67 protein-coding genes (2 of these 67 running past the window's edge) are annotated in these 115,343 nt (G+C 34.6%); 53 read left to right on the top strand and 14 right to left on the bottom strand.

Features of this window, described 5'->3' with window-relative positions; genetic code table 11:
- The 4 genes from BUA46_RS01100 to BUA46_RS01085 form a co-directional block, all read left to right on the top strand.
- Positions 1 to 13 carry the end of a sulfatase family protein gene (locus BUA46_RS01100; protein WP_019388512.1) on the top strand. The gene continues 1,748 nt to the left of window position 1, outside the view, so only the last 13 of its 1,761 coding nucleotides appear in the window; its start codon lies off the left edge, out of view; it ends in the stop codon at positions 11 to 13.
- A 190-nt stretch (positions 14 to 203) separates the two neighbouring features.
- On the top strand, positions 204 to 3,662 hold the full coding sequence (locus BUA46_RS01095; protein WP_019388513.1) for a glycosyl hydrolase: 3,459 nt from the start codon (positions 204 to 206) through the stop codon (positions 3,660 to 3,662).
- 180 nt (positions 3,663 to 3,842) lie between these two features.
- On the top strand, positions 3,843 to 5,819 hold the full coding sequence (locus tag BUA46_RS01090; protein ID WP_019388514.1) for a T9SS type A sorting domain-containing protein: 1,977 nt from the start codon (positions 3,843 to 3,845) through the stop codon (positions 5,817 to 5,819).
- Between the two features lie 142 nt (positions 5,820 to 5,961).
- Positions 5,962 to 7,878: an ulvan lysase-like protein gene (locus BUA46_RS01085; protein ID WP_019388515.1), complete on the top strand. Its 1,917-nt coding sequence runs from the start codon at positions 5,962 to 5,964 to the stop codon at positions 7,876 to 7,878.
- Here BUA46_RS01085 and BUA46_RS01080 read toward each other — a convergent pair.
- A complete protein-coding gene (locus BUA46_RS01080; RefSeq protein WP_019388516.1) occupies positions 7,875 to 8,759 on the bottom strand; it encodes an AraC family transcriptional regulator in 885 nt (294 codons plus the stop codon). The two genes, BUA46_RS01085 and BUA46_RS01080, sit on opposite strands and share 4 nt — an antisense overlap.
- A gap of 213 nt (positions 8,760 to 8,972) precedes the next feature.
- Between BUA46_RS01080 and BUA46_RS01075 the strand changes: the two genes are divergently transcribed.
- The 14 genes from BUA46_RS01075 to BUA46_RS01010 all read left to right on the top strand — a co-directional run bounded on the left by BUA46_RS01075 (position 8,973) and on the right by BUA46_RS01010 (position 41,228).
- On the top strand, positions 8,973 to 12,242 hold the full coding sequence (locus tag BUA46_RS01075) for a family 78 glycoside hydrolase catalytic domain (protein ID WP_143148043.1): 3,270 nt from the start codon (positions 8,973 to 8,975) through the stop codon (positions 12,240 to 12,242).
- The gene (locus BUA46_RS01070) at positions 12,232 to 15,480 is read left to right on the top strand and encodes a glycosyl hydrolase (RefSeq protein WP_019388518.1); all 3,249 of its coding nucleotides are present in this window, start codon (positions 12,232 to 12,234) and stop codon (positions 15,478 to 15,480) included. The genes BUA46_RS01075 and BUA46_RS01070 overlap by 11 nt, the downstream gene beginning before the upstream one ends.
- Before the next feature lie 32 nt (positions 15,481 to 15,512).
- The gene (locus tag BUA46_RS01065) at positions 15,513 to 17,891 is read left to right on the top strand and encodes an alpha-L-rhamnosidase-related protein (RefSeq protein WP_072794726.1); all 2,379 of its coding nucleotides are present in this window, start codon (positions 15,513 to 15,515) and stop codon (positions 17,889 to 17,891) included.
- Between the two features lie 50 nt (positions 17,892 to 17,941).
- Positions 17,942 to 20,806, top strand: coding sequence for a glycosyl hydrolase (locus tag BUA46_RS01060; protein ID WP_019388520.1), 2,865 nt, complete (start codon positions 17,942 to 17,944; stop codon positions 20,804 to 20,806).
- Positions 20,807 to 20,841: 35 nt separating this feature from the next.
- Entirely contained in the window at positions 20,842 to 22,254 is a 1,413-nt protein-coding gene (locus BUA46_RS01055; RefSeq protein WP_072794725.1) for an L-fucose/L-arabinose isomerase family protein, read from the top strand.
- A 51-nt stretch (positions 22,255 to 22,305) separates the two neighbouring features.
- Positions 22,306 to 25,200: a glycosyl hydrolase gene (locus tag BUA46_RS01050; RefSeq protein ID WP_143148042.1), complete on the top strand. Its 2,895-nt coding sequence runs from the start codon at positions 22,306 to 22,308 to the stop codon at positions 25,198 to 25,200.
- 64 nt (positions 25,201 to 25,264) lie between these two features.
- Positions 25,265 to 28,786 (top strand): glycosyl hydrolase, encoded by a 3,522-nt coding sequence (locus tag BUA46_RS01045; RefSeq protein WP_019386948.1) that lies wholly within the window; start codon positions 25,265 to 25,267, stop codon positions 28,784 to 28,786.
- 6 nt (positions 28,787 to 28,792) lie between these two features.
- Positions 28,793 to 29,845: an L-rhamnose/proton symporter RhaT gene (gene rhaT / locus BUA46_RS01040; RefSeq protein WP_019386949.1), complete on the top strand. Its 1,053-nt coding sequence runs from the start codon at positions 28,793 to 28,795 to the stop codon at positions 29,843 to 29,845.
- Between the two features lie 262 nt (positions 29,846 to 30,107).
- Positions 30,108 to 31,838: a T9SS type A sorting domain-containing protein gene (locus tag BUA46_RS01035; protein WP_162129528.1), complete on the top strand. Its 1,731-nt coding sequence runs from the start codon at positions 30,108 to 30,110 to the stop codon at positions 31,836 to 31,838.
- Between the two features lie 211 nt (positions 31,839 to 32,049).
- Positions 32,050 to 34,905 (top strand): alpha-L-rhamnosidase, encoded by a 2,856-nt coding sequence (locus BUA46_RS01030; protein WP_019386951.1) that lies wholly within the window; start codon positions 32,050 to 32,052, stop codon positions 34,903 to 34,905.
- 36 nt (positions 34,906 to 34,941) lie between these two features.
- Positions 34,942 to 36,726 carry a glycoside hydrolase family 43 protein gene (locus tag BUA46_RS01025; protein ID WP_019386952.1) on the top strand — a complete coding sequence of 595 codons (1,785 nt, stop codon included), beginning with the start codon at positions 34,942 to 34,944 and terminating at the stop codon, positions 36,724 to 36,726.
- Between the two features lie 230 nt (positions 36,727 to 36,956).
- A complete protein-coding gene (locus BUA46_RS01020; protein ID WP_019386953.1) occupies positions 36,957 to 38,549 on the top strand; it encodes a sulfatase in 1,593 nt (530 codons plus the stop codon).
- Between the two features lie 54 nt (positions 38,550 to 38,603).
- Positions 38,604 to 39,323 carry a 3-keto-disaccharide hydrolase gene (locus BUA46_RS01015; RefSeq protein WP_019386954.1) on the top strand — a complete coding sequence of 240 codons (720 nt, stop codon included), beginning with the start codon at positions 38,604 to 38,606 and terminating at the stop codon, positions 39,321 to 39,323.
- 231 nt (positions 39,324 to 39,554) lie between these two features.
- Positions 39,555 to 41,228, top strand: a complete 1,674-nt coding sequence (locus tag BUA46_RS01010; protein WP_019386956.1) for a GH39 family glycosyl hydrolase — start codon at positions 39,555 to 39,557, stop codon at positions 41,226 to 41,228.
- Positions 41,229 to 41,289: 61 nt separating this feature from the next.
- Here the strand turns inward: BUA46_RS01010 and BUA46_RS01005 are convergent, their stop codons facing one another.
- From BUA46_RS01005 to BUA46_RS15060, 3 genes are read right to left on the bottom strand one after another with little or no spacing between them, the layout of a single operon-like run.
- A complete protein-coding gene (locus BUA46_RS01005) occupies positions 41,290 to 42,870 on the bottom strand; it encodes a ThuA domain-containing protein (protein ID WP_019386957.1) in 1,581 nt (526 codons plus the stop codon).
- Positions 42,871 to 42,896: 26 nt separating this feature from the next.
- Complete coding sequence (locus BUA46_RS01000) at positions 42,897 to 43,748, bottom strand: hypothetical protein (RefSeq protein ID WP_019386958.1); 852 nt, start codon at positions 43,746 to 43,748, stop codon at positions 42,897 to 42,899.
- Positions 43,749 to 43,804: 56 nt separating this feature from the next.
- Entirely contained in the window at positions 43,805 to 44,965 is a 1,161-nt protein-coding gene (locus BUA46_RS15060) for a hypothetical protein (RefSeq protein WP_178313102.1), read from the bottom strand.
- 325 nt (positions 44,966 to 45,290) lie between these two features.
- On the opposite strand from BUA46_RS15060, the gene BUA46_RS00990 reads away from it, so the two are divergent.
- The 11 genes from BUA46_RS00990 (at position 45,291) to BUA46_RS00940 (ending at position 64,133) form a co-directional block, all read left to right on the top strand.
- The gene (locus BUA46_RS00990; protein WP_202801138.1) at positions 45,291 to 48,332 is read left to right on the top strand and encodes a SusC/RagA family TonB-linked outer membrane protein; all 3,042 of its coding nucleotides are present in this window, start codon (positions 45,291 to 45,293) and stop codon (positions 48,330 to 48,332) included.
- A gap of 10 nt (positions 48,333 to 48,342) precedes the next feature.
- Complete coding sequence (locus tag BUA46_RS00985; RefSeq protein WP_019386961.1) at positions 48,343 to 49,923, top strand: RagB/SusD family nutrient uptake outer membrane protein; 1,581 nt, start codon at positions 48,343 to 48,345, stop codon at positions 49,921 to 49,923.
- Positions 49,924 to 50,133: 210 nt separating this feature from the next.
- The gene (locus tag BUA46_RS00980; RefSeq protein WP_019386962.1) at positions 50,134 to 51,531 is read left to right on the top strand and encodes a cellulase family glycosylhydrolase; all 1,398 of its coding nucleotides are present in this window, start codon (positions 50,134 to 50,136) and stop codon (positions 51,529 to 51,531) included.
- 22 nt (positions 51,532 to 51,553) lie between these two features.
- Complete coding sequence (locus BUA46_RS00975; RefSeq protein WP_019386963.1) at positions 51,554 to 53,725, top strand: beta-xylosidase; 2,172 nt, start codon at positions 51,554 to 51,556, stop codon at positions 53,723 to 53,725.
- A 163-nt stretch (positions 53,726 to 53,888) separates the two neighbouring features.
- The gene (locus BUA46_RS00970; protein WP_019386964.1) at positions 53,889 to 54,737 is read left to right on the top strand and encodes a T9SS type A sorting domain-containing protein; all 849 of its coding nucleotides are present in this window, start codon (positions 53,889 to 53,891) and stop codon (positions 54,735 to 54,737) included.
- A 167-nt stretch (positions 54,738 to 54,904) separates the two neighbouring features.
- Positions 54,905 to 57,106, top strand: a complete 2,202-nt coding sequence (locus BUA46_RS00965; RefSeq protein ID WP_019386965.1) for a glycoside hydrolase family 3 N-terminal domain-containing protein — start codon at positions 54,905 to 54,907, stop codon at positions 57,104 to 57,106.
- 11 nt (positions 57,107 to 57,117) lie between these two features.
- A complete protein-coding gene (gene rhaM / locus BUA46_RS00960) occupies positions 57,118 to 57,432 on the top strand; it encodes an L-rhamnose mutarotase (protein ID WP_019386966.1) in 315 nt (104 codons plus the stop codon).
- Positions 57,433 to 57,518: 86 nt separating this feature from the next.
- A complete protein-coding gene (locus BUA46_RS00955) occupies positions 57,519 to 58,487 on the top strand; it encodes an alpha/beta hydrolase (protein ID WP_019386967.1) in 969 nt (322 codons plus the stop codon).
- A 114-nt stretch (positions 58,488 to 58,601) separates the two neighbouring features.
- The gene (locus BUA46_RS00950) at positions 58,602 to 60,791 is read left to right on the top strand and encodes a T9SS type A sorting domain-containing protein (RefSeq protein ID WP_162129529.1); all 2,190 of its coding nucleotides are present in this window, start codon (positions 58,602 to 58,604) and stop codon (positions 60,789 to 60,791) included.
- Position 60,792: 1 nt separating this feature from the next.
- The gene (locus BUA46_RS00945; protein WP_019386969.1) at positions 60,793 to 61,500 is read left to right on the top strand and encodes a fibronectin type III domain-containing protein; all 708 of its coding nucleotides are present in this window, start codon (positions 60,793 to 60,795) and stop codon (positions 61,498 to 61,500) included.
- A 158-nt stretch (positions 61,501 to 61,658) separates the two neighbouring features.
- On the top strand, positions 61,659 to 64,133 hold the full coding sequence (locus BUA46_RS00940; protein WP_083588500.1) for a T9SS type A sorting domain-containing protein: 2,475 nt from the start codon (positions 61,659 to 61,661) through the stop codon (positions 64,131 to 64,133).
- 97 nt (positions 64,134 to 64,230) lie between these two features.
- Here BUA46_RS00940 and BUA46_RS00935 read toward each other — a convergent pair whose 3' ends face one another.
- From BUA46_RS00935 to BUA46_RS00915, 5 genes are read right to left on the bottom strand one after another with little or no spacing between them, the layout of a single operon-like run.
- The gene (locus BUA46_RS00935; protein ID WP_019386971.1) at positions 64,231 to 65,256 is read right to left on the bottom strand and encodes a Gfo/Idh/MocA family protein; all 1,026 of its coding nucleotides are present in this window, start codon (positions 65,254 to 65,256) and stop codon (positions 64,231 to 64,233) included.
- Positions 65,246 to 66,517, bottom strand: a complete 1,272-nt coding sequence (locus BUA46_RS00930; protein WP_019386972.1) for an MFS transporter — start codon at positions 66,515 to 66,517, stop codon at positions 65,246 to 65,248. Before BUA46_RS00930 ends, BUA46_RS00935 begins: the two co-directional genes overlap by 11 nt.
- Before the next feature lies 1 nt (position 66,518).
- Positions 66,519 to 67,919, bottom strand: coding sequence for a four-carbon acid sugar kinase family protein (locus tag BUA46_RS00925; protein ID WP_019386973.1), 1,401 nt, complete (start codon positions 67,917 to 67,919; stop codon positions 66,519 to 66,521).
- The gene (locus tag BUA46_RS00920) at positions 67,919 to 68,554 is read right to left on the bottom strand and encodes a cyclase family protein (RefSeq protein WP_019386974.1); all 636 of its coding nucleotides are present in this window, start codon (positions 68,552 to 68,554) and stop codon (positions 67,919 to 67,921) included. The genes BUA46_RS00925 and BUA46_RS00920 overlap by 1 nt, the downstream gene beginning before the upstream one ends.
- Before the next feature lie 6 nt (positions 68,555 to 68,560).
- Positions 68,561 to 69,610 carry a tartrate dehydrogenase gene (locus tag BUA46_RS00915; protein ID WP_019386975.1) on the bottom strand — a complete coding sequence of 350 codons (1,050 nt, stop codon included), beginning with the start codon at positions 69,608 to 69,610 and terminating at the stop codon, positions 68,561 to 68,563.
- Between the two features lie 193 nt (positions 69,611 to 69,803).
- Here BUA46_RS00915 and BUA46_RS00910 point away from each other — a divergent pair, with 193 nt between their 5' ends.
- From BUA46_RS00910 to BUA46_RS00830, 17 genes are all read left to right on the top strand, one after another.
- Positions 69,804 to 70,847: a LacI family DNA-binding transcriptional regulator gene (locus tag BUA46_RS00910; RefSeq protein WP_019386976.1), complete on the top strand. Its 1,044-nt coding sequence runs from the start codon at positions 69,804 to 69,806 to the stop codon at positions 70,845 to 70,847.
- A 93-nt stretch (positions 70,848 to 70,940) separates the two neighbouring features.
- A complete protein-coding gene (locus BUA46_RS00905; RefSeq protein WP_019386977.1) occupies positions 70,941 to 71,684 on the top strand; it encodes a polysaccharide lyase family 7 protein in 744 nt (247 codons plus the stop codon).
- 50 nt (positions 71,685 to 71,734) lie between these two features.
- Positions 71,735 to 74,521: a family 78 glycoside hydrolase catalytic domain gene (locus BUA46_RS00900; protein ID WP_019386978.1), complete on the top strand. Its 2,787-nt coding sequence runs from the start codon at positions 71,735 to 71,737 to the stop codon at positions 74,519 to 74,521.
- Between the two features lie 2 nt (positions 74,522 to 74,523).
- Positions 74,524 to 77,301, top strand: coding sequence for an alpha-L-rhamnosidase (locus tag BUA46_RS00895; protein WP_072794723.1), 2,778 nt, complete (start codon positions 74,524 to 74,526; stop codon positions 77,299 to 77,301).
- A gap of 165 nt (positions 77,302 to 77,466) precedes the next feature.
- Positions 77,467 to 78,933, top strand: a complete 1,467-nt coding sequence (locus tag BUA46_RS00890; RefSeq protein ID WP_019386980.1) for a sulfatase — start codon at positions 77,467 to 77,469, stop codon at positions 78,931 to 78,933.
- A 54-nt stretch (positions 78,934 to 78,987) separates the two neighbouring features.
- On the top strand, positions 78,988 to 82,020 hold the full coding sequence (locus BUA46_RS00885; protein WP_019386981.1) for a glycoside hydrolase family 2 TIM barrel-domain containing protein: 3,033 nt from the start codon (positions 78,988 to 78,990) through the stop codon (positions 82,018 to 82,020).
- 587 nt (positions 82,021 to 82,607) lie between these two features.
- On the top strand, positions 82,608 to 84,914 hold the full coding sequence (locus BUA46_RS00880; protein ID WP_019386982.1) for a glycoside hydrolase family 78 protein: 2,307 nt from the start codon (positions 82,608 to 82,610) through the stop codon (positions 84,912 to 84,914).
- A 470-nt stretch (positions 84,915 to 85,384) separates the two neighbouring features.
- Positions 85,385 to 86,806, top strand: coding sequence for a BNR-4 repeat-containing protein (locus tag BUA46_RS00875; protein WP_050981764.1), 1,422 nt, complete (start codon positions 85,385 to 85,387; stop codon positions 86,804 to 86,806).
- A gap of 39 nt (positions 86,807 to 86,845) precedes the next feature.
- Complete coding sequence (locus tag BUA46_RS00870; protein WP_019386984.1) at positions 86,846 to 88,183, top strand: sulfatase-like hydrolase/transferase; 1,338 nt, start codon at positions 86,846 to 86,848, stop codon at positions 88,181 to 88,183.
- 12 nt (positions 88,184 to 88,195) lie between these two features.
- Positions 88,196 to 89,689 carry a sulfatase gene (locus BUA46_RS00865; RefSeq protein WP_019386985.1) on the top strand — a complete coding sequence of 498 codons (1,494 nt, stop codon included), beginning with the start codon at positions 88,196 to 88,198 and terminating at the stop codon, positions 89,687 to 89,689.
- Between the two features lie 56 nt (positions 89,690 to 89,745).
- Positions 89,746 to 91,167, top strand: a complete 1,422-nt coding sequence (locus BUA46_RS00860) for a sulfatase (RefSeq protein WP_019386986.1) — start codon at positions 89,746 to 89,748, stop codon at positions 91,165 to 91,167.
- Positions 91,168 to 91,173: 6 nt separating this feature from the next.
- Positions 91,174 to 92,655, top strand: a complete 1,482-nt coding sequence (locus BUA46_RS00855; RefSeq protein WP_019386987.1) for a sulfatase family protein — start codon at positions 91,174 to 91,176, stop codon at positions 92,653 to 92,655.
- Between the two features lie 12 nt (positions 92,656 to 92,667).
- A complete protein-coding gene (locus tag BUA46_RS00850; RefSeq protein ID WP_143148040.1) occupies positions 92,668 to 94,095 on the top strand; it encodes a sulfatase in 1,428 nt (475 codons plus the stop codon).
- An 11-nt stretch (positions 94,096 to 94,106) separates the two neighbouring features.
- Complete coding sequence (locus tag BUA46_RS00845) at positions 94,107 to 95,552, top strand: sulfatase family protein (RefSeq protein ID WP_019386989.1); 1,446 nt, start codon at positions 94,107 to 94,109, stop codon at positions 95,550 to 95,552.
- Between the two features lie 73 nt (positions 95,553 to 95,625).
- Positions 95,626 to 98,055, top strand: coding sequence for an endo-acting ulvan lysase-like protein (locus BUA46_RS00840; RefSeq protein ID WP_162129530.1), 2,430 nt, complete (start codon positions 95,626 to 95,628; stop codon positions 98,053 to 98,055).
- A gap of 89 nt (positions 98,056 to 98,144) precedes the next feature.
- Positions 98,145 to 99,065: a Kelch repeat-containing protein gene (locus BUA46_RS00835; protein ID WP_202801140.1), complete on the top strand. Its 921-nt coding sequence runs from the start codon at positions 98,145 to 98,147 to the stop codon at positions 99,063 to 99,065.
- A gap of 42 nt (positions 99,066 to 99,107) precedes the next feature.
- Positions 99,108 to 100,253, top strand: a complete 1,146-nt coding sequence (locus BUA46_RS00830; protein WP_019386992.1) for a lactonase family protein — start codon at positions 99,108 to 99,110, stop codon at positions 100,251 to 100,253.
- A gap of 10 nt (positions 100,254 to 100,263) precedes the next feature.
- Here BUA46_RS00830 and BUA46_RS00825 read toward each other — a convergent pair whose 3' ends face one another.
- Together BUA46_RS00825 and BUA46_RS00820 are read right to left on the bottom strand one after the other, a co-directional pair.
- Positions 100,264 to 101,310, bottom strand: a complete 1,047-nt coding sequence (locus BUA46_RS00825) for a GntR family transcriptional regulator (RefSeq protein WP_019386993.1) — start codon at positions 101,308 to 101,310, stop codon at positions 100,264 to 100,266.
- A gap of 186 nt (positions 101,311 to 101,496) precedes the next feature.
- Positions 101,497 to 102,543, bottom strand: coding sequence for a GntR family transcriptional regulator (locus tag BUA46_RS00820; RefSeq protein WP_019386994.1), 1,047 nt, complete (start codon positions 102,541 to 102,543; stop codon positions 101,497 to 101,499).
- A 273-nt stretch (positions 102,544 to 102,816) separates the two neighbouring features.
- Here BUA46_RS00820 and BUA46_RS00815 point away from each other — a divergent pair, with 273 nt between their 5' ends.
- From BUA46_RS00815 to aldA, 5 genes are all read left to right on the top strand, one after another.
- A complete protein-coding gene (locus BUA46_RS00815; RefSeq protein ID WP_019386995.1) occupies positions 102,817 to 104,922 on the top strand; it encodes a bifunctional rhamnulose-1-phosphate aldolase/short-chain dehydrogenase in 2,106 nt (701 codons plus the stop codon).
- Between the two features lie 102 nt (positions 104,923 to 105,024).
- The gene (locus BUA46_RS00810) at positions 105,025 to 106,305 is read left to right on the top strand and encodes a sugar isomerase (protein WP_019386996.1); all 1,281 of its coding nucleotides are present in this window, start codon (positions 105,025 to 105,027) and stop codon (positions 106,303 to 106,305) included.
- A 9-nt stretch (positions 106,306 to 106,314) separates the two neighbouring features.
- The gene (locus BUA46_RS00805; protein ID WP_019386997.1) at positions 106,315 to 107,691 is read left to right on the top strand and encodes an FGGY-family carbohydrate kinase; all 1,377 of its coding nucleotides are present in this window, start codon (positions 106,315 to 106,317) and stop codon (positions 107,689 to 107,691) included.
- Between the two features lie 73 nt (positions 107,692 to 107,764).
- Positions 107,765 to 109,054, top strand: a complete 1,290-nt coding sequence (locus tag BUA46_RS00800) for a class II aldolase/adducin family protein (protein WP_019386998.1) — start codon at positions 107,765 to 107,767, stop codon at positions 109,052 to 109,054.
- A gap of 28 nt (positions 109,055 to 109,082) precedes the next feature.
- Positions 109,083 to 110,522 (top strand): aldehyde dehydrogenase, encoded by a 1,440-nt coding sequence (aldA, locus tag BUA46_RS00795; RefSeq protein WP_019386999.1) that lies wholly within the window; start codon positions 109,083 to 109,085, stop codon positions 110,520 to 110,522.
- 70 nt (positions 110,523 to 110,592) lie between these two features.
- Here the strand turns inward: aldA and BUA46_RS00790 are convergent, their stop codons facing one another.
- From BUA46_RS00790 to BUA46_RS00780, 3 genes are read right to left on the bottom strand one after another with little or no spacing between them, the layout of a single operon-like run.
- Positions 110,593 to 111,171 (bottom strand): LutC/YkgG family protein, encoded by a 579-nt coding sequence (locus tag BUA46_RS00790; protein WP_019387000.1) that lies wholly within the window; start codon positions 111,169 to 111,171, stop codon positions 110,593 to 110,595.
- Positions 111,164 to 112,531, bottom strand: a complete 1,368-nt coding sequence (locus tag BUA46_RS00785) for a LutB/LldF family L-lactate oxidation iron-sulfur protein (RefSeq protein ID WP_019387001.1) — start codon at positions 112,529 to 112,531, stop codon at positions 111,164 to 111,166. Before BUA46_RS00785 ends, BUA46_RS00790 begins: the two co-directional genes overlap by 8 nt.
- A 3-nt stretch (positions 112,532 to 112,534) precedes the next feature.
- On the bottom strand, positions 112,535 to 113,287 hold the full coding sequence (locus tag BUA46_RS00780) for a (Fe-S)-binding protein (RefSeq protein ID WP_019387002.1): 753 nt from the start codon (positions 113,285 to 113,287) through the stop codon (positions 112,535 to 112,537).
- 280 nt (positions 113,288 to 113,567) lie between these two features.
- On the opposite strand from BUA46_RS00780, the gene BUA46_RS00775 reads away from it, so the two are divergent.
- A complete protein-coding gene (locus BUA46_RS00775; RefSeq protein WP_019387003.1) occupies positions 113,568 to 114,971 on the top strand; it encodes a purine-cytosine permease family protein in 1,404 nt (467 codons plus the stop codon).
- A gap of 111 nt (positions 114,972 to 115,082) precedes the next feature.
- A protein-coding gene (locus BUA46_RS15165; protein ID WP_202801141.1) for a DUF2264 domain-containing protein crosses the window boundary here: on the top strand, positions 115,083 to 115,343 show its 5' portion. It continues 123 nt past the right edge of the window; 261 of the gene's 384 nt are visible here — the first part of the coding sequence; it begins with the start codon at positions 115,083 to 115,085; its stop codon lies off the right edge, out of view.

Genomic DNA, 115,343 nt, shown 5'->3' with positions numbered 1-115,343 from the left:
AGATTTAGAATAGAATTTTTATTAAAATAAGGTTCATATTCAAAATAAAAAACATTATATGAATGATAAAATAAGTTGGTTTTCAATGAAACATATCTTGATGTTTATGGTTTGCCAATTTATTACAACAAAAGTTCAAGCGCAGCTTATTTTGTATACCGACTGTACAGATTCAGCTATTGCTAATTAAAAACATCTGAGTTATGAATTGCAGAATTCTATTTTTATTAACAATTATTTCAATTTTTGGTTGTCAACAGAAAAGTGAAAAAACGTTAGACGTTTTCACAGAAAAAAGTTTTGAGGAATTAAGTGAAAACTTTAAATCGCCTTCTGAAAAGTATTATCCAGAAACATGGTTTCACCTTAACGGAAATAATATTTCCAAGGAGGGTTTAACTTTAGATCTAGAAGCTATAAAAGAAGCAGGTCTGCAAGGTATCCACTTATTTAATAAAGACGGAAGACCATTCCCTAATGTAAAACCAATAAAAATTTTATCTCCTGAATGGGAAGACATGATTCGTCATGCAGCAGATGAATGCAAACGTTTAGGCTTAAAATTCACAATGCAAAATTGTCCTGGTTGGTCAATGACTGGAGGGCCTTGGGTACCGGTTGAAGAAGCACAACGCGAAGTTGTAGAAACTGTTTATCGAGTACAGGGTGGAAATACCTTTGAAGACATTCTACATATAGATTCTTTATACCATACACCCGATTATAATTATAAAGATATTCAGCTTTTGGCTTTTCCAACACCTGAAGGAGATGATTTACAACCTTTGAATCCATCTAAAATTGAAACAAATAATCCTTTAGTTCCATGGAAAGATATCTTCAATCCGAATTCTAAAATTATAGTAACTCGTAAAACCACGCAATTAGATAAACCTTTAAAAGGCTATAGAGCGCAGGGGATTTCAAAAATAAAGAATGAGGAGACTTGGGTTAAAACTAGGTTTAATAAACCTGTAACTCTTCGCTCTATTGTTTTTCCACAAATGCGACATATCATCATGGGTACGCAATATCCTAAAGTCGATGTTGCTATTAAAGTTGAAGCGTTAATTGATAATAAATTAACGGAAATAGCAACCGTAAACTTACCAGACGCTAATTGGAATGATAGACGAAAGCACCTCACTTTAGCCATTCCAGAAACAACATCAAATTCGTTTGTATTTACTTTTGCTGGTGAACATACAATTGCTCCAGAATTTATTCGCTTAAGTTCCAATCCTAAATTTCATAATCATGAAGCTAAAGCGGCAAAAGTATTGAGACGTCTTGAAAAAGAGGTGGAATACAACTATTCTGAAAATACGATTATCAAGTCAGAATCGATTATTAATCTCACTGATAAAATGACCAGTGATGGTAGATTGACCTGGGAAATTCCAGAAGGAAAATGGACAATAGTGCGTTTTGGCCATATTAATATGCGCTTAACAAATAAACCTGCAGTTCCAGAAGCTACAGGTTGGGAATCAAGTAAGTTAGATAAAGTTACTATTGAGAACCATTTGCGTAATGGGATGATTGGCAATTTAATAAAAGACGGAGGTCCGATAGGCGATGGTAAACTACATGGATTATTAATAGATAGCTGGGAGAGTCATGTGCCTACATGGACTATCAATTCTGAAGATATGTTCGAGGAATTTGAGCAACGGCGAGGGTATAGCATGAAAACTTATTTGCCAGCTACCATGGGCTACATTGTCGAAAGTCCTGAAATAACTACAAAATTCTTGAGGGATTTGCGCCATACCATGGATGATGTACTTATCGATAATTTCTTCAAACATTTTGCAACTGTGGCGCATGATATGGGGGCAGAAGTATACACTGAAGGTGCCGGAGGAGAAGTGTTGCCTATAGACCCTATGCGTTATTATAGCGTTAGCGATATTCCAATGACTGAGTTTTGGTATCCCAAAGCACCATCTGCTCAAAACGAATATGCTAAACCTGTTTTCAATGCGGCATCTGCAGTGCATTTATATAATAAACCAGTTTTGGCAGCTGAAGCTTGTACTCAAGTAGGTGTGAAATGGAACGAACATCCATTTTCTGTAAAATATTTAATCGATTATAATTTTACCAAAGGCATAAATCATTTAGTATTCCATACCTTTTCGCATACACCGCAAACCAATGTGTCTCCTGGGTCTAGTTTTGGAGGAAATATTGGGTTTCCGCTAGTTAGACAACAAACATGGTGGCCTTACATGAAAGATTGGACGAATTATTTAGCACGAAACCAATATGTTTTACAACAAGGAGAATACGTAGCTGATGTGTTACGATATTATGGCGATCACTTTGACCGCCCACCATTCGATTTAGACTATTTCCCAAAAGGCTACCGTTTTGATTATTTAAATGCTGAAATACTACATGATAGATTAAGTGTTGAAAACGGTAAAATTAATGTTGAAAATGCAGGAGATTATCGCATCATTACACTAAGAGATTCTAAAGAAATGTTGCTGTCTACAGCTAAAAAGCTTAAGGAATTAGTATTGGCAGGTGCTGTAATTCTAGGAGATAAACCTCAAGATTCACCCAGTTTAATGGAGAATGAAAATGATTTAAAAGAATTATTACAAATTGCAGATGAGTTATGGGGAAACACAAATGAAGGTGTAAAGCAAGTGGGTAAAGGCAAGGTGTATTGGGGTAAAACATTAGACGAAGTTTTACAGGAAGAGAAAATTGAACAAGATGTGATAGTTCCAGATGATTTAAATATAAAATGGATTCACCGCGAAACAGCGGATGCACATATTTATTTTGTGGCTTCAAATATGGATAACCCAGTGGATGCTACTTTAAGTTTTAGATTGAAAGATGTGTGTCCTCAAATATGGAATGCTTTTAATGGCGAACAACAAGAAGCAAGAGTTTGGAACGCATCAAATAATAGAACAAATGTTGCACTTTCTTTCGCGCCAAGTGGAAGCCAAATTGTAGTATTTTCAAAAGGAAACAAAACGCCATTAGCTTCAAAAATCACCTATAATGCTGAGGTGATTTTAAGTGCAGAAACAGGATGGTTTAGAATTCATGAAACAGATAATTTGCCAGAATTATCATGGAAAGGTGACGATTTTATTGCTTCAAAGTCTGGAGAATATATTTTTCATCAAAATAAAAATGAAATTAAAAAAGCAATAGCCATCGAAGAAAAGTCACTACAAAGTGATTGGAAGTTGCAGTTTGATGAAGGCTGGGATACAACTAAATCTATAGAAATATCAGACTTGAAATCACTTACCGAATTAGAGAATAACGCCATTAAGCATTATTCAGGAACAATTACCTATTACAAAACACTCCATATTGAAGAAACAGGTAAGCATAGTATTTTAGATTTAGGACAAGTGGCTAATATAGCAGAGCTTTGGTGCAACGGAAAAAAAATAGGGGTAAAATGGGCGCCTCCTTTTGAATTTGATATTTCTGACACGATTAAAAAAGGAGAGAATATCATTGAAGTTAAGGTTACCAATACATGGCGAAATCAATTAATTTTCGATAATACCAGATCTAAAGATGAAAAGAAAACTTGGACTACCAATCCGCCAAAAAAGCATGAAACTGACTTGGAAGATTCTGGCTTAATAGGACCTGTGGTTCTAAAATTGGTACAGTGATTTTCTGTTTTAATTAAAGATTTCTTTCTCAGGTGCTTATGTTTTCTTAGAAACTTTGTGTTTAATCGAATAACTATACGTTTGGTCTTGGGTACAGGATAGTTCAGGATACTTTGTTAAATTATGTTCAATAATTTTATAATCTATTGATATCAATAGATTTATATCTATAAAAAAGCTATGAAAAAAAATACAATTAATTCCATCTTATTTTTCGTTTTAATGTTATGCTCACTTAGTATAACAGCTCAAGGCGTGCTTCCTTCTAATGATATTTTCAGATTGAAAAATGTAGCAACAGGGCAATTTTTAACAGATGCAGGTGCAAGCGCAACACCCGTAACTATGACAAATCTAGGTGAAGAAGAGCAAAGCACTCATTTTAAGTTCGTAGAGAGCGGCGCATATTATAATATTGATAGCGAAATCTTAGGAATATTACGTGCTCCAGGTGCTGGTGGTCCAGGAGGCCCTTATGTAGTTGTTAGTACAACTAAGGCTGCACCAGCTGCTGATACAGATAAAACGTGGACTATAGATTATAATAGTACAAATGATACTTACAGGTTTGGGTCCAGAACAACAGGTAGATTTATGTATCATGAAGTAGATGGAACCGTAACTCATGCGGTGGCTCCAGATACAGACGACAGAAGTAATTGGGAACTCGTTCCTTATGTACAAACTCCTGTAGTAGTAGCGCCAGATGAAGATACAAGTACGGATTTAAGTTGTCCAGCTTCTGGTGAATTCGAAAACAACAGTACCAGAAATGTAGATTTGCCAAACCCTGTTAATGTAGGGACTGTTGATGATAGAACCTGCTACTCCGATTACTCAGAATTTGATGTTTATGGAAAAACTTGGGGCGTTTATAACATTACCGATGGGTCTAACCACTGGGATGCTCCAAATACCTTACAACCAAGAATAGAACGATCTTTAGACAGATCTGGAGAAACAGGTGTTGGAAGTTATGCAAGATTAACGGGAACATTCAGGATATTAGAGGTAGGTGATGCTGGTAGTTTTAGTCAAGATGGAACTTACATCGCACAAGCCAAAGGCAAACATTCTGGAGGCGGCGGTTCCCCTGATCCAGCTATTTGTTTGTATTTAGCTAGACCTGTTATGGGAACAGGAATAAACGCTGGTAAGCAAGTTGCATTTGATATTTATGCTGAGCGTATCTTGGTACGAGGTGGAGAAGGCAGCGGAAGGGAAGAAGTCTTTTTAAAGCAGGTAAATAAAAATGAAGAAATTAACTTTGAGCTAGAAGTAGGTTTTAGAGAGGATCCAAGCGACCCCACAAAAAAAATACATTATTGTGATGCAGTAATTGGAGGTGACGCTTTTAATTGGAATATCCCAGAGCCAGAAAGAGGGCTAGAATCTGGAATTAGATATGGTGCATACCGTGTTAAGGGTGGTAGAGCGCAAATTAGATGGGCAAATACAACGTACCAGAAGGTAGAAGTTGCGGAATCAGGAGATGCGCCTGAAGGTAATTATAAACTTAAAAATGTAGCTACAGGCAAATATTTAATGGATCCAAATGATGGTTCAATTATAGCAAGTGATTCTGGAGTAGGTTCAGATAAAGAATGGCAATTTGTAAGTGTACCTGCAACTAGTTATTATAATATTGATAGCCAGGGCCCCAGAAAAATTATTAGATTTACAGGTGTTTCAGATTTGATTTGTACAAATTTTTCAGCACCAAATAGTGATACAGATAAGTTGTGGAATGTAATTGATAACGGAGATGGTAGCTATAGTTTTGAGACGCGTAATCTAGGTAAGTATTTATACCACGCAGTAGATAATACCATAATACATTCAGCCAATATAGATGACAGAAGCAAATGGATTTTAGAATCTGCAACTTTAAGTATTTCTGAAGCAGAACTAAATACTTCTTCAATAAAAGTATATCCTAATCCAGCAGATAATAAATTTACAATTGCATTTCAAAATATTACTGGAGTAAAAGATATCGAAATTTATAACATACTAGGTAAACTGGTTTATAAAAACTCAACTAACAGCGATGTGATTAATGTTGCACAAAATACTAACTTGCCTTCAGGAATTTATTTAGTTAGAGCAAAGGCAAATGATAACAGTGTATATAACTCTAAATTGGTTATAAAATAAGGTTCCAAGAGTTACAATTATTAAAAAGCCAGAAAACTAGTTTTCTGGCTTTTTAATATATTATACAGGATAAAACAGGACAGTTTTCGCATTAAATCTTAATACTTTTCACATGACACATATATTAATACATTCACAATAGATGAAAAGACGTAACTTCATTCAACTTTCAACACTAGCAGGACTAGGAATATCACTTCCAATAGCTGGTATTTTAAATTCATGTGAAAACCACCCAGAACATTCTTTGGAATTTAAGAATTTAATTTCAGGATTATTGAAGGATTGGTGTGATGGCATGATAAACGTTCAGATTAATAATCCAAATAATTTAGAAGAGCATGGAGCATTGGGTTGTCCATCCTGTTCCCATATCCATGGGCGTTGTATGGATGCCGTTTATCCATTTTTATATATGGCAGATACTACAGGTGAAAAAAAATATGTAGAAGCGGCAAAGTTGGTGATGACCTGGGCTGAGAACAATGTGTCTCAAGAAGACGGATCTTGGACAGTCATTAGAAATCCGAAATCTTGGAAAGGCATTACTGTTTTTGGGGCTATTGCACTCGCTGAAGCATTGCATTATCATGGTCATGTTTTAGAGGATGCAACTCAAAAAGAATGGACAAAGCGTTTAGATAAAGCAGGTCAATATATTTACGATACATTTACAATTGACTTCACCAATATTAATTATCCAGGAACAGCTGTGTATGGTTTAAATTTAATAGGTAATATTTTAAATAGAGATGATTTTAAAGCCAAGAGTAAAAAATTAGCTTCTGAAGTAAAAGCCTACTTTACAGCAAATGAAGGCTTGTTGTTTGGGGAATGTAAGAAGAGCTCCAGTAAACTAAGTGAAAAGGGATTACATGGTGTAGATTTAGGATATAATGTAGAAGAAACCTTAAATAGTTTAGTAATGTATGCGCTAAAAGAAAAAGATGAAGAGCTATTACAAATCTTAACAAAATCATTGAATAGTCATTTAGAATTTATGTTGCCTGATGGGGCTTGGGATAATAGTTGGGGAAATAGAATGTATAAGTGGAGTTATTGGGGAAGTAGAACATGCGATGGTAGCCAACCTGCATTTGGAATGATGGCGCATATCAATCCTGCATTTGGTACAGCAGCTGTTAAGAATACAGAATTATTGCAACGCTGTACTGCAGATGGACTTATTCATGGAGGGCCTGGTTTTGTGGAAGCAGGTATTCCTCCTTGTGTACACCATACGTTTACTCATGCTAAACCTTTAGCAGCCTTGTTAGACCACTGGGATCACTTACCAGAAATTAATTCAAACGCTAGTTTACCAAGAGCTACCGCAGATGGTACAAAACACTTTAAAGATTTGGATGTTTATCTTTTTGCAAGAGGAGATTGGCGAGGAACAGTAAGCGCTTATGATGCAGAATATCATTATCAGTATGATTTTCGGCAAGCTTCAGGAGGTGCTTTAGGAGTTTTATTTCATAATAGAGTAGGGTTATTATGTGCTGCAAGTATGGCAGAGTACCATATGGTTGAAAAAAATAATCAACAGCCACAACCTGGAAAAGATATTTGTTTAACGCCGCGAATTGAAACATTTAAAGATAAGGTTTGGTACACAAACCTTTATGATTTGCCAGCCACTGTAACGAGTAAAGATGAAAATGGTAATATTGAATTACTAGCAAATGTAAAATTGAAAGATGTTGATAGAAATGTAATTGAAAATACAGCTTCAGAGTTTTTTATATCATATATCTGTTCAGCAGATATTATGAAAATTAAAGTAAATTCAAAACAAGTGGTTTCAGAGCCAACCGCATTTGTGTTACCTATTGTTTCTCCAAATAAAGAAGTTTTTAATCAAGTAAGCGATACAGAAATAAGTATTCAAAAACCGGAAGGATTGGTTACTGTAAAAGCGAATGCGCCTATCAGAATAAAAGAAATGGAAGGCTCAAGAACTTTTAATATGGTACCAGGAGTCGAAGCATTGCCCTTAGAAGTATTTTTTGAAGAAGGTATAAAGGAACTGCTTATTTCAATAGTTGTAACTTAAAATTCACCTTTGCTAAGATTTCTAAATTTACCTGGCGCATACCCTGTTTTGCGTTTAAACAGTCTGTTAAAATAATAATCAGACTCAAAACCAAGTTCAAAGGCTATTTCTTTTTGAGATTTATTGGTGTTTAATAATAATTCCTTCGATTTTTCAATCTTCAATAATAGATGGTATTGAAGCGGAGAAGCCCCTGTTTGTTTTTTAAAATCTATTCTAAATTTTGAATAACTCACGCCTAATTCCGAAGCCATTTTTTGTAAGTCCAAAGATGTATGGATTTGCTTGTACATCATGCCTTTGGCTCGTGATACCATGGAGTTTAGGTTGTCAATGTTGTTACCGCCATTTTTAACGTTATGAAGTTCTGCCATAAGTTGAATGCATATTCCCGAAGCTGTTTTTTGGAACCCAAACGGTTCTTCATCAAACAATTTGAAAAGTGAATTAAAATGATTTAATATCTTAGGTTGGTTGCATTTCGAAATTATAGGAGCATTTGGCGAGAAAAAACCATTGGATAAAAATTGATTCGCAATGTCACCAGAGAATCCTACCCAACGCTCTGTCCAACCTGTTTTTTTAGATGGTTTATAGCGGTGCCAAACCCCCGGAAAAAGTAAAAATACATCGCCGTCTGAAATTTTTATTTTACCAGTTGCTTTGCTTTCAAAAACACCTTCACCTTTGGTAATAAGTACCAAGTGAAATTCGTCTAAAACACGTCCCTTGTCCCATGAAAAAACATAATTTTCTGGGTGGTCCTTCGAGGGGTAATTTGTGTGTTTTTCTACAACAGTTCGTCCTAGATTATTTATGTAAAAGCCCCATGATTTGTCTTTTTCAAAGACTATTAGATATTTCCGAAACTTATTTTTCATGTCATTTTGTGCAACTAATATATCAAATTGTTAATTGGGATTCACATTTTAATTGACGATTTTTATAAAAATAATAACGGCTATTGCTATCTGTTATAAAAAAATAGAATGGCTTTGCGAAACTTAAGGGAAATTGAAATTTTTAAATCATTCTATATGTTCTAAAAATTAAATTCCAAATTATTAATCTATTCAAATACTTTGTCTAAAATTTTGAAACATCAATCTGCTTATTCAATGTGTATTAATCTACTCATTGTACTATTTGCTTCATCAGTTATTGGTTGTAACCATTTGTCATCAGTGGTTTTAAAAGAACTTAAATGTGAATACAAAACCAATCCATTAGGAATTGATAATACATCTCCTCGTTTTAGTTGGAAAATGGTTGATAAAACTAATACAAGAGGACAAAAACAAACAGCCTTCCAAATACTTGTTTCAAGTAGCATGGAACTTTTGAATAAAAATAAAGGCGATGTTTGGGATTCGGGAAAGGTAAGTACAGATTCATCTGTGAACAACGCGTTTCATGGCAGTCTGTTAAAATCTTCAACCCCATATTATTGGAAAGTATGTGTTTGGGATGTTTCGGGAAAGCAATCTAAATGGAGTGAACCTGCTAAATTTTCAATGGGACTTTTAAAAACTTCCGATTGGAAAGGCGATTGGATTCATAAACTCGACCAAAAGAAAACTGACCATAATTGGTATAGAAAAACTTTTGAGCTAAATGAGAATGCTACTTCAGCATATGTTTATGTGGGTTCTTTTGGTTATCACGAATTGTATGTAAATGGCAATAAGGTAACCGATAACGTGATGAATCCAGTTTCTTCTTACATGAAAAAACGAATTCCTTATTTAACCTATGATGTTTCTGAATTTTTAAATAAAGGCGATAACGTTATAGCTATTTGGCACGCCGCAGGTTGGGCCCGATGGGACCGCATTACAGAGTATCGTAATCCACCGTTTGTCTTTAAAGCGCAAGCTAATATAACAACAATTAAGGAGCAAATAGTTTTAGGGACTGATGAGACTTGGAAATGTAAAAAAAGCCATAGTTCTTATTATGGCGATTGGGATATATTAGATTTTGGTGGTGAAACTATAGATGACAGGTTAAAGGAAGACAATTGGAACACCGTTGCATATAATGATGCCATTTGGGCTAATGCCGGTATTTACAATGCTGAAAAATTAAATGCACAGCTTGAGGAATTCAATGAAAATGTAGAAGTTAAAGAAGATAAGCTAATAGGCAAGGGTAAATTCAGAAATAGAAAATTCAGTAAAATAACAGCTTCTTTAAGTTCACAAATGGTAGAGCCTCAAGTTAAATTTAGGGAGATTAAACCCATGGCCATCACTAAAAATGAAGACGGCACGTATAGAGTAGATATGGGTGAAAACTATACTGGTTTCTTTGAAATGAACTTATTCAATGGTAAAGAAGGCGATTCTATTTTATTTGAAATTAGCGATGTAGAAGATGTGCGTTCTAATTGGAAGCAAAAAAGCAAATACATTTTTGGGAAATCGGGTAAAGGCACCTTTACAAACCGATTTAATGTGGCTGGTGGCCGTTGGATTACTGTTTATGGTTTAAATTACCAACCCAATTTGGCCGATATTAAAGGTTATGTGGTAACCAATAACCGCAAAATTATTAGCAAGTTTGAATCTTCTAGCCAACAACTAAATCAAATCTATAAAATTAATTTAGATACCTACATCGCAAATACCATGGATGGTATTTTGGTGGATTGTCCTCATCGTGAAAGGAGAGGTTGGGGAGAAGTCACCGTTGCAGCCATGTATGGAGATGCCTTGCCAAATTTTGAAAGTGGGGCTTATATGGACCAATATTTACAATATACTCGCGACGCTCAACATACAGACGGACAGATACGCGCAATTGTTAACGAAAACGACAGACCATTTTTAATGTGGAAAGCAAACAGTCCATTAACAGTTTGGGAAACCTACAGAATGTTGGGCGACAAAAAAGTATTGGAAGACAATTACGAGTCCATGCAAAACTGGATGACTTGGATGTATCAAAATTCTAATTATGAAACAGGAGGTGCATTAATCACAGGAGAGCAAGGAGCTAGAGAGTTTCCAGGTTTAGGCGATTGGTGCACACCTCGAGGTAATTTTTGGACGAGTAGTAACTCACCCGAAGCCATTCATTTTAATAATTGTATTTACGCAGTAATGCTCGATAATGCGGAGAAAATAGCCTTACAGTTGGGTAAATATGATGACGCTAAAACTTATACAAATCGTTTAAAAGTTCAAAGGGAAGCGACACATAAAATGACCTATAATTCTGAAACAGGGCAGTATGGTAATGGACAGCAAGTTAATCAAGCTTTTGCCTTATTAGCAGGCATAACACCAGAATCTGAAAAACAAAAAGTGTATGATAATTTGGTCGATAATGTGCTGTACAAATTCCCTTATTATGATACAGGTAGTTCAGGTCAAGCATTATACACACGATACTTTATTGAATCAGGTGAACGAATGGATTTAATTTATGAGCTGTTGCAAGATAAGCACCACCCAAGTTATGGGTATTTTATTGAGCAAGGAAAAACGGTGTGGCCAGAGCGTTGGTCGGCTGTTGGGGTGAGTCAAATTCATACCTGTTATACAGGAATTGGAGGCTATTTTATCAAAGGTTTTGGAGGAATCCGCCCAAATCCTGAAAGTTTAGGAATGCAAAATATGATAATTAAACCAATGCCTGTTGGCGATTTAACCTATGCAAATACTGAATACGAATCCATGTACGGCAATGTGGTGGTAAATTGGAAGAAGGAAGATAACTCTGCGATTTTTCATATTGAAGTTCCTGTAAATACAACTGCTAAAGTGTATCTACCAGCAATTTCAAAAGATGTGGTTTTCGAAGATAATATTTTGGTTGAAAAAATTAAAACCATCAACTATGTAGGTACTGAAAAAAGTGATGCTGTTGGAAATTATGTAATTTATAATGTAGGATCTGGTGTTTATGATTTTAAAATAAATGAACTTCCAAAAGTAGCATATCCAGAACCATTAGGAACTTCAAAAAATCTAGCAACATTGGGTAGAATGAATGCTTCTTCTATGTTTATTGAAACTGAAAAATTACCCGGATTTGAAGCCTTTAAGGCTAACGATGAAAATAACGAAACGCGTTGGTTGGCAGACAAATCTAATAACCAATATTTAGAAGTGGAATGGGTCAAACCACAAACGTTTAATCAAATCATTGTAGATGAATATGAGAACAGTATTACTTCTTATAAAATACAATATTGGGAGAATGGGGTATGGAAAGATATTATAAATGAGACAAATTGTGGATCAAATAAAACCCATCAATTTGATGCTATACAATCTACAAAATGTAGATTGTTTATTGTGGATGCAAAAAATGCACCGTCAATTAGAGAACTGAAAGTCATTAACAATGAAAATTAAACCTAATACGTTTAACGCAATCATAGGATTAATAATATTCTTTTTTTTAGGATGCAATAATTCAAAAGACATTGAACGTATTCAATCTGGTTTTGTAGACCTTAAAGAAGATAATAATCTATGGTGTTACTGGTATTGGATTAATGATGATATTTCCAAAGAAGGCATTACCAAAGATTTAATAGCCATGAAAAAAGCGGGTATTGGTGGGGCATTAATAGGCAATATAAATCCAGCACATCAAGACGGTAAAGTACCGATGCTAAGCGAAGATTGGTGGTCGCACATGGTGCATGCCGTAGAAGAAGGCAAACGAATTGGTGTTGAGATTGGGGTTTTTAACTGCCCAGGATGGAGCCAAAGTGGTGGGCCTTGGGTAGATTATACAAAAGCAATGCGTTATTTAACCTTTAGCGAAACTAAAGTTTCAGGAGGAAAACAACTTAATTTTAAATTACCACAACCTAAACAAGAATTTCAAGACACGCATACCTTTGCTTTTAAATCGTTGGATGTTGAAGAAAAAAGTACTCGGTTTATACCTACCAAAGTAAATGCCAATTGGAGCGATGTAAATGTAACTATTTTAACGGATGGAAATAAGGAAGACGACACCAGTTTTGAACCAAAAAAAGGAGAAGTGTTAGAAATAAGTTTTCAACTTTCTGAACCAATTACAGCGCGTTCTATCACTATAATCCCTAGTAGAGCCTTTAAATGTAACATGACATTATCGGCTATTGTAGATGGTCAAGAAAAAATAATTAAAGAGTTTCATTTCGATCGTTTTCGCATTACTCCAAATGTAGCTTCAATAGAAACAGGAGATTTTGCTACCATTTTAACCGATACCAAAGCACAACGATTCAAATTGAGCTGTACCAATTTTAGCACAAAGAATGAGGGATATGGCTTTGCTGAAATTACAATTTCTGAAGCACCTGTTTTAGATAAATATATTGAAAAGCAACTCGGAAAGATGCACTCTACACCCAAACCTATTTGGGATACTTACATTTTTCAAAGACAAGAAGCACTTGAAAATAAAAGTTTATCTATAAATCCAGACAATGTTATTGATTTGAGTGATAAACTTAATAAAAATGGAATGCTAAATTGGAATGCACCAGTAGGAAGCTGGACGATTATGCGCATGGGAATGACACCAACAGGAACAAAAAATGCGCCAGCAGCTCCGCAGGGAGTAGGGTATGAAATTGATAAAATGAATAGCGAATTAGCACAGTATCATTTTGATAATTTTGTTGGTGAGTTGCTAAAACGAATTCCAGAAGAGAGTAAATCTGCATTTAAATATGTTGTTGCCGATAGTTACGAACAAGGTTCTCAAAATTGGACAGATGGTTATGAAGTAAAGTTTAAAGAAAAATACGGATACAATCCTGTACCATTTTTACCAGTACTTTCAGGTAGAATAGTGGGTAGTGTTGAGCAATCCGAACGATTTTTATGGGATTTGCGTCGTTCTATTGCAGATGATGTGGCTTATGAGTACGTAGGTGGATTAAGAGAAGCGAGTAACAAATATAATTTAAAAACATGGTTAGAAAACTATGGGCATTGGGGTTTTCCAGGTGAATTTATGATGTATGGTGGGCAATCGGATTTGATATCTGGAGAATTTTGGAACGAAGGTACATTGGGCAATATAGAATGTAAAGCCTCTTCGTCGACAGCACATACTTATGGAAAAGCGATAACTTCGGCAGAAGCGTTTACATCTTCTAGAAGAGCGTATTTAAGGCATCCAGCGATGCTTAAAAAGCGAGGCGATTGGTCTTTAACCGAAGGCATCAATCATTTTGTACTGCATTTGTACATTCAACAGCCAGATGATAATAGAAAACCAGGAATGAATGCTTGGTTTGGTACGGAATTCAATCGTCATAACACATGGTTTGAACAAGCCGATACTTATTTTGATTATTTACGTCGTTGTCAACATATGTTACAGCAAGGTAAATATGTGGCCGATGTGTGTTATTTTATTGGAGAAGATGCTCCAATAATGACTGGGGTACGTCAACCAGAACTTCCTAGAGGATACTCTTACGATTATATTAATGCAGAAGTGATTATGAATCGCGTATCTGTTGAAGATGGTAGATTTGTATTACCTGACGGGATGTCTTATAAAGTAATGGTTTTACCACCATTCACAACAATGCGTCCTGAATTGTTAGAGAAGATTGAAGACTTAGTGCAACAAGGTGGAATAATTTTAGGGCCAAAACCTTATAAATCTCCAAGTTTACAGAACTACCCTGCCTGCGATGTAAAAGTTGAAGCATTAGCTGCTAAACTTTGGAATGGCGCCTATAATCAAGGTAAAATGTCAGTTCAATATGGTAAAGGAAAAGTATTGGATGGTTATGAATTATCAGAAGTTTTTGCAGATTTAAATTTAGCAAAAGACATTGAAGTGTCTGAGGATGCACCAGTACTTTGGATACATAGAAATATGCCAGATATGGATATTTATTTTATAACCAATCAGAGTGATGAAACTATTGATTTGTCCCCAGTTTTTCGTGTTGATAAAGATTTAAAACCGCAATTGTGGGATGCTGTAAGTGGTGAAATGAGGGCTTTACCCGATTACGAAATTACCAAAACAGGACTAAAAGTTCCTTTAAAATTAAATGCTGCTCAGAGTTGGTTTGTTGTATTTTCAAATACAGATGCTAATGGAGACGTTAAAACTGCTTACACTTCAAATTTCCCTGAGTATAAAAAGCTCAATGCCATTGAAGGCCCATTTGAAGTCGATTTTAAAAATAAAGACATTGCACCAAAAGAACCTGTAATATTTAATGAATTAATAGATTGGCAATATTCTGATGATGAGCAAATACAATATTATTCAGGAACTGCCATTTATAAAACTGATTTCAACTTAGAAGAGCTTCCTAAAAATCAGGATATCTATCTTAATCTTGGAAAAGTTTCGGTAATGGCTAAAGTAAAATTAAATCGTAAAGATATTGGTGGTGTTTGGATGGCGCCTTATAGACTTAATATAACAGACGCCCTGAAAGAAGGAAAAAATCAAATAGAAATTGAAGTGGTTAACCTATGGCGTAACCAATTAATAAAAGACAAACAACGTCCAGAAGATGAAAAATATACATGGATTGTAATTGATAAAATTACTTCAGAAAGTAAAATTCAACCTTCTGGTTTATTAGGCCCCATTGTTATAGAAACTATTAAATAAATGGAATTAAAGCAATTAGATAAATTCGAATAATGAACATAAAAATTATCAGTAAAAAGGATTTAAGATTTTTTCTTTCAATAGTTTTCATAACATCAATGTGTTTTGCACAAAATTCAAATTGGAATAATGTCCAGTGGATATGGCAACAAGAAGATGGTCCGTCTAATACATGGATGAGTTTTAGGAAAACAGTCACTTTAGAAGACATACCCGATCAGGTAGAAGCATTAATTGCAGTAGATAGTAAATTTTGGTTATGGATTAATGGTGAAATGGTGCTGTTTGAAGGTGGTTTATCACGAGGGCCAAGTCAAGCAGGAGACTGGAATAGAAAACAAAACATAACACCGACAAATTCTTGGTACGATAGTATAAATATTCAACCCTACTTAAAAAAAGGCGAAAATACTATGGCAATTTTAGTTTGGTATTGGGGGCGTGAAACTCATAAAGGAACTCATATTGATAGTGGTAAGGGCGGGTTGTTGTTTTCTGCCAATATAGGAAACCAACAGGTCGTTTCAGATGCGTCCTGGAAAGCGCTACAGCACCCTGGATACGATAATATGATAGAACCAGCTAGTAAAGCCATAGTGCAATATAGTGTGCAGTTTAATGCGCAAAATGCTTTTGGAGATTGGACTGAAAAAGCTTGGTACCAGAATAATTTTAATGATACTAGTTGGCCATCAGCAGTTGAAAAAGGAAAATTAGGCGATGCCCCTTGGTACAATGTAGAACCAAATATAGTTCCGAACTTAGTGAACCATGGTTTACAGAATTATGAACATCATGATGCTTTAAAATTTCCATTTGTTAGTAAAGGAGAAACTATAAAAGCAAAATTGCCTTTCAACAAACAAATCACACCATATTTAGAAATTGAAGCTAAGGCGGGCGATACTATTTTCATCACAACGGATAATAGACTCAATAAAATAAATGCCACTTACATCGCTAAAGAGGGCAAACAATCTTTCGAGAGTTTTTCTTGGATGAACGGACATGAAATAAGTTATACTATTCCAAAAGGCGTTAAAGTAAATGCCTTAAAATACAGATGGATGAGTGTTGGTGAAATGGTTGGGGAATTTGAAGTTGATGACCCTTTTTACCAACGATTATGGTGGATGGGAAACAACACCTTGTTTGTTTGCGCTAGAGATAATTTTATGGACTGCCCAGACCGAGAACGAGCTTTATGGATAGGTGACGTAGCAGATCAAGTAGGCTATTTGTTCTATTCGATGGATTATGCTGGTCGTCAGTTATTAAAAAAAGCCATTTTGCAAACTACGGCATTTAGCGAAAATGGAGTAATGGGAGCTTTAGGTCCTTTAAGAGTTCGAGAACTAGTTTCACAAAGCCTACAATTTATTGCTCAAGGAATTTGGCCTTATTATTTAAACACTGGTGATAAAGAAACGTTAGAAAAAGCCTATCCTTTTGTATACGATTATCTAGCCTTATTTCCAATGCAAGAAAATGGATTGCCAGAATATCGTAAAGGAAAAAGTCCAGATTCTTGGGATTGGGTAGATTGGGGTGTTAAAAATACCGCTGATAAGCAGCCAATTCAAATGGCATTCTACTATTTCGCTTTAAAAGAAGCTAAAAAAATGGCAGAAGTTTTAGGAATCAAAGAACACATAAAATGGTATAAGGATAGAATGAAAATAATAAAACCTGCTTTTAACAAATTGTATTGGAAAGACGGTTTTTACAGTTCTAATGCAGAAAAATTTAAAGATGATAGAGCAAACGCTATTGCTATTGTTTCTGGTATTGCAAATCCTGAATATTACAATCAAATTGTAGATAATGTGTTAATTCCAAACCGTTTTTCGAGTCCGCATTTTGAATGGATTGCAGAAGAAGCCATGTGTATTGCTGGTAGACATGAAGCGTCTTTAGAAAGAATGAAGCTGCAGTATCAAAGCCAAGTAGATGAAAAATCGATGTCTACATTATATGAAATGTTTCCTAAGGGCGGGAGTTATAATCACGCTTGGAACGCACCTAATACCATTTTATCTAAATACATTGCTGGAGTAAGACCGACTAAAAAAGGGTGGAGTGAATTTGAAATTATGCCAGAATTGGTGCATTTCAAAAATATCAAGAAAACTATTCCTACTGTAAAAGGCATTATAGAAATAGCTATAAATGTTAAAGATTTAGAGTATCAACTTAATTTAAATGCACCAAATGGAACAGAGGCCATAGTTGGAATTCCTAAAAAAGATAAAGCTATTGAAAAAGTTTTTGTAAACGGATATTGTATCTGGAAAAAAGGAAAAATAAACAAGAAAGCAAAAGGTATTCAAGTAGAAGGAGAAGATAGTAAATATATTAAGTTTAGAATTCCTTCTGGAGATTGGAAGTTAAAGGCCGTTTATGAAAAATAGTATGGCAGTTTAATTTTCAATATTAACAATTAGAACCAAACATTAACAGAATGCTTTTATTAAAAAAAAGAAGAATAATTAATTTCTTATTTCTATCACTTAGTGCATTAATATTCTATGCCTGTAGCACTCAAAAGAAAGAATATGTAAAGCATGATTTATTCATGGGCTTCCAAAACCCACCAGCCGAAGCACGTCCTTTTGTGCGATGGTGGTGGAACGGAAATAAAGTTAAGGCAAGTGAACTAGATAGAGAATTAGAGTCTTTACATAGTGTTGGTTTTGGTGGTGTTGAAATAAATCCTATCGCAATGCCTGTAGGTTATGATAATGGAAATGAATCCTTAGTTTGGATGAGTGATGAATGGATTGATATGGTGGTTCATGCCTGTAAAAAAACCAAAGATTTAGGAATGATTGCCGATATGATTGCAGGCACAGGTTGGCCGTTTGGAGGTGAATTTCTGAAAGATGATGAAACCTCTCAAAGGATGGTGTCAGATCATATTCTTTATAAACATGGTACAACTATTAAAGTTGATGAAGCTGAGTTGATACAACTATATAAGGAAAAGTACAAAAATAAAAGAGCACAAAAACACATCAGTAAAAGAACAACATACAGGCTATCATATATTAAACTAGTACCTGAAAATTGTAATGTTACCGACCAAATAGTAGATTTAAAAAATCACATAGATGCCAACGGAAAAATATCTTATCAGATAAAACAAAAAGGTAATTACGTATTGTCATATGGTTTAATTCAGCAAAACTTTAGAGATGTTACTTTGGGGGCTCCAGGTGGGGCTGGTCCTGTAATGGACCATTATAAAAAGGAAATGACCTTGGCGTACTTAAATCGAATGAAGAAAATATCTGAACGTTCAGGTATTCCGCTTAGTGATTTAATTCGAGCTATATTTTGTGATAGTATAGAAGTATCTGGAGCCAATTGGACCGATGGTTTTGAAAATCTGTTTTTTGAGGCCTATGGCTATAAACTAGATAATTGGCTGCCCTTTGTTTTTTATCAAGCTAATGGCAACTACTCACAAGGGACGTATTCTGAAAATTTCACTCCTGAGTTTAAAGACCAGTTAAAGCGTGTACGTTACGATTATAACAAGTTATTAGTTGAAGTGTTTTTGAAAAACTTCACACAGACCTATAAAGATTTTTGCGAAGACAATAATATTCTATGCCGCTATCAAGCTTATGGCACACCTTTTTTAATGGGCATGTTAGATGGTTATATGATACCAGATATACCCGAGAGCAACAATTGGATTTACACCGTTGAGATGAAAGATTCTGTTTGGGATTGGAAGCAATCACACGGCTATATGATCTGGAATATGTATGCTTCAGCAGGAGCGCATTTAACAGATAAAAAGATTACAAGTTGTGAAACTATGACCAATCTGGGAGGCGTATTTAAAGCGACACTTGAAGAAATAAAACAGCATGATGATATGAATTTCATAACCGGAATAAATCATTCTGTGCTACATGGCTATAATTATTCGCCACCAGAAGTGGAATTCCCTGGTTGGATACGTTTTGGGGCTTATTTTAGTGAGCAAAACACCTGGTGGAAACACTTGCCTAATTGGATAGATTATAATTCTAGATTATCCTATGTTTTTCAAAACTCTCAAGCCGATAAATCTATTGCCATCTTAGGGCCAACCGCAGACCTTTGGGGTGATAAAGGTTTAGCAAGAACGCCTTTCCATATGGAACCAGAGTACTTATATAGATTATGGGAACCAATAAGTCAATTAGGATATTCTGCTGAGTATATTAATCAAGGTGTTCTTGAAAGAGCTATTATAAATGAAGAGGGAATTTCCTATGGTAACATGACCTACAAATTATTAGTGCTTGCCAGTTTAAAATCATTAAGTCCAAAGGCAGCAGAGAACATCAAGCTGTTTGTAGAATCAGGAGGTGAAATTATTGTCATAGATCAATTACCATTAAAGTCGTTACATTTTTCAGAATATGAAAAGAACGATGATTTAGTTAATACTACCATGATGAGTCTATTGGCGAATTATCCTGAATCAGTAATCCAAGTGAATCAACCGGAGTCCATAGACGCCTTATTCAACTGGACAAATGATATTCTGAAAATAACCCAATTGGAAGCTGATGTCGTGATAAGTAACCCCAATGAAAACGTGTATCAAATACATCAATATACCAATGATAAAGCTATTTATTTCTTCACCAATGTAAGCCGTTATAGTACAACATCATTTGACGCTAAATTTCCTGTTGATGGCAAATATCCATATATCTGGAATCCTGAAACGGGAGAGAAAACCCCCTATTATTTTGAATTAAATTCAAATGAGTTAAGCGTCACTTTGAATCCTTTGGAATCCCTTCTGTTAGTTTTTGAAGATGAGAAACCTCTAGAAAAAGCCATAGAAGTTGTGACTAAAATAAAAGAATCAAAAGTACTTGATGTTCATTGGAAAGTCATTGGTAAACGAAGAGATGAAAAAGTATTTACTTGGGATATGCCGACGCTTATTGATTTCAGTAAATCAACAGATAGTACTCAAAATACTTTTGGCGGCGAAATTGTTTACAAAACAACTATTAATAACGCAGAAAGTTTCACGCATTTAGATTTAGGAAATGTAAATGAAGGTATTACAGAATTGTATGTAAACGGACAGAAGGTTGGAAAACATTGGTATGGAAAAGCCGTCTATTCAATTTCAGATTATCTCAAGAAGGGAGAGAATGCCATTGAAATTCATTATACAACCGTTTTAGCTAATTATGCCAAATCGCTTAAAAACAATAAGATGGCGTATGAATGGACAAAGCGATATAAAGATTTGGTGCCAACAGGCATAGAAGGACCAGTAAATCTTCTTAACTACGAACTCAGATAAATATTAGGAAAAGTTAGAAATTAAAAATAATTGAAATGATAAAAGTAGGATTGTTTGGTATCGGTTTAGATACTTATTGGCCTCAATTTGATAGTCTATTAGAACGATTAGAGGGATACCAACAACAGGTAGCGGATAAAATGACTGGTTTTGGTGCAGAGGTCATTAACGTCGGTTTAATAGATTCTCCTGTAAAGGCTAGAGAGCAAGCACAAGTATTAAAAAAAGCTGATGTAGATATTTTGTTTTTATATGTCTCTACATACGCTTTGTCATCTACGGTTTTGCCCGTGGTTCAAAAACTAAAATGTCCTGTGGTTATTCTAAATATTCAACCAGTAGCTGCAATCGATTACGAAAGTTTTAACGCTTTAGGAGATCGTGGTAAAATGACAGGCGAGTGGTTGGCGCATTGTCAAGCCTGTTCTGTGCCAGAGTTGGCTAATATCTTTAATCGTTCGGGTATTGATTACGAATTTGTTACAGGTTATTTAGATGAGCAAGCCGTTTGGGATGAGATTCAAGATTGGATTGATGCGGCAAATGTTGCTAAGGTAATGGCAAATAATAGGCTAGGGGTTTTAGGACATTATTACTGCGGTATGTTAGATGTATATTCAGACCTAACAAAACAATCAGCAGCTTTTGGTACACACATCGAAATTTTAGAAATGTGTGAGGTGAAAAAATATCGTGATGCGGTTACCGATGCTGAAGTGAAAGAGAAAATAAAGGAATTCCAAAGCACCTTTGAGGTTATAGATACCTGCGAGCAGTTTGAACTAATTCGCGCAGCAAAAACATCTATTGCCCTAGATAAATTGGTTAAAAATCACAATCTAGGTTCTATGGCCTATTATTACGAAGGGGAAACCGCTAACGAATACGAAAATATAGTCACTTCTGTTATTGCAGGAAATACATTATTAACTGGTAAAAACATACCTGTGGCGGGAGAATATGAAATAAAGAATGCTCAAGCCATGAAAATTATGGATGCTTTTGGTGTTGGTGGATCATTTTCAGAATTCTATGCGATGGATTTTAATGATGATATTATGATGCTTGGTCATGACGGTCCTGCACATTTTGCTATAGCTGAAGGTAATGTACAGTTAGTGCCATTACCCGTCTATCATGGTAAACCGGGAAAAGGATTATCTATTCAAATGACAGTGAAACACGGTCCTGTAACTTTGTTGTCTGTAGTAGAAGGTAAAGATGATGTATTTTTATTAGTTGCAGAAGGAGAATCGGTTGAAGGACCTGTTCTGCAAATAGGAAACACGAATAGTCGTTATCGCTTCTCCATAGGAGCAAGAGCTTTTATGAACGAATGGTCTAAACAAGGTCCGTCTCATCATTGCGCTATTGGTTTAGGACACATTGCGAATAAAATTGAGAAACTTGGAAATCTTTTAAATTTACGAGTAGTCCGTATTTGTTAAATAAAAATTGAATAAAATTTATAAATAGAGATTTAACTTTACACATCCATTTTGAGTAATTCAAAGAATATGAGACGAAGTCATTTAATCTTAGTTGTTTCAAGTTTTTATTTTGCAATGCTGCTATTTACATCATGCTTGACGGTTTCAAATACAGGTGATTCTGCGAATGTTACGCTTCAACAAAATTTTAAAAACCCACCACATGAGGTAAGACCACAAGCATGGTGGTGGTGGCTTCAAACGCCTACCAATAATGAAGCTATCACAAAGGATTTGGAAGAGATGAAAGCCAAAGGTCTATCGGGATGCATGGTGTTAGATGGTGGCGTAGGGCCTTTTGGTCCTCGAAAATGGAAAAAGAAAACCATAATTGATTCCACTGAAATTAGGTATGAAGTCACCGATGAGTACAAAGACGGAAGCTTGAGACAACCTACTGAAAAAATAGAAGTTTGGTCAAAACCTTGGAGAGACAAAATTCGATTTGCATCACTGGAAGCTGGACGTTTAGGACTTGATTTTGGCGTTTTTATAGGTCCAGCTGGATGCGCTGCGCCCTGGGTAACCCCAAGTCATGGTCAACAAGAGCTGGTTTGGGGAGAACTATTGGTTGAAGGAGGGAATATAATAAACCAAGAATTTCAAGAACCTAATTTTCCAGTTCAAACTAAAAGGCAACGAGAAGATCAAACGGTAAAAGACGCACAAAATGCCTTCTACAATGATATTGCTATTTTGGCTTTTCCTGATGGCAAAACACCCTCAATAAACGAAATTATTAATATTACCGACAAGCTCGATGAAAAGGGTCGTTTAAAATGGAATGCTCCTAAAGGCCATTGGCGTATAATTAGGTTCGGATACCGCCCAACTGGACGTAATTTAGGTGGTGTTTTTTACATCGACCATTTAAGTAAAGAGGCATTCGATTTGCATTGGCAAAAAACCGTGGGAACCTTGCTAAAAGAAATGAGCCCTGACGAAAGACAAGCTTTTAAATACGTAGAATGCGATAGTTGGGAAGCTGGTGATCCCAACTGGACGAATTATTTCCCAGAAGAATTTAAACAACGTCGTGGATATGATATTGTAAAACACTTACCTTCATTGATAGGGGTAACCATTGAATCTGACGAAAAAACTGAACATTTTTTAAATGATTTTAAACTAACCATTAGCGATTTGATATCTGAAAATCATTATGGAAGACAGCAGGAAGTCGCCCATGAACACGGCTTAGATTCTTATGCAGAGGCGGCTGGTCCTCACCAATATCAGACCGATTTAAAGAAGTGTGTGAGCAAATGTGATGTTGCTATGGGAGAATTTTGGATGCCATCGCCACACAGAGAAAAACCAAGTGGGCGTTTCTTGGTGCGTGAAGCAGCAACAGCAGCACATACCTATGGCATTAAAAAAGTTTTTGCTGAATCGTTTACTTCAGTAGGTCCTAATTGGGAGGTTTCTCCTTTTCAAATGAAAGCCGCCGCAGATCAGGCGTTTTGTGATGGTCTCAATTGGATTTGTTTTCACACATTTTCGCATCGTCCTTCGGTTACAAATATGCCTGGTTTAACGCATAGTGCAGGTACTCATTTTGACAGAACCAATACGTGGTGGAATCAGTCATTGCCTTTTGTTGATTATCTTTCACGTTGCTCTTACATGCTACAACAAGGATTGTTTGTTGCTGATGTGCTGTTTTATAACGGACACGGTTTACGATTAGGCGCTGATGCATTTGAGTGGGAGGACGGTATGAAAAACCCACCAGTTAGTTTAGGGAAAGGTTACGATTACGATAAATGCAACGAAGAAGTTTTGTTAACCAGACTAGAATTCAAGAATAACAAGTTGGTATTACCTGACGGCATGAACTATAAAGTTTTGGTTGTTGATGAAAAAACACCAGTTTCGCTAAAAGCATTAAAAAAAATAATAAAACTTGCAGAACAAGGTGCAACAGTTGTGGGTCAAATAGAAACCTCCATGTTAGGTAAAACAGATGATGTGGCTGAGTACCAAAATTTAACAAAACGCATTTGGGGTAATCTTGAAAAAGGGGAATATAAAATTGGTAAAGGCAAATTTGTTTGGAATAAATCGATCCGAGAAGTTTTGCAAAATCAAAATATCCTTCCAGATTTTGAATGTACTGGTTTAAGTGATGTTGGGGTTGTCGATTTCATCCACCGTAAAACGGAAGATACAGACATCTATTATGTTGCGAGTAAATGGCAACCTATTGAAAAAGTAGAATGTACTTTTAGAGTGAGTGATAAGCAGCCAGAATTATGGAATCCTGTTACTGGCGAAACACGTCTTTTAACCAATTTTAAAGAAGAAAACGGACAAACCATCATTCCTATGGAATTTGGACCCTCTAGTTCTTATTTTGTTGTTTTTAAAGAACCAATATCAATACAAAATTCAGTTTCAAATTGGCCAACATTTAAAACTGTTCAACAAATAGAAGGGGTGTGGAACTTGAGTTTTGATAAAAATTGGGGAGGACCAGAAACAATCGTTTTTCCTGATTTAATAGATTGGTCGAAACACGACATCTCAGGTATTAAATATTACTCGGGTACTGCGACTTATCGCAAAACTTTTGATGTTAAAATCTTAAATGAAAATGAAGAGCTTTACCTAGATTTAGGAAAAGTGCATGAACTGGCACGGGTTAAATTAAATGGTGTAGATTTAGGAATTACTTGGTCGAAACCATACCGAGTAAACATGACATCACATGTAAGAGCAAAAGACAACACTTTAGAAATTGATGTTGTAAACCTCTGGCCAAATCGACTTATTGGAGATGCCTTTTTACCAGAAGAAGAACAATTTACTAAAACCAATATCAGGAAATTCACTAAAGCAACACAGCTTCTTCCTTCTGGATTAATTGGGCCTGTAAAAATCTTGACTACAAAAAATGATTAATTTTTCTTGATTATGAAAAAATCTTGCTGTCAACTAAAAATAATGAATAAAATAATTACACAATATGATTCGTAATCGAGTGCTCAATATAAAAATTAGAAATATAGTAAGTAAAGCCATTTTTGTAGCCTTATTGCTTAGTTTGTCTGTGCCAACTTTTCAAGCTCAAAATGCGTCATTGGAAGAGAGTTTCAAGAACCCTCCGCCAAATGCAAAGCCACAAACCATTTGGTTTTGGATTAATGGAAATGTCACAAAAACGGGGATAACTGCCGATTTAGAAGCCATGAAAAATGTGGGCATTCAAGGCGCAATTCTTTTTAATGTGAGTTTGGGAAATCCTGAAGGTGTGGCGCCTTATTTAAGTCCAGAGTGGCTGGAACTCTTTAACTATGCAGGATTGGAAGCTCAACGTTTAGGGCTTGATCTGGGTTTTCATAATGGGGCAGGTTGGTCATCATCTGGCGGGCCTTCTATTACGCCAGAATATGCTATGCAAGAACTGGTTTACACTGAAACGTTACATCAGGGAGCCACAGTATTTAAAGGTAAGTTAGAACAACCTGAAACCAAATTGGGATTCTACAAGGATATTGCTATACTGGCATTCCCAAAACCCAAGAGTAATGTGCGTATTGATGAATTAGAAATAAAAATCCTTTCTCATAAAGTTCGTAGTCATTTAAACCCTGATGATAAACCTATTACTGATTTAGCAGTTGTAAAAAAACAAGATATTATTGATTTAACATCGAAGCTTAACAGTGATGGTTTTTTAGAATGGAATGTGCCTGAAGGAGATTGGATTATTTTGAGAATTGGACATACGCCAACAGGTGAAATGAATCGTTTTCCCAGTGATGGTGGTCGTGGTTTAGAGTGTGATAAAATGAATAAACAAGCGGTTGATGTGTTTTGGGATGGTAGCATTAAGCCCATACTAAAAAAGTTAGACACGCTAGTTGGTACCACAGTTAAAAGGTGTCATATTGATAGTTATGAAGTTGGAACTACAAACTGGACTTCGAATTTCGCTGAAGCATTCAAAAAATTACGTTTTTATGATTGTCGCTCATATTTGCCCGCTTTGGCTGGGTATTACGTTGAGAGTGGAGAAGAAACAGAGCGATTTCTTTGGGATTTCCGTCGAACCATAGGTGATTTAATTGCTGAAAATTATTATGGGCGTTTTGCAGAACTCAGTCATAAAAATAACATGTTTCTTTCTATTGAGCCTTATTGGGGACCTTTTGATAATATGCAAATTGGAGAAAAGGCAGATATGGTTATGTCTGAGTTCTGGAGCGGAAGCCTAGCCTTTTTTGACTCCCCTAAATTTGTGGCCTCTATTGCCAAATTAAATGGAAACCCGATTGCCGAGGCAGAGTCTTTTACAGGCATGGGAGGTTGGGATCAGCACCCAAGTACGCTCAAAGCCATGGGCGATTTAGCATGGGCGCAAGGGATTAATCGTTTTGTTTTTCATAGTTATGTACATCAACCTTGGGATGTAGGGCCTGGATTGACTTTACAAGTTTTTGGAACTGACTTTAACCGTTTAAATACTTGGTGGGACCAAAGTAAACCTTTTGTGGATTATATCAGTAGAGGTCAGTTTTTATTACAACAAGGCACCTCTGTGGCTGATGTTTTGGTGTTCACTGGAGAAGCATCTCCCAATGATGCCTTATTAATGCCGGAAATAAAGGCATTAGGATATGATTATGATGTGATTGGATCTAACAAGATAAAGGCATTAACGGTTAAAGATGGTTTAGTTTGTACATCAGTTGGTGAAAAATATCGAGCTTTGGTATTGCCTTCAACCGATTGGGTAACTCCAGAAATACTTAATAAAATTGAAGAACTGACTGAAAATGGAGCCTTAGTTGTTGGTTCTAAGCCTAATAAGTCTCCAAGTCTTAAAAAATATCCTGAGTGTGATGAAGATATTGAACACAAGGCTAATAAATTATGGGATAAAGGACTCGTAAAAGCGCATTCCATTGCAGATGTCTTGAAGAATGGAGCACTACCTCCTGACTTTTCAATTGAAAAAGGACATCGTGAATCTATAGATTTTATTCACAGAAAAACAGAAGATGCCGACATATATTTTGTAGTAAATTCTAAAAAAGAAAGTCGAGAGTTAGCTTGTCGTTTTCGAGTAATAGGAAAACAACCAGAGCTATGGAATGCCGAAACTGGAAAAATAACTAAGGCCACAATATGGCATAAAAATGATGATGGTACTACAACAGTGTCGATTTCGTTTGAGCCAGAAGGTTCTGTATTTGTCGTTTTTAGAAATCCGATACGTTCAAGTCAACATATTGTAAATGCTGAAATCAAGTTAAAAAACCCAGTGATAACGCCTCTTTCTAACTTGAAAATTATTAAAGCAGAATACGGAACATTTCTACCTGATGGTTTGGTTGATGCAACAGAAGTTATAGCAAACAGGATTCAAAATAATAGATTAAATATTCACGCGACAAGAGAACTTTCTAAAGGTGATCCAGCCCCAGGTTACAAAAAGGAATTACGCATTCAATATAAAATTGGAGAAGCGGTATTCGAAAAAAATGCCATGGAAAAAGAATGGCTAGAAATTGATGCTCCTATCAACGGTAAATTAGAAATCTTGAATGCTGTCTTTGGAAAGTTTGCAAGAGGTGTTGATGGCATCCCACCAAACAAACCAGTTTTTGATGTCACTAAAAAAGTAAAATCAATGGTTACTTCAGGAGTATATGAAATTCCAGTAAATGACAGTTTCCTTGAAGAAAAAGAGATCAAGACAAAGAAAGCCTTACGCGTTATTTATACAACTAATGATGAGGAGAAAATTGTTACTGTTTCTAATGGAGGTATATTAAAATTGACTCAAACTACATCAGAACCAAAATTAGTATTTGAAGGTGATAAAGTGAATTTAGTTACGCCCTTTGCTGGTGAAATGACCTATGAATCTTCAAACGGAAAAACCAAAACGTTAAAAGTAAATTCAGTGCCAGAACCTATAGAATTGACCGGAAATTGGAACGTGAGTTTTCCTTTAAAAGATAAAGCTGTTTTAGATAAAACTTTTAAGAATTTAACGTCATGGTCGGATGCTTCAGAGGAAGATATACGTTATTTTTCGGGGACTGCCAGCTATAGAAAGGAGTTTCAAATCCCTGCAAAACTCATTAAATCATGTTATTCTTTAGAATTAGATTTAAGTAATGTTAAGGTAATTGCTGAAGTCATTCTTAATGGAAAAAATTTAGGAATTTTATGGAAGTCTCCTTTTAGAATTAATATTGACGAAGCTGTTGTAAAAGGCACCAATACACTTGAGGTAAAAATAACCAATCTTTGGCCAAATAGACTAATTGGCGATGAACAATTACCACTGGATTATAAACGGAAAGGTCCGCAAATAACACAATGGCCGGAGTGGCTGTTGAACAATGAAGAGCGTCCAACCGAGCGTGAAACACTTCCTGCATTCAAACATTGGCATAAAGATTCCAAATTACTACCATCGGGTTTGTTGGGGCCAGTTAAAATTGTGATTTATAAATCAAAAGAAATAAATTAAAAAATTATGCAAGCAATATTAGGAGTCATTTTTCACTCATTAGGGGGTGTAGCGGCAGGTAGTTTTTATATGCCATACAATAAAGTAAAAGGTTGGTCTTGGGAAAGTTATTGGATGGTTGGTGGTGTTATGTCTTGGCTTATTGTACCTCCTGTAGCTGCTTATTTAACCGTTCCTGGATTTATGGAAATTATTGCATCAAGTTCGAATGCAATTTTAAGTTTTACCTTTTTAATGGGCTTGCTTTGGGGAGTAGGTGGGTTGTCTTACGGACTTGGAGTACGCTATCTGGGGATGTCGTTAGGGAATTCAGTTGTATTAGGGTTCTGTGCTGCATTTGGCGCAATTGTACCTTCAATATATTATAATTTTAATCCAGAAGAAGGGAAGGTTTCATTTACCGATATGTTAAGTTCATCAGGAGGTCAAGTTGTATTGCTTGGTGTTTTGGTTTGTCTGCTTGGTATTGCACTTTCGGGAAAGGCAGGAATGATGAAGGAAAAGGAATTATCTGATGAAGAAAAGAAAAAAAGTGTTTCAGAATTTAATTTAATTAAAGGGTTAATTGTTGCCATTCTTTCTGGTATTTTAAGTTCGTTTTTTAGTTTTGGTATTGAAGCAGGTAAGCCATTGGCCGATGCTGCTGTAGCTGCAGGATACGACCATTTATTCGCTAACAATGTAACATTCGTGGTAATTCTCTGGGGTGGCTTAGCAACAAATTTGGTATGGACAACTATATTGAGCCTTAAAAACAATTCATATAAAGATTTTACAAATACAGCAACACCAATTGGTAACAATTTATTGTTTTCAGCGCTCGCTGGAACGATATGGTTTTTGCAGTTCTTTTTTTACGGTATGGGTGAAAGCAAATTAGGCAATGGAGCAAGTTCATGGATTTTACACATGTCAACCATTATTTTAACGGCTAATCTTTGGGGTATATATAGAAAAGAATGGAAAGGTGTTGCCAAAAAAACAAAATGGACAATAACAGTTGGAATAGTTGTTATTCTTTTATCTGTTGTTTTAGTCGGAATTGGGAATTCTATATAGATTTAGTTTTCTATTCTAATCTCGGCACAACTCAACATTCTTAAATTCTATATGCGCTGTGATATCGTCTGTATCGCTGGTGCCATAAGCGCTAAATCACGTGTAAACCAGCTCAATTGTATGATTATGTTCCATATGTTTTTGGTGTTACCAATTTTATTTTAATCATGATAGAACAGGATGGTACTAGCTAAGAATAGCTTTATTTTTAGAAAAAATTAAAAATAAGATGTTACAAAAGGTATTGGTTTTTTGCTTCACAATGCTAATCTCAGTAATGGTATTTGCACAAGATTACCCTTTTAGCTTACCTTCAGATATGGAGGCAACTATTAATATAACTTCGACATCAAAAGAAGAATTTAATAATTTATTACTCGGAACAAATACGCATCATTTTACAACTACAGTCGAGAAAGATTTAATAAATAAATTAAAACCTATTACTATAAGATTTCCACATGGTTTATGGTCAAATTGGTATGATTGGCGACGTGATGTTACCAGGCTTTTTGGGACAGAAAGCTTTGAGTATGAACAAGGGGTAAATAAGACTATTAAAACAAAAACAGTAGACTTATTAGAGAGTATAAAAACATTTGATAGACTTAACATAAAAGTAGGAATTGATGGGCTTACAAGTTTAAATACCACCAGAAAATCAACAACAGGAAGGGGTTTTGATATGATGTGGACTTTTAACATGAGCGCTGATGGTACCGATTTTAATAATGGATGTCCAGAAACCATAGCGCGATATGATGATTTAATTGCTAGAGGCTTTGAGGTAAAAGTTGTTGAAATGGGTAATGAGTGTTTTTACCCAGGTCAACGAAGTTCTATTATTCCAAATGTTGAAGATTATATTGCAAGAGCAAAATCCATGTCTGCATCTTTAAAAGCTAAAGATCCAAATATAAAAGTGTCTGTGCCACTTTTGAGAAGAGATAGTTGGGCTAACCCTAATTGGAATAGCGATTTAACAGAAGATCTTACATATTTTGATGCGGTGACTGTGCATACTTATGTGGGTTCAGACCCCGATGATTCAAGTAATAGTAACGAAGCTTATAGCACTGCACTTACAGCACGTAAACACTTAGGGAATTCTATTTATGATTATGCACATCAAGTAGCACCCAATAAACCCATTTGGTTAACAGAGTGGGGTGTAAAATCTGGTGGGCCAAATGCGGTATCTGCCTTAGGTATGGCAGATTGCTATATTTTTATGAGTCAAAATCAAAATGTTTTTGAGCGTGCAAACTGGTTTAGCGTAAATGGGAAATTAAACTCGCATTACGTTTGGGAAACTTATATTTCGCCAAGTGGTGTAGAACGTCCAAGAATTAAGTATCCTTTAGAAAAAACGTTGTTTGGTTCTGCCTACGAAATTATACGTTGGGCACTTGAAAATACTACATTAATTGAAAGTGATGTACAAGTTCCTAATCTTGTAGACGGGGTAAAATCTGTTAACGCTAGAGTCGTAACAAAAGACGGTAAAACCTCAGTTTTTGTTGTAAATCTTAGTAATCAAGATGTACCGTTTCATGTGAATATAGATGGTGTGCCATATACAGAATCAACAGTGCACAAAGCCATCTCGTTTTCAACTATGGATGAAGAAAGAGCTATGGGTATTGATGTTAATCCGTTAACTTTAATTAGTGAAGGGAGTCAAAGTATTACTTTGCCTAAATTTTCAATAAATATAATTGAATTAACTAATGCATCTTTGTCTTCCTCAAAAATTGTAAAACAAAATGAGGTGCGTATATATCCAAATCCGAATAAAGGCGTTTTTAACATAAAGCTTAAGCATGGAGATGATACCCAATATCGAATCTATTCAATAAACGGTGTAGAAATTCAAAAAGGCAATTTTGTTTCTTCAAAAGAGATTCGATTTGAGACTAATCAAACAGGTATCTATATATTAAAATTAGAGGGAGCCCAAGGCGTCTCAACTCATAAAATTGTGGTCAATTAGAACTTTAATGCAAGATTTTTTAAATTTATTTCAAATCTAAAAAAAGACAGATAACAATACGCTACCAAAATATTTTTGAGGTAGCGTTTTTGTTTTTTTAAATAACAAATTATACGATTTATACATGATAGTACAGGATAAGGTATTTAAAGTATTCAAGTACCTTCAATAATTAATTTTGTAGAATAATATTCAAATTCAGACTATAAAAATGAAAAAAAACCAACTTCTATTTTCAGTATTACTTTTTGCTGTTTTTTGTTTCTCTTGTAATGAGAAAACAACGTTGAATACAACAATATCTTTTGATAAACTATTAGTTAATTCAAAAGTAAATCCATCAACTATAGAAAGTGAACAACCACTTTTTTCATGGATTATAAATGCTGAAGGTATTAATAAGTCTCAATCGGCTTATCATATTTTAGTGGCTTCCTCTGTGGAAAATCTGGAAGAAACTAATGCTGATTTATGGGATTCTAATAAAGTAGAAAGTAGCAAATCGGCTTTTGTTAAATATAAAGGTGAGCTTTTAGAACCTTTAAACACCTATTACTGGCAGGTAAAAATTTGGGATGAAAGTGGGAATGCATCCAATTGGTCTGAGATTCAAAAGTTTGAAATGGGGCTCATGAATGACGCTAATTGGGGAGATTCAAAATGGATTACTTTAAATAAAGATACTCGAACATCACCACACCGCTTTCGAGATTATCAAACAGGAAAAATGAAAAAGCCTGTACTTGTTGATGGTTTTGCAGCAGGCTATTTTAGAAATACCATTGACGTTAGTAAAAATATCGAAAATGCCCAAGCTTACATCTGTGGATTAGGCTACTACGAGCTGTATTTAAACGGCGAAAAAGTTGGGGACCATGTGTTAGATCCCGCGCCTTCAAATTATGATAAGCAAGCTTATTATGTGAATTATGATATAACAGACCAATTAAAATCTGGAAAAAATGCCTTCGGAATTATTTTAGGAAACGGGTTTTACGGACAGAATATTTCTTGGAAAAACGACCCTGAATCTGAAAAAGATTTGGCTTACGGACCTCCAACAGTGCGATGTTTGATAAAGTTAAAATATTCAGACGGGTCAACTTCAGATTTCTACACCGATGAAAATTGGAATGAGGCTACGGGACCAATCGTATTCAATAATATTTATGGAGGTGACACCTATGATGCGCGTTATGAACTAGGAAATTGGAATACTGTTGGTTACGATGATGCCAAATGGGGTAATGCAAAAGTAGCATCTCCGCAGGTTAAAGAAATAATTGCAAATCAAATTCCACCAATTAAAAAGTTAATGGAGTTTGAACCTCGAAACGTATTTAAAGCACCTGATGGCAACTGGATTGTAGATTTTGGACAAAATATTGCAGGTTGGGTTAAACTTAATGTTCAAGAAAAAGAAGGACAATTAATAGAAATTACCACAACTGAGGCACTATTAACAAATGGAAAAGATATTTTTCAAGGCTCCACAGGAGGCGGTGCAAATGGTATGGCTCAAATTTATAAATATATCTGTAAAGGCGATGGTATAGAATCTTGGGAGCCAAAATTTAGTTATCACGGGTTTCGATATGCAAAAATAAATGGCATTTCTAGCAAACCAGATGCTGAAATGATTAAAGCCGTTTTAGTAGCAACCGATATTCAAGAAACAGGAAGTTTTACTTGTTCGGACGAACTTTTAAATAAAATGCATAGTATCAGTAAATGGACGATTGTTGATAACGTTCACGGTATTCCTGAAGATTGTCCACACAGAGAAAAATGTGGTTGGTTAGGAGATGCACACGCCTTTTGTGAGTATGCCTTGTACAATTACGATATGTACGATTTCTATAAAAAATATATGGAAGACATCCGTACCCAAATGCGACCAACTAAAGGGCATAACAATCCAGATATCAAATTTCAAGTACCCACAATGATTGCTCCAGGAAAGCGCACATCAACTTATGCAAAAATAGACTGGGGTGTGGCAACCATGTATTTACCTTGGTATAATTACTTGTATTACGGAGATGATACGATTGTTAAAGATTATTATGAAGATATGAGAGGTTTAACTAACTTCTATCTTTCTTATAAAGGAGAGAATGGAATCATGCAAGATGGCATGGGCGATTGGTGTCCACCACGTTGGGATAGACGATTAAACCCTGAGGCTATGGAATGTGATCCGATTATTTCGGCTAATGCCTATTTTTATGATGTTTTAGGCATTATGGAAACTTTTGCAGAAATGAATAATGATACCGCTTATACCGTAAAGATGAAAAAGGAACAACGCGAATTAAAAGATGCATTTAACAAAGAATTTTTAGTTCAAATACCTAATACAAAACACAAATGGTACCAAAGTCAAACGGCAACTGTTCAAGCCTTACAATTTGGAATGGTGCCTGAGGAAGACATTGAAAGCGTAGTTAATGGTTTAGCTTATGATATTGTTGAAGTAAAAGGAGGGCATCATTCTACAGGAATTCACGGAAACCGTTATATCTATACGGTTCTTTCAAAATATGGAAAAGCAGATTTAGCACATCAAATATTAACAACTCCAGAATTTCCGAGTCAAACTTATGTGATGAATTCCGGATTTACCACATGGCCAGAACGTCAATTTGAATGGGAGAAAATGGAAGGTCCAACAAATTCTTTAAATCACCCGATGCACTCTGGATTTGCGGCTTATTTTTATGAATCACTAGGCGGTATTAAATCTTCAGAAGATCTAACAGGTTTTAAAGCATTTACTGTAAATCCTGAGTTTCCTACTTCGGTTACAAAAACGGAAGTAAAAGTGCCAACACCTTATGGAGATATTATTAATAATTGGTCGATAAAAGATGACGTGTTAAGCCTAAATCTTGAAGTACCATTTAATACACAAGCTAGGATTATTGTAACGCCATCAGAATTTGAAAGTTTAAAAATAAACGGGGAGCCTATTTCAAAATTTAAACAAAATAATACTGTTGAAATAGCAGACAGATTTGTAATTTTAGGTTCAGGGGATTACACAATAGCATATTCTAAAAACTAAGTTTACCAGACATTAAAAATATATAAAATACAAAGCATGAATTTAGCATACAAAACTGTTTTAAAACCGCTAATTATTATACTATTAGTGTCATTTGCCAGTTGTAGTTCAAAACCAGAAAACAAAACAATAGCATCAAAAGATTTGGCTCAAGGGCAAACAGGAAGCTTTGGAGACCAAGGAGACGGCACATACATCAACCCTATTTTAAATGCCGATTATCCAGATTCCGATATCGAGCAAGTAGGTGATACGTATTATATGATTACATCCAAACAACACATGTCGCCAGGGATGCCTATTTTGGAATCTAAGGATATGGTAAATTGGACCAATGTTGGGCATGTATTTGATAGCTTGTCATGGGCACCAGAATACAATTGGGATAGAATGAATGGTTATTCTTTTGGTACTTGGGCAGGCGATTTAGCCTATCACGATGGCACTTGGTATTGCTATCAAATTGACTACCAACATGGTTTAATGGTGGCAACAGCAAAAGATATCAAAGGCCCATGGAGCAAGCCTATTATGATGCTTCCAAAGGCAAAAGTATTAGATGATCCAGCAGTATTTTGGGATGAAGAAGCGCATAAAGCTTACGTGATTATTAACACTGCAGGCAAGCAAAAAGCAGCAAGTAATAAAATTGAAGGCAATGAAAATAGAATTTACGAAATGAGTTGGGATGGCACCAGAATTCTTGATGAAGGTAAATTGGTTTATACAGGTATGGGTGCCGAAGCTGCTAAAATCTTTAAAATAGCTGGCACTTGGTATATCTTTTTAGCGCAATGGACCATGGGTGATACATCCACCAAACCAGGTGTTAAAAACCCAAAAAACGACCGTAAGCAAATTGTGCTGCGTTCAAAAGAAAGTATTTATGGTCCATACGAAGTAAAAACTGTTTTAGAAAAAGGTACAGCCTTTAACAATCGTAGTGCAAGCCAAGGTGCATTAATGCAAGCACCAGATAAATCGTGGTGGTACATGCATCAATTGATTCAAAACGATACTATACCGTTTCAAGGGCGTCCACAATGTTTAGAACCTGTAAATTGGGTTGATGGTTGGCCAATTATAGGCATAGACGAAGATAACGATGGTATTGGCGAACCTGTAAAACAATATAAAAAACCAATAGATGGTTACCCAATTGCTGCACCGAGTTCAGACGACGATTTTTCATCGCCAAAATTAGGTTTCCAATGGGAATGGAACCACAATCCAAGAAATACACATTGGTCTTTAACCGAGCGTCCGGGTTGGTTACGCCTTAAAGCAAGCAAAATATTACCAAACGAAAAAGGCTACGGACCAAACATAAACGAGTGGACCAACAACGACGGGTCCGACTCCGATTTCTGGAGAGCTTCAAATACGCTAAGTCAGCGTATTATGGGTATAACCACAGGAACTGCCGAGGCAAAATTTGATATTTCAGGAATGAAACCACATCAATTAGCAGGCTTTGTACGCTATGGTGGCGTTTTCAATTTGCTAGGTATAGAAATGGACGAAAACGGAAAAAAACATCTGTTTTACATGGACCCAATGGCGCAAAAAACTAAAGGCCCAGAAATAACTGGAAACGATTTATACGTTAAAACATCAAATAACAGCAACCAAGCTACCTACGAGTATAGTCTCGATGGCGAGAACTATAAACCTTTCGGTCCTACCTTTACCATTGCGTTTGGAAAATGGACGGGCGATCGTTTAGGCTTCTTTTCATGGAATGAAAAAGAAGATGCAGGTTACATCGATATCGATTGGTTCACCTATGATTATGATGGGCCCAAAGCGGCAAAACTTTAATTAAATATTTGGGCGTTACCCGCAAGGGGTCGGGCTTTCCGCTATATCTTTTTAATATGTCATTGCGAGGAGCGAGCGACGTGGCAATCTGTTACTGTATAGTTTAAAAACTATCTTTAGTCAAGTCGAGTATTAAAAAGGATGCCGCTGCAATCCCTAACGCGCTAATAGTTATGTTTATGCTTAACCACAAAAAAGTAAAATCACAGTAGATTAAAAAAATAGTTAATATGCATCTGTCTAAAATATTCAGTTTCTGTTTAGTCTTACTAGTTTTTTTAAGTTGTAATAGCAAAGGGCAATTACAAAAAGAACAAACAAAACCCAATGTTTTATTTATTTTAGTAGACGATTTAGGCTATCACGATTTAGGAGTTACGGGTAGCACGTTTTACGAAACCCCAAACGTAGATAAATTAGCAAACCAAGGTATGATATTTACAAATGGTTATGCAGCAAGTCGCGTATGCAGTCCGTCGCGCGCCAGTATCATGACAGGGAAGTTCACCGCACGTCATGGCATTACCGATTGGATAGGAGCAAAAACAGGAGAGGCGTGGCGCTCAAGAGATCGCCATGATAAATTATTACCGGCAGATTACGTTCAAGCCTTACCAATAGAAGAAATTACCATCGCCGAAGCATTCAAAAGCAATGGCTATAAAACCTATTTTGCTGGAAAATGGCATTTAGGAGACGAAGGCTCTTATCCTGAAAATCATGGTTTCGACATAAATATAGGTGGTATAGAAGCAGGTTCACCAAAAGGTGGATACTTCGCGCCTTGGCAAAATCCTAAATTAAAAAATAATCAAGATGGCGAAAATTTAACCATCCGTTTAGCCAATGAAACGGCCAGTTTTATTTCAAAACATAAAGACACAACATTTTTTGCATTTTTATCTTTTTATGCGGTTCATGCACCCATTCAAACTACAGAAGTAAAATGGCGAAAATACCGCGATAAAGCCGATAGCCTAGGCATTGCAGATTCAGGTTATAAGATGGAGCGTGTACTACCTATCCGTCAGGTACAGGATAATCCCATTTACGCAGGATTAGTTGAAACTATGGATGACGCTGTGGGTATTGTATTAAAAGCGCTAAAAGATAATGGTGTTGCTAATAATACGATTGTCGTATTTACTTCCGATAATGGCGGTGTAGCATCAGGAGATCATTATGCAACTAGTAATTTACCACTCAGAGGCGGAAAAGGCTACCAATGGGAAGGTGGTATACGCGAACCCTATTTTATAAAAGTACCATGGTTAAAAAATGCAGGTGTAAAAACAGAGTTTTCTGTAATTAATACCGATTTTTATCCAACGCTTTTAGATTTGGCTAATGTGCCATTGAATCCAGAGCAGCATAAAGATGGTATCAGTCTTAAGCCATTATTAGAGGGACAGACATTGGAGGTAAATAGACCATTATATTGGCATTATCCCCATTATGGAAATCAAGGAGGAGAGCCAGCTTCCATAATTCAAGAAAATGGATGGAAGCTAATTCACTATTGGGAAGATGGTCGTGAAGAATTGTATAAACTACCATCACAAGAAAATGATGATTTAAATGTGATTGCTAGGTATCCTGAAGTTGCAAAATCACTTAGTGATAATTTATTGTTGTGGTTAAACAATGTAAACGCTAAATATCCAGTTGACGATACGAAATACAATAAAAATAAAGCTGAAACACGTTATTTAAATACCATAAATAACAAGTGGCCATCTTTAGAAAAGCAACGTTTAGAAGTCCTATCAAAAGATTTTCAACCCAATGAAAACTGGTGGAAAAGTAAAGTAACAATCGATTAATTTATTATGAAATTAAAAACAATAATCTTTCTGAGTTTGATATTTATCATGCTCATGTCGTGTTTAAACAAAGAAAATAAGAAAGAGTATCGAAATGAATCAGATTTCATATCTATATTCAACGAAAAAGATTTGTCAGGTTGGGTGGGCGATTCAACATATTGGAGCGTTAAAGATGGTGCATTAGTTGGAGAAGTAACTCCAGAAACTATTTTAGAACGCAATTCTTTTATTATTTATGAGAAAGCACAGCCCAGTAATTTTGAATTAAAACTAGAATATAAAATTTCTAATTCTGGAAATAGTGGAATTAATTATAGAAGTGAACGCATAGAAAAGTTTCCTTACGCCTTAAAAGGCTATCAATGCGATATTGATGGAAAAAATAGATACACAGGGCAAAATTACGAGGAAAAAAAACGAACCACTTTAGCTTACATGGGTGAAAAAGTAACTATCCCCTCAATGCCAGATAGTATTAGTAAAACAAATCTAAGAAAGAATGTAAAGAAAAATTGCTGGCAAACACGTATCGTATCCGATACTCTAGGAGACTTAAAGCAATTAAAATCTCATATTAAAGAAAATGATTGGAATAGCGTACATCTTATTGTTAAAGACAATCGTATGCAGCACTATATAAATGGTGTTTTAATGAGTGATGTTTTAGATTTAGATACTGAAAACAGAGAAAATAAGGGGTTTCTCGGAGTTCAAGTTCACGTTGGGCCACCAATGAAAGTACAGTATAAAAATATTAAAATAAAGTATTAGGTTTAATTCTAAATGCAATAGCCATATTCTTGAGTTTTTCCATCATTTTCAAGAAAAATAATAGATCCGATTCTGTCATTTTTTGGAAAAAGCACATTGAGCCATCCTCAACTATTAAGATAAATTGTTGAATATTGTGCCAATTTTTTAGTTTACTGTCAAGACAGTACAGGATGCCATCTATTGGTTAAAATTTTAAATTTGTTAGTAAGACTCGAATCAAAAAATTGTATGATGTACAAAACTCAAAGAAAAATAGTTATTTCACTAGCGTTTATATTTGCTAGTCTTATATTCTTTACATGTTCAAAATCTGATGATATTGGAGACGTAATTATAGAAAACCCAGAACCTGAAGAACCTGAAGAGCCTGAAGCGCCAGTAATAGTTGTAGACCCAAATAATTTAGTGACTATTAACACAAGTTCAGTAGTTGGGCAATTATATAACTTCTGGTCTACTAGACCAATGGTTAATCAAACTAGATTTGCAAGTTCTAGTTTTCGGTCTTCGCTTGATCTTATAAAGACTTATGTAAAAAGTTACAATATGGTGAGAGTTCTTGGAGGAAGAACTGATAATTTAAACGATTTTTATAAAGGTGTAGATGGCTCAGGAAACATTATAACAGATTTTAGCGGTTTATTAAGCAGTATGCGTGGTTTCATGCAAACAGGTTTCAAACCAAGAATTGTTTTAGATAATGTGCCCTGGGAAATGAATGCTGTAAAAGAGGTGAATACCTACGGAAATACAAATCCACCAGATGATTATAACATTTGGAGACAATACATAAATGCATTCTTGCAAACACTTATTACTGAATTTGGTATGAATGAAGTTAAAACTTGGCGTTTTAGAGTAGCTACAGAGCCAAATTACTCACCTCAACACTGGAATGGTACAAAAGAGGAATTTTTTAAGCATTATGATATTACCGTAGATGAAGTTTTAAAAGTAATTCCTGATGCCATTATTGGTCCGGGAAATAATTTAACAGAGGGCGTAGCGACATATACCACAGAAATTATTGATCATTGTGCAAACGGTACAAATTATGCAACTGGCGAAACAGGCACAAAAATGGATTTTTTCTGTTTTTCATATTATGAGAAAATGGATGAAAATAAAGTAAGACTCCCAGAAACGGTTCAAGCATTTAGAGCAAAACTTAATAGTTACCCTCAGTTTAGCAATATACCTTTTGATATTCAAGAATTTGGAATATTGCGTGACGAAAATAGAGTTCGAGGAGTGAGTCTAACAGATGCCACAGAATTTGGAGCAAGCTGGTATGCAAGAATAGCCGATTTGGCTTACGAGAACAGAATCACTGAAATTTATGACTGGGGGCAAGAAATAGAATCTAGCGATCTGCCCCAAGGTAGAAGAAATGTGACTGAAATGTTTTTGAAGATGGAAGGAGGTAATAGACTAGAAGCTATAGAAAGTTTAAGTGGTCATGCGGGAGTAATTCCTGTGGTTAAAGGCGATATAATCTACCTATTGGTTTATAACCACAACACAACTAGAACGAGCACGTCAAAAAGAACCTTGTATCCGCAATTAGAAGGCGGCATAATTGCTGGTGGAACAACTTGGAGAATGAATGAATGGACGGTTGATAAAACACATGGTGTCATGATGCACGAGCTTTATAAAGATGTTAGAGCTGCTGGTGTAGGTGAAAAAACAAATGGACGTATTTATGGGAACAGACCTTCAGATCGTTTTGAAGATGGATGGAAAAACGTGCTTAATGCCAACTTATCAAAATATACCCAGTTGGCTGAATTACCTCAAACCATTTCAGGTTCTTTAATTAAAAAAGTAGAAGGTAAACTTACGTTAGAAGTTGATTTAGAACCGCATAGTGTTAAACTTATCGAGCTTATTCCTCAATAACAAAAGAATGATTAGTTGAAATTGATAAACGATTTGTTTTATTAATAGATCAGGATAAATATTAGCCTTTCATATAGCCTTTTACATATTTTTTATATTTACTAGGGATTTTATCAATCGGTTTAATCTTAATTGCTTTATAAAATGCCTCTGCGGCTTCTGATTGAATTTGAATACGTCCTTTTTGCAACGGTACAATATTATCATCTAAATCTTTATGACGTGAATTAAATAAGGCATTTACAACTTTTCCGTTCACAATGTGTAAACTTGTGCCTTCAAAACAAATTAATTCTAAGGTATTCCATTCGCCATGCGGATTTTCATTGTTTAAACCTTTGTTGCAATGCGCCGGAAATTTTTTTTCTGCACTTGAAAATGTATGGAGTTGACCTTCAACTGCATAATCAAATTCTTTTTGGCCTTCTTTTTTTACCGATGGAATATCAATGATGGTTCCAGCTAAGGCATAATAATCTCCCATATCACCTTCCTGAACTTGAAATTCTTGAGATTGCATCCAAACATTCCAAAAGGCCCCATTTGGTCCCGTACAATGATATAAAATACCACTATCTCTTTTACGGAGCAACCTAGGTTCCCAAATGTTTTTACCCCATTTAAATTGTAGTTTTAAATGATAGTTTTGATATTCATTTTTGGAAGTTAAAGCGCCATAAATTTCACCAGATATATGAAGTACTTGCTCACCTTCAATTGTTTTAAAGTCAAATACTTTTTTAGGGTCGTTATTTAATCCTAAAGGTTTAGCATTTTTACCATCGCTTTTTGGGTCTACACCTTCTAAATCCTTCACTGTAGCATGCGGAGCACCTATAAATACATCCCAATTTTTGTGAGGATTGCCATCAATTAAATTGGTCCATTTTTTTGAGATCGATGGTTCTTTTTTCATGCCCGAAGCCCATAAAATACCACCTTCAATATGACTGTAATATCTTGAATCGTTATAAATTTCATCCGTATGTCCTAAGCCGGTATAAAAAACACGACCACCATCATATATATGATACCAACTTATAGGGTGATTATCGGTATCCATTTTTTTGCCTTCATAAGAGGATTCGTCTAAGGAGGCTAAAACAGATACATGTTTCCCTACGGGTTTTAAAAAATTATACCATTCGTCCTTAAATACTTCTTTGCTTTTTAGTCCGTTAATGGCTGGATGATTACATTCTGTATTTATATTAAGAGTTGCTTCTTGTACTTTAGGATGATTTTTAAAAGTAGCTCCAATCATTTCAGTAAACCAGTCCCAGTCTTTTTCAGTGTCAGAAGCCGCATGTATCCCAACAAAGCCTTTACCTCGTTCAAAATAATTTTGTAGCGCAGCCTTTTGTGCTTCAGAAAAAATATCGCCCGAAGTATTTAGGAAAACTAAAACTTGATATTGTGAAAGATTGCTAATGCTAAAATCATTTGAATCCTCAGAAAACTGTATGTTCCAATTATTTTTTTTTGCCATATCTGCCAAAAACTCTAGGCCTGTGGGGATAGATTTATGCCTAAAAGCTTGTGTTTTGGAGAATACTAAAACTTCTAAGTTTTTTTCTTGAGTAAAAGACATACTTGTATTAAAAAAAGCTATTAATAAAACAAAAGAAAGTTTATAGTTCATGTTGAAGATTATTTTTTGCGTTTAATTTATGGATTTTCATCAATATACTTTGAAAGCATGTTTTTTACGACATCTACACTCCCAGCTTTAAGTCCATTATTAACATTAGCCCCAGTAATCCAATATAAAATCATACCAGCATCAGAGCAATCCCATTTGCCTTTTTGGAAATTTACTATGTTATCAATTTCTGCAAGGTTTCCTATGGTCCAAATTAGTCTTATCCGTGGGTCTTGATGGTTTTTAGCCCAATCCCATTGTTCGATATCTGCTTTTAAATTAATATTTTGATCTGGGATTCGTACTTCCTCGACACCAAAATCTAATATTTGTTGCCAAGTATAATAATCGCCTGCGTTATCATTAGCAGGGTGATGCGTCACAACTTTCACATATTGGTGTTTTTCTTTAGGTGTTATTTTTAAGGCCATACCAATAATATCAGGCTCTCCTGCTTCAATAATCCATAGAGGATCGTCGGCAGTTGATGCATTTATAGCCCAAGCTAAATCGTTTATGGTTTCTTCTTTTTGCCATAGGGCATCGTAAAACGTAAGCTGTTCAAATCCGCCCCAACGACGTGCCGTCATGTCGCAAGCTACTTGCATTAAATGGTGTCTTTCTTTTTCAGCTTTTTCAGAAATTCTGTCGTCTCTTACTAAATCGCAACTATGTGAATAATGTACAAGTCTATCCTCAAGACCTGCAGATCTAAGTAATGCAATAGAAATGGCTGTACCACCAAGATCATCAGGGTCGGGTGAGTTTCCATCGGCAACTATAGCAATACGACCCTTGGGTGGTTTAACTATTTGAGCAGCTACAGTTATGGAAATCAATGAAAAAATGAATAGGAAGAGTGAAGTTTTTTGATGCATTTTAAAATTATGTTTTTGGCTTTTATTTAAAAATTGTAAAGTGAGTATAAATGTTTTTAGTTTTGATAATATGTAGATGAAGCATTTTGTATAGATTCTCCTTTTCCAACAGGTGTAAAAACAATTCCTGCCCATCGACCTCGAGTCCATTCTACACCATCGCTACCTATTTTACTTATTACTGTAATAGTATCTCCTTTTTGTATTGATACATTTTTCCATAAGGCATTAAATTTTTTGCCTTCTTCAAATAGTCGTTGAGTTAATTCAGGTGAATAACTTCCAATTTTTTCATTATTTATTGAAATAGTGAAGGTAGATTTACCATCATTTTCTCCAACACCAACAAAAACAACATCATAAGTTCCAGATTCAAAATTAAAGACGGTGCTTGTTTTGGCGTCTTCATATTTTTTTGGGTTAATCGCTAGCCAATTTTTTCCATTTTTGTAAAAGTTTGTTCCGTCAATGTGAAAATCTTGAGCAGCAATACATCTGGTTTCTACTGAAGTTCCACATATTGTTTTGAAATACGACGGAACTTTAACTTCAGGAAACGGTTCTGGCAGAACTCCATGAGTGACAATGACTTTCGGGCCTTTTTCAATAGGAACGTAGTCGATATCTTTAGTTAAAATAAATTTATCAAACTCAAAACCATCTTCACGCATACTAAATTGAATATCATGAATTCCCGCGTTAGGTATATCTAAATAAATTTCATGAGGAACACCACAATGTATTTCTTTGGTTCTTTGTTTACTTTCCCAAGTCCATTGGTTTTTTCCTTGACACCATTGCATACGTTGGCCATGTTCCGGCCATGTGCCATTTAAGCCAACATGTATGCCATTGTCCTCTCCGCCAGTGCTAAATGCACGTACCCAGACATAATAACGACCTGGTGTGTTAAACTTTACCTTGTAACTTAAAACACCTATTTTACCGGGTTCATTAGTGAAATTTTCTCCATGTATTAATTGGTCATCGTGCGTCACACGCTCATCGGGTAATATTTCAAGGTATGCATTATTACTAGCATCATAACAATGTTGTGCATCATCATCACGCCCTATTTTTGGTGCTCCATTTTTGGATGTTATGTACCATTGTCTTAATTCTGCTAAGGTTTGCTTGAAGAAAAATTCGGCTTCTACTGCAACAATGCCATCTTGTTCTTCAAAAATTATGGAATCATTAATTATTGAACGACTCAATATGTCGTTTTGAGCAATACTTTTGAAACAAAATATTCCAATAATTAGTGTACTTATAAATTTTAGTTTGATGTTATTCATCTAGCTTATTGTTACTGTAATTCTTTTGTTATGTTTTTCTAATTGCATTCTAATCGTTTAAATATAGACACTAACATTCAGTTGTGTAACCTGTTCTATCCTGTAATACATATTTATTGAATATAATTGAGAAAATGATAGTTTGAAATTAGAATTCAGCACAGTTCAGAACGGTTAGTACAGGATGGTTGACAAAATATTCCGTAATAGATTTAGCCTTCAATAAACAATTAACTAAATATTTATGAATTCAAAAACTACACAAAAATCCCATTCCGGTTTGAAGAAAATCTGGATGTGTGCAGCGTTGCTATTATTTTCAATGGCAATGACAAATGCACAAACGGTTTCGGGTACCGTAACGGCAGATGGCCAGCCACTGCCAGGAGCTACAGTTCTATTAAAAGGTACAACAAAAGGAGCAAGTACCGATTTTGATGGAAATTTTACAATTGAGGCAACACCAGAGGGTGTTTTGGTTATTTCTTACATCGGTTATGCAACCAAAGAAGTAACTGTAGGGAATCAAACTCAAATTAATATTAGCCTAGATGAGTCTAATGAGCTAGATGAAGTTGTTGTAATTGGTTATGGTACGCAACGAAAGTCTGATTTAACTGGTTCGGTATCTTCAGTAAGTTCTGAGGATTTAACTGCGATTCCAGTATCAAGGGTAGATCAAGCACTACAAGGTAGGGCTTCTGGTGTACAAGTAACTCAGGTAAATGGTGCACCTGGAGCAGGAACAGTTATTAGAGTAAGGGGAGGTAACTCCATTACAGGTAGTAACGAACCGCTTTGGGTTGTTGATGGTATTGTGGTTGGAACAAATTTCAACTTGAATAATATTAATAGTAATGATATAAAATCTATTGAGATTTTAAAGGATGCATCCTCAATTGCTATTTATGGTTCAAGAGGTGCAAATGGTGTTGTTTTAGTAACAACTAAAAATGGAGCCGGAATAGGTGCTGGAAAACCAGAAATAAGTGTAAATCTTTATACAAGTTCGCAAATATTACCGGAATTACCAGATAGACTTTCTCAAAGAGAGCAAATAGAATTTACAAACGAAAGTGCCCGTTTTAGATCAGCTGCAGAGCCATTTCCTAACGACCCATCTACGTATCCTGACAATGATTGGGTAGATTTAGTTTTAGGGCCTGCTCCAATTTATAATGCGGATGTTTCTGTTTCTGGAGCATCAGATAATGTTAACTACTACACCTCATTAAATTATTTTAATCAAGAAGGTATAGTTAAGAGCTCTGGTCTTGAAAAATATATTTTCAGAACAAATTTAGACCTTAAAATAAGTGATAAACTAAAAACAGGATTTAGATTAAACTACTCGAGATTAGAGCAAGATAATGCGTTAGCTAGTTTTAGTCAAGCTGCTTTTGGAATACTTCGAACACAACCTGTTTATAATGACGATGGATCATTTAACGGATTTAATGATGTTGTGGGTTCACCTTTTTCAAACCCACTTGCAAATATTGCTTTAAACACAAACGAAACGTTTACAAATAACTTATTGGCAACTGTGTATTTAGAGTGGAGTCCAGCACCAAAGTGGACTATTCGATCTACATTCAGTCCAGAGTTTAATAATATTAAACAAAACAGGTTTAATTCTAGTCAGGCGCCAGATTTACTTTCAGTAGGAGAGACTGGACAAGGAAGTGCTAGTGTGCGTACAGTTTCTGGTAATGGTTGGAATAATGAAAATACTATTCAGTTTACGTCTGATATTGGCGATGACCATAGTATTACTGCTCTTGCAGGTGCGTCTTTTCAAAAAGTGTCAACAGAGTCAGCAATGGCTGAGGCATTTGGTATTACAAGTGACGCAACAGGATTTAATAATTTAAATAATTCAGACCCTACAAGATCAGTTGTAACTAGTGACTTTTCTGGGTTTCAAATTGCATCTTTTTTCGGACGTTTAAATTATTCGTATAAAGATAAATATCTTTTAACTTTAGTAGGAAGAACGGATGGTAGTTCTGTTTTTGCTGAAGGTAATAAATATGCATTTTTCCCTTCAGTAGCAGGGGCTTGGAAAATATCTGAAGAAGATTTTATGCAAGATCAAAATATTTTTCAAGATTTAAAATTAAGAGCAAGTTGGGGTAAATCAGGTAATCAAGCCATTGACCCATACAGTACTTTTGGTTTGTTAACAGAAGCGAATACAACACTTAATGGTGTAGAAGTTCCTGGTTTAACTCTAGGAAGGCCATCAAATCCAAACTTACAATGGGAAACTACAAGTTCATTTGATATTGCTGTGGAAGCATCTTTATTCGGTGGCAAAGTTTTTACAGAGTTTAACTATTACTATAAGAAGACCGAAGATTTATTACTGGACGTTACTATTCCTAGACAAACTGGTTTCAATAGTCAGTTACAAAATATTGGGTCTTTAGAAAATAAAGGATGGGAATTACTTGTAAACTCTACAAATGTTAGAACGTCTAACTTTAATTGGAATTCTACAGTAACATTATCATCAAATAAAAATGAAATTTTAGACCTAGGAGGTGTAGATTTTATTGATATTGTGGTAGATCCTATAATTGGTTCAGGTAATACACGTTTAATAGTAGGAGAATCGGTTCCTGTCTACACTGGAGTTAGATATTTAGGGACATGGAAAAGTCAAGCCGAGATTGATGCTTCAGGTAGAACAGACCCTCAGGTCGTAGGAGGTTCTCATTTTGAAGACATAAATGGAGATGGTATTGCTTCAACCGAAGATGCTGTAGTTTTAGGAAGTCCGTTTCCAGATTTAATCTTTGGAATCGAAAACTCATTTTCATACAAAAATTGGGACTTTTCATTTTATTTCCAAGGTACATCGGGTAATGAGGTGTATAATTTATCTATGCGTAATCATTATTTTAACCGTGGGGAAACTGTAAAATTTGGAGATTTGCGTGACCGTTGGACAGTAGATAACACAACATCTGATATTCCAAGAGCTGGCGCAGATTCTGTAACAAATACACTAAGTAACTCAGAATACGTTGAGGATGGATCGCATATACGTCTTAAAACTTTAAGATTGGCCTATAATTTTCCTGTTGATCAAATGGGATTAGATGGAATTAAAAATGCTACGGTTTATTTTTCAGGATCGAATTTATTATTATTTTCTAAAACAAGATTAATAGATCCAGAAGCCAGTAATTTTGGTCGTAGTAATATAGCACAAGGTTACCTTAGTGCTCAGTATCCTAACCCAAGAGTTTTAACACTTGGTTTAAACGTAACTTTTTAAAAAATTCGACATGAAAACAAAAAATATAATTTTATACGTCTTTATAGTTTTCACAAGCTTTAGTTGTGAAAGTTTTTTAGAAGAAGACCCAAAAGCAATTATTTCTCCTGAAACCTTTTTTGCTTCGGAAAATGATGCAAGACAGGCAGTTCAAGGAATGTATGCCATTTTAAAGAACAATTCCATTTATGGGCAAGTAGGTCTTGATCATTTTTATGATAATGGTTGCGATATTATTGAGCCTAACCGTGCCGCAAATTTTGTAGAACCGATAGGTAATTACTCGATGAATGAAGCATTAGCTGATGTGTCTGTTCAAAAAATGAGTGTTTCTGATACATGGAAAGACTTTTACAGAATCATATTAAACGCTAATGTAATTATTGATAGAGTAACGGGAAACGAAGCTGTAGGGACTCAAGAAACGCGAACTGATATTATAGCTGATACTAGATTTATTAGAGGTTTATGTTACTGGCATATTACTAATCTTTGGGGAGATGCGCCATATTATACCGAAGTGTTAACCTTAGAAGAAATTGGTTCTTTAGGAAGAACGCCTGAAGCTACTATTATAGCTGGAGTTTTAGAAGATTTACAGTTTGCGCAAGATAATTTAAAAGATGCTTATACTGGCGATCAAAGTGGTAGAGCATCTAAATGGGCTGCTGCAATTGTAATGGCTAAAATTTATATGAAGCAACAGCAATGGCAATTAGGTTTAGATAAATGTTTAGAAATTATAAATCAATCGCCACATAGTTTATTGCCGACTTATAATGAAGTGTTCGATCAGTTTAATGAATATAATGCTGAGATTATTTGGTCGTTAGATTTTGCGAAAGATATTACTGGCCAATTTGATCCAGCGTTTCCTGGCGCCGCTTTTGCCGGTAATAGTAACTGGAGACCGAGTATGTTTAATCCACGTTTAAGAGATGAGCCTCTTAATACAGATGAAAGAGGTGCTTTAGGAGATGCACTTAGAGCTAGAGGAGAAGCTTTTAATGGTACAGGATTACAAATAGCATCAAAGGATTTTGCAGAGAAATTCCCGATGAATGATTTAAGAAGAGAGTTAAATATTGTAGACAACTATTTAGGTTTCGATCTAGTATTTCCATATATGGCAAAATTCTGGAATTTAGAATTAGACAGATCTCCACGTTTTAACCACTCTGATAACAGAATGATATTTCGTTTAGCAGATGTACATTTAATGGCTGCCGAATGTGAAAATGAGCGCCCAGGAGGAAACCCAAATACGGCTTTTGAGTATATCAGACCAATTAGAGAGCGTGCTTATGCAACTCAAGTTGAAGCAGAAGCCATTTTAGGACTTAGTCAGCAAGAATTTAGAGAAGCTATTTACGATGAGCGTAAGTGGGAGTTGGCTGGAGAATGTACAAGACGATACGACTTAATCAGATGGGGAATATTACTTGATGTTGTTCAAAATTTAGAATTTAGATTTTGGAACCCTGCAGCTAATATAAAACCTTATCATGTTAAACTTCCAATTCCTTTGCAGGAGTTAGAGAATAATCCAGCGTTATTGGAGTCAGACCCAACAAATAATGGATATAGATAAAATTTAGTTTAGTTTTAGTGTTAAAAGACCGAAAGATTTATGCTTTCGGTCTTTTATTTTTTGTAAAATGATGCACTCGTTTTTTAAGTCTATAAACTTATTATTTAAATTTCCTTTTTTGCAGAACGGTACAGGATACAAATCTGAAATCAACATGCTATTTTTGATTTAAGAAATAGCTCATTTTAATTAAATACAAAATCTTTAATCATGTTAGTAAAAGTTCGATTAATTCTACTTGTTTTTGTTTTTAGTACCGTGCATTCGTTTTCACAAATTAAACATGGTCTCAGAGATGAGTTAGGAAGACACATCATACCCAGAGGGTTTGTAATAAATACGAATGATCATAAAGGTGAAGTTTTTTTTAATAGTGATGACTATGTACGTCAGGTAAGAATGGGTGCTAACACCCAAGTGGTTCGTTTAGAACTGGGTAAACTTAGTAATTTTCCTGGTGGTAAACTTGAACCTAACTATCTTAAAAAATTAGACTCTCTTGTGGCATTAGGTAGACATTCAGATATCAAAACGGTTTTCAAAATGACGGTTTACGGTGTAGACAAGTTTGTTTGGGAAGAGTTTTGGCAAAACAAAAAGAATGAATACCAAACTTACATGGATGCTTGGAAAGTCATCTGGAACAGATATGCCAATGAACCATACGTTTTAGGTTATGACGTAGTTAACGAACCCAGAAAGTTATCTATGGATATTTCTTATGAAGATCTTACTAATAAATACCTCATTCCTCTATATCAAAAAATCATTGATGAAAGCCAAAAAATAAATCCTGACAAAATGATATTGTTTCAGTCCATCTTTATGAACAAAGGTGAGAAAATAGATAATAATCAATATTCAGAAATAACGGCTCCTATCAACCGAAAGAATATCATTTTTGCGCCACATATATACCAAAATGATATTAGTTTTATAAAACGTAATATGGATAGATTCGATAAAGAATCTGATATGCTAAAGGCCCCAATTCTTATTGGTGAATGGGGGTTCCCAACGTTTGCAACTACAGATACCATTATAGAAGGTAATCTGGGGCAATTAAAATATAGAGAACTCTATATACGAACCGCCGAAGTTTTTGATCGTATGGGCGTTGGCTCCATAAAAGCTTGGTTTTTGGGCAATAGAACCATGCAAAATTTCCTTCCTGGTGGGCCTTCAACATGGTCAATCTTTAGTGATAAAACAGATGCCGGAACTGTAGAACGTAAATATATTACAGATGTAATCTCACGTCCTTTTCCGCAAACTATTGCAGGAGATATTCAATCGTTTTTATTCAATCATGCCACAAGAACTTTAAATTTAAATATAAAAACAGATAATAGTAAAGGTGCTTCCAAAATTTTTATTGGTGCCAACAGGCATTATCCTGACGGTTTTTCAATTATTATAAATGATGATTTTGTAATGTATTACAACCCTTTAAAAAAAGTAGGATTAGAAATATATAAAGCACCAGAAGGATCAAATCCTTCAGATTTTATTTGGGATGAGAACAGTCAAAAACTAATTATATTAAAATGGCCTTTTAACCAAGAAGAAGTTAATTTAAAAATTCTTCCAGGAATCCGAAACTATTAAGAAACTAACTATAAAATAACCCATGAAAAAAGTATTATTTATTACCCTTATTGCAATAACTTGTTTGAGTTGTAATTCAAAACAAGATAGTAAAGAAGTCAATCCAAAGGATTCCGAAATAGCTCAAAAAGTAAAGCAACTTATCAGTGAAATGACGCTAGACGAAAAAATAGCAGAAATGACACAAGATGCTCCTGCTAATGACAGACTAGGTATTCCTTATATGAAATATGGAGAGGCATTACATGGATTATGGCTTGTGCTTGACTATTATGGTAATACCACTGTTTATCCACAAGCGGTGGCTTGTGCTTCAACTTGGGAGCCAGGACTCATTAAAAAAATGGCATCTCAAACAGCACTAGAAGCACGTACTTTGGGTGTTACACATTGTTACTCACCTAATTTGGATGTTTACGCAGGAGATGCGCGCTACGGTCGTGTTGAAGAATCGTATGGTGAAGACCCTTATTTAGTTTCTCGAATGGGTGTTGCATTTATTCAAGGTTTACAGGGTACAGGTGATGAGCAATTTGATGAAAATCATGTGATTGCAACGGCAAAACATTTTGTTGGATACCCAGAAAACCGACGTGGTATAAATGGAGGATTTAGCGACATGTCTGAACGTCGTTTACGTGAGGTTTACCTGCCTCCGTTTGAGGCGGCAGTAAAGGAAGCACAAGTAGGTTCTGTTATGCCAGGGCATCAAGATTTTAACGGCGTGCCATGTCATATGAATACATGGTTGTTAAAGGATATCTTAAGAGATGAGCTAGGATTTGATGGTTTTATTGTTTCAGATAATAATGATGTAGGAAGATTAGAGACCATGCATTTCATTCCTGAAACCAGAACTAAAGCTGCTATTTTAGGATTAAAAGCGGGAGTTGATATGGACTTGGTAATTGGGAAGAATGTTGAATTAGCAACGTATCACAGCAATATTTTGAAGGATACAGTAACTCAGGATCCTTCATTGATGCCTTATATAGACAAAGCGACATCCCGTATTTTAACCGCAAAATATAAATTAGGTTTATTTGATGAAGAGCCAAAAGAAATTGACGAGGAAACAGTAAATGCTGGTCGTGATGAACATCGTGAGTTTGCATTAGAGTTAGCCGAAAAATCTATTATCATGCTAAAAAATGATAATAATCTCTTACCCATAGATTTATCAAAAATAAAATCCTTAGCGGTAATTGGGCCTAATGCTCACGAAGAAAGACCAAAAAAGGGAACATATAAATTATTGGGTGGATATTCAGGGTTACCACCATATTATGTTTCAGTTCTTGATGGATTAAAGAAAAAAGTAGGTGATAAAGTAAAAATAAACTATGCCAAAGGTTGTGATATTGATAGTTTTTCAAAAGAAGGGTTTCCTGAGGCTGTTTCTGCTGCAAAAAAATCTGATGCTGTTGTTTTAGTGGTGGGTAGCTCTCATAGAACCTGTGGTGAAGGCGGAGACCGTTCTGATCTTGATTTATATGGCGTTCAAAATGAATTAGTAGAGGCCATTCATAAAACTGGAAAGCCAGTAATTGTGGTTCTAATTAATGGACGTCCATTAAGTATAAACTACATTGCCGAAAATATACCATCTGTACTTGAAACGTGGTATGGAGGCATGAGGGCAGGTGATGCGGTTGCCAATGTTATTTTTGGAGACGTAAATCCAGGAGGTAAGTTAACCATGTCTTTTCCGCGATCCGTTGGGCAAGTGCCTGTAACTTATCTTGAGCGTCCTGACTTTATTGGATCTGGAAAAGGAAAGTATAGATTTAGTGATAAGTCACCCTTATTTCCGTTTGGCTATGGTTTAAGTTATACTACATTTAAATATGGTACACCAAAATTGGAAAACGAAGTCATTAATACAGATGGAACAACCTCAGTTTCAGTTGAAGTTACAAATACTGGAAATAAAGTTGGAGATGAAGTTGTGCAAATGTATGTGCGAGACGATTTTGCATCCGTAGGAAGATACCTGAAATTGCTCAAAGGCTTTGAACGAATCACTTTAAATCCAGGCGAAACGAAAACAGTAACATTCAAATTAGGTTTTGATGAGCTTAATGTTTTAAATCAAGACTTGAAAAAAGTTGTAGAACCTGGAACATTTACAGTTTCAGTTGGAAGTTCATCTTTAGAAAAAGATTTACAAAAAATAACGCTAACCGTTAACTAACATATAACTTGTAACAGCTTAAAAAGGGAGCATTTTGTTCCCTTTTATTTTTTTGTCCGAAATTTTTACAGGATACTACAGGATAGTAAATAAACCAATAAAATATAAATTGTAGCATTATTAATCCAGTTATACATTAACTAAAACTAAAATTTAATTAATTATGAAAAAAATTACTTTAAAAATTACAACATTTTTGATGCTAACTATGTTTGCGCTTCAAGTACACGCTCAACCATGTCCTGAATTATGGCTTGATCCTGGTGTTTATAAGCTTGCAACATGTGGTTTGACTCCAGAACTTTATATGACCATTTCTACCACTACTGGTGATTTAGAATGGGCAGCAGAATTACCAGGTGATGATCCAACACAACTTTGGACTGTAACGGACCATAGAACCCCAGCATCTAGTGGGTATGTCGAAATTTGGGCAACCATTCCTGGTGTTGGAGACTTTGCCATGGCTGTAGATCAATCAACTTATACTGGGGGGACCCCAGCAGATGATGAAATTAGGCTTACTGTAGTGCCAGGTCAGCCGATAGGTGATGCAGCGGATCCAAACTACGGTTTTGACCAGTTTCAAAGGAGAAAAGCGACTGGTTGGTCCGGTACTGGAAACAATGCATTGTTCGCTAAACCTCCAGGACAAGGAAACTTAAGATATAGTGTGCCTCCAGCGGCAGCAGGTGATCAAGTACTGTTTCAAAATCCGGGTACAATTAGCCCAATTCGTTTCATTCTTAATTCTTTATTAAGTGCTGCGGACTTTGATACAAGCTCAATTTTTGTATCAAACCCAGTAAATGATGAGTTAACTATCAAAGGTTTAACTCAGAATGTTAAAGATGTGAACATTTATAGCTTACTTGGTAAACAAGTTATGTCAATTAAAGTAGATGGAGCGTCAACTTTAAATATGGACGTTAGTACGCTTGCAAGTGGCTTATACATTGTAAAAATGGTAGGTGATAACGGAAGCTATAGCAAAAAAATTATTAAAGAATAAGTTTAAATCCTTTGTTAAATAACTTTAAATCATCCTGTCTTTCAGTTTAAAGACAGGATGATTTTTTTTATATTTAATTAAAATGTTAGTCTGTAAATGTTTAAAGCAATAGGCTTAAATAACAGACCAACCGCTTTAATATATCAATGTAATTAATCGGTGATTTTATGAAACCATTCAAAAAAAACTATTTTCTATTATTAACGCTAACAATTGCTTTTTCATTTAGTTTGAGAGCGCAATCAAACTGTGAACTAAAACCATGGACGGATAGTAATTTAAGTTTTGACGAGCGTGTTGAAATCTTAATGAATTGCCTAACTCTAGAAGAAAAAATATCACAGTTACTCAATGCAAGTTCTGCTGTTAATCGATTAGATATAAAATCGTATGACTGGTGGAATGAAGCATTACATGGTGTTGCAAGAGGTCCGAAAGCAACTATTTTTCCTCAAGCTATAGGGTTGGCTTCTACATTCGACAAAGATTTAATACAAGATGTAGGTAATGCTATTTCCGATGAAGCCAGAGCGGTAAACAATTATTTGGTAAAAAATAACGGCAATTTTATTCGTTATATGGGTTTGTCTTTTTGGAGTCCAAATGTTAATATCTTTAGAGACCCTCGATGGGGAAGAGGTCAGGAAACTTATGGTGAAGATCCATTTCTTTCAGGTCAAATAGGAGCATCTTTTATAAAAGGCATGCAAGGTAATCATCCTAAATATTTAAAAACTGCAGCATGTGCCAAACATTATGCGGTTCATAGCGGTCCTGAAGCGCAACGACATAGTTTCAACGCCATTGTAAATCCTCAAGATTTAAATGAAACGTATTTACCTGCGTTTAAAGCATGCGTAGATGCTGGTGTTGAAGCAGTAATGTGCGCTTACAATAGAACAAATAACGAAGCTTGTTGCGGTAGTCCAACTTTACTGCAAACCATTTTAAGAGATAATTGGGGTTTTAAAGGTCACGTTGTAAGTGATTGCGGAGCCATTAGAAATTTTCATAAGTTTCATAAATTAACAACAACTCCAGAAGAATCTGCGGCGTTAGCGTTAAAGAGTGGTACAAATTTAAATTGCGGGAACACATATAGTACCTTGTATAGTGCCTTTCAACAAGGTTTGGTTACAGAAGATGATATTAATAATGGTTTGCGTCCGTTATTAAAAACACGTTTTAAATTGGGAATGTTTGACAGCCCTGAAGTAAATCCATATGCTCATATTAGTTTAGATGTTATTCACTCTGCAAAAAACATTAATCTTACCAGAGAAGTGGCACAAAAATCGGTGGTGCTTTTAAAAAATGATAATGTACTTCCTATTAAAAAAGATTTAGAACAACTTTATATAAGTGGCCCGCTGGCAGGAGATGTTCGTACACTTATTGGCAATTATCATGGTTTGGGAGATAATTTAGTGACACTTGTTGAAGGTGTTGTAGGCAAAGTATCGCCAATTACAAGAGTTCAATATAGAGCTGGAACTTTAATCAATCATTCAAACAGTAATGATGGCGATAATTACAGCCATTTAGCTGGAAAAGCAGATGCTACAATTATTGCTTTAGGTCTTACCATTGTTATGGAAGGGGAAGAAAATGAAGCCATTGGGTCTTCAAATAAAGGAGATAATATCACTATGCAATTGCCTGAAAATCAAATGGCGTATTTAAGAAAAATGAGAGGCAACCATGATAAACCTTTGATTGTTGTTGTTTTTGCTGGTTGTCCATTAGATTTAACTGAAGTGAGTGAATTAGCAGATGCTGTAATTTATGCGTGGTACCCAGGAGAACAAGGCGGTAATGCTATTGCAGATGTTATATTTGGCGATGTATCACCTTCTGGGAAATTGCCAATTACATTTCCAAAAAATATTGAGCAACTTCCGCTTTACGAAGATTATAACATGACAGGGCGAACATATAAATACATGATTGAAGAACCCATGTATCCTTTTGGTTATGGACTCACGTATTCTAAATTAGATATATCAGATATAAGTATTTCTTCAAAAAAAATAAAGAAGAAAGAAACACAAAAAGTGAAAATTAAAATCACAAATACAGGAGATTTTGACGTAGAAGATATTTTACAACTTTATATCTCACTTAAAGAGAATGATAACAATGTACCTTTATCTTCACTAAAAGATTTCAAGCGTATACAACTGAAATCTAAAGAATCAAAAATCTTTGAATTTAAACTCAAATCGAATGCCTTTAATTATATCGACCAAGAAGGAAGAGAAAAACGGCATAAAGGAACTGCGATAGTTTCCATAGGTAATGCTTCTCCTAGTAAAAGAAGTTTAGATTTAGGTGGTATATATAAAGAATTAATAGTTCGAGTTGATTAAATAAATAATAAATGGAAAGATTAGCATTTAAAATGAAATTAAATAAAGGTCAAAAAGAAGCGTACAAAAAACGACATGATGAGCTTTGGCCCGAGTTGAAAAAATTATTAAAAGATAATGGGGTAAGTGAATACTCCATATTTTTAGATGAAGAAACCAGTACTCTTTTTGCGTTTCAAAAAGTATCAGGTGCAGGTGGCTCTCAAGATTTATCAAACAATGATATTGTGAAAAAATGGTGGGATTTTATGGCAGACATCATGGAGGTTAATCCTGATAATTCACCTGTTTCTATTCCTTTAGAAGAAGTGTTTTATATGCCGTAATTATTAAATATAATTTATAAAAAACCTTATCATTCAAAAATCTCAGAACTTTAATAATAACGCAGTTGCTAATAAAATGCGAACTCATGAAAGAAAATATAATTAAAATGAGTGAAAAAATATTAAAACTAATAGTATTTAGCATTTTAATAAATGTGTCAAGTCTGTTTAGTCAAGATTATAACTTACAAACCATTAAGCTTTGGCAAAATGAATCAATTCCTTTTAATAAAAAAGAGATTTTACTAAATGAAAAGCTTGATGGGGCAGGTATACGATATACGCAAATATCAGAGCCCATGCTTTATGTCTATAAAAACAAAAACTTGAAAAATAACGGAGCTGCGATGTTGTTTTGTCCAGGCGGAGGATATGCCAATGTAACCATCGGGAAAAATAATGGCGCCAATAAAGCTAAATATTTTTTGGATATGGGATTTAACGTAGTGGCAGTTTTAAAATATAGACTTCCCGACACATTAATTGTTAATTCTCAAGAACAAGTACCTCTTTGTGATGCGCAAAAAGCGTTATCATTGGTTCATCAGAATGCTTCAAATTGGTCGGTTAATAGAGAAAAAATTGTTGTAATCGGGTCTTCGGCAGGAGGTCACCTAGCAGCTTCTTTAAGTAATTTAAAAGATTCTATTATTGCTCCTAATGTGAAACAAGATGATTTAAAAATAACAGCTACTATTTTGATGTATCCTGTTATGTCATTCAATTTGCCATATCGACATAAGGGTTCCTATAAAAGATTGTTGGCGAATAAATTTAATGACCAAACTTTACTCGATTATTATTCAATGGAAAATCAAGTAAATGTTTCAACACCTCCAACTTATATAATACATGCTTTGGATGATAAATCTGTTGTATATCAAAACAGTGTAGTTTATTGTGATAGTTTAGAAAAATATAACATCAAATACAAGTATACTGCCTTAGAAAAAGGAGGACATGGTTTTGGGTTTAATTTCAATAGAACGGGGATTGATTGGACCAAAGAACTAAAAATTTGGCTCACAACAGAGTTAGGATTATTGGAAAATTAAGTGCTAAAATATTTTTAACTGAAGAAGGTTAGAATTCAGGATAGGACAGGATGCCACCAAATGATTTATTTGCTAATTTTATTTAAAGTTTCAAATTTTAATAAAAAAAACAGCATGAATATAACGAGAGGGATCTCACGGATTTTAATAAAAAACATCTGTGTATTAATCGCAATATGCTTTGTACAGACTAGTTTTGCTCAAGTCGTATTAGAAAACGAAATTAAAATTACCGACTTAGGTTTGCATTTTGATGGCAAAAAAGTTGGTGAAGATGCAGCAAATTCTTCAACAGGGTATGATTATGCTTTTGGTCCTCAAATTTCAGCACATGGGGATTGTATTACTACCTATAAAAACTACGTTTTTGTAACGTGGTATAAAGGAGGGAAAAATAATCGTAACATGATGTTAACGCGCTATAATACAATAACGGGTACCAAAAAGACAATTGAATTTCCACACAGACATACAGGGTTTAGAAATATATGGTGGATTGGAGAATCACATAACACTTTAGCTGTAGGTGTTAGTCCTTTAGATGGTACAATTCATTTACTTTTTGATATGCATGCCTATTCAAGAACTAGACCTGCTGATGGAAGTTTGAGTGAAGATTATTTTAGATATGCTTATTCTGTAAAAAATGCTGCTGAGGTTTCGGATGATGAATTTGTATTAAGTTTATTCGTGGAAGAAAATGATGTGGATGGAGATTATACACATTTAAGCTTAAATGGAGTAGATAATCATGCGGTCTTTTCAGGATTTACATACCCACAGTTTTTTTTGAATGATTTAGGAGATTTATTTTTCTCAATGCGAAAGGGGTCAAGCCCAAATGGAGGCTATCATTTTGCAAAATATGATGCGTCAAGTTCAACATGGTCAGATTTTATTCAGTTCGCACAACCTAATGCCTCAAACTTTGGTCAAGAATACAACTGGGGGATGTATGGTAGTTTAAAATACTTGAATGGTAAAATTGGCATAGGTTTTCAAAGAAGATTAAATAATCAAGAAGATAAATATCTATATCAAAACGGATTTTATTACGGTTATTCTGATGATCAATCGGGAGCATCCCAATGGAAAAATCATAAAGGAGAAGATATCACCATACCGTTGAGGGATGCTGATGATCTTTTGGTATATGAACCTGGAGATTTGGTAGAAACCACACAAAAAAATATGGTATATATGGTTGGTGGTTTCGATTGGACTGTTACGCAAAAAGGAGATGTTCATATTATAGGACAGGTAAGAGATGACGAAAATAATGTTACCAAGCATGTACACACATACAAACCAAATGGGGCATCAGATTTCATAACAAGCACAGATTTTTCTGGAGCTTCTACATTATACACATCAGGAAACGATATTTTTATAATTGGATTAAATTCGTCTGGACAAATTTTTGTGGAGAAATCTGAGGGGGGTACAAATAACTTCGTTAAAGTTTATGAAGCAACTTCAGGAAAACGTTTTCGACATGGTGTTGTTACAATTAGCGATGGAAAATTGTATTATTATTTGATGGAAAGACAATCTGGAGATCAACAACCATTGTATCTACAAATTATTGATTTAGATATCGTGCCTATAAATCCATTGGGTCCTAATAATTTTACTATTCAGACCAAAGGTGAGACCTGTTCAGGTACGGACAATGGCAAGTTAATAATTAGCGGTAATGCAGTGCATGATTACGTGGCCATTATAGATGGTGTTAACTACGATTTTACAAAAGATAAAACTATTGAAGGTTTAAGTCCCGGAACTTATGATTTGTGTATAGATGTTGTTGGGAAAGATTTTAGTCATTGCTATGAGGTAACCATAGCAGCAGCAGAAGGCTTAACAGGTAAAATTAGTATTAGTAAAAAATCAGCAACAGTTTCTGTGCAAACAGGGAAAGCACCTTTTACTGTTATAAAAAATGGGCAAAAATTATTTGAAACGTATCAATTAAACTTTTCTGTAGATGTAAATCATGGTGATAATATTCAAATAAAAAGTAAGGAAGCCTGTCAAGGTGAGATGGTAAAAACAGTTGACTTACTTCAAGAACTCAAGGCGTATCCAAACCCTACAAACGGATTATTTGAGATGTATATTCCAAATGACATAAAAACAATAGATTTAGAAGTATACAACATGCAATCTCAATTAATTGTTTCTAAAACCTATACAGTAAACGCTGGTAAAGTGCAATTGAATTTAGAGGATAAGCCAAATGGTATTTATTTTGTAAAAGTTAATGCTGAGCAACCAGTATTTGTTAAAGTGATAAAGAAATAAAATGAAAAAGACATACTTATATTTAATTGTAGCTGTAGGATTGATTATGATGTCTTGCAGCGGCGGTGGAGATGATTCAGACGAGACGCAAATGCCAGAAGAAAATACTGCACCGACAGTACCAATCCAAGTTTATCCATTAAACAATGCGATTTGTATTAATAACAATATTGTTTTTGTGTGGGATGCGTCTACAGACGCCGAGGAAAATAGAATAACATATACTGTAGAAATTTCAGAGAATAATAGTTTTTCTCCAATATCAAAGATAGAAACTAGTGCTTCGTTATCCAAATTGATTAGTTTGGAAAAAGGAAAAGCCTTCTACTGGCGTATAAAGGCAACCGATAATAAGTCCGCAGCAAGCGCATACTCTCCAGCGATGCAATTTTTAACAGAAGGAGATGGAGTTAGTAATCATGTGCCATTTGCACCAAGTCTAGTTGCGCCTGCATTAAACTCAGAAGTAGACGGAACGAGTACGACTTTAATTTGGTCAGCATCAGATGCTGATGGAGATCCTTTAACCTATGATGTTTATTTGGATACTAACTCAGATGCCTCAACAAAAGTTTCTGAAAACCAATCTGAGACCAATTATAATGCTACAGGTTTAAGTGCGGCATCTACGTATTACTTTAAAGTGGTCGTGAGAGATGATAAAGGAGGTGTAAGTATTGGGCAAGTTTGGAGTTTCACTACAAAGTAGAGTGTTAGTTTTTACTTAATATTTTTTCACAAAGAGTCTTAATTGCTTTAATCATGTTTTTATTTGAATATTTTCTGCAGTATAGCGCAGGATAGTTTATAAATAAAATGAACGTATTTTTATGCACTAATATATAAATAGATTAGTAAAAAAACGCTATGAAAAAAAGTTGCTCTCACAAAATGAGATATCATAATTGTGTTCTATTATGTGTTTTATTTATGTTTTCCTTTATTTTAAATTCTCAAGTCGTATTAGAGAACGAAATTAAAATTACCGATTTTGGTTTACATTTCGATGGTAGTAAGGTGACCAGTGGAGCGTCAAATACAGGAGATAATGCGCCTTATGATTATTTTTTTGGGCGTAGTATTTCGGCTCATGGCGATTGTATAAAAACCTATGGAGACTATGTTTTCATGACATGGTATCGTGGCCCAAAAGCAGATCGCCATGTGATGTTAACACGTTACAATACACTAACAGGTACCATGGCAACTATTGAGTTTCCTCATAGGCATACTGGCTATCAAAATAAATGGTGGATTGGAGAATCGCATAACACCATTGCTGTTGCGGTAAGTCCAATTGATGGTAGTATTCATCTACTTTATGATATGCACGCGTATAGTAACTCAAGGCCTTCTGATGGTAGTTTGAGTGATGATTATTTTAGGTATTCATACTCGATAGCAGGTGTAGCATCGGTTTCTGATGCTGAATTTACTTTAGATAAGTTTGTAGAAAAACCATCTAACCCCGGCGTTTATAAACATTTATCCTTAAATAGTGGAAGACCTGGTTACCCTAATGAAGAATACAGTAATTTTTCTGCGCTTACTTATCCGCAGTTTTTCTTAAATGATGCAGGTGATGTATTTATGTACATGCGTGAAGGTGGAAACAATAATGGGGCATACAAATTTTCGAAATACGACGCCAATACTTCTACTTGGTCGAATTTTACACATTTCAATGTTCTAAATGCCAAAAACCAACCAGGAGTAGATTATAACTGGGGGCTTTATGGAAATATGAAATATGTAGACGGAAAAATCAGAATTGGTTTTCAGCGAAGAGAAAATAAGGTAGATAAGTACCAATATCAAAATGGAGTATATTATGCCTATTCTGATGATCAAAGCGGCGCATCTGGATGGAAAAACCACCAAGGTCAAAGCTTTAATTTACCCTTATATGATGCCGATTTTATAAAAGTGATGGAACCTGGTGATTATGTACAAACAACTCAAATAGACCAAGTTCATATTGTTGCAGATTTTGATTGGACGGTTACTGATAACGGTGATGTGCATATCATCAGCAAGGTAAAGGATAATCAATACAACGTTACCAAATATCTACATACCTACAAACCAGCGGGTGCAACAGATTTTATAACTACAGAAGATTTTGCAGGAGGAACTTCTATTTATACATCGGGAGACAGTGTTTTTATTATAGGTTTAAAAAATAATAGGGTGTTTATTCAAAAGACAGAAGGTGGTACAAATAATTTCACCACTGTTTATCAAGCTACTTCTGGAAAAACTTTTGATCATGGTAGAGTGCATATTAATAACGGAAAACTCTATTACTATTTGATGGAGAATAAATCAGGAAATGCACAACCTCTTTATTTACAAATTATTGATTTAGATATTATACAAGAACCTTTTAGAGTTTCACTAACATCTCCATTTAATGACGAAACATATAATTTAGGAGAAACGATACAAATTTCAGCAAATGCCGTTGATGAAAATGGAAGTATTTCAAAAGTTGAATTTTGGGTTAATGGAGCATTTTTTGCTGATGATGCAACCGAACCTTATTCGGTAAGTTGGACACCGAGCGTAGCCGGAACTTATTCATTACAAGCAATAGCATATAATGCAAGTAACGAAACCGTGTCTTCTTCCGTAATTACTGCGAACATTCAAGTGTTTGACCCTACCGATTTGACGGGTGATGTCTATGCAATAAAGAATTTTGTAACGGGTAAATATCTTCATTCTGTAGGTGCTGATGTTGTTGAAAGCGATAATGATAATAATGTGGTTTCTGGTGATAAAGAATGGGAGTTTGTTAAAGCTGGGAATTATTATAATATAGAAAGTAAAAGATCGGACAGAGGTATCCTAAGAGCTGCTGGCAACCCGCCAAATGACATTATTAATACTGGATTTGGAGCACCTAGAGAAGATACAGATAAACAGTTTACAGTCATTTATAATAGCGGTGATGGTACCTATCAATTCCAGACGCGAAACGGTTCAAATTATATCTATCATAATGTGAACGGGATTATTGAGCACATTGGAAACACAGACGATAGATCAAAATGGATTGTTGAATCTACTACTTTAAGTGTTAATGAGGTAGATACTAATCCATTTTCTGCAAAGATTTTTCCTAATCCAGCAACCAATAGTTTTACCGTATTACTTAATGGTGGGAATAGAGGAACTATTATAATAAATGATATGCTTGGTAAAATAATATATCAAAATACAATGAGCACCAATAGAATCGATATTGAAAATAACGGACGATTTAAACCTGGGCTTTATTTAATAAAAGTGCAAGATGATAATCAAAGATTCTATCATGGAAAATTGATAATAAAATAGGTGTAGATTTCATTAAAAAAAGCCAGCAAAATTTATATTTTGCTGGCTTTTTTAATTTATATTAACTCATTATCGCTGTTTATACAACATGCGTTTTTTATAAATAAATAGGTGTGTTTTTTTCAGCCGATTTATATACTGCTTCTTGGGCTTTCAAGGTTTTCAGATAATTTTCGCCACTTGTTTCAAAAGTATTTTTTGATAATAATGTGTCAATAAAATCCCTTTGGAAAATATAACAACAATCTCCAGCGAAACCAACATCGTTATGTGTGTAGTTGTGACTTTCTTCCTTGCCACCCAATTTTTGAACGGTTATATTCCCATCAGAATATAGTCGTATAGAGCCTTTTGAGCCGTCAATTAAATATTCTCCAAAGGTATAGCGCTGTTTTTTGAAATTGTTTTCGTTGTAACGATTGGCATCCCAAATGGCGTGCGAATCGTTTTCAAAATTAAGAATCATCAACCCTGAATCTTCACCTTTAATAACAGGATTTAGTCTTTTAAGAATGGCATAAACACTTTTTATTTCACCGGCATGATATCTGAAGGTATCAATAAAATGAACGCCTGTTTCGTAAATAAGTAGTTTTTTATAATCTCGAAAATAAGGTTGTCTTGATAAATAAGCGTCTTCACCCCATCCATCACCCATGCGGCTTCTGAAATTTAAACTGAACAAATCACCTATAGTACCTTCGTTGATGATTTTTTTTATTTCACGATGCCAAGGCTGAAACCTGAAATTTTCATGAACTACAAAGCGCACATTTTTTTTAGAAACGTATTCAACTATTTTTTTAGATTCTTCAAAAGTAGGAGCCAAAGGTTTTTGGCAAATAATATGTACACCTTTGTCTGCGGCGAATTTACACATTTCAAAGTGCGTTTCTGGGGGTGTAATTATATCAACAAAATCTGGTTTTTCTTTAATAATCATTTCCTTGTAATCGGTGTAATGATTTTTTACGCCGTAAGGTTCCATGATACTTTTAGCACGTTCTATATTCGAATTACATAGTGCCGTTATTTCAACTTCTGGTATACGTGTCCAAGCTTCATATTGAAACTTACTAAAATACCCTGCGCCAATAGCAACACCTTTTAATTTAGTTTTCATCAAGTATTGGTTTAGTAGAATCCATAAATATCCAACAAATTATTGCAACTACTCCTAATATAGCAGCTACGAAAAAGAACGGATCGTTTGAGCCTGTCCATGATTGTAAATATGGAAATGCCAGAGCTGTGGTGAAAGCTCCCAGATTTCCTGCCATATTCATCATACCAGATACTTTTCCAGAATGCTCTTTACCTATATCCATACAAAATGACCAGGACGGGCTTAAGGTCATATCTGCTCCAAATATAGCAACAGATAAACATAAAACGGCCCCTAATGGCGTATCCATATACAAGCTAGAAAGAATACCTGTAACTACCAAACAAAAGCCTATTATTGCTGGAATCTGCCTAGATGCTTTCCATTTTCCAGTTTTGTATATGGCATCAACGGTGAATCCTGATACCCAATTGCCTACAGCGCCAGCTAATAGAGGCATCATCGCATAGAAACCAGTAGTGACTAAATTTAAATCGTATTTAGCTTTTATATATGGGAACAACCAAGTAAGCGTAAAAAAGAAAATAAAGTTACTCCCGATATATTGAATCATAGCTAAAATTACATTTTTAGAGCCAAAAATTCGACCGAGAGGCAAGCTTTCATTCAGCGTTTCTTTTTCTTGTTGGCGGTTTTTAACTATAAATTCTTTTTCGACTTCAGAAATGCTTGGATGTTCTTCTGGTTTATTCCTAAAAAGAAAATAGAACAATACCGCACATAAAATACCTAATGCACCGAAAAAATAGAAAATACTGCGCCAGCCCCAAGCATCGATTAAATACGCTACAAGAGGAAGTGCAAAAGCAGCGCCTAATCTTGATCCAGAAAAGTTGATGCCTTGAAAAATACCGCGTTCTTTTAACGGCACCCACGAGTAAGCTGCTCTTGAAATGTTCGGAAAAGCTCCAGCTTCTCCTGCTCCAAAAATGAAGCGAGCTAAAAGCATTGATATATAATTCCATGCTAATCCTGTAATTGCAGTAAAAATTGACCATATTACCATGATAGATGTCAATACTTTTCTAACACCATATTTATCTCCAAGTGCACCACCAGGTACTTGAAATAAGGCATAACCCAAGGCAAATGCACTGAGTACCCAACCCATTTCTATGTCGTTTAAGTTTAAATCGCCGCTAATAGAATCTTTCGCAGAAGAAATACAAACTCTGTCTATGTATAACAATAAAGTTATCAAAAAAGATCCTAAAAAGAATCCGTATCTTTTGGTTGGTATACGTGTCTTTATGCTCATATCAAGATAGTGTTTGTATTATTTTAGAAAGTGATTTTTCGTCGCCAACGTTTCCTGGAAAAACAATATATAATAGTTTTGGAAACTTTGTTTCTTCTGCCATTTCCCAGATAGGAATACCTGGAAGTATTTGCCCTAAAACTTTAGAGCGTTTCATATTTAACCCTTTTGTAGCTAAATCATGAGAGGTTATGCCTCCTTTGGCTAATAGGTATTTTGGGCGAACAGTAATGCCATTTACAATAAGCACTAAAGCTTGAGATACTTTTGATGCGATATTTATAGTGGTATTTGTGTCTTTGCCAGTAATTATTTTTCTACTTGTATAAACAACAACATCTTTACCAGTTTTAATGGTTTTGTCAATTTTAGAAATAAGAGATTCTAAATACGTGTTTGAGGTGTTACTTAATATTGTTTCAACGTTTACTTCAATAACTTCTATTTGATTAGCATTGTCTAATACATATTTTAATTGTGCAGAAGATTTTTGCACATAAGACCCGATAATTATTAAACCACCAGTATTGATATTGTTATCAATTATAGCTTCAGCAGATAATAGTGGTTTTGGTGTTAAGCCAATGTATGAAGGAACGAATGAACTCGACGTGCGATATATAATCTGTTTTCTTGAGTTTTCAGCAAGTAATAATGCTTGGGCTACTTTGTCTAAATCATTATAATTTAGGGCGTTTACAATACAATATTTTCCAGATTCAATAGCGCTTATTTTTGAACTTAAAGTATTAACATCCAACAAACGAATAGATTCAATATCTAATGAAACAACATCATTATTTTTGATGCGCCCGTTAGTTTTTTCTTCGATGTAAGAATTTAAATTAGCATGATTATACGCAAAAGTATGGTCTTGAGAAAACGGTGTTTTATTTACAGGAATTAATTGCTCGCTTTCTGAAATGTAATGTATATCATTTATAGTAACCCTTCCGCCTTCAAACATAACTGGAATAAAAAAAGTAATAGCATTTTTGAAATATTCAGACTGTTTGATGATCTCTATTTCAGAAAAATGACCTCTTAGTGTAGAATCACTGCGACTTATAATTGTAAATTTTCGATGTGTTACCTCGGATGCTTTTAAAAGATTTCTTATGATTTCCTCATAAATGTCGGAAGACTTTTCTTGTGATAAACTCCTAGAATTTGTTAGTAAAAAGAATGTGGGGGTTTCTTTCTTAAATTCGTTTATGAGCGTTTCTAGATTCCATTTTGTTAAAAGCGGAATATCATAAACCGTTTGATTCCCTGTTGGATCGTCATCTATTACTACACATGTTCTTTTTGATGTATCAAACAATTGTTTATTCAAGCTTCTATAATTAGAAGTGTCTTCTTTTGGTAATTGTTTTGATATATCTTTTAAAGAAATATTCATTAATATTTTTCAATGGCTATAACGCGTGCAGGAGAACCATCTCCTTTTTCAATTTTTAACGGTAGTGCAATGAGTTCAACGCAATTAGATTGTAAATTTTCTAAGTTTGTAAGTCCTTCAATAATAACAACCCCTTTTAATAATATTTGATGAATTTTAGTGACTTCAGCCAAATTATTAACATCAGCAACTGAAGGTGGTTCAACTCCAAGCATTTTCACCTTATTATCTAAACACCATTGCGCTAACGATTCGCTTATTCTTGGTAATTCATCTCTGTATTTTGGAGTATTTACAAATTTTGACCAATCCGTCCAAAAAACCAGACTGTCACCAGCGATAAATTGTTCTTGAATATCTTGTGGGATATGTTCTGGATTTATTAAAGCTTTTGCACCAATTTGACGAATATCTATAATCCATGCGCGTCCAATAAAATCTGATACTGGCATGGTATCTATAGTTTGCTTACTTACATTAAAATGGATGGGTGCATCCATATGGGTGCCACAATGCGAGTAAAAAGTTAAAGTACTCGCATTCCACCCGTCGCTATCAATCGTTTTACTGGTTGATTTTGAATATCCAGTAAAATTATCGTTATATGTTAATGTAAGATCTACAATTCGATGCATCTTATTTTATAGATTTTTTATTACGGCATCAGCCACTTCTTTTGTGCCTGCATTACCGCCTAAATCTTTAGTAAGCACCCCTTGTTGTGTGCTTTTATCAATGGCGTCCATAATATTATTTGCTGCTTCAATTTCACCTAAATGCTCTAACATAATTGCGGCAGACCAAATTTGGCCATAAGGATTTGCAATATTATTACCAGCAATGTCTGGCGCAGAACCATGAATAGGTTCAAACATAGATGGAAATTCCTTTTCTGGATTAATATTTCCACTTCCTCCTAGGCCTAAGCTGCCCATAATAGCGCCACCCAAATCGCTTAAAATATCTCCAAATAGATTGGTTGTTAAAACCACATCAAAAATTTCTGGTTTTAAAACAAAATTGGCAGTGCAGTTATCAATATACATTTGGTCATGTGCTACATCTGGATATTGCTCTGCGACTTCTGTTATGACACGATCCCAATAGCTTAAGCTATTTATTAAGGTGTTAGATTTAGTAATATGTGTTACTTTGTTTCGTCTTTTTCTAGCTAGTTTAAATGCATAATGTGCAACACGTTCAATGCCTTTTCTTGTAAAAACGCTAGTGTCAATACCCATACCGTCTGCAGAATCAGGTAAAAACTGACCTCCCATTTGTACAAACTCACCTTCTACATTTTCTCTAACAATAACAAAATCAATGTGTTTTTCACTTCTAAGTGGTCGTGTTACACCAGGATATGTTCTAACAGGTCTGTGGTTTACATATTGACTGAAGTTAGCACGTACTTTGAATGTATAATCTTTAGCCGGTAATGTATCGTCAACAGCAGGCAGTCCAACAGAGCCAAAATAAATGGCATCAAATTTTTTAAGGGTTTCCAATCCATCTTTTGGTAGAAATTCACCATTTTTTAAATAATATCCTGCGCCCCAATCAAAATTTTTAGAACTTAAACTAAAGTTATGTTTTTTAGCAACAGCTTCTAATACTCTATAGCCTTCCGGTACAATTTCATTTCCAATACCATCTCCAGGTACAACTGCAATGTTGTAATTTTTACTCATTTTAATAATATTTCTAAGTTTAATCTTATTGTGCAATAAATTGCATATTGTAATTATATGATAATAATTGTAGCAAATATAAGATAATTTGTTAAATTTTATAATGATAAAATTTTAAATTAGTGAAATTATTGTGCAATATTTTGCACTATAGATATTATTCAATATCTTTAGCAACACTTAAAATTGCAATTTGGAAAAGAAAATAACATTAAAAGATATTGCTGATATTTTAGAAATTTCTACTTCTACGGTATCACGAGCACTTCAAAATAACCCAAGAATTAGCGAGCAGGTTCGAAATCAGGTTTTAAAAACTGCCTACGACTTAAATTATTTCACTAACAAGTTTCCGGATTCGGTCTTGCCTAAAAAAATCAATGCCATAGGAGTTATTGTTCCAGAAATAAAATACCATTTATACGCGATGGCAATTAGCGGAATTGAAAAAATTGCTGAAGCGCATAATATGCACATAATTATTTGTCAATCGAATGAATCCTACGAAAGAGAAAAAAAATTAACAGAGGAGCTCGTAAATATGGGGGTTTCAGGTTTAATAGTTTCTCTAGCCGGTGAAACTAAGCAGTTTGATCATTTTTTAGGACTCCAAGAAAAAAATATACCATTGGTTTTATTTAATAGGCAATGTGATGAAGTCGCAGCTGATAAAGTAGTAATTGATAATTTTAAGGCGGCACACGATGCAACCGAACATTTATTATCAATAGGTTGTAAACGCATTGCGTACATAGGTGGTCCTGAAATATTACAAATAAGTAATACGCGTCTTTTGGGATACAAGCAGGCATTAAAAGATGCTAATATTGCGATAGATGAAAAGCAAATAGAATTCTGCAATTTTACGAAAGAAAGTAATTTAAGTGCCTCGAGAAAATTACTCTATTCGCCTAATCCTCCTGATGGAATTATAGCATTTAGCGATCAAATAGCAATAGCAGCAATGGTTGCGGCTAAAGAACGGGGGCTTAAAATCCCAGTAGACTTAGCCATCATTGGTTTTAATAATGAGCCAGTTAATGAACTACTTGAACCATCATTAACGAGTATAGATCAACCAGCATTTCAAATGGGACAGGAATCTGCTCGATTAATTTTTGAAAGAATAAATAATCTATCTATTGATTTCTCTCATAAAATATTAAAGTCTCAACTGGTCATTAGAAATTCAACGAACAGAAATAAATTTAATTTCAATTTATCGAAGGATAAATAAATAAATTAAAAAAACAGCCTCTTTGCAAGACAGAGCAGGATGGTTTTTTGAAAAATAGAAACAATCTTGCTCTTTAATATTTTTAAATATTTCATGAAAAAAATAGCTGTTAAATTTCTTGCTCTTATTGCGTTTGTAACATTACTAAATTGTAGTGGTAGCGATAGTCCTGAATACAACATAGAAGAAGAACAGGAAGAACAGGAAGAACAAGATAGTGGTATTCCATTAACTCCGCATGAAGGTATTCCTAGTCCGTTTAATTTATTCACAGTTATTGATGATGATGTAGAACGTAAAGATTTTAACACCGTTTCTAAATGGTATGAAGAATCTGCCAACAAACAAATCTTTAAATTATTTATTGGTGATGAATTTGTAGGGGAGAGAAAACATGCTAGAACAGAAGCCGGACAAGGTTTAAAGTGGAAAGAAGGAGTAGAGTGGCATACATTTGAAGCAACAATGATGCCTAGTGATAAACTACATGAAACATATACTATAGCACAGCTTTTCGCAGGTTGTTGTGGTCCTCAACTTAGAGTTGAAGTCAGATCTAATGGAAGAATACATGTAGGATCAAGGTCTAACGGAAATATACGTATTTCTTCAGATGAAGATTGGGCAAATGGAGCAAAAAGTTTCAAAATTAAAATAAGAAGTAATGGTAAAGACATGGAAGTCTATTTTAATGATGAATTAAAGTTTACAGGAATTTCTGAAGAAAGTACTTTGGGGAATATCGATGCTTTGTACCATTTTAGATGGGGTGTGTATTCAAATAATAAAATGATAAAAAACTTAAGTAATACAGTTACAAATATTACAAGGGTGTAGCAATTAAATATATAATCTAAATCAGTAAAGATTTAAGTTTTCGAAAATTAATGACCATTCGATATTTATTTATAGTAACTAGTACTTTATTACTAACATTTTTAAGTTCATGTGATAAGACTAGCGTATTAAAACCTGAGAGTCTTATAATATCAGAAGGATTTAAAAATCCAGTAGGGTTCTATAATAGTAAGCCAACATTTTCTTGGATATTGCCAGTTTCAGAACAAATTAAATCGCAATCTGCTTATCAAATTGTTGTAGCTACATCAAAATCAAATTTACCTGATAATCCAGATTTATGGGATTCCGATAAACAAGAAAGTTCTAAATCTACTTTTGTAAAATATCAAGGTAAAGAATTAAAGTCACGTCAAAAAGTGTTCTGGCAAGTGCGCTTTTGGAATCAAGATGAAAACGCTTCAGAGTGGAGTGAAATCAATTCTTTTGAGCTAGGACTCTTAAACAATAACGATTGGCAAGCCAAATGGGCAGGATTAGATACTGCCAAAGATAGCATTAAGGGCGTTAGAAAGTTTTTAATGCACAGAGCACAATATTTAAGAAAAGGTTTTGAATTATCTTCAGATGTTGTTTCAGCAAGACTATACATTACAGCAAAAGGTGTTTTTGATGTGCATTTAAATGGAAAAGATGTAAGTGATGATGTTATGCCTCCAGGTTGGACGCCTTACAATCATCGAATAGAAACACTTACTTACGATGTTTCTGATTTTTTAGAAACGGGTAATAATGCCATTGCAGTAGAATTAGCCTCAGGTTGGCATTCAGGAAGAATTAGTAGAAGAACTGCCCTTTATGATAATTTTTTATCACCTAAAATTCTATGTCAGTTAGAAGTGGTCATGAAAGATGGTTCAAAACAAACCATTATTTCTGATGAATCTTGGAAAGGAACTACAAATGGCCCCATACGTTTAGCAGGTATTTACGATGGCGAAGTCTATGATGCAAATTTTGAAATGCCAAATTGGAACACTACTACTTTTGATGATTCTAATTGGGAATTGGTTGAAGTTGAGGCTATTTCTAAGGATGTTAAATTAGCTCCAAAAAGACATCTTACCGTAAAAAATCAACTGGTTTTAACAGATGTGGAAATTGTTTCGGTTGATAAAAATTCGGCAATTTTTAATCTTAAACAAAACATGGTGGGCGTTCCAAAAGTTAAAGTACCTATGAAAAAAGACGATACTTTGAAAATTCGGTTTTCTGAAATGCTATTATCTGATGGAACTTTTTACACTAAAAATTACCGTTCTGCAAAATCAACTGATTATTATATTGCTGTGTCGGATGGCATCATCGAATACACACCAAAATTCACGTTTCACGGATTTCAATTTTTGGAATTAAGTGGTTATGATAAAAATGCGAAACCAGATGCTTCTTGGGTACAAGGGATAGCACAACATTCCAATTTTGAGAAAAACGGGACATTTACATCATCGCATGATAAATTGAATCAATTACAAAGTAATATTACTTGGGGCTTACGAGACAACTTTTTTGATATCCCTACAGACTGCCCACAACGTGATGAACGATTGGGTTGGACAGGAGATGCACAAGTTATTGCGCCAACATCGTTGTTGAACTATGATGTACATGCCTTTTGGACAGCCTGGTTGCAAAGTTTAAGAGAAAATCAATCTGAACATAAAGACGGTATGGTACCTTTTATTGTGCCAGATGTATTGCAAACCAAAAACGGAAGTTCTGGTTGGGGTGATGCTGCTGTAATTATTCCTTGGGATATTTACAATGCAACAGGCGATATTACCGTGCTGGAAGAGAGTTACGAGTCGGCTAAAAAATGGGTTGGATATTATCAATCCAAAGTTAAAGATAAAGCCTACATTCCAATAATGCATTCTTTTGGAGATTGGTTGCAACCTTATCCTTCTAAAACAGGTAAAGGGGGCAATAGAGGAGATACACCAAAAGAGTTAATTCATACTGCTTTTTTTGCGCATTCAGCGCATTTAGTATCTAAAATCGCTAGTGTTTTAGGTAAAACAGAAGATGAAAAAAAATACAAAAAATTGTACAACACTATTGCTAGTGCTTTTGAGAATGAATTTTTTGATGGAAACGGAAGGTTAACAGGAGAAATACAAACACAAACCAGCTATTTACTCGCCATACATTTTGATTTATTAAAGCCAGAAACTAAAATAAAAGCACAAAAGCACTTACTTGAAGAGATAAAGAATGCAGATTATCATTTAGGAACAGGATTTCTAGGAACACCAATTTTGCCAAAGGTTTTAGATGATATGGGAGAAATAGATTTGATGTATAAAATTTTATTTAAAGAAACCTACCCATCTTGGTTTTACTCTATAAACCAAGGGGCAACTACGATGTGGGAACGTTGGAATAGTTATAGTAAAGCAGATGGCTATAATCCACAGCCTATGAATAGTTTGAACCATTATGCTTATGGAGCTATTGGTGAATGGATGTACGAACGCATTGCCGGAATCGCTTCTTTAGAGCCTGGATATAAGAAAATTAGAATTGCACCCATACCAAATACCGAGTTTTTAAGATCGGCTTCTGCAAGTGTAAAAACACCTTATGGAAAAGCGTCATCATCATGGGTAATTGAGGATGATTCTTTTAATCTTGATGTTGTAATTCCTCCGAATACAACTGCTGAAATTCATATTCCAAATGCAACTCAAAATAACTTACTTGTAAATGGTAATGCTTTAAAAGAAGCTTCAAATTTAAAATTAATCGGTTCTGATGAACAGTCAATTAAAATTTTAGCAGAACCAGGAACATATAACATTCAAACTAAACTATAATCATGTTAAAAAAATTGAACTTTAAACATTTCTTATTTGCTTTTTGTGCATGTGTTTTTTTGAGCTTTACATCATGTAAAGAACAAGAAACTCTTGTAGAAGCTCAAAAATTAACAATTTCCGAGGGGTTTGAAAACCCTTTAGGTTTTTATGATAGCTCACCTACTTTTTCTTGGCAATTACCAGTTTCTGAAGGTGTGCTAAGTCAGTCAGCTTATCAAATAGTAGTAGCTAGTAGTCCAGAATTATTACCAGATCATGCTGATTTGTGGAACTCAGAAAAACAGCAAACCACACAATCTACATGGGTAAAATATGAAGGAGAAGCTTTAAAATCTCGACAAAAAGTTTTTTGGCAAGTAAAATATTGGAATCAAGATAATGAAGCTTCAAAATGGAGTGCTGTTCAAAACTTCGAATTAGGTTTATTAAATAATAGCGATTGGAAAGCCAAATGGGTTGGTTTGGATACTGCCAAAGATAGTATAAGCGGACGTGGAAAAGTACTCATACATAAACCACAATATTTAAGAAAAGGATTTGAGTTAACCAACGATGTAACTTCAGCAAGATTATACATTACCTCTAAAGGCGTGTTTGATGTTTCAATAAATGGTGAAAATGTTTCAGATGATGCGATGTCACCTGGCTTTACCACTTATGATAAACGCATTGAGACCTTAACTTATGATGTTACCAAATTAATAGAATCTGGACAAAATACCATTGGTGTTGAACTGGCTTCGGGTTGGTATTCGGGTCGTTTACTTTGGGGAACAACACCATGGGATAATACAATTTCGCCAAAAGTTTTAGCACAGTTAGAAATGACGATGAGTGATGGCGTTAAAGAAATTATAGTTTCTGATGATAGTTGGAAAGGGACAACAAATGGTCCGCTTCAGTTCGCTGAAATCTATGATGGTGAAATTTATAATGCAAATTTAGAAATGCCTAATTGGACGACTAACAATTTTGATGATAAAGATTGGACGACCGTTGAAGTTGCAGCTCTGGATGATAATGTTAAGTTAGAACCAAAGCGCCACACTACCGTAAAAGGTAAAATAGAGTTAGTACCGCAAGACATGACGAGTAATGACGGAGCGGCTGTATTTGATTTAAAACAAAATATGGTAGGTGTACCTATTGTAAATGTTCCTATGAAAAAGGGAGATACCCTAAAAGTAAGGTTTGCAGAAATGCTATCGCCAGATGGTTCGTTTTATACTAAAAATTACCGTTCGGCACATTCAACAGATTATTACATAGCTGCTAAAGATGGAGACATCACTTATATGCCCAAATTTACATTTCACGGTTTTAGATATGTAGAGCTTAGCGGGTTTGACACATCAAAAAAACCTTCAAAAGATTGGGTAAAGGGTCGAGTTTTGTATTCCGATTTTGAAGATAATGGTACGTTTGCTTCATCACATGATAATTTAAATCAACTACAAAGTAACATCGTTTGGGGTCTACGTGGTAATTTTTTAGATATTCCTACCGATTGTCCGCAACGTGATGAACGATTAGGATGGACTGGTGATGCGCAAGTATTTGGGCCAACATCTATGTTTAATGCCGATGTTTATAAGTTTTGGGCCAGTTGGTTGCAAAGTGTTAGGGAAGCACAACTTGAGGATGGTGCTATTCCTTGGACAGTTCCTGATGCCCGTGGAAATAAAATTGGAAGTTCTGGTTGGGGCGATGTAGGAACCATTATTCCTTGGAAAATATATTTACGTACAGGTGATGTTGGCTTTTTGGAGGATAATTTTGAAATGATGAAACAATGGGTGTCTTATCATGAATTAAAATCAAAAAACTATATATCCAATATGATGTCTTTTTCAGATTGGTTACAGCCTTTTCCAGAAAATGGAAACACTAGAGGCGATACCTCGAGTAGCCTAATAGGTACAGCATTTTTTGCACATTCGGCAAAGTTAACAGCATTAACAGCTCAGGTTTTAGGAGAGGTTAAAGAACAAGAAAAATATGAAGCCTTATATAAAAAGGTGGCTAAAGCTTTTGATGAAAAGTTTTTTGATGAAACAGGAAAGGTAAAAGATGTTACAGAAACACAAACAACATATCTATTAGCCTTAGCATTTGATTTACTTCCAGAATCAAAAATAGAAAACGCTCAAACTAATTTATTACGAAAATTAAAAGAGGCAGATTATCATTTACGAACAGGATTTTTAGGAACACCATTATTATCAAAAGTTTTAGATGACATGGGAGAAATAGATTTAGTGTATAAATTAATTTTCAACGAAACGTATCCATCTTGGTTTTATTCAATCAATCAAGGCGCTACAACTATTTGGGAACGCTGGAACAGTTATAGCAAAACAGAAGGATATAATCCAATGAGCATGAACAGTTTAAACCATTATGCTTATGGTGCAATTGGTGAATGGATGTATGAGCGTATTGCGGGTATTGCGCCTTTAGAGGCAGGATATAAAGTTATTAAAATAGCACCTCAAGCTAGACAGCCACTTAATTCTGCTTCCGCATCATTAAACACACCGTATGGAAAAGTGTCTTCGTCTTGGGAAATAAAGAATGGAGAATTTCATTTAGTAGTTGTTGTTCCTCCTAATACTACAGCAAAAATAATTGTGCCAGCAGATACATCAAATGAACTATTGCTAAATGGTAAAAAACTTGAAGATAGTAATCAAGTCAAATTAGTTGAGACAGCAGAATCTGGGTTTGAACTATTGGCACAACCAGGATCCTATAAATTTACATCAACTCTAAAATAAGCAATTAAAAATTTACATGAATCTAAAACTTTTATCTCAAGCAACATTATTGGTTTTAATATCTTTTTTAAGCTGTAAAAAAGATAAAACTAAGCTGTTTATATAGATAATTTGATGAAGACATAAACGCTTCGCAATCACCAAAACCCATTCAACAGTAATAAAATGAAAAATATCATAATCATAGTACTAGTCATCTTTTGTTTTTCAAATGGCATTGCGCAACAATTAGAAACAAGTACAACTAAAGAACAACCCAATGTTTTGGTGTTTTATATTGACGATTTAAGGGCAGAATTAGGTTGTTACGGAAGCGAAACAGCAATAACTCCAAATATCGATAAGTTGGCGGGTGAAGGTGTGTTGTTTAATAAAGCTTACACGCAACAAGCCATTTGTGCGCCTTCAAGAATGAGTACATTAACTGGGTTGCGTCCAGAAACACTTGGAATTTATAGTATTTTCACACCACTTCGTAAAGTGCATAAAGATGTAGTTTCTATGCCACAATTATTCAAGGCTAATGGATACCAAACAGTCAGTATAGGTAAAGTATATCATCAAAGTAATGATGATAAAGAAAACTGGACCCTTCATTTTAAAAAAGAAGGGAATACCTATAATAAACCAGAAAATGCTGCGATCTTAGAGCGTCTTAAAAAAGAAGGGAAACCTATAAAAGGACCTGCTTTTGAAGCTGCCGATGTTGATGATGAGACGTATAAGGATGGTCGCGCGTCAAAATATGCTATAGAAACATTACAAAAAATAAAAGACGATAAATTTTTAATGTTCGTAGGGTTAAGTAAACCACACTTACCATTTAATGCGCCAAAAAAGTACTGGGATTTATATGATAAAAACAATTTTAAAATCCCTTCTAGAGAAAAGCCAAAAGGAGCCTATAGGTTGGCATTAACCAATTGGGGAGAATTAAAAGGTTATTATGGTATTCCTCAAGAAGGCGACTTAGATGATGATTTAACACGCGATTTAATTCATGGTTACCACGCTTCTATAAGTTATATAGATGCGCAAGTAGGTAAAGTTATGAAAACACTGGAAGAATTAGATCTGCGCAAAAACACCATGGTTATTTTTATGAGCGATCATGGTTATAAAATAGGAGAATATGGAGCTTGGTGTAAACATTCTAATGTTGAAATAGATGTACGCGTGCCATTAATTATAAGCAGAGAAACAGGATATAAAGAAAGAGTTACAGGTAAAGCTTCTGATGCATTAGTTGAAAATGTCGATATTTTTCCAACCTTGGTTGATTTGTGTGGTCTAGAAGGGCCTAAATCTGATGGTAAAAGTATACTTCCAGTAATTAACAACCCGAACGAGAAATGGGATGAGGTTGCAACAAGTGTCTATGCTAGAGGAAAAAATATTATGGGTTGTACAGCTACAGATGGTGAGTGGCGTTATACAGAGTGGAGAGATTCGGTAACCAATGAAATCTTGCAAGCAGAGTTGTATGAACATAAAAATAGCTTATTGTCTTTTGTGAATTTAATTGGAAATTCTAAATACAACGAAGTAGAACGACGTATGAAAAAACTTTTAGAACAGCAGTTTCCTAGAGATAAACCATTTTTACAAAACGATATTCCAAGGAAACGATAAAAATTTAAACAATCAACTATAAAAAAGGCGCAACGATAATTCTTTAATTTTAAAATGGGTAAGAACCTCAAAATATTAATAGCCATTCTACTGTTTTCGTTAGAACTCTTTTCGCAACGAGCAGAAACTAATTTCAATAACAATTGGCGGTTTACTTTAGAAGATGATACAGTTTTTTCGCAAGAAAACATTAATGATGATTATTGGAGCACTTTGAATGTTCCTCATGATTGGTCGTTTGAAAAAGGCGTACGTAAAGGTGGCGATCAAGGTCAAGGTGGAGGATATCATGATGGAGGCATTGGTTGGTATAGAAAATATTTCAACGTAAAAAAAGAAAGCCTTTCAAAAATAACATACATCAATTTTGATGGTGTGTATATGAATAGTGAGGTTTGGGTAAATGGTAATTATTTAGGAAAAAGACCTTACGGATATATTAGTTTTAGATATGATATTTCAAAGTATTTAAAGGAAGGTGAAAATACGATAGCCGTGAGAGTTGATAATAGCTTAGAACCTTCAGCGCGTTGGTATCATCCATGTGGAATTTATGCGTCCGTGAAATTATTAGAGGTAAATACGACACATTTTAAACCCAATAGTATATTTATTACGACCCCCAATATTCAAAAAAATAGTGCTTTTGTAAATATTGATGCAGAAATTAATGGCGATATAGAGAAACTTAAGTATGAGGTGAAATTGTTTTCTCCAGATGGAAAAGAATTGACCAATACATGTGAAAAATTAAAAGCATCAAATCCAACCTATCAGTTTGAAATAGAAAATCCAGAATTATGGAGTCCAGATTCGCCAAAATTATACAAAGCTGTGACTCAGATTTTAGATGGTAAAAAAGTCCTTGATAAGATAGAAACCACTTTTGGTTTTAAAACAGTAAAATGGGAAACTGAAACAGGCTTTTGGATAAATGGTGAAAATGTAAAGCTAAAGGGTGTTTGCGAACATTGGGAAGGTGGACCTGTTGGAGGCGCATGGACGAAACCTTTATTACGTTGGAAATTACAATCCCTAAAAGATATGGGTATTAATGCCATTCGTCCTTCTCACAACCCAACACCACCTATGTTTTATGATATTTGTGATGAAATTGGTTTGTTGGTAATGGATGAAATTTTTGATGGTTGGCACAAAAAAGCACCTCAAGATTATGGCAAACAAGCATTTGATGAGTGGTGGCAACGCGATGTAAAGGAATGGATTACTAGAGATAGAAATCACCCAAGTATTTTTGTTTGGAGTTTAGGTAACGAAACCCATAGCGATATTGCTCCAGAACTCGTAAAGTTTGGAAAAAATTTAGATCCAACACGTTTATTTACTTCAGGTGCTGGAAATCCAAAGGATATGGATATTGAAGGTGTTAACGGTGGTTCTGAAACTAAATCATTTATAGAAAGTAAAACGTTTGATAAACCATTTATTTCAACCGAAGCACCTCACACATGGCAAACACGAGGCTATTACAGAACTCAAACATGGTGGCGCGATAATGAATTACCAGGTACTTATGAGTTGCCTAATTTAACGGAGAAAGAAATATTTTTCTATGAAGGTATAAATCCTAAAAACTGGAAAAACAGAAAGCAAAGTTTCAATTCATCTTACGATAATGCAACAGTAAGAGTTTCGGCCAGAAAATATTGGGAAGTGATGCGAGATCATCCATGGCATAGTGGGCATTTTCGATGGACAGGTTTCGATTATTACGGAGAAGCTGGTTTGGTTCATGGAGGTTTACCATTCAATTTATTTATGGGTGGAGCCATAGATGTAGCTGGATTTAAAAAGGATTTGTTTTATTTCTACCAAAGCCAATGGACCAAAGAACCGATGATTCACATGTTGCCACATTGGACACATCCAAGAATGGAAAAAGATACTGTAATCCCTGTTTGGGTATATTCCAATGCAGAAGAGGTAGAGCTGTTTTTAAATGGAAAATCTTTAGGCAAAGACCAACCAGGAACCGTTTGGAACGAAATGCAATGCGAATGGATGGTGCCATATGAAGAAGGAAAATTGGAAGCAATCGCATATATTAATGAGAAAGAAGTAAAAAGAACGTCTTTTTCAACCAGTAACCAACCTTCAAAATTAATAACAAGTATTCAAAAATTAAATGCTGAAGATAGTTTTACAACAAGTTATATCATCACCTCAGAAAGTGTAGATGAAAATGACAATTTATATCCTTACGGAGAAAACAAGGTTTACTATAACATTCAAGGTGATGTAAAGAAAATTTCGATGGAAAATGGAAATCCTATTGATCCTACAAGTAGAACAAAATCAGATTTTAGAACCTTGTTTTTTGGAAAATCTAGATTGTTTCTAAGAACATTACCCAACGCAAAAAAGGCTTCGATAATAACAGCATCAATTTTAGGAGATAAGGCGCTGTATACTTCAAATAAAATCACTATAGATGCCCAACAAGTTCAAATTTTTGGCACTTCAAATACTGATGATTTAGAGATACTTTATACAACTAATGGAGAAAATCCAGAATCAAGTGGCATTATTTATAAGGGCACTTTTGAAGTTATTGATGGCACAACAGTAAAAGCTCTAGCAAAACTAAACGGAAAAATAGTTTTAAAAATGGAAGAAACTTTTGGGCAAAACGAAGGTTTATTTTGGGGAGATGAACATTCTAAAGATATGTGGATTGGAAGAGGCGTTAACATTTCTGCAGAAGATGGTATTCTTCAAGGAGGTGCGATAACAAGTGAAGATGCGCATCGATATAAGGGTAGTGGCTTTGTAAGATTTGATGGTAACGAGGGGTCGGTAGAATTCTATCAAGAAAATGATGGCGAAGAAGGAGATTATAGTATTCGTTTTAGATATATGCATAATAATATAGGGAAATTGCACCCCATGAAATTATATGTAAACGATGAGTATATACGAACCTTAGAATTTAATTCTACTGGAGGTTGGGAAAAGGAATGGAAATTTGTGCCAACAATTATAAGGCTAAAGGCTGGTGCGAATAGTGTTAAGCTTGAAACAACAGGAGAAAGTGGTCCTTATTTAGATGAACTTTTTATTGATTAATTTAAAGAGAAAAGTATGCTGATGATAATTTATATAACGGGAGGATTAATAATTTTTAATGCATTACTAATGTTTTTTAGTTGCAATAAGGATTGATTACAAAAATAAATTCTTGATGAAGTTTTTTAAAACTTATCTGATTCTAACCATTTATTTTTATTGCTACGGTTAACTGTGGTAATTTTAGTAATGACAATAGTTCAGCCGAGACATATCCTTTCGAATTGATTCAATTCCATAAAAATGTTTTAGATTATTACGTTAATCAAAAAATTAAAGATGTTGCATATATACAAACCTTTTCAAATCGTAAATACAGGAACACTTCATTCTGTTGAAACCATTGATAAAAAAAATGTCGGGCATCGTATTATACATAAATGGGACATCTAAAATTAAAGGCGGAATTACCGAGAATCAACCTTGCGATGTATTGTTTGAAGAAAAAGAGAGGCAGCTTGAATTATTTCTAAGCGACGCAACTCATAAATTATCAATATTAAGTTAGGTCTTGTAAAAATTAATATTTCGATAATCCAACAACTCTAAATGGTCATTGAAGAATGAACTAAAACAAAAATAACATCATGAAACAAATAGTAATTTATCTATGGTGTTTGTGCTCTGCAGCTCAAGCCATTCAAGTAAAAGACTTAAAGTGTGAGTCACAAAGTAACCCAACGGGAATAACTTTGGCTAGACCATCTTTTAGCTGGACTTTTATTGGGAACGATATTAGCCAAGAACAGGGAGGTTTTCGAGTTATGATGGCTACCAGTATTGAGAAATTAAAGTACCCAGATCTTTGGGATACGGGGCCAACTAGCAAGTCAGAAACGGGACCATATCAGTATCTAGGTGAACCCTTAAAATCTGGACAAAAAGTATATTGGAGAGTTACCGTATGGGGTAATAATCGAGGCGTTAGGCATAGTGAACCTGCTTGGTTTGAAATGGGAGACATTGTAAATCCTGAAAAAGCTTTTGAACCACCTGTTTTTGAGCAAAAGGATGGCGTTGTGAAAATCAATTTAAATCCAAAAGATGAAGGGCGCACTTTTGAAGGAATTGGTGGCGTAAGTGCAGGTGCTTCAACCGATTTGTTGTACGATTATAAAGACCCATACCGCGACCATATTCTCGACATTCTTTTTAAGCCTAAATTTGGTGCAGGATTTCAGCATTTAAAAGTTGAAATGGGTGGTGGCGAAAACTCTACTTGTGGTTCTGAACCCTCGCATGCCATTACGCGTGAAGAGTTAAAAAACCCTGTTTCAAGAGGCTATGAGTTTTGGTTTATGAGAGCTGCTAAAGACAGAAACCCTAACATGATTTTAGAATATCTACCTTGGAGTTTTCCGGGGTATTTAAAACCTAATATTTATTCTAAAGAGTCTGCGGAGTATTTTGTGACTTTCCTTGATGTAGCGAAAAGAGATTGGGGTTTAGACATTGATTGGGTAGCAGCAGCAGAGAACGAAAACTATACCGATCGTGATTGGTTGGTGAATGAAGTACGTCCTATGTTAGATGCAAGGGGCTATAAGAACGTTAAGATTCAAGGGCCTGATGATAATAGTGGTGACTGGCAAATATTTGAAGAACTGGAGAAGGACCCCGAATTTGATAAAGTGATTGAGGCCGTGGGATATCATTACGTCACAGGTAGAGAATTTACCGAAGATATGGTAGATGGTCGTGGACGCCCAACAACCGCCAAGGCTAAAGCATCAGGTAGACCATTGTGGGCTAGTGAAGATTGGAGCTGGACGGGTAAGGACTGGGGTGGAGCTGGGGCTCTGAATTTAGCGCGTATTTACAACAAGTTTTATATTAGAGATAAAATTACCAAAACACTAATTTGGGCGCCTATTGGTTCCATTTATAAATCGGTAACCTGGGATAAAGCAGGAGCTATGAAAGCGAATAGCCCTTGGAGTGGCTATTATGAAGTGTGGCCAACTATTTGGGCTACTGCACATACCACACAATTTGCCGAAGCTAATGATTGGCAATATTTAGATAATGCCTGTGGATTGTTTGATGCGTCAACATATAAAGGCAGCTGTGTTACAATGAAAAATAAAAATAGTTCAGACTGGAGTATGATTATCTGTACCGAGGAACATGAAACTATTGAGGTAGCTATTGAAAAAGGCTTGTCGAATACCCTTGTTAATGTCTGGAAATCTAGCGAGAAAGAGCAGTTTGTACAGCTTGAAAGTATAGAGCCAAAGAACGGGTCATTCACAATTAAACTAGATCCTAAGTGTATTTATTCGTTAACAACTACAACAGGTCAACAAAAAGGACAATACAGTATACCAGAAGAAACACCATTCCCATTCCCATATAAAGAAGATTATGAGGATCGTAAAGTTGGTGACTTGCCAAAATACCATTCAGACCAAACAGGTAGTTTTGAAATTGTACGAAAAGTAGATGGAACCAATTGTTTGAAGCAAATAAACCCAGAGCAAGGTTATGATTGGATGCGCGTATATCGCCGTTCAAACATAAAACCTAACACATTGGTTGGAGATGTAACATGGACGAATTTTACTTGTAGTGTAGATGTTTTTATAGAAGGTGGTAACGTGGAACTGGGTGGTCGTGTTCAAGGAAGTTATTTAAAAGGTTATAGATTAATGCTTGAAAAAAACGGGAATTGGACGCTAGTTTTTGATAAACAAACGCTTGCACAAGGGAGTGTCGAAAATTTTGATGCTAACATTTGGCATAAATTGGAATTGACATTTATGGACAAGGAAATAGAAGCTTTCGTTGATGGACATTCTATAACAAAAGTTAGTCATGATAAAAAGTCTGGTTATGTTATGTTAGGAAGCTCTTATGATGGTAATTTGTTTGATAATCTTGAGGTAATGCCATAACTCAACTAGTTACTTATTGATGAAATTTTAATGCAAACAAATATGAATCATAAACCTTTTTCATTAGGGTGTTAATATGCTAGATTAGTTTAAGACGTTATACAGAAATCGTCAACTTACTCAAATTTTATTAAATACTACAGGACAGTTAAGGATAGTTTTACCACAAAACCAAACTAAATTCGAAGCTTTAGATATAATGTATTGGATGAGCAAGGCAGTGCGAAAAAAAAAGAAGACTTTTACGTTTCTCCTTAATCTGGTAAATGCTGAAAACAATGGTAAAACTTTAGAATTTTATTAGAATAAAAAGTTTACCCAATTGGTTGGTAAGATTTTAGAACACCAAAGCGATAGAACTACGATTTCATCATGGAAAGATTAGATAAAACAGGATGAATTATTAACATCAGGAATATTAGGTAATGTAAAGATTCAATTTTATAAAAAAGTAAAGCTTGATAATAATAATGAATAAACTCTTTTTCGGAATACTATTGATATGCTTTTGCTTTTTGGGATGTGCATCAAAAACCAAAAATGTCAAAGTAACTACAGAAGAAAATGAAATGGTAGATTACTTTGCCAACAATGGTTTTGGCAATGCTGTGGCCATTGTGCAACATCCATCAGGTGTTTATCACAAAGGCATTACTTATGTTGCTTACCAAGGCGAGTTGGAAGATCCTTATGTAGCATCATACAATCATACTACCAAAGAGTGGAAAGGCCCATTTAAAGTTGGCGTTAGTGAAATGGGAAAAGACCCAAACCGTAAAAAGAAAATAGATAATCATGGTAAACCAGCTATTCTTATAGATGATGACGGCTATATTCATATTGCTTTTGGTGGTCATGGCGGGACACCCGAAGATGGTAAAAATTCGTTAGGAAATCATCATTATGGAAAAAATTTACATGCAGTTTCTAAAAAACCTTTAGATATTTCTGAGTGGGAAACATTAGATAATATTTCATTATTTGGAACCTATAGTCAGTTTATAAAAATGGATAATGGCGATATCTATCTGTTTTATCGCCATGGTGCGCATAGAAGCAATTGGGTATACCAAAAATCAACCGATAATGGTGTTGCTTTTGGTGAACCTGTTTCCTTTTTAAAGCATAAGCGTAGAACAGATATTGAAGCCGAAGATTCTTGGTACCCTTGGGTGAGTAGAGGTAATGGAGACGATATTATTGTAGCATTCGACTACCATATTTGTAGAGATAATAAAAATGCTCAAGACCTACGTGGTCATATTCCAGAAAGACACAACCTATATTATATGGTTTTTGATACTAAGACAGGACAATGGAAAAATGTTAAAAATGAATCTTTAGAAATGCCTTTAACCAAGGAAATGGCTGATGAAAAAGCATTGGTTAGCATAATAGCCGAAGATTGGACGTTTCAAGGGATTACCGATGTAGACCCAAAAGGAATTCCACATGTAGGTGTAATGGTTGGTCCAGACGTAGGAGCAAACAGAAGTGGCCCCAAATGCTTGCAATATTTCAGATGGGATGGACAAGAATGGTTAAAAGGCGATACTTCTAATCTGCCTAAAGGTGATGCTGATTTGGATGTAACATCATCCAAAGAAGTAAGTTTATATTTAGAAAGTCAAACCCAAGAAAATATTGGAGAAATAAGTAGGTGGGATAGTTTCGATGGAGGCAAATCGTTTAAAAAGAGCAAGGTTTTTTTAAGTAGAAAGAATTCCGGTTTTGTAATTTCTTCTCTAATTGATAATCCACATCCTGATGCTAGAATGATTGTTGGAGAAAAAGTAAAAGGTTCAGACTTCAGAAAGATGTATCTCTTAGGAGATAATGGTGCTGTGATGCGTAATAAAAATGAAGCACAGGTGCTAAAACATGAAGAATAACATTTAATTATAAACGATAAATCAAATAAATTGAGAACAATGAAGAAATTAAATAAAATAAGTTATTTAATATTGCTTGTAAGCATTTGTTATTCTTGTGGAAACAAATCGAAAACAGACGAGGCTAAAAAAGTAGATGATAAGACGGTACAACAACAACCAAATATCGTTTTCATCTTATCAGACGATCAATCATGGACCGATTATGGTTTTATGGGAGATAAAAACATTGAAACACCAAGGTTAGATAAATTTGCTTCTGAAAGTTTAACCTTTACTAGAGGATATGTGCCAACTTCCTTATGCTCGCCTTCATTAGCAACCATCATTACAGGACTGTACCCCAAAGACCATAAAGTTTTAGGAAATGATAGAGTGCTTCCCGGTAACACAAGAGCCAATAGAAAGGAGTGGCGTTCTAAAAATTATCAACCCGTTATTGAGAATTTTAAAGGTTTAAATACGTTGCCAGATTTATTAAAAGATAAGGGCTATTTATCGTTTCAAACAGGTAAATGGTGGATTGGAAACCATAGAAACGGCGGTTTTGATTACGGAATGACGCATGGAGACCCAAAACGAGGTGGACGTCATGGTGATTATGGTTTAGAAATTGGACGAAAAGGCATGGATACATTAACAAGCTATGTAGATTTAGCAATAAAAGAAGAAAAACCATTTTTCCTGTGGTATGCACCTTTTTTACCACATGCACCTCATAACCCTCCTCAACGTTTATTAGATAAGTATCTTCCGAAAGCGCCGACTGAACATGTTGCCAAATATTGGGCCATGTGTGAATGGTTTGATGAAACCTGTGGCGAATTATTTGATATTATTGAAGAAAGAGGTCAAACTGAAAACACCTTATTTGTTTATGTCTGTGATAATGGTTGGGTGCAAAACTTAAACGACTCTAGTTACGATAAAATATCAAAACGATCGCCTTATGATTTAGGCATGCGTACACCAATCATGTATAAATGGGCTGGTAAAATAAAACCTAATATGGATACTACAACTGTGGTAAGTAGCATTGATATGGTGCCAACAGTTCTTGATATATTAGATATTGATAAACCCAAAAACTTACCAGGTGTAAGTGTTTTGAACGAAGAACAACTAAAAAGTCGTGATGCAATTTTTGGAGAAATCTACGCACATGATTTTGATACCGTAGAGTCCAGCATGTTTTACAATATTGCCATTGCTCCACCATATAAATTAATTGTTCCAGACCCTGTTAGAAAGCCAAATGAAAAAATTCAATTATTTAATATTGATGAAGACCCTTTTGAAAAGAATGATATATCCGAAAATAAGCCGGAAATAGTGGAACAACTACAACAAAAAATCGCTTGTTTTAGAGCAGAATAAAAAGCATGTACTATGAATAAAACATACTTGATATTATTGGTGGTTTTAACATTCGTTTTTTCGTGTAATAATGAAAAAAAGAATGTAGAAAAGAATGAAATTTTAAAACCGAATGTTTTATTTATTGCGGTTGATGATTTAAACAATTGGATTACACCTATTGATGGATTTTCAAATGCCAAAACGCCCAATTTTGATAGATTAGCACAAATGGGAGTTACTTTTTCAAACGCGCACGTGCAAGCGCCTCTGTGTGGACCATCAAGAGCGTCAGTAATGTCAGGACTGAGGCCTTCTACGACAGGGATTTACGGAATGACTCCTGATAATAAAATTCGAAGAGAAGGTAACCCAGCTACAAAAGACATTACATTTTTACCAGAATATTTTGAGAATAACGGCTATCATACCATGGGTATTGGTAAACTGTTTCATATTCACGCACCAGATAGTGTTTTTAATGAATCTGGGGGGCGTGTGAAAGGTTTTGGTCCTTATCCTGAAAAGCGTTTTGTTTGGGATGGTTTTGGAAAGGGTATTAGAGGAACTCATGGGAGAACGAGTACAGATTGGGGCGCATTTCCTGATAACGATACCTTAATGCCAGACCACCAATCTGTCAATTGGGTTGTGGAACGTTTAAATAGAGAATATGACAAGCCATTCTTTATGGGACTAGGATTTTTGAGCGTGCATGTACCGCTTTATGTACCGCAAAAATGGTTTGATATGCATCCTTTGGAAAGCATTAAAACACCACCATATTTAGCCGATGATTTGAACGATATTCCACCAGTAGGGTTGCAGATTAATGATTTGCCTATGATGCCATCAACAGAATGGGCAAAAGAAAGTGGTGAATGGAAAAAAATAGTTCAAGCTTATCTGGCTTGTATGAGTTACGTAGATTATGAATTAGGACGTGTTTTAGATGCCTTGGAAGAAAGTCAATATGCTGATAATACAGTTGTGGTTTTATGGTCAGATCATGGCTATCGCTTAGGGGAAAAAGGAACTTTTGCAAAACACGCACTTTGGGAAACAGCAACCAAAGCACCGTTAATGTTTGCTGGACCTAATTTACCTAAAGGAAAGAAAATTAATGCTCCTGTAGAGATGTTATCTATATATCCAACGCTTTTAGAATTAAGCGGATTGCCCGCCTATGAGAGGAATGAAGGGAAAAGTTTAGTTGCCATGATGAAAAATGATGAAGGATTGGAAGCCGCAAGAGCCATATCAACATTTGGAATGAATAATCATGCCGTAAAAGTTAATGGTTATAGATATATACAGTATGAAGATGGTAAAGAAGAATTTTATGATCACAGCACCGACCCTAATGAATGGGCAAATGAAGCAAATAATCCAAAATTCAAAAATAAAATCGAAGAGTTAAAAACCTTGTTGCCAAAAAGTAACGCGAAGTGGGATACAGAGTCAAATTATACTTTTCAACCCTATTTTGTGGAGCAAAAAATACGCACCAATAGTCTTACTGAATAACCAATAAAAGTTATTGGTGCAGATTAGTAGCGATAAAATTTAATAACAATATTTACATGAAATTGATAACTCAAAAAATTTTTATTTTCCTGAATTTGGCCTTGTTTTGTTCTTGTGGTTCAAAACCAACTAATACGTTAGAAACAGCAGCAGAAAAGAAGCCAAACATCTTATTTATTGTAGTTGATGATTTAAGACCAGAACTTAATTTCTATGGTGCTAATCACATTAATTCTCCTAGCCTCGATAAATTAGCAGGTGAGAGTTTAATATTTGAAAGAGCCTATTGTAATATTCCAGTTTGTGGCGCTTCGAGAGCGAGTTTATTAACTGGAGCAAGACCAACACGAAAACGTTTTATTAATGCACATATTAAAAAGGACGAAGATTATCCAGAGGCCATATCGCTTCCCATGTTGCTCAAGCAAAACGGCTACAAAACCATTTCAAATGGAAAAATTTATCATTATCAGAATGATGACGCTGAGGCTTGGGATGAGATTTGGCATCCAAAGAGTTTATGGGATTATGCATTAGCTGAAAGTCAAGAAATTAGAAAAAACACCCACAGAGGTTTACCTTTCGAAGCTGCCAAGGTTCATGATTCCGTGTACAGAGATGGAAAAACCGCATTAAAAGTAATTCAAGATTTGAACAAACTAAAGGAAGCGAATCAGCCTTTTTTTCTTACTATGGGCTTGTCAAAACCACACTTGCCCTTTACAGCACCTCAGAAATACTGGGATTTATATGATAGAGATAAAATAGAACTCCCAGAAAGCTATATTCAGCCTGAAAGTACACCAAGATATGCGTTTCATAATTTTGGAGAATTACGTCAATATGAAAACATTCCTAAAAAAGGAGATTTGCCAAATGCCTTAGCTAAAGAATTGATTCATGGATATTATGCCTGTGTGAGTTATATTGATGCGCAAATAGGTTTAGTTTTAGATGAATTAAAACGATTGGATTTAGAAGATGATACCATTGTAATTTTATGGGGAGACCACGGTTGGAATTTAGGAGACCATAAGTTATGGAGTAAGCATGTTACTTTTGAAACGGCTTTAAGAACACCGTTAATCATAAAAGTACCAGGTAAAACGAAAGGATTAAAAACAAATGCTATTACAGAGTTTATTGATGTTTATCCAAGTTTAGCTGAACTTACTAGTATTGAAATTCCTGATACTGTAGATGGAAAAAGTTTTGTACCGATTATAAATAGGAAATCAGTAGAAAAAAACTGGGCAGTAAGTAAATTTAAAGATGCAGTAACTTTAATCAAAGGCGACTTGTTTTATACCGAATGGGTTAAAGATGATGGTGTAGCTTATGCTCGCATGTTGTTTGATCACAAAACTGATCCTTTAGAATTAGATAATCTTTCAGAAAAACCGCAGTATCAAGATAAAGTCATAGAACTTTCTAAGGAATTAAGACAAAAATGGGGTAAAGATTTTTTAACTAAATAAAATAGAATGAAAAGCATGTTTAAGACTAAATTACTTTTAGGGTTATTCTTATTAGGTTTTTTAGGATGTTCTCAGAAAAAAGAAAATCACAAAGACACGGCTAAACAGCATCCTGTTAATAACGCAAAACCCAATCTAATTTTTTATTTATCAGACGATCAGGATGTATATGATTATGGTTGCTACGGTAATGAAAAAGTCAATACAGCTGCAGTAGATCGTCTAGCAAAAGAAGGTATGCTTTTTAACAATGCTTTTACAGCACAAGCCATTTGTGCCCCAAGTAGGTCTCAACTTTTTACTGGCAAATATCCTTTGAAAAACGGCTGTTTTGCAAATCATACAGCTACAAAACCAAATATAAAAAGTGTGACGACTCAAATGAAAAATTTGGGATATGAAGTAGTTTTGGCAGGGAAAAGTCATGTGAAGCCTGCAAGTGTGTACCAATGGGATAGAGAATGGGAACCAGTCCCAAAAAAAGATGTGCCTCGAGAGTATATTCCTTTAGATAGTATAGAAGGTTATTTCAAAGCGACCAAAAAGCCATTTTGTATGTTTATTACGTCAAAATATCCTCATGGTAAATATTTTGATGTTCAAAACCCAAATACTGATGATATAAAGTTTTATCCATTTAATGAAGATAAAAAAAATAATGAAGCTTATGTAAAATCTAAAGCTGGTTATTACAGAAGCATCGAAGAAGATAATACGCAAATAGATAAAGTGTTAGAATTAGTTGATACGTATTTAGATGAAAACACTCTATTTATCTATAGTGCAGATCATGGGGTGTCAGGTAAATTCACGGTTAAAGATATTGGTTTAAAAGTTCCGTTTGTAGTACGTTGGCCAAAAGTTATAAAGCCTGGAACAACTTCAAATCAACTCATTCATTATACAGATGTTTTGCCAACATTCATGAATATTGCAGGAGGTAAGGCAACTGAAGATATAGATGGGAATAGTTTTTTACCTCTGTTACAAGGCGAAGATGTTGAAATAAACAAATATGTGTATGGTGTTAGAACAAATCAGAACATTTTAAACTCTGAAGTTTTTCCATCAAGAATGATTCGAGATAAACGATATAAGTACATCCGAAACTTTAATGCATTGGAAGTCGTTGAGCAAAATTTAACTGGAAAGCCCAATGTAGATTACTTCATCAAAAGAGGGGCGAATGCACATAAAAATGAGCCATTTGAGGAATTGTACGATTTACAGAATGACCCATTTGAACAAAACAATTTGGCTAATAATCCAGAATTGTTGCCAATAAAGCAAAAATTAATAAAAGACATGTTCAGTTGGATGAAATCTCAAGGAGATATTTTAGATGAAGCCACAGGTAATATGCCAATCATAACTCCTAAAGGAAATAAAGGATTTAAACTAGACCAAGATACGCCTAGACGAAAAATTCCAGATTCCATAAAAAACACCCTAAAAAAAGACGATTATATCGTGATTGAACATTGGTAAAAACTTATTAAAATGAATAAATTTTTCAAATATATAATTGGTTTGTCCTTGCTTTTTATGTCATGTAAAAATGAAAAAGATAAAACTACAGACTCACTAGAACAAAAACCAATGAACATATTGTTTATTGCAGTTGACGATTTGCGTCCTGAACTCAACTTTTATGGTGCTAATCATATTCAATCACCCAATCTCGATAAATTGGCTGAAGAGAGTTTAGTTTTTAATCGAGCGTATTGCAACATTCCGGTATGCGGGGCTTCAAGAGCAAGTCTATTAACGGGGCTACGTCCCACAAGACATCGTTTTATAGATTATAGTACCAGAGCCGATGTGGATGTTCCTGATGCGATTTCTTTACCAAGACTTTTAAAACAAAACGGTTATACCACAATTGCTGATGGTAAAATTTATCATAATGTTGAGGATGATGTTTCTTCTTGGAATTCTATCTGGTTTCCAGAAGGGAATATTCGAAATTATCAATTAGAAAAAAATATAAAAGAGAATGGTAATGCTAATTTGGCTGTCGCTGGTGCTACTGCTTTTGAAATGGCTGAAGTTAATGATACTGCATACTTTGATGGTAAAATAGCGCAAAAGGGAATAGCAGATTTACAAAAGCTAAAAAACAAAAACACACCTTTCTTTTTAGCTATTGGATTTATGAAACCGCATTTACCATTCAATGCTCCAAAAAAATATTGGGATTTGTATGATAGATCTAAAATTGAATTTCCCGATAGTTATCTTCAGCCAGAAAGCACACCGAAACAAGCATTTCATAATTTTGGTGAGTTAAGAAATTATGGTAATATTCCTAAGAAAGGCGATATTCCTGATGATTTAGCTAAAGAATTGATACACGGTTATTACGCTTGTGTAAGTTATGTAGATGCACAAATTGGTTTGGTTTTAGATGAATTAAAACGATTAGAGCTAGAAGACGATACCATAGTTGTTTTATGGGGCGACCACGGTTGGAATTTGGGCGACCATCAATTATGGTGTAAACACTCCACTTTCGAAACGGCTTTAAGAACACCATTAGTAATAAAAGTACCTGGTAAAACGAATGGTCAGAAAACAGATGCTATAACAGAGTATATCGATATTTACCCAAGTTTAGCAGAACTTATAGGTGTAGAAGCACCAAAATCACTTGACGGCCAAAGTTTTGTTCCGCTATTAAATGGAGAAACACCGGAAAAAGATTGGGCGGTTAGTAAATTTAAAGATGCTGTGACTTTAATAAAAGGTGATTTATTTTATACCGAGTGGACAAAAGATGATGGAGTGGCTTATGCACGTATGTTGTTCGACCACAAAACAGACCCTTTAGAACTTGATAATTTAGCTGAAAAACCTGAGTATCTAGAAACCGTTAACCAATTGGCAAAAGAACTAAGAGCAAAATGGGGTAAAGATTTTTTAAAATAATAGTTAAAGTCATGAAAATTTTCACGAATCCAAATTACAAATTACTTTCTGTGTTTTTTTTCCTTTTTATAGGAATAACTAGTTGTCAGAATAAAGCAAAAAAAGTAGATCAAAAAAAACCCCAACCTAACATTATATATGTTTATGTTGACCAAATGAGCGCTAATATGATGAGTTGCGCTGGTAACACCTATTTAAAAACACCCGCACTAGATTATATTGCTAAGAATGGTATCCGTTTTACAAGAGCTTATACTACCAATCCAGTTTGCTCGCCGGCAAGAGTTAGTTTAATGACTGGTAGGTTTCCAAGTTATTTTAAAGATGATAAGGGGAATGAAATTCGAGAAAACAGAGCGTCTATGAAAATTCCTCAGGTTTCTCAAGAAGTCGCAAACACTACCATTGCTTCATATCTTAAAAAAGCGAATTATGAATTATACTTTGGTGGAAAAGAACATTTGCCAGAGTCACTCACACCTAAAGCACTTGGCTTTAATAAATTTAGCGATGATGAAAGAGGTGAGTTGGTAAATAAGGCGGCAGATATTATTAAAGAAAAACATGAAAACCCATACTTTATGGTAGTTTCATTGATAAATCCGCATGATATTTGCTATATGGCATTGCGCGAAAAAGCCACTAGTGAAAATGACGCTATACTATTAAAACGAGCTAAGGTTGAATTGGCGACCTTAGATGAAGCTATGAAAATTCCTGAAGGTATTACTGAAGAAGATTTTTATGCGAATTATTGTCCACCGCTTCCAAAAAATTTCGAACCTCAAATTGATGAACCTGTAGCAGTCAAGAGCCTAATAAATGCCAGACCGTTTCGTAAAAACGCGAGAGAACATTTTACAGATAACGATTGGAGGCATCATAGGTATGCTTACCATCGTTTAACTGAGGTGATGGACAGAGAAGTGCAAGTGATTTTGGATGCTATAAAAAACAGCGGACAAGAAGAGAATACACTTGTTATTTTCTCAAGCGATCATGGAGATATGAGTGCAAGTCATCGTATGGAACATAAGTCAACATTATACGAAGAATCAGCAAATATTCCTTTTATGGCGATGTGGAAAGGCCATATTCCAGCAGGTAAAGTCAACGAGGTGGATTTGATTTCAAATGGAATAGACTTACTTCCTACAGTGTGCGATTATGCCAATATAGAGGGAGTTTCTGATAATCGAGGTAAAAGTTTAAAACCACTTTTTGAAGGCCAAGCTGTAGCATGGCGTGAAACACTTGGTGTGGAAAGTGAAATAGGTAAAATGGTTGTTGATAAAAATGGTTTAAAATATGTGCGCTATGATTTAGAAGGCGTTGAAGAACAGTTGTTAAACTTGAAGCAAGACCCTTTTGAGACGACGCATTTCACTAACGATCCTAAATTTAAAAATGATTTAGAAAGATTACGAAATATATACAATACAGAATGGTTTGAGTGATTAAACACAACCAAAACATAATATGAATTTTAAATTATTAAAGCTTGTTTTTTTGATTTTGATTACTAATAGCGTGAGTAGTCAAATCAAAAAACGTCCATTTATTTTAGTTACTTCAGAAGAGTGTGGTCAAATTCTTGAGAAAATAAATACTCAAAACTGGGCTAACGACATCTATTTAAAATTGAAATTAAAAACCGATGTTGAGGTTAACAAGTTTTACGATAACCCACAATTATATATAAAACAACTGCCATTCAATTGGTCTGAAAAACAACAAAACCATTTTCCTCCATTTTTAAAAACAACACATGTAAGGAATGGTGTTCAAGAAAATTTGGATAATGCCACAGATGAGGATTGGAAACCTGCCGAACTTTTAATTAAATATTTACAAGTGGCTTTAGATTGTGGTACGATGTACTACATAACACAAGATGAGAAATATGCTTACATGGCAAGTAGTATTTTGTATTCATTTTTAAAATCAGTACAGCAATCTGAAGTATCCACTTGGCGCAGTAGAGGTGGTTGGTTATTTCCGTATGATGGCTTTCGAGAAGTTCGTGTTATAGGATACAGACTGCCCTTGATTTATGATTTTATCCATCCTTATCTCATAAAAGAGGGGAAAGCTTTTGATATTATTACAAACAAAAAAGTGGATTTTCCTTTTGAAGAAGCGCAAAATGTTTTTAAAGCCTACGCCAACATATCGGTAAATTATGGACAAACAGGCTCAAACCACTGTGTTTTAGAAGCACCTAGTTTGGTGTATAATGCCTTAGCAATGGATGATAAAGCGGAGCGAGAAAAATGGTTATCCTATTTCTTAACAGAAAGTACAGAAAACCAAGATGCCTTAAACGTTATGGTTAAAAATTATAAAAATGAAGGTGATATCTGGCCAGAAACATCTCAATATTTAAACCATACGACATCTATTTTAGCAAGATTGATGTTGGTGTTAAATAAATACGATCCGTCCTTAAAATTGGGGGAAAAGCACCCAAATGTGTTACATGCGTTACCGCGACTAGATTATTTTGTATATCCTAACAATGAAATTGTGCGTTGGGGAGATGGACATAGGCATGCTCATGTGCCTTATGAAGCTTATGATGATGCATATGCCTTGGCTGAGATGGATGGGTTAACGGAAATTCAAAATAAATTTGCACCACTTATTAATAGGGCAATTAGTAAAGGGAAATATAAACGAGAAGGTATCGAGGCTTTGTTTTGGTACGATAGTAGTTTTGATAATGCATCTACAAATGTAGACCTGTCACGGACTGATAGAGTGTATCATGCAGGTATTGTTTTACAGCGAAATTTAAGTAGCACTAAAAATCCCAAAGATGGTTTAATGTGTTTTGTTGGTGGTGCGCACATGGTACATGGGCATGCGGAAGGCATGAATATTGAATTATACGGTGAAGGCCAGGTCTTAGGTGTAGATAACGGCCGAAATCGCTATGGTGTAGACCTTCATGAAAACTATTCCAGAATTTTTGCTGCTCATAATACAGTTATCGTAAATGGGAGTTCGCAAGGTGAAGGCGGATGGGTTAATTTAGGGATGAATAAAATTGAACTTATTTCTATGGAACCCGAAGTTGGTAAAACAGGGGTGTCTCCCAATCATTCTTTTAGTTTAACAAGTTTTGAAGATGATAAAGGGGATAAGGCCGAAGCAACTCAAGAACGCACCTTGGCTTTAATTAGAACTTCACCAACAACAGGGTATTATGTGGATGTGTTTCGTTCAAAATCCAGACTACCGAATGAATATCATGATTATTTATATCACAACATAGGAGATAAATTAGTTTTTGAAAACAAGGATTTAGATTTTCAAAAAACACCTAAAAGATACATGACGAATGCAGATTCGCCTTGGCAACGTAACAAAGTTTATAGGCATCCAGGATGGCATTTTTTCAAAGATGTAAAAACATCAAAATCGTTTACAAGTGATGTAAAAGCTACATTTCATACAAAAAAATTAAAACAAGGCGATATTTTTATGCAATTGCATATTCCGGGTTTTGAAAACAGAACCTACACCAAAGTAAAAGCGCCAACTACTTTCGAGTCTCCTGAACCTTATGACGCTATGCCAACACCAGCCTTAGTCATTAGAAAGGAAGGCGAGGCATGGGAAAATCCATTTGTGGTGGTTTTTGAACCTTATAATGAAAAGGAAACACCATCCATTCAATCCGTTACTAAAATTGAACAAGACGGACGGTATAAAGGCTTAAAAATTGTGAGTAAAACATCTTTTGAAACATTAATTCAATATATTATTACGCAATCTAAAAATGAATCATTTCAGAATGAAGAAATAGATGCCTTTTTTAAAGGAACTTTTGCAGTTATTACCTTAAATCAAAAAAAAGAATTAAAAAGTATTTATATTGGTGAAGGTGAAAGTATGACTTATAAAAATGAAGTCATTGGCCCAATTACTGATAACGTATTTTATAAAGAATATTAAATAAAGTTTAAAAATTTATGACGATTAAACATACCGTACAATTTTTGCTTTTATTTTCGATGGTTTTCTTTTTATTTCAATGTAAATCTTTGGAGGGTTTTAAATGGGAGCAGGTTGAAACAAATAATTTGCCATCAGCAAGACACGAATGCGGTTTTGTTGAAGCAAACGGACTTTTTTACTTAATTGGAGGAAGAGGTTTAAAACCCGTCGATATATATAATATAAAAACTGAAAAATGGACACAAGGTGCCAAACCCCCAATTGAAATTCATCATTTTCAAGCTGTAAATTATAATAATAATATTTACGTTATTGGCGCGATGACTGGTAAATACCCGCATGAAACGCCACTAGATAAAATATTAATTTATAAGCCAATTGAAGATTTATGGATATGGGGAGATACCATTCCAGAATCTAGAAGAAGAGGTTCAGCAGGAATTGTAATAAAAGATGATTTTGCGTACATAATTTGCGGTATTACAGATGGACATTGGGAAGGCCATGTGCCCTGGGCGGATACATATAATTTCAAAACTGGTAAATGGACTGTTTTAACTAATGCTCCAAGAGCAAGAGATCATTTTCAAGCGGCTATTCATAATAACAATATTTATTGCGCTAGTGGTAGAAACTCATCTGCAAAAACTAATGAAACATTTAATCTTACCATTCCGGAAATTGATGTTTATGATATAGAGAAGGATGAATGGGTTACACTTTCTGAAGCTTCAAAAATTATCACTCAAAGAGCGGGGGCATCAACTATTATTAATGGCGGAAATTTAATTATTATTGGTGGTGAAAGTGCAAGTCAAAAAACAGCTCATAACGATGTTGAAATTATGGATATAAAAAGTGGTAGCTGGAAAGATGGGCCAAAACTTACTACAGGAAGACACGGAACACAAGCCATACTTTATGAAAACACGATTTACACAGCAGCGGGGAGTGGTAATCGTGGAGGAAAACCAGAACTGTCTTCATTAGAAGCTTGCTTGAGATAAAAGAATTTACCTTATTGTTAATTAATTAAATAATTCAATAACATGAAATATTACCAAATATTAGTTTTCTTTATAATGCTATGCAGTGTGATTAGCTGTAAAACAGAAAAAGAGAGAACTTTATTATTTGTGGGGAGTTTTACTGATAAAAAACCAGGTAAAGGCATTCATGTTTATGAGTTTGATAATCATACAGGAAAAAGCACCTTAAAATTCACAGTAGATAGTATTATAAATACATCGTTTTTACGTTTAGCGCAAAATGGTAAGTATCTATATTCGGTGGTTGAAAGTCAGATGAATTATAATGGAAAGATTGCTGCTTTTGCGGTAGATTCTATAAATTATAAGCTGAAGCTATTGAATATGCAAGATACAGGCGGAAGAAATCCAGCGCATCTAGAGATAAGTAAAACAGGTGAGTATCTTGTGAATTCCAATTATTCAGATCCAAGCTTAAGTGTTTTCAAAATTAACCAAAATGGCAGTTTGAAATCTTACAATCAGGTTATTCGTTTCAAAGATAGTAGCATAATTGAAAGCCGACAAGAAAGTGCGCATATTCATTCTTCAAACTTTTCACCTGATGGAAAGTTCCTATTTGCTCAAGATTTGGGTTCGGATAAAATACGAGGTTTCAATTTTATAAGTAATCACAAAGATTCAGTACTTCAAAATGAAAATGAAATTAAGGTGAAACCTGGAAGTGGACCTAGGCATTTTGCATTTCATCCTAACGGAAAATTTGGTTATGGTGTGGCAGAGTTAAGCGGTAAAATTACTGCTTATGAATATAATAATGGTAATTTGACTTTTATCGAAGATTATCTGTCTTATCAACAAATTCAAGATATTTACAGGGCAGCAGATATACATATTTCCCCAGATGGTAAATTTCTATATGCGTCAAATCGTGGGCCTGAAGAAGATAGCATTTCTATATTTTTAATAAATCAAGATTTAGGTACTTTAAGTCTTGTAGGTCATGAACCAACATATGGAGAACATCCAAGAAATTTTGCTATTTCTCCTGATGGAAACTTTTTATTAGTAGCAAATCAATTTACAGATAATATAATTGTATTTAAAAGGAATCTTCAAACGGGAACTCTTAAAAAACTACAAGAAGATATTGATGTAAGTAGTCCAGCTAGCATACAAATGCGTACTTACAGAATTAAAAATTAATTGTTTTTTGTTACAACGAATCTCTTTCAATTAAATTAAAAGGCGCTTTTAGTTTGAGCTTTTTCTTGTTCAAAATAATTTGTGCAGCAGTTTCTCCCATAACTTTAAAATCTGTTGATATTACGGTAATCCCCAAAAGGTCTTTTAAAGGCGTATCGTTGTAAGATATGATGCCTATATCGCTTCCTAGAATATATTCGTCTTCTCTTACTTGTTTAACCAAGTTAACTAAATCTGCTTCTTCAATAGTAATAAATAGATCCCCTTTTTTTAGAATCATATCGTGGTATACTTTGTCTATAATTTCGAAGTCTAAATTATGTTCAACGCAAAATTTTCTAAAGCCATGTAAAATTCTTCGTGGATATGGATGAACAGCCTTTTCAGGATACACTAAAATTATTTTTTGATACTTCTTTATTTTGGTAAGCCCTTCATTTAATGCTCCATATATATCATTTTCAAAATCTTGATACACTTCTCCTAAGGCACCACTCATTTCAGGTTTTATATTATCTAAAATAATTAATTTTTGTTGCGGAATCTTTTCCAGTGCTTTTAAAGCCTTATCAGTGAAACTTACATGTTTTAAATCATCGGTTTTAAAATGTGGCATGATTATAAAATAATCGTATGCCGATTTATTTTTATCAATTAAATTTAAAAATAAGGTTTCGTCGCAATGGTAAACGTGTAAATCTGTGTGTGAATTAGCTCCAATGGCATCTATAAAGTGGTTGTAAGTTCTAAGTTTATAGTTGCTTAGTTTGTTGATTAAGAATAAGATATTGACTTTAGAAATTAATTTAGTACGGGAAATATAAAACCCCTTACCTCGAATTGAAGTTATTATATTACGTTCTTTTAAGATGCTATAAGCTTTTTCTACGGTATCTCTAGATAAATAGAATTCTTCACTAAACCTATTAATGGAAGGTATTTTTTCATCTATATTGAAATTTCCTTTTGAAATATTTTCGATTACCGAATCAACAATTTGTTGATATTTTGGTACCCTTGAATTCTCGTCAATATTTATAAACTTATATAAATCCATCTAGAAAAAGTTTGAATAAAAAATTTAAATTAATTATAAAATTCTAAATAATGCAATAAATATAGAAATTAACAATTAAACTAATTTTTTGGTACTTATACTAAATTTTTTTCGTGAAAATCTCAACAAAACAAATTAGTAAAGATTACTTTGTTTAAAGAAAAGAAGTATATATTTAGTTATCAGCTAAACGGATTTTCTTTCAATAAAATTAAAAGGCACTTTGTAAACTCCCTTCTCATTATTTAAAATCATACCTGCTGTTGTTTCTCCCATGATTCTAAAATCGGTTGAAATAACTGTAATTCCAAGAAGTGCTTTTAACGGTGTGTCGTTATATGAAATAATACCTATATCATTTCCTAAGACAAACTCTTTTTCTCTTATTTGTTCAAGCAAATTAATTAAGTCGTCTTCTTCAATGGTTATGAATAAATCTCCTTTTAAAAGAATCATGTCGTCATAAACTCGATTTAAAATATCGAAGTCCAAATTATGTTTAGCACAAAATCTCATGAAACCACGTTTAATTCTTTTGGGATAAGGATAAACTGCTTTTTCTGGATAAATAAGAATGATTTTTTTATATCTAGAAATTTTTTTAATTCCTTTTTTTAGAGCATTGTAAATATCGTTTTCAAAGTCCTCATAAACAGTAATAATATTATCTTCAATTGGAATTTGTTTATTGTCTAGTATAATTAATTTGTTTTTTGGAATCTTATTCATAGCTTGTGTTACAGCCACTGTAGTACTTGTGTACTCACTATTTTCAGTTTTAAAATGGGGCATAATAACATAATAGTCATAAGCTTTTTCATGTTTACTAAGCAAATTTAAAAATAAGGATTCATCACAATGATAAATATGTAAGTCAATATAAGCGTTAGGACCAATGCTATTTAAAAATGAATGATAGATTTCCATTTTGTACCAGCTCAATTTATTGATAAGAAATAGAATGTTTAATTTCTTAATTAATTTAGTTCGGGAAATATAAAAACCCTTCCCCCTAATTGACGTAATTATATTTCTCTCTTTAAGAATACTATATGCTTTTTCAACGGTGTCTCTTGAAAGATATAAATCTTCACTAAGCCTATTTATTGATGGTATTTTATAATCTATTTTAAAATTCCCAGTAGAAATATTATGGATAACAGAATTTACAATTTGCTGATATTTAGGAATTCTGGAATTCTCATCTAGTTTAATAAATTTGTGTATTTCCATAAATTAATCTTTTAAATAGAATAAACACCCTCAACTTAATCTTTAAAAACGAAAACACGCCATATTAAAAAGTGTGCTGTTGAACGATTTTAAGGTAGAAAACAATTTCAAGATAAGAATTTAATACTAATCGATTGAAAAACAATGAATAATTCAATCGGTTTACGAAAAAATTATATTTTTAGAATAATATTTAGAATAGCAGTATAGTACAGGATAGAGAAAAGCATTTCCTTATTTATTTTTGATTCACTAATTATTCTAATTCAAAAAATGGAAAACATTACTAAAAACTTCAAGTACGTAGATTATCTATGGGATGACAAAAAAGCAAACAGTTTAGGAGATAACCAAGTAGAATTGTTTCTATACCGTTCTAATATATTAGGTGCAGATTTAAGAATTACAAATTATGGAGGAGGAAACACCAGTTGTAAAACTATGGAAACCGACCCATTAACAAACGAAGAAGTTGAAGTAATGTGGGTTAAAGGCTCAGGAGGGGATATAGGAACTTTAACAAGATCTGGAATAGCAGGTTTATATACGAAACGCTTACGAGATTTAAAAAACGTTTACCAAGGATTACATGATGAGGATAGAATGGTAGGTCTGTTTAATCATTGTATATATGATTTAGACAGTAAAGCGCCATCAATAGACACACCTTTGCATGGTTTATTGCCATTTGCACATATAGATCATTTGCACCCAGATGCTTTAATTGCCGTTGCAGCTGCCAAAGATAGTGAGAAGGTAACAAAAGAAATTTGGGGAGACACCATGGGCTGGGTACCATGGCAAAAACCAGGTTTCGATTTAGGATTACAATTAGAAAAATGTTTAGCCGATAACCCTGGAATTAGAGGAATTGTTTTAGGAAGTCATGGCTTATTTACTTGGGGAGATACCTCTTACGAGTGTTATATGAATAGTTTAGAAGTTATTGAAATGGCTTCTGAATATATTACAAAGAAAATAAAAGAAAAAGGTTCTGTTTTTGGTGGTCAAAAAGTTGAAAGCTTACCTAAAGAAGAACGTTTAGAAAAAGCAACCCAATTAATGCCATTACTTAGAGGATTATGTTCTTCTGAAAAACGCATGATTGGTCATTTTTCTGATACAGATGTGGTTATGGAATATATCAATAGTCATGATTTAGAAAGATTGGCGCCTATGGGTACATCTTGTCCAGATCATTTCTTGAGAACCAAAATTCAACCATTAGTGTTAAAATTAGATAAAAATGAAGATTTATCAGATGCTGATGCGATTTTAAAGAAATTAGAACCAGCATTTGAAGCCTACCGTCAAGAATACGTAGATTATTACAACACCTGTAAAAAAGATAATAGTCCAGCCATTCGAGATGCAAACCCTGTTATTATTATTTATCCAGGAGTTGGTATGTTTAGTTTTGCAAAAAACAAGCAAACTACGCGTGTAGCAAGTGAGTTTTATATCAATGCTATCAACGTTATGCGAGGTGCCGAAGCGATAACAGAATACACTTCGTTGCCAAGACAAGAGGCTTTTGATATTGAATATTGGTTGTTAGAAGAGGCAAAATTACAGCGTATGCCAAAAGAAAAACCATTATCTCGTAAAGTAGCTTTTGTAACAGGAGCAGGAGGCGGAATAGGTAAAGCGATTGCTGATAAATTGGCAGCAGAAGGCGCCAATGTGGTTCTTACAGATATTAACGAAGATGCACTAGTTGAGGCGAATGCAACTTACGCAAGAGACGTGTCAACATATGCCGTATGCGATGTAACCAGTACCGCATCCATAGAAAGTGCATACAAGAAAGCAATTCTTGAGTTTGGAGGAGTCGATATTATTGTACATAGTGCAGGTTTGGCTATTTCAAAACCACTAGAAGATACAACTGATAAAGATTGGAATATATTACAGAATATATTAGTAAAAGGGCAGTTCGATTTAGCAAAACAATTTGCTGCGATTGTTCGTAAACAAGGAATTGGAGGCGATTATATTGCCATTGCAAGTAAAAATGGCTTAGTAGCCGGACCAAATAATGTCGCTTATGGAACAGCAAAAGCGGCGCAACAGCATATGGTACGTTTACTTGCAGCCGAATTAGCTAAAGACAAAGTAAGAGTAAATACAGTTAATCCTGATGGTGTAATTGTAGGAAGTAAAATATGGGAAGGTGCTTGGGCAGAAGGTAGAGCTAAAGCAAACAATATAACTGTAGAAGAACTACCAGCATTTTATGCAAAAAGAAATCTTTTACACGAAATCATTACCCCAGATGATATAGCAAATGGCGTATTCTCTTTTGTAGGGATACTTGATAAATCTACTGGAAACATTATTAATGTTGACGGAGGTATGGCCAATGCATTTGTAAGATAAAAAATGAAATTATTTGTAGTTAGTAGTTAGTTAAAAAAAAGACAACTTCCGTAGAACGATTTGTTTTCTGGAAGTGTCTTTTTTTTTAATAGAAATTTAATCATGAAAATACAGAAAGAACACATTGTAAATTACAATAAAAAGGGAATAGAAAATCATAATCAAAATTTTGATTTTTTAGCAAATAAATTAACAAATCAAGGAAATGATGTTAATGCAATAGTTTCAAAACTTGCAGATTTTCAAGTAGCTATCCCAAGTTGGGCATTAGGCGCTGGCGGAACTCGTTTCGGGCGCTTTTCTTTTTTTGGAGAACCATCAAATCTTGAGCAAAAAATAGAAGATATTGGAGTGCTGCACAGTTTAACACAAACTGCAGGTGCCGTTTCATTGCATATTCCATGGGATATCCCTTCAGATTATAATGCTATAAAAGAAAAAGCGAACGCTTTAGATATTAAATTTGATGCCGTAAATTCTAATACGTTTCAGGATCAAAAAGACGCATCAGAAAGTTATAAATATGGTTCTCTCAGTAATACAAGTCAAGCTGTAAGAGAACAGGCAATACAACATAACTTAGATGTTATAAAAATTGGAGATAAATTAGGTTCAAAAGCACTAACCGTTTGGTTGGCTGATGGGTCTTGTTTCCCAGGTCAAAATAATTTTCAAACAGCATTTCAAAATACACAAGATAGCTTAATTGATATCTATAAAGGTTTACCAAACGATTGGAAAATGCTGGTTGAATACAAACCGTACGAACCAAATTTTTACAGTACTGTAATTCAAGATTGGGGAGCTTCTTTAATGCTTGCCAATGGTTGTGGTGACAAAGCCTATACATTAGTAGATTTAGGACATCATTTACCAAATAGTAATATTGAACAAATCGTTTCAATTTTACAATTAAAAGGAAAGTTAGGTGGATTCCACTTTAATGATAGTAAATATGGTGATGACGATTTAACAGTAGGCAGCATTAAACCTTATGCATTATTCTTAATTTTTAACGAATTAGTATATGGCATGCAAAATAATCCTCAAAACCCAGATTTAGCGTGGATGATTGATGCAAGCCATAACGTTAAAGACCCATTAGAAGATTTGATTCAATCACTTGAAGCTATTCAAGAAGCTTATGCTAAAGCATTACTTATAGATCAAGCAGCATTAAAAGCAGCGCAGATAGATAACGATGTTGTAAAGTGTCAAGAAATATTGCAAGGTGCTTATAGAACAGATGTTAGACCATTATTGGAAAAAGCAAGATTAGAAAGAGGTGGTGCATTAAGCCCTATACAAGCTTATCGCGCTTTAGATGTTAGAAATAGCTTAATAAAAGAAAGAGGTAAAAACACAGTCGCCACTGGTTTATAAACCAAAATCATGAAACAAAAAGTAACTGCAGTTTTTGATATAGGAAAAACAAATAAAAAGTTTTTTCTATTTGATAAAGATTTCAAAGAAGTCCACAAAGAATATATTTCGTTTGAAGAAATAAAGGATGAAGATGGGCACCCAACTGAAAATCTTCCTGCGTTAAAAAAATGGTTAAAAAAGGTATTTGATCGAATTTTAGAAAAAAAAGAATTCAACGTAAAAGCGATAAATTTTTCAACATATGGCGCTAGTTTTGTGCACATAGACCGATATGGAAAACCTTTAACACCGCTCTACAATTACACAAAACCTTTACCTAAAGAAATTGTTACTTCTTTTTTTGAGAAGTACGGGCCTAGAGAAGAATTTCTTCAAACTACCGGATGTGCAGATTTAAGTATGCTTAATTCTGGGCTTCAATTATATTGGTTGAAGCATTCAAAACCAGAAGTTTTTAAAAACATAAAATATTCTTTACACTTACCCCAATATCTCAGTCATGTTTTTACTGGTATTCCATTAAGTGAATATACAAGTATAGGCTGTCATACGGCACTTTGGGATTATAATAAAAATGATTATCATAGCTGGGTTTATAATGAAGGTATAGATAAAATTTTACCACCTATTGTTTCAACAGAAACAAGTATTAATATGAATTACAATGGTAACCGTATTAAAATAGGTGTTGGAATTCATGATAGCTCTGCAGCTTTATTGCCGTATGTACGTAGTATAAAAAAGAAGTTTGTTTTAATTTCCACAGGTACCTGGAGTATTACTTTTAATCCGTTTACAGACAATCCAATTTCTACAGAAGTAGCTGATAGCGATGTTATCAATTACATGCGCATTAATGGTAAACCTGTAAAGGCATCTCGATTGTTTTTAGGGAATGAATACAAGGTACAGGTGGAGAAATTAAACAAAAAATTTGGTGTTGATGATGATTATCACCGAAACGTAAAGTTTGACTATGATACCTATTTAGCCATCATGAAAGACTTTAAACATTGTTTTAAATGGGATAGTATAATTGATGCTGATATGCCTGAAAAAACAGAGTTTTATTATGATAAATATGAACATGCATATCATCAATTAATGACCGAATTGGTTTTACTACAAATAAAATGCATTAAGAAAGCGATAGGAAATGATGTAATATCAGGACTATATGTAGATGGTGGTTTTAGTGACAACGACTTATTTATAAAACTTTTGTCTCACAATTTTAGGGATAAAAAATTAAGGACTACAAATGCCTCATTAGGCTCTGCACTTGGTGCTGCTATTTCTATTTCAGATACTAAACTTAATTCTAAGTTTTTGAAAAAAAACTATGCGCTGAAAAAACATGTGCCATTTATTATAAGTGGTTAAGACTTTCTAAAAAAAAATGAAACAACATAAGAAGTAACTTGTTATAATAGTTATTTCTTGAATATATAAACAAATGTCAAAAAACATTAAACTAGTACATCCTAGAGATCAAATTACCGAGGTAATAAGTAGAATTTATAAGAGAGGAATGACTACCACTTCTGGTGGTAATATTTCAATAATTGACGACGATGGAAATATTTGGGTAACGCCATCTGCAATTGATAAAGGTTCATTGCGTTCATCAGATATCATATGTGTGCAAAAAGACGGTACTGTGGTTGGTAAACATAAACCATCATCAGAGTTTCCGTTTCACAAAGCTATTTATGAAGCAAGACCAGATATTAAGTCTGTTATACATGCGCATCCGCCTGCATTAGTTTCTTTTAGTATTGTTAGACAAATTCCAAATACAAATATCATATCACAAGCAAAACATATCTGTGGACCTATTGGTTATGCAGATTACAGGTTGCCAGGAAGTGAAGATTTAGGAGAAGTCATTGCAGAGGAGTTTAAAAAAGGCTACAAAGCCATTATTATGGAAAATCACGGAACTGTTTTAGGGGGAAGTGATTTAACGGATGCTTATGAACGCTTTGAAGCTTTAGAGTTTTGTGCTAGTACCATAATTTATGGTTCACAAATAGGAACACCTAAATACCTTACTGACCAGCAAATTGATGAGTTTGAAGCTCAAGCGACTGGAGTATTGCCAGAGATGAAAACCACAACATATCCATCATACGAAGTTGAAAAACGATTAGAAATTTGCAACATCGTTAAACGTTCCTGTCAGCAAGGATTAATGATAAGCTCATATGGCACAGTTTCTATGAGATTAAAAGGAAATGATTTCCTAATTACGCCAACAGGAATCAATAGATGGGACATTGATTTAGAAGATATTGTGCAAATAAAAGATGGCAAGCGAGAAGAAGGAAAAACACCAAGTAGAGCGACTTGGGTTCATCAAGAAATTTACAATCGAAATCCTAATGTGAACTCAATAATTATGACGCAGTCGCCATATTTGATGGCCTTCGGTGTAACGGGAGAATATCTAAATGTAAGAACTATTCCTGAAAGCTGGATATTTTTACAAGACATCGATTTTGTAAAATATGGCAATCATTTTAGAAAGAATAATAATTCTGAAATTGTCGATAATTGTCCAACAGCTTTAATCATAGAAAATGATTCTGTAATTGTAACTGGAGACAAATTATTACAAACCTTCGATTATCTTGAAGTTGCAGAGTTTAGCGCAAAATCAATTGTTTTAGGACATTCATTAGGTGAAATGGTTCCAATAAATGATGAACAGGTCGAAGATTTAAGAATGAAATTTTTGGCATAAAAGATAGTATTAGAAATAACTCAGAATTATGAAACATTATAAGCAATATATTAACGGTCAATTTGTAGACTCCAAAGCAACATCCGTAATAGAAATATTAAACCCTTGTACAGAAGTGGTAATAAGTACAATTTCTACAGGTACAGTTGAAGATGCCGATAATGCCTTAGAAGCTGCACAAGCTGCACAACCGGCATGGGAAGCTTTACCAGCCATACAAAGAGCTGCTTTTTTACATAAAATGGCAGATGTTATTAGAGAAAACCGTGTGTTTTTAGCAGAGACTTTATCTAAAGAACAAGCTAAAGTTATAGGTTTAGCTCAAGTTGAGATAGATGTAACAGCCGATTATTTTGATTATAATGCAGGTTGGGCACGAAGAATAGAAGGTGAAATCATCCAAAGTGACAGAGAAAAAGAACATATTTATTTGCATAAAGTTCCAATTGGGGTTGCAGTAGGTATTTGTCCTTGGAATTTTCCATTTTTCGTGATGGCGCGTAAAGTAGCTGCATCCTTAATAACCGGAAATACCTGTGTTATTAAACCGAGCTCGGAGGCACCTAATACCATAATGGAATTTGCAGATTTTATTCAAAAGATAAATTTACCTGCAGGTGTTTTAAATTTTGTTTGTGGTGCGGGACGAACTGTTGGTAATGCACTTTCTAAAAGTCCAATTACTGGAATTATTAGTTTAACAGGTAGTGTTGGCGCAGGACAGAAAGTAATCAGTGCAGCTGCAGAAAACATTACAAAAGTTTCTCTAGAATTAGGGGGTAAAGCACCAGCAATTGTATGTGCAGATGCGAATATGGAATTGGCTCTTAATGCCATCGTTTCTTCAAAAGTAATTTTTAGCGGGCAAGTTTGTAACTGCGCAGAACGGGTATATGTTCAAGATAGTATTTATGACGAGTTTGTTGATAAGCTAACTAAAAAAATGAGCAAGGTTACTATTGAAGATGCCTTAACAGGAACAAACGCCGATATGAGTAGTTTAGTTTCACAATCGCAGCTAGATAAAATAACAGAAATGGTAGAGTTTGCTAAAAAAGAAGGCGCCGAAGTTTTAGTAGGAGGCAAGCAACCTAATCAATTTGATAGAGGATACTTCTATGAACCAACCATTTTAACTAATGTTTCACAACAATCTGAAATTATCCAAGAAGAAGTATTTGGGCCAGTATTACCAGTGATGAAATTTGGTACATTAGATGAAGCTATTGCACTCTCAAATGATTGTCAATTTGGATTAACATCGTCTATATTTTCAGAAAATTATAACAATATTATGCATGCTACTAATAGTTTGCATTTTGGTGAAACCTATGTAAACAGAGAACATTTTGAAGCCATACAAGGGTTTCACGCTGGATGGAAAAAGTCTGGAGTAGGAGGAGCTGATGGAAAACATGGTATGGAGGAATATTTACACACCCGTGTAGTTTACGCTAAATATTATTAAACGTAATTTTAAATACAAAAAAGCTCAACTATTTATAGTTGAGCTTTTTTTATAAATTGTTTTTTGTTTTTTAAACTAAAAGGACAGATAAACTCATAGCGCCATGGGCACCAACTACTAGACACTGCTCTATATCAGCTGTTTTAGATGGCCCAGATATAAATACACCAAAGTTTCTTTCTCTGTTATCTATAACTTTATAAGCATCAAGCATATGTAAGCAAATGCTTTTTTTATTTAATATAATTACCAAATCATTAGTAATAAAAGGAAGCGCTCTCACCACGCTATTGCTTGCGGTCACCCAAATAGCACCATTTTCAGAAACGCCAAGTTCACCTTCCACAATCGCTAAGTCAATATGCTCTAGCGTATGTGGGTCTGTATTTTTATCAACCGAAATTGTTCCCAATTTGGATTTATTTGTTGTAGAAACAATATTAGTTTTATCAGGATACTGAGCTTTAATAATGTCATCAATAGAAGCAACAGTGGTTTCAATAATATTTCCACCAACTAAGGCAACATTGTTTTTAAAAGTTTCTTTTAAATCAACATCTTCTTTAAACTTAACTTCATTAATTTCTGGTAATGGAAGTAATTCAGGTTTGTTTTTTTTTACTGAATTTAATATGGCTTCTCTACTCATTCTTCTTTCTTTTTTTATACCATTCGTCAAAACTATCGCCTTTTACTTCAGGTAAATCTCTAGCTTTTCCCCAAGCATTTAATTTATTGTAAATCATAAATTTTGGCGCATGCTTCAACGCAAATCGTGCTGATTTTCCAGCTATTTTATATAATTTAGGTTTAGATAAAACCATGCCAGCTGTTTTAAGAATTGATTTTTTAACAATGGGCTGTTTCTCTTCCTTTACAATGACTTGTCGCCATTTATATAACTGCTCATGGATGTTTATTTTTACAGGACAAACATTAGAACAGGAACCACAAAGCGTAGAAGCAAATGGTAGCGAACTGTGTTTTTTCAAGTCTTTGCCCGGAGAAAGAATAGAACCGATGGGTCCTGGTATTGTGTAATCGTAGCTATGTCCACCACTTCTTCTGTATATTGGGCAAGTATTCATGCAAGCACCACAACGGATACAATGTAAAGAGGCTCTGAAATCTTCCCTACTTAATTGTTCTGTTCTGCCATTATCTACAATAACAATATGCAGTTCTTTACCTTCTTCAGCTTGGTTAAAATGCGACGAATAGGTAGTAATAGGTTGTCCAGTTGCACTTCTAGCCAACAACCTTAAAAATACACCTAAATGTTTTTCTTCAGGAATGATTTTTTCAATACCCATACATGCAATATGTGCTTTTGCCAAGTGCACGCCCATGTCGGCATTACCTTCATTAGTACAAACAACAAATCCACCAGTTTCTGCTACGGCAAAATTGACCCCAGTAATGGCAACATCTGCATTTAAAAATTTGTCTCTTAAATGCTTTCTAGCTTCACTAACTAAATATTCAGGATTTCCTTGGCTAGGTTTTGTTCCCAAGTGCTCTTGAAACAAAACATCAACTTCTTCTTTGGTTTTATGAATGGCTGGTAAAACAATATGGCTTGGTGGTTCTTCGGCTAATTGTACAATGCGTTCGCCTAAATCTGTGTCTATAACTTCAATCCCTTTGTCCTCCAAAAATGGATTTAAATGGCATTCTTCAGTTAACATAGATTTACTTTTTACTACTTTTTTAGCATTGTGTTTTTCTAGAATACTTTGTATTATTTCATTATGTTCTTGCGCGTTAGCTGCCCAATGCACATGTACGCCATTTTTTTTGGCATTTGATTCAAACTGAATTAAATATTCATCTAAATTAGATAATACATTGGCTTTAATTTCAGACCCTAATTGTCTCAAATATTCCCACCCTTGAACATTATGAGCAGATTTATCCCGTTTTTCTCTTACATACCACAAAGCTTTATCGTGCCAATTGACTTTAGCTTCGTCTTTATTAAATTCTGTTGCGCGTTTTGCGTGATTCATAATTTATAAACTGCTATTTAGTATTTCGGCAATATGCATTACCTTTAAGGGTTGCTTGTTTCTATTTACGATACCTTCAAGGTGCATCAGGCAAGAATGATCTGCCCCTGTAAGCACTTCCACTTCACTATCCAAATGATCTTGAACTCGATCTTTTCCCATTTTGGCTGATATAGCTTCTTCAAAAACAGCAAATGTGCCTCCAAAGCCGCAGCATTCGTCTTTTCTATTTAAAGACATGAGCTCTAAACCTTTTACTCCATTTAATAGATCTTCTTCTGTAGAATAGTGTTCACCTTGTAATTCTGAACAAGAGCCTAATTTAAGACCTCTTAATCCATGACAACTTTTATGTAAACCAACTTTATGTGGGAATGACGCACCTAAATCGGTTTTACCAAGTATTTTTACAATAAACTCGCAAAGTTCGTAAGCATTATTCCTTACTCTTTTAACATCAGGAGTTTGTTCTAAGATATCGAAATGATGTTTAACATGATAGATACAGCTTCCCGAAGGTCCAACAATATAGTCGTACTGTTTGAAGTTTTCAACAAATAAATTGCATATGCCTTTAGAATCATCTTCGTATCCTGAATTGCCTAAGGGTTGACCACAACAGGTTTGACCTTGAGGATAATCTACATCAACACCTAATTTTTCTAATAATTGAAACGTAGCAATGCCAACTTGAGGGTATAATTGATTTATATAGCAAGGTATAAAGAGCCCTACTTTTATTTTTTTCTTTTCCATTTGTTTGATAAAAATCTAAACTTAAGATAAAAATATAAGAATACAAATCATTATCTATCCTGCACTGACCTGCACTAGGTTCGAAACACAATTAATTAATCCTTTTTATTTTATCTTTAGATTATTTCGTGATTATATTTATTTTACCGATAATTTTAATGGCAGTACAGTACAGGATACATTTGTGATAATGAGAATCTATTTTTGATTTTGGCTTTATAAAGTTTAAAGCTATTTTAATGTAACTATAAATATTTCTAACAACTAAACAACCATTTATATGAGCCAATTTAACATTGAAGAAGACATTGAAGATTTAGCAGGAGGAGAATTTGAAAGAACTCCGGTACCGAAATCAAAATTAAAAGGTTGGAAAAGTTTTATAGGGATGTATGCAGGAGAGCATGCTGCTGGAACGGAATTTATGATAGGACCATTGTTTTTAACTGCAGGCGTTAGTGCTTTTGATTTAATTGTCGGATTACTACTTGGTAATCTTTTAGCGGTTTTAAGCTGGCGTTTTTTAACAGCAGAAATTGCTGTAAAAAACAGACTGACTCTTTATTATCAATTGGAAAAAATTTGTGGAAAGAAATTAGTAACTGGCTATAATTTAGCAAATGGCGTGTTATTTTGTTTTTTAGCTGGTGCAATGATTACGGTTTCTGCAACTGCAGTTGGTATTCCATTTGATATGCCAATGCCAAAATTAACTGATACCATGCCTAATGGAATGACTTGGGTTATCATCGTGATATTGATTGGAGCTGTAATTTCAATTATAGCTGCACGTGGTTATGATACGGTTACAAAAGCTGCCAACTGGATGTCACCAATAATTGTTTTAGCATTTGTTGCAGCAGGTATAGTTGCGTTAACTCAATTAAATGTGAATAGTTTTTCAGATTTCTGGGAGATTTGGGGTGAAGGCGGAGAACCATTTCCGGGTCAAACCAAATTTACGTTTTGGCATGTAGTTATATGGTCTTGGTTTGCTAATGCAGCTATGCACGTTGGGATGTCTGATTTATCGGTTTTCAGATTTGCAAAAGAAGCCAAAGCAGGATGGACAACTGCTGCAGGGATGTATGTGGGCCATTATATGGCGTGGATAGCAGCGGCATTATTATACGCGGTTTATTTGAAATCTCCAGAGGCTCAAGCATTTTTGAGTAATGGTGATGCGCCACCAGTTGCGCCTGGACCTTTAGCAAATAACGCAATTGGTATATTTGGTATTATTGCCGTTGTATTAGCTGGTTGGACTACTGCTAATCCTACAATTTACAGAGCAGGTTTAGCGTTTCAAGCTATTTTGCCAAAATTGTCAACCGTCAAAGTGACTATTTTAGCAGGAACTGTTGCTACTATTGCAGGTTTATTCCCTGCATTCGCTATGAAACTTTTAGGTTTCGTTGCGCTTTACGGGTTTATATTAGCACCTTTTGGAGCCATTATTGTATTTGAGCATTTTTTCTATAAAAAGGCCGGTATCGTAAAGAACTATGCTGAAGTTGCTAATTTATCGTTTAATAAATCGGTATTTTGGGCGTGGGCAATTAGTTTCGGATTGTTTTATTTTATTTCAGTTCAGTTCGATGTGTTCTTATCGTTTGTAACACTTCCAGCTTGGTTATTATGTGGAATTCTATTCTTAGTATTTAGCAAAAAGTTTCAAAAGTAATAGCATAGTAAAATTTATAATAGAATTAGGATATTCGAATTAAGTCGCAAGTGGTCTTAATTAATCTTTAATCTTGAGAAGTATAATTGGAAATGTAAAAATTGTATGATATTGAAAATAAAATTTTTATTATTCATCAGTTGCATTTTATCGTATACCGTTGAAGCACAAACAGTAAGCGAAGACCGAAATTTTTACATAGCTGCTATGTTAAAAATTTCGCATCCTGTTCTAGAGGCCTTGAGTAAAAACGAACTCAAAAGAACAATGCCGGTAAAGGTGTCTTTAAAAGCAGTAAATGATAGGTCTCAGTTCACATATTTAGAAGCTTTTGGTAGAACATTAGCAGGAATTGCACCTTGGCTTGAAATA

It is taken from the genome of Algibacter luteus, from assembly GCF_900141715.1.
Classification (GTDB): domain Bacteria; phylum Bacteroidota; class Bacteroidia; order Flavobacteriales; family Flavobacteriaceae; genus Arenitalea; species Arenitalea lutea.
The sequence above is the reverse complement of the archived record's forward strand: the minus strand, read 5'-3'. Positions and strand labels throughout refer to the sequence as shown.

Coding starts and splice junctions, on each gene's coding strand:
- BUA46_RS01095 (WP_019388513.1), top strand. CDS start 204: ATGAATTGCAGAATTCTATTTTTATTAACAATTATTTCAATTTTTGGT.
- BUA46_RS01090 (WP_019388514.1), top strand. CDS start 3,843: ATGAAAAAAAATACAATTAATTCCATCTTATTTTTCGTTTTAATGTTA.
- BUA46_RS01085 (WP_019388515.1), top strand. CDS start 5,962: ATGAAAAGACGTAACTTCATTCAACTTTCAACACTAGCAGGACTAGGA.
- BUA46_RS01080 (WP_019388516.1), bottom strand. CDS start 8,759: ATGAAAAATAAGTTTCGGAAATATCTAATAGTCTTTGAAAAAGACAAA.
- BUA46_RS01070 (WP_019388518.1), top strand. CDS start 12,232: ATGAAAATTAAACCTAATACGTTTAACGCAATCATAGGATTAATAATA.
- BUA46_RS01065 (WP_072794726.1), top strand. CDS start 15,513: ATGAACATAAAAATTATCAGTAAAAAGGATTTAAGATTTTTTCTTTCA.
- BUA46_RS01060 (WP_019388520.1), top strand. CDS start 17,942: ATGCTTTTATTAAAAAAAAGAAGAATAATTAATTTCTTATTTCTATCA.
- BUA46_RS01055 (WP_072794725.1), top strand. CDS start 20,842: ATGATAAAAGTAGGATTGTTTGGTATCGGTTTAGATACTTATTGGCCT.
- BUA46_RS01045 (WP_019386948.1), top strand. CDS start 25,265: ATGATTCGTAATCGAGTGCTCAATATAAAAATTAGAAATATAGTAAGT.
- rhaT (WP_019386949.1), top strand. CDS start 28,793: ATGCAAGCAATATTAGGAGTCATTTTTCACTCATTAGGGGGTGTAGCG.
- BUA46_RS01035 (WP_162129528.1), top strand. CDS start 30,108: ATGCTAATCTCAGTAATGGTATTTGCACAAGATTACCCTTTTAGCTTA.
- BUA46_RS01030 (WP_019386951.1), top strand. CDS start 32,050: ATGAAAAAAAACCAACTTCTATTTTCAGTATTACTTTTTGCTGTTTTT.
- BUA46_RS01025 (WP_019386952.1), top strand. CDS start 34,942: ATGAATTTAGCATACAAAACTGTTTTAAAACCGCTAATTATTATACTA.
- BUA46_RS01020 (WP_019386953.1), top strand. CDS start 36,957: ATGCATCTGTCTAAAATATTCAGTTTCTGTTTAGTCTTACTAGTTTTT.
- BUA46_RS01015 (WP_019386954.1), top strand. CDS start 38,604: ATGTCGTGTTTAAACAAAGAAAATAAGAAAGAGTATCGAAATGAATCA.
- BUA46_RS01010 (WP_019386956.1), top strand. CDS start 39,555: ATGATGTACAAAACTCAAAGAAAAATAGTTATTTCACTAGCGTTTATA.
- BUA46_RS01005 (WP_019386957.1), bottom strand. CDS start 42,870: ATGAACTATAAACTTTCTTTTGTTTTATTAATAGCTTTTTTTAATACA.
- BUA46_RS01000 (WP_019386958.1), bottom strand. CDS start 43,748: ATGCATCAAAAAACTTCACTCTTCCTATTCATTTTTTCATTGATTTCC.
- BUA46_RS00990 (WP_202801138.1), top strand. CDS start 45,291: ATGAATTCAAAAACTACACAAAAATCCCATTCCGGTTTGAAGAAAATC.
- BUA46_RS00985 (WP_019386961.1), top strand. CDS start 48,343: ATGAAAACAAAAAATATAATTTTATACGTCTTTATAGTTTTCACAAGC.
- BUA46_RS00980 (WP_019386962.1), top strand. CDS start 50,134: ATGTTAGTAAAAGTTCGATTAATTCTACTTGTTTTTGTTTTTAGTACC.
- BUA46_RS00975 (WP_019386963.1), top strand. CDS start 51,554: ATGAAAAAAGTATTATTTATTACCCTTATTGCAATAACTTGTTTGAGT.
- BUA46_RS00970 (WP_019386964.1), top strand. CDS start 53,889: ATGAAAAAAATTACTTTAAAAATTACAACATTTTTGATGCTAACTATG.
- BUA46_RS00965 (WP_019386965.1), top strand. CDS start 54,905: ATGAAACCATTCAAAAAAAACTATTTTCTATTATTAACGCTAACAATT.
- rhaM (WP_019386966.1), top strand. CDS start 57,118: ATGGAAAGATTAGCATTTAAAATGAAATTAAATAAAGGTCAAAAAGAA.
- BUA46_RS00955 (WP_019386967.1), top strand. CDS start 57,519: ATGAAAGAAAATATAATTAAAATGAGTGAAAAAATATTAAAACTAATA.
- BUA46_RS00950 (WP_162129529.1), top strand. CDS start 58,602: ATGAATATAACGAGAGGGATCTCACGGATTTTAATAAAAAACATCTGT.
- BUA46_RS00945 (WP_019386969.1), top strand. CDS start 60,793: ATGAAAAAGACATACTTATATTTAATTGTAGCTGTAGGATTGATTATG.
- BUA46_RS00940 (WP_083588500.1), top strand. CDS start 61,659: ATGAAAAAAAGTTGCTCTCACAAAATGAGATATCATAATTGTGTTCTA.
- BUA46_RS00935 (WP_019386971.1), bottom strand. CDS start 65,256: ATGAAAACTAAATTAAAAGGTGTTGCTATTGGCGCAGGGTATTTTAGT.
- BUA46_RS00930 (WP_019386972.1), bottom strand. CDS start 66,517: ATGAGCATAAAGACACGTATACCAACCAAAAGATACGGATTCTTTTTA.
- BUA46_RS00925 (WP_019386973.1), bottom strand. CDS start 67,919: ATGAATATTTCTTTAAAAGATATATCAAAACAATTACCAAAAGAAGAC.
- BUA46_RS00920 (WP_019386974.1), bottom strand. CDS start 68,554: ATGCATCGAATTGTAGATCTTACATTAACATATAACGATAATTTTACT.
- BUA46_RS00915 (WP_019386975.1), bottom strand. CDS start 69,610: ATGAGTAAAAATTACAACATTGCAGTTGTACCTGGAGATGGTATTGGA.
- BUA46_RS00905 (WP_019386977.1), top strand. CDS start 70,941: ATGAAAAAAATAGCTGTTAAATTTCTTGCTCTTATTGCGTTTGTAACA.
- BUA46_RS00900 (WP_019386978.1), top strand. CDS start 71,735: ATGACCATTCGATATTTATTTATAGTAACTAGTACTTTATTACTAACA.
- BUA46_RS00895 (WP_072794723.1), top strand. CDS start 74,524: ATGTTAAAAAAATTGAACTTTAAACATTTCTTATTTGCTTTTTGTGCA.
- BUA46_RS00890 (WP_019386980.1), top strand. CDS start 77,467: ATGAAAAATATCATAATCATAGTACTAGTCATCTTTTGTTTTTCAAAT.
- BUA46_RS00885 (WP_019386981.1), top strand. CDS start 78,988: ATGGGTAAGAACCTCAAAATATTAATAGCCATTCTACTGTTTTCGTTA.
- BUA46_RS00880 (WP_019386982.1), top strand. CDS start 82,608: ATGAAACAAATAGTAATTTATCTATGGTGTTTGTGCTCTGCAGCTCAA.
- BUA46_RS00875 (WP_050981764.1), top strand. CDS start 85,385: ATGAATAAACTCTTTTTCGGAATACTATTGATATGCTTTTGCTTTTTG.
- BUA46_RS00870 (WP_019386984.1), top strand. CDS start 86,846: ATGAAGAAATTAAATAAAATAAGTTATTTAATATTGCTTGTAAGCATT.
- BUA46_RS00865 (WP_019386985.1), top strand. CDS start 88,196: ATGAATAAAACATACTTGATATTATTGGTGGTTTTAACATTCGTTTTT.
- BUA46_RS00860 (WP_019386986.1), top strand. CDS start 89,746: ATGAAATTGATAACTCAAAAAATTTTTATTTTCCTGAATTTGGCCTTG.
- BUA46_RS00855 (WP_019386987.1), top strand. CDS start 91,174: ATGAAAAGCATGTTTAAGACTAAATTACTTTTAGGGTTATTCTTATTA.
- BUA46_RS00850 (WP_143148040.1), top strand. CDS start 92,668: ATGAATAAATTTTTCAAATATATAATTGGTTTGTCCTTGCTTTTTATG.
- BUA46_RS00845 (WP_019386989.1), top strand. CDS start 94,107: ATGAAAATTTTCACGAATCCAAATTACAAATTACTTTCTGTGTTTTTT.
- BUA46_RS00830 (WP_019386992.1), top strand. CDS start 99,108: ATGAAATATTACCAAATATTAGTTTTCTTTATAATGCTATGCAGTGTG.
- BUA46_RS00825 (WP_019386993.1), bottom strand. CDS start 101,310: ATGGATTTATATAAGTTTATAAATATTGACGAGAATTCAAGGGTACCA.
- BUA46_RS00820 (WP_019386994.1), bottom strand. CDS start 102,543: ATGGAAATACACAAATTTATTAAACTAGATGAGAATTCCAGAATTCCT.
- BUA46_RS00815 (WP_019386995.1), top strand. CDS start 102,817: ATGGAAAACATTACTAAAAACTTCAAGTACGTAGATTATCTATGGGAT.
- BUA46_RS00810 (WP_019386996.1), top strand. CDS start 105,025: ATGAAAATACAGAAAGAACACATTGTAAATTACAATAAAAAGGGAATA.
- BUA46_RS00805 (WP_019386997.1), top strand. CDS start 106,315: ATGAAACAAAAAGTAACTGCAGTTTTTGATATAGGAAAAACAAATAAA.
- BUA46_RS00800 (WP_019386998.1), top strand. CDS start 107,765: ATGTCAAAAAACATTAAACTAGTACATCCTAGAGATCAAATTACCGAG.
- aldA (WP_019386999.1), top strand. CDS start 109,083: ATGAAACATTATAAGCAATATATTAACGGTCAATTTGTAGACTCCAAA.
- BUA46_RS00790 (WP_019387000.1), bottom strand. CDS start 111,171: ATGAGTAGAGAAGCCATATTAAATTCAGTAAAAAAAAACAAACCTGAA.
- BUA46_RS00785 (WP_019387001.1), bottom strand. CDS start 112,531: ATGAATCACGCAAAACGCGCAACAGAATTTAATAAAGACGAAGCTAAA.
- BUA46_RS00780 (WP_019387002.1), bottom strand. CDS start 113,287: ATGGAAAAGAAAAAAATAAAAGTAGGGCTCTTTATACCTTGCTATATA.
- BUA46_RS00775 (WP_019387003.1), top strand. CDS start 113,568: ATGAGCCAATTTAACATTGAAGAAGACATTGAAGATTTAGCAGGAGGA.